Below are 90,615 nucleotides of genomic sequence, written 5' to 3' on the forward strand. Positions count from 1 at the left end.
GCCCTGGCTTAGGTGAGGATGAATGGGCGATGGCATTATTTACCAAAGCACTCACGTCACAGTTGCCTATGGTTATTGATGCTTCTGCATTACGCATTTTGGCGAAGAACCACCAACATGATGATAACTGGATCTTAACCCCGCATCCTGGCGAAGCGGCCAGTTTATTGGGTTGTTCAACTGTTGACGTGCAAAAAAATCGTTACCAGGCTGTATGTAAGCTCCAGCAACAGTATGGAGGACATGTCATCCTTAAAGGTGTCGGTACATTAATAGCAACTGATAAGTCAGAAGCTTATTTATGTGCTGCTGGAAATCCGGGTATGGCAAGTGCAGGCATGGGAGATGCCTTGAATGGTGTCATTGCAGGTTTGGCGGCCCAGGGATTGTCTCTTGCCGATGCTGCCAAGTTAGGGGTTTGGGTACATGCGACGGCGGCGGATGCAGCGGCAATTGCTATGGGGGAGCGTGGTCTTTTAGCAAGTGATCTAATGCCTTATTTGCGCCACCAGGTGAATAGATTGTCGGTCGGCTGTGGTGGATAAATGACGAAATACGATTTAGTGCTTCCTGATGAGTCAAGTAGCGAATCTTTGGCTACAAGTTTAGCAACGATGCTATTTTCCCCATTGGTTTTGAGCTTCAGTGGCGAAATTGGTGCTGGAAAAACAACCTTCATTCGTGCAATGCTTCGTGCTTTGGGGGTTAAAACTGCGGTCAAAAGTCCCTCTTTTTCTTTAGTTGAAAGTTACCAATGTAACAATTTTCAAGTTCATCATTTTGACCTTTATCGCATTCACGATGAGGCAGAGCTAGAGTATATTGGTTTTAGGGATTACTTTCGCGAAAATTCTGTCTGCTGTATCGAATGGCCAGAACATGGTGGTCATTTTTTAGAGAGAGTTGATCTTAATTTCGCCTTCGTTATCAATGGGAGCGGTCGATTGTTGACTATAAATGCTTCAAGTCCCGCTGGGGAAAAAATGTTGTCTTGCCTTGCGAGTAAACAATGAGTAAACGCATCTTTGGTTTTTGTATGTTGATGGTAGGCTGTTCGATGGTAATGGCTGCAAAACTGCTTTCAATTGAAGTGAAACAGCAAGCAGGCACCCCTTCGGTACTATTCACACTCGATAGAGCAGTTGCTCATAAAGTGTTCACACTTACTAATCCTAATCGGGTAGTTATTGATTTTGAAAATACAGATTTAGCTTTCAACTTAAATCGTGTGAATCTGGGGCCGGAATTGATTAAGTACATTCGCAGTGGCCGTCCGAACTCACACACTTTACGCTTGGTATTTGAAGTTAATCAAGCAGTTATGACACAAACAAAACCGCTGCAGCAATTGGCGAGCGCAAAACATAGTTTCTCTCTGAATTTGACTACTAATGGCGGTGGCTCAGGGGCTAGTTACACACCTCAAAATTCAATGCCGATAAAAGTAACTACAAGAAAAGTTACTAAAACACCGGTATCTGTTCGGCATGCCCCACCCAAAACATTACGAGATGTCATTGTTGTTCTTGACCCTGGGCATGGGGGTAAAGACCCTGGCGCTAGTGGACCGAAAAGGTCATTAGAAAAATACGTGACTTTAGCCATTGCGCAGAAATTAAAACAAATTATTGATAGACAGCCTGGTATGAGGGCAGTGCTAACCCGTAATGGTGATTATTACATTGAGCTGCGTGAGCGTTTAAGAATTGCCAGAAAATACAATGCAGATGTTTTTATCTCAATCCATGCGGATGCATTCATTAATCAGCATTCAAGTGGTGCTTCAGTCTTTGCTTTATCACAATCTGGAGCAACAAGTGAGGCTGCACGTTGGCTCGCAGAAAAAGAAAACTATTCAGAGTTAGGCGGCGTGAATTTGTCCGAACTGGATGATCAAAGTGGTTTAGTGCGCACCGTGCTAATTGATTTATCACAAACTGCTACGATCGGTGCCAGTCTTCATATGGGTGAACGAGTGCTACTCAATTTGGATAGAATCACTCGTCTACATAATCATAAGGTAGAACAAGCCAGGTTTATGGTATTAAAATCCCCGGATATCCCCTCAATTTTAATTGAAACAGGATTTATTTCTAATCCACGAGAAGAGAGTAATTTAAATAGTCCAGCTTATCAAAGGCAGTTGACGCAAGCGATCTTTGAGGGATTAAAACGTTATTTTTGGGATTATCCTCCACATGGAACACGTATTGAAGCATTAGCGGGAAGCGCCAATACGCATTTGGTCCAAAGAGGTGAGTCACTACCTCAGATTGCTGCCAGATATCATGTTTCCGTGGCAGCCTTACAAACGGCTAATCATTTGGCGGGAAGCCAACTAAGAGCAGGCCAAAGACTTATCATTCCAATCGTATGAGAATCCAGCAGTTACCGCTCGCCTTAGCCAATCAAATAGCAGCCGGTGAGGTGATTGAACGCCCGGCTTCTATTGTTAAAGAGTTATTAGAGAATTCTTTGGATGCCAAAGCCAGTCTTATCAATATTGAGATTGGCTATGGTGGTTTGAATCAAGTAAAAATTAGCGATAATGGCATTGGTATTCTTGCTGAAGATTTACCATTGGCAATTGCGCCTCATGCTACCAGTAAAATTAGTCAACTTAGTGATCTCTACTCAATCGCCAGCATGGGATTTCGTGGTGAAGCCTTAGCAAGTATTGCTTCCATCTCGCGTCTTACAATTAGCTCTAAGCCTGCTGAACAGACGCATGCAATGAAGTTGTTAAGTTATGGAGAGTCCATACAGCTAGAGCCTTGTGCAAGAAACGAGGGTACCACAGTCGATGTACGTGATATTTTTTTCAATGCACCCATTAGGAAAAAATTTCTAAAGACAGAGCGTATTGAATTTCAAGCAATAGAAATGGTAGTAAAACGTTTTGCTTTAAGTGCCCCTCAAATAGCAATTACTTTAAGTCATAATGAAAAGAAAATATTGGACTTACCGGCTGCCAACTGTGATAAAACTAAACTGGCTCGCATTCGCAAAATCCTAGGTAAAGCGTTTATTGAACAGGCTTATTTTATTGATATAGAACAGTCAGGAATGCGACTTGTAGGTTGGGTGGGAAAAGAGAATTATCAGCGTAGCCAAAATGATAAACAATGGATATACATTAACATGCGTATGGTTAGGGATAAATTACTTAATCATGCTATTAAGCAGGCATATGAAAATTTCTTACATCCGGGTCGCTATCCCTCCTGCTTACTCTACCTAACGATTCCTCCCCAAGAGGTAGATGTTAATGTACACCCTACTAAACATGAGGTTCGTTTTCAGCAACCTCGTTTGGTTCATGATTTTATAAGCACGCAGATTCACCACGCTCTGCAGCTCTCTAAAGAATCAGGACAATATAAGTTGCTTGAAGAAAAAGAGTTTCATGCGTTTCAAGTTAGTGAGCCTTATATATCACCTGCATCTTTACCCACCGCAAAGGAGCAATTTCCTTTCGATCCCAAAAATTGGATCACTTTAAATGAGCACTTTATCTTGATTTTTCTACAAGAGCAGCCTTATTTAGTGGATATTATCGCTTTATATCGCCATTGGTTAAGAGCACTGTTGCTTAAGCAGGAAAGGCCTTTCATAAGTCGTCCTTTATTGGTTCCAGTAAGTCATAACCTTGATAATTTAAATTTGCAGCAGGTTAATCGCTGTAAATCCTATTTGGCAGAAGTAGGAATAGACATTAGTTTAATGGGGGAAAATGTTATATTTATTAGAACATTACCAATCTCCTTACCGTACTTAAATCTTAAGCAATTCTTAAATGCTATATTTAAAGAGGTAGAACTTACAAATTTGGGATTGGTAGAGCTTTTGCTTAAGCACCAGCTTTTTGATCCAAGAAATGCTACTCAAGAAGAGAAAGAAGCCCTTATTGCCCATATGGAAGTGTTAGGTAATGACAATGAGCGGCATACGTGGCGAAGGCAACTATCAGCCCAGATTTGTTGGGATTTGTTAAATGCCTAAAACTATTTTTTGTTTAATGGGGCCAACTGCCTCTGGAAAGACAGCACTAGCTTGTGAATTGCTAAAAATATTTCCTTTTGAAATTATTAGTGTTGATTCGGCAATGATTTACAGGGAAATGAATATTGGCACAGCAAAACCTAGCCTTGAAGAACTTGAGGAAGCCCCCCACCATTTGATTGATATTTTAGATCCTATTGAGAGCTATTCCGCTGCAGAATTTTGTGAGGATGCGGTGGAGCTTATCGAAGCAATCTATGAGCGAGGGAAACTTCCTTTGCTTGTGGGGGGCACCATGATGTATTTCAATGCATTGCAGCAAGGTTTATCAACTTTACCCCAGGCTGATGAGGTTATCCGGGCAAGTTTGTTAAGAGAGGCCGAACGACATGGCTGGTCTTATTTACATCAACAGCTAGAGCAAATTGACCCTCTTTCCGCTGAGCGTATTCATCCTAATGATACGCAGCGTATTCAAAGAGCTTTGGAGGTTTATCAATTAACTGGTAAACCTTTATCATTCTTTTGGTCGGAACAAAAAGGATGCGCCAAGTACCATTTTGTCAATATTATCTTATTTCCGGGGCAAAGGAGTTGGTTGCATGAGCGTATTGCTTTACGTTTCGAGCAGATGTTAATGAAGGATTTTGTTGGGGAGGTGGCGCAACTTCTGCAAAAATGGCAATTACCACCAACATGCCCCTCAATGCGTAGTGTGGGCTATCGCCAAGTGATCAATTACCTTGCTGGGGATTATGATTATGAAACCTTGCAACATAAGGGTATAGTTGCTACTCGACAACTGGCAAAACGGCAATTAACGTGGTTGCGTAATTGGCCCGAGGGTTTAGTTTTTGATTGCGAGGACATGACGGCTACAAAAGGTAAAATCGTGGCGCTTATTATGGAAATAATAGATAATAGAGTGCAAAATGTTGAGGTTTTCTAGAGGAATAATGATGTCTGCTGAAACTAAGAAAAAACCGGCGAGCACGAAGAAAGATTACATTGTCCATCGTCGTGACTTGCCATTGAGCTGCCCAACCGATGAAATGGAGTTGTGGAACGCTCATCCAAAAGTATATTTACCCATTGAGAAAACGGGCACAGAAATTTGTCCTTACTGCAGCTCCCGCTTTGTTCTAAAAGATGATTAAATCAATTTGTGTGGTACGTTTGTCTGCATTAGGGGACGTGTTAATGTTAGTTCCTCTAATTCGCACGTTACAAGCCAATTTGCCAGATGCCTCTATTACTTGGGTGATTTCGCGTCCTGCCTACGATTTGGTTGAGGGTATGGATGGAGTAGAGTTTATTGTTATTAATAAACCAAATAGTTTGGCTGATTATTGGCGATTCAAAAAACAATTGAAGGGTCGTTCTTTTGATGTGCTTTTGGCGGTACAAGCAAGCTTCCGAGCTAATTTGCTATATCCTTTAATTCGCGCCTCGCGAAAAATTGGTTTTGATTACCAGCGAGCGAAGGATGGGCACAAATGGTTTATTAATGAAACGATTCCTGCGGGCGAGGAACATAATCTCGAGGGATTTTTAAAGTTTGCACAAATGTTAGGTCTGAAAAAGCAAGTCTTGCGTTGGGATTTGCCAATTACTGAGGCGGATTATGAATGGGCTCGGACTCATTTACCTTCCCAGGGACCAATATTATTAGTTAATCCTGCTGCAAGTAAACCGGAAAGAAGTTGGACTGTGGAGCGCTATGTTGCGGTCATAAAGGAGGCTCAGCAACGCTGGCAAGCCCAAGTTGTCCTAACTGGCGGTCCTGGTGTTTTTGATAGAGAACTGGCTGACGCCATAAGCAAACAAGTTAACTGCACGGATTTAGTCGGTAAAACAAAGCCCAAGCAGTTATTAGCCGTGATAAGCCAAGCTCACGCGTTACTATGCCCAGATACAGGGCCATCTCATATGGCAAGTGCTGTAGGCACCCCAGTGGTTGCATTGCATGCAGTAACCAATTACCAAATTTCAGGCCCGTATACCTTTAAGCATTTAGTGGTTGATTGTTATCCTGAGGCCGTAGCAACCCTCTTAAAAAAAGAGACTGATGATGTTTGGGGAACCAAAGTCCATGGAGAAGAGGCGATGAAACTGATTCAAGTGGATGCCGTCTTGGCTAAACTTGCAACAATTATGTCGTAAGTTTGCTATTTAAGGAGGCAATATCCAATAATGCTGGTTGGGCGTTAGTTTACTGCGGTAAAGCTGTCTTTGATGACTAGGGGTGTTATGAAGCAGCCAATAAATATCGGAAACAATTGCTCTTGAACGATAGTAACGGTGTTTTAGAAATTCAGGTTTAACAATGTAGGTGGCATCAATAATGTTAAAATGTGAGTTTTGGTTAGGCATAATTGCTAAAAGAGCTTGCGTTTCATCAAGATGGCTATCTGATCTGAACTCGGTAGGAAGGCCTAAAGGCTTCTCGCCAAATTCAAGGTGGGAAATTAGTAAGGCTTGATCATCTGAAGCCACATAGACGGTTAACCGTTTTACCATGGATAAAATCTGATTTTTAAATTCAAAGTCAAAATCATCTTCATTCACATCGGGAGCTATCATGATCACATCTTCTATTTCATTATCAGCATCTGACCAGTTTTTATCTTGATATAAAATATCGAAGCTGTCGCAAATCAAGCGCGTCCCCAAACTATGAGCAATAATGACTAATTTTGCTTCTGGAATTTCTTGATGTAATTGCTTTAAAAATTGTGCGAAGGCAGGTGCGCTTTTCTTTTCTGTTTCCTCGTCTGCAGTGTAAGAGAAAAGCCTGTGCTTACTCGGCCAAGAAAAAAATAAATAAGTTGCTTCTGTATTTAAATCATAAGCGCCTCTTGCAAGTACAGAGGCTGTACCAGTGAAACTATTATCATAGCCATGCACCCATATCACTAATAGTTTGGACTTGCTACTACCGATGGCATTTTTTAATGACGGATAGAAATTTTTTTCACCAAGTTGTTGTAACTTAAGCAAGTGGGAAGTATCAAAAACACCACCAGAACGATATTGTCTAGGTATAGGAACATAGGCAATGCCGTAATTTAGCTGTTTTGCCATGGAGCTGGTATAAACCGGGTTTGGCTTTAAAGCTATGTCACGATTAGTCGCAAAAAAGGTCTTTATCGCTGGTTCTTGGTTAATAAGATAAATTCCGGAGCGATTTTCAAGGTTAACAACGTCATAAGTTAATTGCGGTTCATACCTAGAGTAAAGATACCAGAGGATGCCAGATAGAATGATCAATACGAATAAGAAGATTTTCAAGGTAATAGAAGCTATTCTCTTCATAACAGGCTCAAAAAGGGACTATAGGATTTTGTCCCGGATGTACCAATGGAGTTGTTCTATTTTAATAGTGTAGCTTGCAGCCAGATATAATTAAATAAAATATGCTGGTTTGGTAGAATCGATGTTTGGATTGATAATAACCATATTCTGTTTAGTTTAAAAAGCAATATTCATGAGCCTTACTTGAATTGGAGATAACAGTAATGCGTCGCAAAGAGTTATCTTTTTCAAACGAGCAAGTAATTGATTTTCTTTATCAAGGGTATCAAATTAAGGCTATTCAGTTAGAGTTCATTGACATTGGTTCTTTTTATGGATTTATTGTTACCACTAAAGATAATAAAAAACTATTCTTGAAAATTCACCCCCAAGATTAGTCACTTGTTCCTATCCATCCTACGATAGAATCTCTTAATCAGACAGGGATTGCATTGCACCGATTTAGGAATTAGTTTGGTATAAAAAATCTTGCATACATGATTGCCAATTCTTCTGGGAAATTTTGTTTTGCGACGGATAATGTAGTCCTTTCTTTGTTTGATCACATTGAAGGGGTTCATCCTTCCTATACCCCAAATCAATTATTGGCAGATAAGCTGGCAAAACTTTTTTTTCAATTACATAAGCTTCCCCCACAAGAGTTTCCATACTTTAGTAAAGAAAATTTCGATATTGCGTATGCTATAGATTTAGAACAATGGATTAATTATAAAGTTAAAATAAAAGATAAAACCTATGCCTCAGTAATGTTTTCCCGGCTTAAGGAAAATCAAACAAAACTGCTTAGAGGGCTAAGTCTACTTCAGCAATGGAAGAGGCAATTTAGTAAAGAAAAAATGCATTTTGTTCTTACCCATGGCGATCCTCATAACTACACTCCAAGCTGAACATGATAAAAACTCTTTCCTAGCACATTGGGGTTGAACAACTAAGATTAGGGTTACAGCAAATTTTTAAAAGTACGAAATTTGCTAATTATTAACAATTGAGAAGTTGCCTTTAATAAGAGAATGGCTTATTTTTAAAGCATAGATAGTATTTCTTGTCCGGCTAACAGGATTTGCTAGGAGGCCAGACTGTAGATGTGGTGAGCAAGCTTAATTTAGTTAAGAAGCCTAAAGCATCTCAAGAGGTGTCCATCTTTGTAAGATAGAACTGAGACAAGAATACTGTCTATCCTAACTCCACGTCACTTTAATAGTCTAACAACTTTCGTATCCTGTCAGAATATTGCTTCAGAGATGTTTCTGCGCAAATAAAATCTTTTAGAGATGTTTGAAAATCAAATACGGGTTTTCCTCTATACAGCCCAAACTGGCAATGGACTTATTAAGCAACTTTAAACGCCAATATTTTTTCAACACAATCAATTCAAAGAATCAATGTATTCTTTTCATTCCTTAGATGGTATATGTTGTATTCTTATAATCTCATATGCCTATGTTCAAAAAAGGATAGTTTAAGATCTGGATGTATGGCAACAGGAATGAAGTATTATACATTAATGAGCGTCTTGAGGTTTAGGGCTGAGATTCATCCTGAAGATAGGCTTTTGTTCAGATTTTAGTTTTTGCAACGGAACGATTATTTGACATAAGTGATAGAAGGTCGATTGCACAAATCACACCCGCAAATGTATGGTTCTCATTCAGAAGAACCACAGGTACTGTATCGTCACTCTGAAAAGCCAACAACACTGTTTTAAGTACAGTGCTGGGGTTAGTCCAGAATATCAACGAGCGCTTATTTGCCAAGTTACTTTTTGCTTTTATGCAAGGAATCCAGTTTGCTACTTGACCATTTCTCTCAATTGCTACAACCTGATTGTTTTTGCCCAACTTAAATCGAGCCGTCTTGTGCGGATCAAGCCATATCCAATGTTGCATATCTTGTTCCAGTTCATCGATTCGATGCATGATATTATTTGCAGTGAGCACACTTAAGAAATTCACATTAGTAACAAAGTCTCTAACATAGTCATTGACCGGATGGAGTATAATGTCCTCTGGTCTACCCGTTTGTACAATACGTCCATTTTCCACTATAGAAATATGGCTACCAATCTTCAGTGCTTCTTCAAGGTCATGACTCACAAAGATAATCGTTTTTTTTAATGTCTTTTGTAATTGTAAAAGCTCATCTTGAAGTTTGGTACGAATTAGCGGATCAAGCGCCGAAAAAGGTTCATCCATGAGCAAGATTGGAGCTTCCATAGCCAGAGCTCTAGCCAAGCCTACACGTTGTTGCATGCCACTAGATAGTTCATGTGGCAATTTATTCACCCATTGTTGCTCAAGTCCAACAAGTTTCAATTGCTTATCAATGCGCTTCTTATAATTAGCCTGAGATGTCCCAGATAAAGCAAGACCAAAACCTACATTCTCTGCTACAGTAAGCCAAGGCAAAAGTGCAAATTGCTGGAAAACCATTGCAATTTGTTTTTGCCGTATGTGGCGAAGTATTGCTTCATTACAAGTGGCGATATCCACTATCTTTTCACCATCTCGCACAAGGACATTTCCGCGCGAAATTCTGTTAAGACCATTCACAGCACGTAAAATTGTCGACTTGCCTGATCCTGAAAGCCCCATGATCACACTGATCTCAGCCTCTCTGACTGTCAAATTTACTCCAAAGCACCCAATCACCTTACCAGTTTCTTTTAGAATTTCTGAGCGTGTTTTTCCTGCGTCAAGCAAAGCTAGGGCCTCATTGATATTTTTGCCAAAAATAATATCCACATTTTTGAGTTCAACGGCGACAGTCATACTTTCTCTCCAATTGAAACCCTGCACATCCTATCTATGACAATAGCAAGAATCACAATTGCAATACCGGCTTCAATACCGAGAGAAATATTGAGAGAATTCAAGCTCCGTACAACGGGATTGCCAAGCCCTGATGCACCTATCAATGCTGCTATCACAACCATGGAGAGTGAAAGCATGATGCACTGAGTTAGACCTGCCATGATAGCTGGCAACGCAGCTGGTAATTCAATTTTCCATAACAACTGTTGTTTGGTTGCGCCAAAAGCCTCTCCAGCGTCCACTAAAATTTTTGGCACAGAAATAATCCCAAGATAGGTAAGCCTGATAGGTGCTGGAGTTGCAAATATTACTGTTACTATAAAACCAGGAGCAATACCTAAACCAAACAAGAGGAGCACGGGAATAAGGTATACAAAGGTCGGCATGGTTTGCATGAGGTCAAGTAAGGGATGTAGCAATACGTAAATACGTCTGTTGTGAGCCGCCAAGATCCCTATGGGAACTCCAATTGTCATAGAAACTGTTGTTGCACTTACAACCAGCACTATGGTTTCAATCGCTTCCTTCCACAAACCTTGATTAATGATAAACAATAGCCCGAAAACAACAAAAAATGCCAGCCTCCATGATTTTTGCAAATACCATGCTAAAAGAGCAATAACCATGACCAGGAAAGGAGGGGAGAACCACAGGAATATAGAAACAAGATTTTCAAGAATAAAAGTCAATATATAAGAAACAGAATCAAAAAAACTTTCACAGTTAATTGTTATAAATGTAATAAATTTTTTTCCCCAATGACCAATTGGAATTTTGTTAGCAGTCAAAAAATTGGTTAACTTATCCATGTTTAAAAGTATCTCATGCATGAAAATAAAAAAATAGCAGACCGAAACAGTTCTGTTGGAATGCCCATATTTGAAACTTAGAAACCAGGACTATTTTTAATCGCATCAAATGCACTCTCTGAAGCATCGAAAGTAGTGACACCATCTAGCCATTCTTTCAAAACTTTAGGATTACTTTTCAACCAAGTAATAGCAGCAATTGTAGGGTCCACTCCTTTCTCTAGAATTTCGCTCATCAGTTGATTTTCCATTTCCATGGAAAACTTCAAGTTTGCAAAGAACCTCCCAACGTTAGGACAGTTTTTTACATAACCTTTGCGCACAACAGTAAATACCGAAGCATTTCCATAATTACGTCCGAAACCGGTAAGGTAGGCAATTTTATAATTTAAATTCATGGGGTGGGGGGCCCAGCCAAGGAAAATAATATTTTTATTTGCCTTAATATTTTTAGCAACTTGAGCCAACATACCTGCTTCGGAGCTTTCCACTAGCTCCCAACCTTGAAGGTTAAGCTGAGGGTTCTTTATCATATCTAGGATATGGCGATTACCTTCATTACCTGATTCAATACCATAAATCTTGCCTCCAAGTTGGTCTTTGAATTTGGCGATATCTGTAACATCATGCAGCCCCTTATCATAGAGGGCCTTGTCAACAGCCAAAGTATATTTCGCACCCTCTAGGTTCATACCAATCGTCTCAATTGAACCCTCATCATGGTAGGGCTTAATGTCATTTGCCATGGAGGGCATCCAGTTACCAAGAAATACGTCAATATCTCCTTTCTTCAGTGAGGCAAAAGTCACAGGAACAGACATTTGAGTAATATTTGCTTCATAACCTATCATTTCAAGAATAGCTGAGACCATAGCAGTATTTGCTGTAATATCAGTCCAACCTACATCGGATAACCGCACTTTCTTGCAGAAATCAGCATCTTTGGCAATAATAGCAGTTACCCATAATATAAGACTTACACCAACTAAGAAAATTTTTAGAAATTTAGTAAAAGACCTAGTCATTTGCTCTCCTTGTAGAAGGTATCCGGAAGGGTTCTGTCACAAAATATTTCCAAAACCGAAAACCAAGTTATCTTCGTTGAGTTTATGCCACAAGTCCATAGAGCTATTTTCAAATATAGGGTTCCTGTGATTCAGCAAGCTAAAGGGACCGCCTAAAACGACTAAAATTACCTATCAAACTTCTCCAATTTTACTTAAAAATTATAACACGTCATTTTTGATTTTGGGCTTCCTCCCTTCGCCCCAAAAACTTGGACCGTCTAAAGTGACTCTATAGGCATTGTGCCTTATTCTATAGATAGATTTGATGTGATTATTATTGAAGCGGGTTCATAGCGCTCTGAAATTAAGTCATGAAAATCTTTATCCTGTGGATTTCGAAGAGCTCCGTTGCAAAAATAATAAGCTGACTAAAAATCCATTTGCAGGATAGATCTCAGCTGTAGATTCCACAAATCTGATTCATAAATGACACTTCATTCCTGTGGACGTACATCCAGATGTTGAACTGTCCTTTTTTTGAATATGCGCATTATTTCAAATCTCCTGTTGGTCGCATAGGCCGTTTTCATCGACTAAAATCCTAACAAGTCGTTTGAGCTTTCCGTGGTCTGATTCCAGACGATTATTCCGATATTTAATCTGGATGTTCTATGTGTTCAGAAAGACTTCTCTCCTGTTTCTAATTGCATCAGACATTTATCCAGAAGAATTAATGGATGAAATTAACCAGGTATTTAATAAAAAAAGTTGATATTCACTGTGTTGATAAAAAATAGATAGCTAAAACCATAGAAAAAGGTAAAGAGGAATGTTTATCCAGATATGTTTACAACGATATCTTTCATTTGCTCATTGACGATGTTGAAGAGGAAATGAGCTGGATAAGTGCATTTGAGAGACTCTACAGGAAAAGCGTTATGTAAGGCCATCAAGTTATAAAAATTTTATTCCTGAAACTGCAATCACTTACACTAAATCAACTCCAAAAGTTAGGCGTAATGAGCCTTGTCCTTGTGGAAGTGGTAAAAAATTCAAAAAATGCTGTTTAAATTAGTTTGCGAATTATTATGCACAAGTTTTTGGGATAGGATTATTGCTTAGAGTCCCTTTTCGCTCCAATGATTGTCACACTCCTTATATTACAATTCCAATATGCGGTTACCCTGACGAAAGCAAGGTAGGATCAGCAGGATAATTCTGTCTTAATAAAAAACAAATATAATATTAATAGTTCAGGACGGTTTTTATTTAGATACTTTGTAGGTGCATAGGGGGGGAGATGTCAAAATGTTCTATTGGGTTGCTGGTCGATGCAGCTCATTTAGCCTATCGTATTGAAGGTGAAAATAGTACTCTCCGTAGCGATGAAGACCCTCGTAACGGTAATACTTCTACAACCGAATTGACCGATTCTATTGCTAAAGCAGGATACCTAATAACTGATAAAACAAATCCGGATGTAAAAAATTCTACTGGTTTAACGGCTGTACGTCTTGAGCCAATCGATGAAGAGTCTCCCATTGTTATTTCTTACAGAGGAACAGCTTCTCTTAACGATATGCTTTCCAACACTAATTTAGGGATAACTGGTACAGTAGGAAATAATTTAAGAAAAGAAGCTTTTTCTTTTTATGAAGAAACAAAAAAGAAATTTCCCCATAGGGATATAATAATAACCGGACATTCTCTAGGCGGCCACTTGGCTCAATATGTTGGAGCCAAAGCATATGCCACTGAACCAGATACAAGAAAGTCAATGAACTTACATGTTAGAACTTTTAATACTGCGCCTATTAACACAATATATGGCGAAAAGTTAATGTTAAATTGTCCTCATGTTTTCAGCCAATTTTGTAATTATAGGCTGGATAGTGATTTAGTAAGTGATTTATTTATTCATGATTATTATGGGAATACCTTTTCTTTTCAAACAGAAAAAGGCATATCTAAATCTCACCCTATGGGCGAAGTTAGAGAAGTCATTCCTGAGGCTGTAAAAAATTTAGAAATAGGCGGAATTGGAAGAGCCCACAGAGATTTGAATACGCTTAAAGAAGGGGTTCTTGGTATAAAAGAAGCCTATGCTGTTCATATAAAAGGGCAATGGTTTTCTAAATATAGGATGGGCGTCAAAAATAAAGAGCTTATAGATAAAGCATTAGACTCTGTCACTGAATGTCTGAATAAAAATCCACCAGATTTTATAGGAGCGAATAAACACCTTCAGGTTGCCAGGTTCAAAACGTCTGGGCCTACATCGAGTCATTGTCTGAATCTCGTAATAAAAGCCGTTTATATTGTGCAAAAAGAATATAAAGTGTCATCAGATTTTCAAATAGAACTCGAAACCCCCGGCAGAGCGCTCAAATTTTAATCTCCATTTTGAATTGGATTTAAAATTAGTTAAAAGATCAAGTACCAGCGTACGCATTTGCAAAACTACTTCACCATGAAAATGTCGTCATTTGAATGACTTCGGATTTTTTATGGATAGGTACTTCCGATCAAATCAGTTAAGTATAATTCAGAGCCAAGTTTTTGCAACGGAGCTAAAAACCTTAAATTATACTATCAGTGTAAGAATGGAATTACAGATGAAAGGTTAAATTGCTTTATATCAGAATTCTTGTCTAATAGTACAAAATATCTATTAGATCTCAATCTTATAGATCTCGACGGCGTTGTTTAGAAAGACAACACCAAGTACACTTAAATTTTCAATAAATTCTAAAATAAACTCATGAAAAAATCAGATTCCTTTTATAACTTAGAGACCATAGGAGGTATTTTATTATTTATTGCTGCAGTACTTGCAATAATTGTTGCTAATTCCCCTTATCGTATTGGTTATGAGAATTTTTTAAATATTAGTGGTAATGTCTCTGTTGGAAGCCTATCTATAAAAAAGCCGCTCCTTTTATGGATTAATGATGGATTAATGGCTGTATATTTCTTATTGATTGGTCTTGAAATAAAACGGGAAATCAATCGAGGAATTTTAAGTAACAAAACGAATCTGGTGGTTCCTGCTCTTACAGCATTAAGTGGTTTGCTCTTTCCAGCATTAATCTTTGTTTTTTGTAATGCTCACAATCCCGTCTATCTTAAAGGGTGGGCAATCCCTACTGCGACCGACATTGCCTTTACTTTAGGGATAATATCTCTTTTGGGTTCTCGGGTTCCTTTTTCACTCAAAATTTTACTCACCGCAATCGCTATTTTTGATGATATTGCGGCCATTGTCATTATTGCCTTGTTTTATACCAAGAAATTATCACTACTTTCTCTATCACTGGCTTTTTTATTTACTTTGATTTTGATTGGCCTAAATTATTTTAAATGTCGCCGCATTTCAGTGTTCATGCTTTTTGGAGTCGCTTTGTGGATTGCAGTATTAAAATCAGGCGTTCATGCCACCCTTGCCGGGATTGTGATTGCCATGACGATTCCTGATGAGGGGAAACAATCCATGCTCACTCGTTTGGAAGATGGCCTACATCACTGGGTTGTCTTTTTAATTCTTCCCCTATTTGCATTTGCTAATGCAGGCGTTACCTTTATAGGACTTGATGTATCGATGTTTACTCATCCTATCGTACTGGGAGTCGGATTAGGATTATTTCTTGGCAAACAATTCGGCATTTTCATCTCTTTAGGTTATTTTGTTAAATTCAAGCAAATTCTTAAAGCTGATAAGGTGAGTCTTACTCAAGTTTATGGCATTGCACTCATTTGTGGCGTTGGCTTTACCATGAGTCTTTTTATTGGCACTTTAGCGTACCAAAATGATGATTCAAGTTTAATGCCTATGGTTAAAATTGGCGTGGTGCTTGGTTCTTTTATATCAGGATTAGCTGGATTTTTAATGTTAAAAAGGGCATCAATTAAACGTTAACCATAAAGTACTTTTTTATACGGACAAATTGATTTAATTAAGGAGGATAATCATGGAGAAAAAGATAGCTATTGTTACTGGGTACTGGTGGGATTGGAACCGCAATCTGTCAACGATTAGCAGCAGACTATTATGTCATTGCCTGCTACTTCAAAAATGGCAATCATGAAGAAGCAATTCAGTGGAAAAAGGCACAACAAAAAGCAGGATTTGATTGATATACTGTATGTGAATATCGCGCAGTTTAATAATTGTGAAAATTTGGTTTCGCTTGTCATGGAGCGCTATGGACGTATTGACGTACTGGTCAACAATGCAGGGGGACTCAGGATTCCAGTTTAAAAAAGATGTTGGCCAGAGCAATGGCAATCTGTATTGGATGCGAATTTAACCAGTGTATTTAACATGACGAGAAATGCCTTACCCGCAATGCTTGAAAAAGGATATCTCCATTTCCTCCATTAACGGGCGTAAAGGTCAGTTGAATGGCGGCCAGTACATGTAAGAGGCTCAAAAGCAATGGTTCAAACACGATGCTGAATCGTTGCTTTCTCCAAAAACCTTTTCAAGGAGGAATAAGTAAATGCAACGATTTCATAATATTTTATTCGTTAGCCATGGAGTGAAGGATGAAACAGAAGCCCTACAGTTGGCACTAAAATTAACTTCTAAAAATGACGCACAACTGCGGATCTTAATTACCTGCCCTCCTTTTCCTGACACACTGAGTGAGTATAAAACTTCTTATGAAGAGTCTCTAATTGATAAAATGAATAAAGCCATTCAATCTGCAAAATCAGGGCTTGGGTTTTCTAAAAAGAAAATCCCCATCGATATTGAAGTAGATTGTGGCACGACACCCGATATCCGAATCATTCGCCATGTTCTTAAAAACTCTCATGACCTTCTCATTAAAGCAGCGGAAACACCAGAGGGGACGAAAGGATTTAAAGCCCTGGATATGGAACTATTGCGCAAATGCCCTTGTGCCTTGTTTCTTTATCGCCCGCTGAAACACACCCTACAAGACATTCGAATTGCAGTTGCAATAGACCCCAAAGATGAAGAGCCTGCCGCACAAGATTTGTCGCTTCGTTTACTGGAGCTTTCACATTCACTGAGCACCTTTTATCAGGGGAAATTAAGCATTCTTTCTTGCTGGGAGTTCGTAATGGAAAATTATTTACGCGACAGTGTTTGGATAAAAATCTCTGAAGATGAACTCGAGAAAATGGTCGTTGAAGAACAGCATGCTCATAGTTTACTGCTGCGAGAATTAATTAATCGAGCGCAAATTCCTGCAGAATACCATATAGAACATCCCAAAGGGCAACCGGAAGAGGTTATCCCAGAAATCATAATTCATAAAAAAATCGACATTTTAGTAATGGGTACCGTCGCCCGCACTGGTATATCGGGATTTATTATTGGCAATACCGCAGAGAACATTTTGCAGAAAATTGATTGTTCATTACTGGCATTAAAGCCTCTTGGCTTTGTTTCACCGGTAAAAGCGTATTAATCAGGGAAAAAGTATCATGGCAGAACAACAACAAGACAGCCTCTCAGAACTATGCTGGCATGAGCAATCCAAAGAAACCATTTTTGCCACATTAAATACTACAGAACTTGGTCTAAGCGAAGAGGAGTCTCAAAGCAGATTAAAGGTTTATGGCTTCAATCGCTTACCAGAGCCTAAAAAAGCAAGCACTTTTTTTCGCTTTTTACTCCAGTTTCATAACATACTCATCTATGTGTTATTAGCAGCTGCTCTGGTGACTTCGTTCTTACAACACTGGGTAGATACTGCGGTTATTTTAGCTGTCGTTATCATCAATGCCCTGATAGGATTCATCCAAGAAGGAAAAGCAGAAAAAGCACTGGATGCGATTCGAAAAATGCTCTCTCCTACTGCTATGGTAGTACGGGATGGTGAACGACTGCGCATTGCCGGCGAGAAGCTTGTTCCAGGCGATATTATTGTGTTGGAAGCAGGAGATAAAGTTCCTGCCGATGTGCGCTTAATAAAATCTCATGGTCTTACTATTCAGGAAGCCATACTTACTGGTGAATCTGTCCCCGTTGAAAAACACATCCATCCTGTTTCAAGGAATGCTGCATTAGGAGACCGGTCGTGCATGGCCTTTAGCGGGACCCTGGTGACTAATGGCCAAGGCAAAGGGATTGTTGTAGAAACAGGCTCCACGACTCAAATTGGATGTATTAGTGGATTATTGTCACAAGTAGAATCATTAACTACGCCATTAGTTCTACAAATGGGGTTGTTTGCAAAATGGCTCACTTTATTCATTTTATTAATTGCCACAATTCTTCTTGGTTATGGTTATTTTGTCCAGCATCATCCGTTTGGTGAATTGTTTATGGTCATGGTTGGTTTATCGGTTGCGGCTATCCCTGAAGGTCTTCCTGCAGTTCTTTCAATTACCCTGGCTATTGGCGTGCAAGCCATGGCGCGACGACACACCATTGTACGACGACTACCTGCCATTGAAACCTTAGGCTCAGTATCAGTTATCTGTACCGATAAAACCGGTACGCTGACCCAAAATGAGATGACAGTCTCTTCAGTCTTAACCAGCAATCACTTGTTTATCTTGGATGGCAGCGGTTATGAACCTCAAGGAACGATTATGTTAAACGAAGAAGTGATTGATAGCAACGAGCATCCTCTGCTTAAGAAACTTGCACGTGCTGCACTGCTTTGTAATGATGCCACACTTCATGAACAAGAAGGGAGCTGGACTGTAGAAGGCGATCCCATGGAGGGGGCTTTACTCGCATTTGCCGGTAAAACAGGACTGATTATAAAAGAAGAAAACGCATCGTGGGTACGTACCGATGTGATTCCTTTCGATGCCAGACATCGCTTCATGGCTACCTTAAATCATAACCATTTAAAGCATGCAATGATCCTTGTAAAAGGGGCTCCTGAACAAGTTTTGAAGATGTGCCAAAATCAACAAACCAATTGGGGTGAAATACAGCCTTTAAATGAAATGTATTGGAAAGAGCAAATGGAGCAAATCGCGGCCCGTGGACAGCGGGTACTGGCGTTTGCAATCAAAAAAACAAAGCCAGAGCATACCGTTTTGGAATTTGCGGATGTGGAGGGTAGTTTGACGTTACTTGGAATGGTTGGCTTAATTGACCCTCCAAGGCCTGAGTCCATTGCGGCGGTGGCACAATGCCATGCTGCAGGAATTGCCCTCAAAATGATTACAGGGGACCATGCCAGTACCGCACTTGCCATTGGGCGGCAAATAGGACTTAAAAATTTGGACAAGGTATTAACGGGTATTGACCTGGATAACATGAATGATGCGACACTCAGAAATGCGGTATTGGATACCGATATTTTTGCTCGTACCAGTCCTGAACATAAATTAAGACTGGTTATGGCATTGCAATCGCATGGTATGACTGTAGCCATGACCGGCGATGGGGTGAATGATGCTCCAGCATTAAAACGGGCAGATGCTGGTATTGCCATGGGCAAAACAGGCAGTGAAGTTGCTAAAGAAGCCGCTGAGTTCATACTGACAGATGATAATTTTGCCTCTATTGTCGCGGCTGTTCGGGAAGGCCGTACCGTTTATGACAATCTTAAAAAAGTGATTAGCTGGACCTTGCCTACTAATGCGGGTGAGGCAATGACTATTATCCTGGCACTGCTCTTAGGCTTAAGTTTACCCGTCACGCCCATTCAAATTTTATGGATTAATTTGATTACTGCGGTGACGCTTGGTCTTGCTCTAGCCTTTGAACCTACAGAAGAAGGAACCATGCATCACCCACCTCGCCCTCGAAGTGAACCTTTGCTCACTGGTAGCTTGGTATGGCATATTATTTTGGTTTCCATTCTATTTATCTGTGGCGTTTTTGGCATCTATTTTTATGCACTGGATCGTGGGTATTCACTTGAGCTGGCCCGAACAATAGCGTTGAACACTCTGGTTGTACTTGAAATTTTTCATTTGTTTTATATTCGCAACATTTATACCACCTCACTTACATGGAAAGGGGTACAAGGAACCAAAGTGGTATGGATGGCAGTCATCGTGATTACTATGGCACAGTTTGCAATCACTTATTTCCCTCCTTTGCAGACACTATTTATTACTGAAAGTATCCCTTTTTGGGATGGGGTACTCATCGTTGTAATGGGTGTTTTATTTTTCGCAGTGATTGAAATTGAAAAGCAGCTTCGCTTAAGGATAAGCACTATAAGACATGTCCGTGTAGGAGAAAATACTCTTTATGGGGATAAGATCCTATGATGGATTGGTCATTAATACATGCTTCGCCATTTTATGAGTTAACTTCGCTTCTCATGATGGCAACCATTGTAGGTTTTTTCTGTTTGCTGCTTCGCCAGCCAATGATTGTTGGCTTTATTATAGTAGGCATACTTGTAGGTCCTGCCTTTCTTGGGATTGTCCAGTCCCATGAACACATTGAATTATTGGCTGAATTAGGAATTGCTGTATTACTTTTTCTTGTCGGTCTGAAGCTGGATCTTCATTTAATAAAGACATTAGGATTAGTCTCTTTGGCTACAGGCCTTGGACAAGTCCTGTTTACTTCCTTGATTGGTTTTTTTATTGCCAAATTCCTCGGCATGGATTCAGTCACTGCACTTTATGTGTCGGTTGCGCTAACCTTTTCCAGTACCATCATCATTGTCAAACTACTTTCAGATAAACATGAGGTGGATTCGCTTCATGGCCGTATTGCGATTGGATTTCTCATTGTGCAAGACCTGGTAGTTGTTTTGGCCATGATAACCTTATCGGCATTTGGTATTGGTCGTCAGGAAAACACCGCTGGTTTTACAACCCATATCGCAACGATCTTTTTATACGGTATAACGCTTTTAACCTTTGTTGGTGTATTTATCCGCTACTTGGCTAATCCTTTGGTTAATCGTATCGCTCATTCACCGGAATTATTGATTATTTTTGCCATAGCCTTTGCGGCACTCATGGCCACTTTAGGCAATTATTTTGGCTTTAGCAAAGAATTGGGAGGGCTGATTGCAGGTATCTCATTGGCTTCAACGCCAATCAGAGACACGATTGCTGCAAGACTTTCTTCTTTACGTGACTTCCTATTACTTTTTTTCTTTATTGCGTTGGGCTCGCAATTGAGTTTAAACCAACTTGGGCATCAAGTGACACCGGCAATCGTATTCTCTTTATTTGTCTTGATTGGAAATCCACTTATTGTTTTAGTCATTATGGGCGTGATGGGCTATCGCAAACGAACAGGTTTTTTAGCCGGATTGACGGTGGCTCAAATCAGCGAATTCTCCTTGGTATTTATGGCAATGGGGGTAACCTTAGGCCATGTTTCAACAGAGTCTCTTGGGCTAGTCACACTGGTTGGTCTGATTACTATTGCGCTTTCAGTGTACATGATAACGTATTCACAAACGCTTTATCGTTTGTTAGAACCAGCTCTGTCCTTTTTTGAACGTACAATTCCCTACCGGGAAAAGATAGAAATTAACTCTTTAAAAAACAAAAGCGACTATGACATTGTCATTTTTGGATTAGGCCGCTTTGGTAAAGCGATAGCCAAATTATTAATTGAGAAAAAAACAAATGTATTGGCAGTTGATTTTAATCCTGATGAAGTCAGAGAGTGGGAATTTAAAGGCTATGACGCAATCTATGGTGATGCTTGCGATATTGAATTTGTTGCTTCCTTGCCTTTAAATCAGGTGAAATGGATTATTTGTACGATTCCACAACACGTACTGGGAGTAACCCATCAAGATCCCCGAATTATTTTGACCGAAACATTAAAACATGCCAATATCTCCAGCCGCATCGCGGTAACCACGCATCACACTTCTGAAATGGAATTATTAAAAAACATGGGAGTTGATGTCATTTTTCAGCCCTTTCATGATGCAGCAACCCGAGCAGTTGAAATAATCATGGAGCAATTAGAAAGCAATTCAATAAAGGCCGGCAAATAAAACTTCAACCTCTTTTCTTAATCACGATGAAGGTGTGGCTTTTGGGGGAACAGCGAGCATATCCACATGGCTAAGATGAAGAATTCGTTTAGCAACACTCCCCATCAGTAAATAATGTAGTCCCGATTTACTCTGTGTGCCAAATGCCAACAAATCAGCGTTCCATTTCTTAGCTTGCTCAATAATCGCATCCGCATAGTAGCCGCCAATAATTTTTTTCTCAAATTTGCTTTTATCGATATGGCATTGGCTAAGGAAATCATCCAATTTTTCAAGAATATCTTTTGTTTTATGGTGTTTAGGGTCTACAAATTCTTCATCTAAATCACTTGGATTAAAGAATTGTCGATAATAAATATCAACGATATGTAACAACTGAAAAGTAGCATTAGGAAAGCAATTAAAAGTATATTGCACTGTCTCTTTACTTGCTTCTGAAAGGTCTGTTGCTATCAGTATCCGCTCATAAACAAAATCAGGTTCTTTTTTTATTAGCAGCACAGGAGCATGACTTTGTCTAATAATGGAGCCAGAAGTCGTGCCTAAAACGTAATCATTAATATAGTAACGGCCATGAGCGCCCACAACAATCAATTCACAATAATTTTCATCAGCGTATCTGATAATCTCATCAGAAGCCCTACCTAATACCACAGAAACGTCAGATAGTTTATTATCTTTTAATTTCTTTAAAATCTTCTCTTCAATTTCTTTTTTCTTAGACAAAAAATTAGGCTGTAATTCAGTTTCTGAAGACGGCACAACACTACTTAACGGTGGTGTTACCACATGGAGGAAATGAATCTTAGCCTGGTTTGATTTTGCTAAATCAATGGCGCGTTGCAAAGCCCAATCAGCATGTTTTGAGAAGTCGCTGGCAATCAATATATTACTTAATGTCATGGGCTATCCTTAAAAATAGAGTCATCATCCTTATCCTAACAAGTCGCTTAATTATAGGTGAATAAGCGAGTGATTATTTGATCGGATCAAGCTTTATAAAAAATGTATCATCATTTTCTAAATAATTAGTCCTAATTGGGTCACTTTCTTAAAAAATTACGTATTGACAAAGTTTATCCTATCACATCAAACTAATGGATTAAATTCAAGTGCGCAGGAAAATATATGGCAGACAAATTACGTGGGAAGGTAAAATGGTTTAACGAAAGTAAAGGCTTTGGTTTTATTGAAAACAGTGGCAAAGATTACTTTGTTCACTTTAGTGCCATTCAAAGTAGTGGCTTTAAAACCCTTCCTGAAGGTGCCAATGTACTGTTTAAAGCGGGTAAGGGACAGAAAGGACCTCAAGCGGAGGAAGTTGAGCTCATTTAATATAAATGAACGACTAATAGTTTGCTATAATTAACATATTTGATTGCGGGCATTGTCGCTATCTTTTGCTTCACTCAACCCCGAATATTATAACCACCATCTACATAGATGACTTGACCAGTGATGTATTGGGCCTTTGGGGATACGAGAAAAGCGGTCATTTCGCCAATTGCATCAATGGTCACTAACTGATGAAGAGGTGCTTCTTTGCACGCCTTTTCCATCAATTGGTCAAAGTCAGACAAGCCTGATGCTGCGCGCGTATTAATAGGGCCTGGCGAGATGGCATTGACCCTGATTTTTTTACTACCTAACTCCATAGCTAAATAACGCACGGTTGTTTCTAATGCAGCCTTGACTGGCCCCATCAAGTTATAATTTTTTACGACTTTTTCTGCCCCGTAATAGCTCATGGTGATTAGACTACCTCCCTCGTGCATCAGCGGTTCAGCCGCTTTTGCGAGCCGAATAAATGAATAGCAGGAAACATCCATAGCCATCATAAAGCCATCGCGTGAACAATCCACCACGCGGCCTTGTAAATCACTTTTTGGTGCAAAGGCGATTGCATGAATGATGAAGTCCAGTTTTCCCCAATAGGTTTCGATGCGTTGAAATAAATCTCCTAGTTGCACATCATCTCTCACGTCAAGCGGCATAAATATGGGGCAAGAAATACAATTAACTAGAGGTTGTACATATTCTTTTGTTTTTTCATTCTGATAAGTAATAGCAAGTTCATTACCTGCTTCATGCAAGATTTTGGCACATCCCCAGGCAATAGAATCTTTATTAGCTACACCAACAATCAGTCCTTTTAAATGAGTCATCTGTGTTTCTCCTTATGATTTTCAAGAGCTGATACCGTGTGCATCGCCATTATTTGTTCTTCATTAGCCTTAATAAGGCGTACTTCAAAGGGTCTTAAAAATTCAAGGTGACGTAGAATCATATCACGTATAAAACTTGAGTTTTCCCCAATTCCACCAGTAAACACAATGCCATCGACACCACCTAATGAAACTGCCATCATCCCTACAAGTTGCGCTGTTCTCATGCAAAAAAAATTGAGTGCAAATCGTGCTTTGGGTTTATTACTTTCTTGCAAAAGACGAACATCGTGGGTCCAATCTGATAAACCAAGTAGTCCTGATTGATTATAGAGAATAGACTCCACATCATCAGGAGATAAATTAAGTTCACGAATCATATAAATGACAGCCCCTGGGTCAAGTGCTCCACAGCGGGTACCCATCGGTAAGCCGTCAAGTGCAGTCATACCCATAGTGGTATCCATACTAATGCCATTGTCCATGGCGCATAGACTGGCGCCATTTCCCAGATGGGCCGCAATAATGCGCCCTCTTGCCAAGTCAGGTTCGTGCCGGCGTAAAAAATGAGCTATCCATTCATAGGAAAGACCATGAAAACCATAACGGCGAATCCCTTTATCACGGATGGTTTGCGGCAAGGCATATTCAGTGAATAAAGGGGCATGATGGGCATGAAAAGCCGTATCAAAACACGCTATTTGCATTAAATCAGGCTTGAGGGCGCTGAAAATATCAATTGCAATAAGATTATGCGGTTGGTGTAGGGGGGCCAGAGGGCATAAGTCCCGCAAATAGGTCATCACTTCAGGAGTTATAATGACACTCGAGGTAAATCTTGTGCCGCCATGAACGATTCGATGTGTCACCGTGTCAATCTGCCAATGTTGGTTTTGTGCTTCAATCCAATGCAGGATGAAATGCAAAGCTTTTTCATGGTCATAATCTGCAGAGAGCCCTATTTCTTCAGATTGATTAACCGCAAACTCTTGCCTTTCATTTATTGCTGCAAATAAAGGGTTACTTCCTAAATCAGATACTTTGCCATGTGCCAAAAGTTCCAATGAAGGCTTTCTTAAAAACACTTGAAATTTTACACTTGATGAGCCGGTATTAATCACCAGGATGCTGTTTTTTATCTTGTTTGTCATTTTATCTTCCCAGCTTTGCGTGCCGCGGCCATTTTAACTGCTAAGGCGCAGGATAGGAGTCGAGTTCGCAATGAATCAGCGCGACTCGTCAAAATAATGGGTACACGGGCACCCAATACAATACCGCCTGCATCGGCATGCCCAAGGAAAGTCAATTGCTTCGCTAGAATGTTACCCGACTCAATGTCAGGGACCAGTAAAATATCAGCATCCCCCGCGACCGGTGATATAACTCCTTTCTCGTCTGCGGCCTGCTTGTTAATCGCATTATCAAACGCTAAAGGTCCATCAAGAATGCCGTCGGTGATTTGTCCGCGGTCTGCCATTTTACACAAGGTGGCAGCATCGACTGTCGCTTGCATCTTGGAGTTCACCAGCTCTGTGGCCGCAAGAATACCTACTTTGGGTTTTTTATCTTCTCCGAACAAGACACGCCAAAGATTAATCGCATTTTGACAGATATCTGCCTTCTCAGCAGCATTAGGCGCGATATTGATGGCGGCATCCGTGATAATGATTGGTTTATGATAAGACGGAGCATCCATGATATAGGCATGACTGATACGGTATTTGGTACGTAAATTGGAGGTAGCAGGTACAATGGCTGCTAATAACTCCTGGCTACTCAGAGAGCCCTTCATGATGGCATCAATTTTGGCAGTTGCTGCCAACTCTACGGCCTTGCTTGCTGCAGCATCACTATGCTCTGTATCAATGAGCTCCCATTGGGAGATATCAATGTCTACTTCATGAGCTGCTACCTTAATTTTTGCTATTGGGCCAATTAAAATAGGAATAATTAGTTTAGCCTTCATGGAGTCAGCTACTGCTGTGAGCACATTGGCCTTTACTGGATGAACAATTGCTGTGCGGATGGCTTCCATACCTTGACACGATTGAATGATAGCCTGAAAGCGGTCATGGTTATGAATTTCAATATGTGGCAAATCAGCTCTTGCCACTCGTATTTTTTGTGTCGGTGCAAGTACCGTGGCCAACCCTTCAATAACGATTTCCCCACGTTGATTCACTCCCTTGCAGTCAAAGGTTACAATTGGCTTATCAGAGCGCTTATCGCGCAGGATTAGCGTGATGGTGATGTTGTCTCCAATGCGTACTGGTTTTCTAAATTTAATATCTTGCTCAAGGTAAATGGTCCCAGGGCCCGGCAAGACTGTACCAAGCAGTGCTGAAATTAATGAGCCCGACCACATCCCATGGCCAACAATGCCGCGAAAGATATCGCTTTTGGCGAACTCTGGATCCATGTGAGCAGGGTTCACATCACCAGACATGACCGCAAAAAGCGAAATGTCTTCTTGTTTTAATGTCTTATTTAAACTGGCCTGCTGACCAAGCATTAACTCATCAAAGGTAATATTTTCCAGAAACTCCTTATTCATTATCGTTCCTTTCGTTGAATTTTTTGTTACCGAGGATGGAGTTAATTATTTTTAAAATCCTCAATACCAGATTGATAGACATCTTCTTGAGAATAGTGGCTAATGCCGTGATACTGATATTTTTCAATATTATAGTTTCTACTGTTGGTAAGAGAATCTTCTGAAAACTGGGGAAATTGCTTTAAAAATTCTGCCTTAAACAAAGGCCAAAAGCGTTCATCCTGCCAACGAGAATAGGGTATAACCAAGTACAAATGATTGTCCAGAATTCGTGTTACTAAGAAATGCAGGTTATTTTCGGTCAATCTATCATCTAAATCAATATTGTATTTTCGAGAAAGAAAACCAACGATGCAATTACTATCAGTAATAATTTGATCGTTGTCCACGGGGGGAGCATTTTTAGTATCAATAATATTTTCAAGCTTGTAGGGAGTTTTAACTAACTTGAGGAAGGTATCAACTTGTAAGCCATAAGAATTATTGTCGGGTACACTAAAGAGCTGAGGATAGGAATATAAAGTGACCAGATGATTGTCCCGTTAAAATGTTGTTTAGCCGTAAATTTTATTACTGAGCAAATCAGCTCATCACAAATAAAGGATAATTGCAATAAAACAAGGCGAGTCTTAATTTTACGTAGTGAAGATTGCGAGATATAAATGTTTATTTGATGTACTTATTGTGAGCTAGAGTGAATTAATCAAGTTGAGTATTACGTATCGATAGCTCATTAACCCATTGAAAAAAGTAGATTGGGGTAGGTGAATTGATTAGAAAAATTATTAGTAGGATGGTATATGGAAAATAAATTATTGTGTTTACTCTCTTGGCACACCTCATAAGAAGTAAAATAATCTACAATAAAATAAACGGATAGGAAACGTCTATGCGCTTACTCTTTTTGATAGTTTGTTTATTGTGCCCTTTTATTTTGTTTGCTCAACCAATTAACATTGGGGTAGCAAACGATGGCCCACCTTTTGAAATTCCAGAAGATAATAAATCACATTTGTCTGGTTTTGAAGTCGATCTAATGCAAGAAATATGTCGTCGTGCTCAGTTTAAATGCCTTTTCAAAACTTTTACTTTCCCTGATTTGTTCAATGCAATATTAGATAACCGTATTGACTTAGCTATTGCAACTATTTCTATCACGCCAGAAAGACAAGAGAATTTTCTGTTTAGTCTTCCTTATCTTCCAGGCTCAGCACAATACGTCACTAACATATCAAACCCAATTAAAACGATTGATGATATTAAGGGTAAAAATGTTGGTATAGAAAAAGGTTCTATTTTTAAAGCCTGGGTTATGTCTCAATTAGGTCATACTACTCAAGTACAGGAATACAAAAACTTAGCAGAAGTTTTGCAAGCCCTTAATGACGGTAAAGTGGATGCGATATTACTCGATAGTGGCAAAGTGCAATACTGGGTTGCTAATAACAGTGATTTATTCAGGCCTGTGGGCAATCCAATGAGCACGGGATATGGAATCATGGCCAATAAGACTCAAGTTGAGCTCATTAACACTATTAACAAGTACCTTATTCAATTAGAAAATGACGGTACTTATTTAAAATTGTATCAACGTTATTTTGATTAAGTATCTTTAAAGATGAACCGTTACAACTAGGCTGATTTGTATTTTTGATGTACAATATGTTAATTTTTATTGCCTTCATGGGTAAACGTGCACGCTGATTCAGCAACAAAACCTTTTCAATGGGTATGCAGTCTTTATTTTTTCCAAAGTATACCCTTTGTAGTGGTCAGTTTAATTACTACTATCATTTATCAGCAATTAGGTTTTCAAAATGATAAGATCACCCTATGGGCGAGTTTGCTGATGCTCCCATGGGCTATCAAGCCCTTCTTTGCCCCATTCTTGGAAATCATTGCTACCAAAAAAAAGTTAACGATAACTACTCAAGCATTGCTATCGCTATTATTTCTGGTGTTAGCACTTAGTTCAGATAGCCGTTATTTTTTAGTATTAAGTTCTGTGTGCTTTGTTGGGATAGCCTTCGTTTCATCGCTTCATGATATTGTTTCTGATGGCGTCTATATTCTTAATTTAAAAGAAGAAGAACAAAAACGCTACGTGGCAATACGTAGTTTCTTCTATCAGATGGGACGTCTGGTGATTAAGGGGTTTTTACTCACATCAATTGCGCAAATAGCTTTGCACTATCACTTTAATGTATGGCAAGTTTTTTTCTATAGTTTGTTTATGTTAGGTTTTTTATTAACGGTTTATCATGGGTTTAAACTTCCTGAAAAAGAAGCCATTAAGCCTAAAATAAAAAAAGAGTATGGCTTAATTTTAAGTGAACTTATTACTAATAAAGCGTTATACGTGCCATTGCTGTATATTTTTTTGTTTAACTTTGCTGATGCGCAGCTGCAAAAAATTATTCCTTTATTTCTTCTCGATGAAACAGGGTTAAATCTAAATTTGTCTCAAGTGGGGAAGATCTATGGAATCTTAGGGGGAGTGGCTTTAATGTTGGGAATTTTTGTTTCCGGCTTTTTGATGACGCGTTTTTCTCTGTCTTACTGCATAAAAAAATTTTCAAGCGTATTGTTTTTAAGTCCTTTGTTATTTCTTTTATTAACCTTAGGCGAGATGCATCCTGTTTTTATCTATGTTGTCATTGCGTTTTATCAATTTGTCCTAGGCCTTGCCAATGGTGCTTACATGGGATATTTGCTGTTTATCGCCAATAAAAACCATTATCCAATGTCAATGTATACATTTTGTACTTCAGCAATGGCATTAAGTTATGTGTTTTGGGGAGCCTTAAGTGGTATTGTACAACAGCAGCTGGGCTATAGTTTCTTTTTTATCTATCTTTTAATTATCAATAGTTTCTTAATAATGATGACCTATAGGATGATGAGTAAAAATGTTTGAGTTATTAGAGCAATTAGAGCAGCAATTGGTGCAAGCGAGTAGGCTAAGTGACTGTGACGAGGCACTGACTGCGTATCTTCTTAAAAAAGGGATCACTACGTTCTCATTTACTTATTATGCTTATCATCCTCACACTGCCAATAAATTAAAGTATGATATGTGCTCGGATAATTTTAGAGCGTGGCATCAGCATTATCTTGAAGAGCAATACAACAATATCGATAGTACTCTAAGCTTTGTTTATAACAATCATTTGCCAATTTATTGGAATTTAAAGCAGCAACTTGCTCAAGCTAAAAATGAGACTGAGCGAAAAATGCGCCAAGATTCGATTGATTTTGGTGCGAAAGAGGGGTTATCTATTCCTATTCATGGTCCTAAAAACAATTTTGCCATTTTATTATTAGTACAAATGCAAAAAGAACATCGCAAATTACAGGAGCCTCGGGAGCAATATGAGTTTTTTGTTGCAGCCCATCATTATTATCACTATATTCAGTCTCATCTTTTAGATGAAGTGACGGAAAAAGCCTCGTTTTCTCTAACACAACGGGAAATTCAATGTTTATTGTTAATCGCTAAGGATTATTCCGTGCAACAAATGTCGCAAACTCTTGAGTTGAGTGAAAGAACAATTAATTTTCATATCCAAAAGATCAATAAAAAGCTAGGTACCAAAAATAAATACCAGTCACTCGCGAAAGCTCTCCATCATCAATTATTGACCTTGTAATCCCTGTCAAAAATGACAGTGGTTAATAGGTATTCTAAAGAACTAAAATTTATACACCATAATCCTTATAAGAGAGAATAATGAGTATTTTTAAAACTTCTTTATTAGCTTTCACAGCAACATTACTTCCTTTTACAAGCCATGCCGCACTTACACTCTATACAACAAGTTGGTCAATGTATGGTGAAAATCCCTATGAGTATGATGGGGCATATAAGAATGGCCGCCCATATGGTCAATTAGCCTATGTTTCTAATCCTGAGATGGTTGCACAGTTCAATAAGGCTGATGTTGTTGCCTGGTCGTTTTTACAGGTTTGGAATAGCCAAGATCCCAATCAGGCGCAATATCAAATACCAAGTTCCTGGAATGGCTTGATGCATTTTGATGATTTGTGGGGGGAGCTTCCTCTAGAGGGATCCTGGATATCCACCTTACCTCCAGAAACAAAGGATTTTTTGACGTTTTGTCAAACTAATGCAGGCGCTTGTGCCGCGGTGCAAACCAACGGTAATACCGGGCAGAAAGAGTTGTTTGTTTATACCGATCAAAAAGGGGTTGGCCAGCTAAATAGCTTTGGAGCATTCATTAATTCGAATAAATATACGGCCAAACGTATCATTGCTATTGGTGGTGCTAATACCGTAGAGAATAAAGGGGTAAGTACCGCGACATTTGACGCGATCTTTGCCAATCAAGATAAATTTTTAAATCAATTTAAAGCATGGATGAACCATTTTAAAAATTTAAAAGGTGTTGATTATGACTTTGAACCTCCCATTGATTTGCAAACAGGGGGACAATTGCCGCCTGATGAAAGAACAATGGTTGATTACAAACATCTTTTTGATTTAGTCAAAGCAAGTCGTAGCAAGTTAGGGAAAGAGGCTTATATCTCTGTAACGATCACAGTGAATAAAGACTATCTGGAAAAAATTAATCAATCTGTAGAAGGAGGCTGGTTTCAGCAAATTGCTAACTATGCCGATAGTGTTAATTTAATGACTTATGATTTGCATGGTCCCTGGAGCCAAAGTAGTGACCCTTATACTGCAGTCCATGCTTATTTAATGCAACCTGAGACAAGCCGAAAAGATGAGTTTGGTATCAATTATGGGACCGATGCAATAACTGCACAAGTTCTCTCTTATGGTATGCCTAAGGAAAAGCTACAAGTTGGTTTAGCAGCTTATGGCCGCGGTTTTTCTGGTGTTGAGCCGGGAAGTGACACTAATTACCCCGGATTTGAGCAGCTTTGGACTGGTGTGAGCCACTTTCCAAACTCTTATTCAAAACAGGATGGAATGTTGCCATATAGCTCTGTAGATAAGGCAGTAAAGGAGCTGAATTATAAGATTTACCATATTCAAGCAACTGATGATAAGAACCAATCCTTTATTACAGGCTCTTACATTTACAATCCAGGAACAAAACAGTTTGTGGGTTATCAGTCGCCTGAGGCTGTTAAAGCGGTCTGTGAATTTATCAAAGTACAGCAGTTAAAAGGAGCCATCATGTGGAGTGCCGATACAGACTTACCTGTCTCAAATCCAAGAAGTTTGGTAGCTACCTTCAAAAATTCATGTCAGTAATAGATAGTAATAAGGTAGGTAATGTCATTATCGCCATTACCTACCCCCTAAATTATATAAGTGACTCTCATGCAAAAAATATTTATTCATTATCTAATGTTCCTGTCGTTATGCGCTATTGCTGGTATGACCCATGCTTGGAAACCTTATTGTTCAGTAGAAAAAAAGAATCAACAAATGGTCATTGCCTATTTGGGAGCTGACTCTTCTTGGGAACTGAAAAATACGGATTTGGTCAAATTAGAAGAGCAATTGGGTAAAGTTAATTTAGTGAATTATGCATTTGCACGGTTCGCGAAAGATGAACAAGGGAATACTATTCTTCAGTTAACTTCGCATGATATTGAAAATATACAATTGCTGCGACAATTAAAGCCTAATATCCCGATCATGATCGCTGTTGGTGGTTGGGGAGATCGCGAAAGCTTTAAATTTTTAGAAAATGAAGAACAAAGGATGATTTTCGTTGACTCTGTAAAAAAAATGCTTGCGCAGTACCAACTTGATGGTATAGATCTTGATTGGGAGAACGAATTATTAGCCAGTGAAGAAGAGATAGCAGGAGTGGCGAAATTGCTTCAACGTTTACATGAGAGCATCAGTGTTGATGGGTACTGTGTAAGCAATGCAGTTCCGGCAACAAAGGCTTATTGGCGCCATTATCCGCATGCTAAATTATGGCAGCCTTATGTAAACTGGACCACGGTTATGGCCTATGATCATTATGGGACTTTTGGCCCACGAACAGAGTTTGGCGCTGCACTCTATGAACCTAATCGTAACGAAGATAATGCCTATCCTTATCCCAGTACTTCCGGTAATAGAGCAATTAAGCATTATTACTATCAGGGATTAGCAGCAGAAAAACTTATTTTAGGAATTCCTTTTTACTGCCATTCTTATTATGTGGCAAACAGCTCGGTTGCTGATAATGTTAATGAACCCGGACTGCATGTGCCAGTAATCGATCCTAATATTAGTAGTCAGATAAGCTATAGTGATGCTTATAGTCGTTATGGAGATAGGCTCTTTGCGTACCAGATTAATTATGCGCATAAAGAGCGACAGGCTGTAACTTTCTATGGTCTAATTCCAGTAGAAAATACGTCAACAAGTCGTTTTTTAAGTTGTGATGGACCGCAAGCAGTTTTAGGAAAAATTGATTATGTTGAAGGAAATAATCCAATGACTGAACATGCCCAAGATCGGGTCAGATTAGGGGGGGTGTCATTTTGGAGTTTGCAGCAGGATCTACCTTTTTCTGACGAGAATTCGTTATTACGAGCTATCTATAATGGCTTTCAAGCCACCAGGTAAGCAAATAACTTATAAAGTAAGCTTTCAATCTATGGAGAAATAGCGTGTCAGGGAAGAGAGAGCATTTTAATGAGCTTTTTTATCATTGGCGTTTGGACAAAGCAAAAAAAGAAGAGGATATATTACTTACTGCCATTGATATTAGTGGTTATGCGGAACTTGATCTTGATTTAAGAAAAATTAATGAAGATTTCAAAGACTCTAATTCGCTTAAATTCAAAGAATTAGAGCGTCGTGGGAAACGAGGTTTAGGGACATTATTGTATTGCAAATTTATGGTCGAAGATTATTTGCAAAGTCTTGAACCAGAAAACAAGGATGAGAAAATCCTGTTAGAGGCAATAATGCTGAATCTCGAAGGGCTTTATCTTCAAGGGCAAGTAGAGACACAGACAAAATTAAATAGTTTAATCGCTAACTGTAATTTATGGTTAGATAACCACACTAGCAACAGAAGCAATAATGAGCATATAAAATCCCTATGCTATGCACTATTTATGCTTTTAAAAATTCTTGATATTTCTCTTAAAGGTTTGGATTCATGGAGTAAAAGTCTTGCTAAACCTTTCATTAAATTAGAATTATTAGAAAAAGATACAGAGAACTTGCTTAAAAAAACAGAGGAAAAACTCACTTTAATAGAGGCTCAGATTGTGCCTAAGGATGAGCATTCACCGCCTAAAAATTTGGCCGAATATCTCAATCAAAATTATCTTCAAAGGATCGAAAAAGAGCCTAGGTACAATCATGATGCTCTTTTAGAAAAAGTGAGTTTATTAGAAATTGCAGTGCAAAATGTTGAGAAACTAAGCCAAATTCTCAAGAAAAGGGAAACGATAAAGTTCAATTCTCAACTGATACAAAGCCTCCTTTTTTCTTTGGAAGAAAATGAACGCCGAGTTTTGGGGAGAAAATATTTCCTAGAGTTAATTGCGGAGAATAACAATAGTTTTACTGAACTTATGGGGAATATAGGTGAAGAAGCTAAAATGTCTTTAGTAAAAAAAATTACCCAATTAAGAAATCCTGATAATTATCAAAAAGTCTCCTCTTCAATGCAGTATGCTGCAAGTTGGATTACGGCAATCCCCGCCTCAGCATTAAGATTAACTGTCCCACAAACATGGCAAGAAACGGTTGTAAGCATAGTCCCGGCAACCTTGGATAGTGAGTGTAAATGTGAATTGAGAATATTAGTTGAAAAATATTTAAAAGATTTAAATCAAGATTTAAAAATTACGGAGGAGAGAGTTAAAGAGTGCATGGAGCATAATTTGGCGAGTCAAGAACAATATGAGAAATTCATTAATGATGCGACTCCTAAAACTATTGAAATTATAAATGAAGCAAGCAAAGCCATGCTCGATGGTTTAATAGAGTACAGAAACTTGCTCAAGTTAGCTTTTATTATGCAGCAAAAATTGAAAGAAATTAAAAATTTAGATACTCGTGTGCAGGAGTTTTTGCATCAATATGATGGATTTTTAGTAAAAATTTCTAATTTTTTTGCAAAATTTTTCTCTTTTTTTAAAACAGAAACGGCAAAATTGGTTGATGAGGTTTATGAAACTCAGCTTGGGTTGCAATCACTGAAAGAGGAATATCAAAAAAACTTTAAGATAGCGTGTGAGCAATTTAAAAAGAATTCACCTATGCCTCTGAATCTAGAGGATCACTTAATTGCGCAGACAAAGGAAGTGATGAAGCAAGCAGGAAGTGATGAAAAAATTAGTGCGAAGAAACAGAATATATATCACTCTATTAAAGTCATAAGACAAGGGTTTTTTAGTTTAAAGCAAGAGCCCTGTCCGACGATAGAAGAGCCGGATGAGTTGTTATCCAGAATACCACAAACTGATTGCTACCAATGAAACAGTCCAGCATCGTCCGCAGTGATTTTTTTATACAAGTATCAAGTATAATGTTAAATTGATATTCACTAAGTACCGTATGTTATTTCTCTTTGGCGAGAAAAATGTGTCAAGTAAAGTGTCATGCTTTCATTTTTGGTCAACTCCCAACAGCGTTTTAGAGCTTGAAATGATGTTATTGGATGCAGAGAAGAAAGAAATGCCAAGTATGGTATTTAGGACTAAGACATCAACAAGAAAGGATTTATTTGAAAGCATTTTTAGTATCTACAGGTCTGGTTGCTCTTGCTGAACTTGGGGATAAGACCCAATTATTGGCATTCATCCTTGCCACTCGATTTAAACGCCCAGTGCCTATTATTCTTGGAATTTTTGTTGCTACATTAATGAACCATGGTTTGGCAGGAGCCTTAGGCGTATGGATCACTTCAGTCATAAGTCCTGAGGGATTAAGGTGGCTGTTGGGAGTTTCGTTTATCGGTATGGCAATTTGGATCCTAATACCTGACAAAATTGAAGAGGAAGAGACAAAAATAGCAAAGCATTGGGGGGTTTTTGTTGCTACCTGGATTACTTTCTTTTTGGCTGAAATGGGAGATAAAACACAATTAGCTACGATTGCGTTAACCGCACATTACAAGGCTCCGGTAGCAGTCATTGTTGGAACAACATTGGGAATGTTGATTGCTGATGTGCCTGCAGTCTTTCTAGGGGAAAAACTAGCCGAAAAAATTCCAATGAGAATGATTCGCTTCATTGCTGCAGGCTTATTTGTCTTAATTGCTATTTTTTCGCTAATAAAATTAGACAAGTTTATTTTTTAATTGTTTATTTATTAAAGAGTCTAAAATATCCCCAGGACATAAGCTTTAGCTGACTTTGATTTCTCGTGCATTATATCCTTGCAAAATAGCGATAACCTCATTAACCTGCTTATCAGAAGTCGCAGTAATCCAGAGTACATACCCTCCTTTTCTTTCCTGTTTTCTTATTTGCTCCACCTGCTGGTTACTAACAAATTTAGCTAAAAATGCTCCGGCAATAGCACCAACAATTGCGCCTAAAATCCCATAAAATAAATTATCAGAAGGGGAGCGTACATCGCCAATAAGAAACACACCGATGACGATACAAATAAAAACGGGAATAGCAAAAGTAAAACCCACTAGCCAGCCAAAATCATCGCGTAGAAAATATTCTTTTGTAGGTGGATGTTTGCTTTCTTGAATAGTATCTGGCTTTACATAAGGTTTCCCATATTTATCAGAAAGTTGCGTGGGGGATCCTTGAATGCTAATGGCATGACGCGCGACCGTTTTTTCAGTTAATTTACTAATGATGATTTCCAACACATTTTCGCTAATAACAATAGCGCTTATTGTTTTATTGGGTAAACTAGACATGACAAATCTCCTTTTACGCCTGGACTTGCAATAAAATCCCTCTATTATTAAGCATAGCTGTTTAGGTAAATAATGGTTTTATAATACAAGTATCAGTGCTTAAAATGCGTCTCATAGGCAGGGAGAGTTTAATGAGTCATTATAGTGTGGAGCACATGACTGAGGCTGAGGTTAAGTATGCAATTGATTGGGCCGCTCAAGAGGGTTGGAATCCAGGATTGCATGATGCTAACTGTTTTTATCAAACTGATCCCCAAGGTTTTTTTGCAGGAAAACTCAATGGCAAAATTATTGCTGTGGGTTCTGCCGTTATTTATGATGAGCATTTTGCTTTTTGTGGTTTCTACATTGTTGATCAAGCTTATCGTGGAGAAGGATTTGGTTTGGCGTTGACAAAAACACGTTTAGCTTATATTGGCGATCGTAATGCGGGTCTCGATGGTGTTGTCCATATGGTGGATAAGTATGCTCGCCTCGGATATAAAATTGCGCATAATAATGGTCGTTATACCGGCAAATTGCCCCTTGGCATTAAAAAAGTTGATTCAGATATTACGCCTTTGATTGCGGTCGATTTTGATTTATTACTTAAATACGATCGTCAGCATTTCCCAGCCCTTCGTGAAACTTTTTTAAAGTGTTGGATTAATCAACCCGAAGGAGCCAGCCTTGGCTATGTTAGCAATGGCGAGCTTTGCGGTTATGGGGTTATTAGAGCGTGCCAAAAGGGATTCAAGATTGGGCCTTTGTTTGCTGCCTCCCCTGAAGTCGCTGAGAAGTTGTTTTTAAATTTAGTATCCTATGCTAAGGGCAAAGAGTTTTACTTTGATATCCCCGAGAATAACCCTTATGCCAAAGCATTGGTTAAAAAATACCAACTCCAGAAAGTGTTTGAGACAGCAAGGATGTACTTAAAAGGTGAACCGCAACTGCCCATTGAAAATATCTATGGAATTACCTCTTTTGAATTAGGATAAATCATGACTCGCCAAATTGTAGGTTATGGCCAAAATGCACCGCTAATTTTTTGGCCAAACCATGCTAAAGTTGCCGTAAATTTTGTTCTTAATTATGAAGAAGGAGCCGAGCTTACCCCAGTTAACGGTGATAAATTTTCCGAGACTTATGGTGGTGAGTTTCCATTGGCCAGCAAGCCAGAGGGTATGCGAAATTTAAGTATGGAATCGTTGTTTGAATATGGAAGCCGTGCGGGGTTGTGGCGTTTGATTAGGCTTTTTGAAGCAGAGAACATCCCGCTAACCTTCTTTATAACAGGATTAGCGCTAACATTAAATCCTGAATTAAGTCAGTATTTAAAAACCTCTGATCATGAGATTGCCGGGCACGGGTGGCGATGGATAGATTATGCCCAAATGGCCAAGGGTGACGAAAAAGAGCATATTTTGCGTTGTAGAAGCACGATTAAGGAATTGACGGGAAAGTTAGTGCAAGGTTGGTATACCGGAAGACGCAGCGAAAACACGCGTGATTTACTAATCGAAGTAGGGGGGTTTCTCTATGACTCTGATAGCTATGCTGATGAACTTCCTTACTTTGAAGACTCTCATTTAATCATCCCTTATACGTTGGATTGTAATGATTTTCGTTTCAGTACGTCCCCGGGGTTCGCCAACGGCGACGCTTTTTTTACGCATCTTAAAAACACGATTGATTACTTATATGCTGAAAAGAGACCTGCCATTATGACAATTGGCTTGCATGCAAGAATTAGTGGTCATCCTGGGCGCTGTATGGCTATCAAACAATTTATTGACTACTTAAAACAATTTCCAGCTTTATGGATAACTCGCCGCATTGATATTGCTAAGTTTTGGCTTAAATTACATAAGCAGAGTAAAGGCCCGCAATGAAAGATTTGTCGTATTAACTAGAAAAAAAATATAGAAACTTTTTTATTGAAAAATCATTGGCTTTAAGTATTCTAGGTGCTTCAATAGTCAGAATGAGCTAAGTTAATGAAATTACTTATAGGATTAATGGGTATTGGGTTGATAGGCCCAGTCATTGGCGGTTCAATAGGGGAAGAGAATGTTGTGCTGCCTACTAGTAATTGGGTAGCTATAACGCCACTATATTTAAAACCTGTCATAGGGTCTCACATTTTAATTTATGGTACATCGCAAACCGTAAATGATGGTATTACTACCATAAAAGAGCATGTAATCAATCCCGACTATAATCCTGGGTTTAATATTAATCTTGGGCATACCTTTGAGAATTCAGCAAATGGTATAGTGTTGCAATATACTCGTATCCATACGAATGATTCTGATAGTTTTAGTGGTCCTGGAGTGCTATCGCTTTCTTCCGGGAATACTTCTTCTCCTGTACCTGGCACCATTAGTGGCAATTTAAAATTAAAACTGGATCAGGTTGATGTCATGGTCAGCCGAGAGATACATCCTTTTGATAATTTTGAGCTGTTACTAAAGGCAGGGTTAAGATATGCACAGATTGATCGCCTATTTAATTTCAGCTTGCAACAAGCAGCTCCGATCTTTAATGGCAATGCTACTGAACAAGAAAATTATGAGGGAGTAGGGCCGGTAGTTGGTCTTAATGGTGAGTATCTTGTCACCAAAAATTTGGGGTGGTCAGGAATGCTCGATGCTGCTTTATTATCTGGTAGCGTTAATAATCAGATAGCTTTTCACGGTAGCTCAGGCACAACGCTATTTTCAACGGGGGCTGATAGTGGTATTTTGCCTATTGTTGAGGCTGGCTTAGGGATAACTTACAATGGGAATCTATCCTCTGCTACAAATATAAAGATAGGAGTAGGTTATGAGGTGGCTAATTATTTCGACTTAGCACAGGCTCATCATAATGTAAGTTATAGTGGTCCTTATGCAACCTTCGCATTACGAAGATAGTTAATTTGTAGGGAATTAATCACAAATTTTTGCTATCAATATGACTGTATCTTGAAAATAAAACCCTGATAAATTTTAAATTTATCAGGGTTTTTTACTCAGCCTCAGCGAGCTCCATGTTAGCTGTTAGCTCCTCATGAACTTTATTGTCTACCAGAACGCGTTGTGAAAAATGAAGGATAACAATGCTCAGTGGAAGAATAAGGGCAATATCCAACGGAAATTGCAAACGCCCTATCCCACCAAAGGAACCAATATAAGACACAAGCAGCATCGAACTCATGTAAAAAGCAAACCAAAAAAGACTTGGGCCACAGTCACTGAGACGGCGTTTTTGGTAGAAAAGATTAATGATAAAACCAAGAAAAAGTGCCAAGTTTAATTTCCAAAGGATATCAAACCCACACCAATATAGCATTAAATTACAAACGTAAAATGCGATATGGCAAAAAAATGTACTAGACCAAAGTTTGAATGGACGTTCGCGGTTGGGTTGAAGTTTGCGCATTGCCAGTAAGCAAATTGGTCCTATTCCATAAGACAAAATGCTACAGGAAGAAAGAAAGGCCACCATTTTTTGCCAACCTGGGAAGGGTAAGAAGGAAAAAATGCCAACAAAGAAATTTGCATATAAAGTGATATAGGGAATTTTATGCTTGTTCAATTTTAAAAAGAGCTTTGGTAAGTGCTTGTTTAGGGACATCCCATATACAATTCGTGAAGTAGCCGCAGTGTATACCAGAGTCGTACCAAATGGTGAAAAAGCAGCATCAAACATTAGTAGGAGGGCAACAAAACCTAAGCCGACAAGTAGTGTCAAACCAACGAGTGGTCCGCTATCACCAGGGAAGCTTAGATTTTGCCAGCCATTGGCTAAATAGGATTGAGGAATTGCCACTAAAAAACTCAATTGCAGCATAAAATAGAGCACAAAGCCTACTAGGACTGCTCCTAAAATAGCAATGGGAATATTCCGTTGAGGGTTTTGTACTTCACCTGCCAACATTAAGCCATTTTGAAACCCTGTAAAAGCAAAGGCAATACCGCCCGCTGAGAGGGCTGTAAAAATTTGTACCCAGGCATTTTTACTATTTAGCTGGAGATCAATATTGCTCATTGATGAGGCAGTAGAAAGCAAAGCAATAATAGCAATGCTAGGAACTAAAAATTTGATAATACTAGCAATTTTATTGCATTCTGCCAGCATCTTAATGCCATAAGAATTGAGTAAGACAACAAATAACATAATGCCTATGGCTACGATATAACCCACGCCTGATAAAGTAAAGGTTGTGGCCTCTTTAATGATCAACGAAGGGAAGAAATGACTCGAATATTGCAAAATAGCTTGAATTTCAATAGGGGTCATGACCACATAGGATAACCAGGAGGTCCAAGCAAATAAAAAACCAACATCATTGCCATGAGTGAAGCTTGGATAATTGGTCATGCCCCCTGAAATGGGGAACATGGCTCCTAACTCGCACAAGGGAAGAGCTATGAACAGCATGAATAATGCCGCAATAATCCAACTAATCAAAGCATTACTACCAGCCATTTGAGCACTTATAAATGGGCTGAATAACCAGCCTGAACCGATCATTCCACCTGCTGCTGCAATTAATACGTTGGTTCGAGAGATATCACGTTTCAGCATAGCTTTTCCTTATAGCTGATGCACCAATAAAAAATAATTATATACTTTTTAAAAATAGATTTGCGACAACATTTTAAGAAGCATGCCCTAACATCCTGAAGAAAAGGGACGTCACCATAAATTTTTAACAAAAATTAATCTTACATTATTGATTAAACATAACAAAACAGCAGGAGTAACTCCTGCTGTTTTATCACTTATTTATATTTATGGCGTGATTTGTCAGTCACTGGATGAGCTGTTGGATGTAGCGGTATCGGCTGTAGCACGCAATAATCCCTCGAGTTGCGTTGTTCTGGCATTTTGAAGTAACAACATGCTGTTAGTTAGTAATAGACGCTCTTCCTGCTGGCGGTTAAGGTACAATTGATAATTGATTTCAGCAAGCAAAACCGCAATTTCTTTTTGCATCGTTGCTGCAGAGGCGGTATTAAGTTTGTTTACCCAGTCAGAGTTTCCTTGTTGATTTAAATCAGGACGAGCAAGGCGCCAGGTTGCCATGGTATATTCACTTAATGCTTGGCTGGTGGTGGTCGATTGGTTGCCTTCACCAACAATGGGTTGAGGCATTCTTTTTGATAAAATATAATAGAGGTTACTAATTCCCACAGAGGTTTGAGCAGCATACACCCTGATATTGGTTAGGAAATTTGCTATGTTAGAAGCAGCTTGAAACCTTTGTAACACAGTAAGATCAGTGTTTTGTACTTGCTCATAAAGGGCATCGTAAGTACTACGACTAGGTAAGGGGATAGGTGAAACTGCTGCAGTAGCATAGCGAATAAAATTGGCAGCCTGTTGAGCAGGGTTTTGGGCTTGCAAAGGTCCAGGTGAGCCTTTACTTGTAGGAAGTGTGGTTGCCGTATCAACTGTAGTTTCTGGCTGAGGGGTTCCCGTGCTTGTAGTCGAATACATTAAAGGAGCAATAAGGCTATTACTATTAAGTTGTGGTATGACTGCAAGATTAGCACTAGGTGTAAAGAATGTATCTGTACTAGGTATGTTGCCGATTACATTTTGCATGATTTGATTGTTATTCATCATTTGGGGATTTTTGGTGATATAGCTACACTCTGCCCAAGCAGAAGCATCATTGGTCAAGCAATAAGAGTAATCAGGAGTCATCAACATATTGGCTATGGACTGGCTTACTGGGTCGCTTTGATATTTTTGGGCCCCTCCACCTGTTGGTTGATCTATTAAAGTAGAGACAGAAATGTTATTCGTTGGGTTGGAATAGCCGGCGGATATAAAGGTGCTGTTACCTGCATCATTAAGTCGCACGAAAGCTTCCAGATTACTAGGTACGAAATAGGGCGGGGATGAACTGCCACTGGTCCCAGTAGTCGTTTCATTGGTTGTAACTCCGGCTGTGTTTACTGGAAGGGCTCCAAAGACACTTTTTAATGTGGGAAGCATGATTCCTGTCAAAGCATCCGATGTAACTTGCAATAGCGCTTGACTGACAGCAACATTCTCTGCTTTTTCTGGACTTTGCTCTAAGTTATAACCTAAATATTGCCCTAAATTAAGTAAATATTGTGTGATATCGCTTAGTGAGTTACTAAATGAATTCCACGGTAAATCATTAGCAGAAGCAAAGACTGGCGATGTTGACGAAGCGAAAAGCAAAGCACCCGATAAAGCAATACGGCGACTAACTAATTTCATTTATTCTTCCCCTTCAAGAGCACGAGCTACAAGTTTTAAACGATATTCAGAAAAAACACGAGCAAGTAAACGTAAACGCTCAAAAACGATGTTTCTTTTTAGAAAAAATCCAGCTGGATCGTGGCTACCTGTGCTGGTTTCTTCGGCATGAATTAGGATTCGTGAGGCACTTCCTGGGTGAACGGTATCGATAGCTTGCAAAAGTCGGAGTCCTCTTCCGGATTTAATATTACCGACTATACGAATAAAAATATCTTCTTGGGCAAGAGAGCTCATATCGAGCTTTTCAATGTCATCTAATTCCTTACCCAGGCGATTTACTGCTTCTTCCAACTCCGGATTACCATCCAAAGTCCAGTCTTCAACGCTCTCCATAAAGGTGATAACGCGATAAATCATAGGGTCAACATATTCGAACCAGTATGAGGATGATGCTTCATGGCTAAGATCGGGCATTTTTTACTCTTTTTTTACGGTATAAGTTCACTGATGGACTGCGCATAATCTAACTACTATAGTATATTATGAAGAGTAAAAGTCCATTATCTGAAGAGTAAATTTTATGAAAATCAAAAAAAGCACTCGAATAGTTACTATTTTCAAAAGAATTTTTAATGTTCGAGCGTGGCTTGATTTTGAACGACTTAAGGCTTGCACTAGTTATATTGTGGCTGGTTTTCAAAAATTATTTATTCCGCGACAACCAAAAGGCCAGACGGAATCTTTCGAAGAAGCAATTGCAAAAATGAACCTAAGCGAGGCTGATCTCCAAGCAAAAAAAATCGCGTTATATCGCTTGAGTATTCTCATGATTACTGCTGCAACGTGTATTTTTTTCTATGCTGCTTACCATTTGTATTACGGTAGTTACAAGGCGTTTATAATTAGTTTAGTTTTAGTGTTGGTTGCTTTAGTCTTAGCCTTTCGCTATCACTTTTGGTATTTTCAGATTAAAGAGCGAAAGTTAGGGTGCTCATTTAATGAGTGGTACAGACAAGGCCTTAAAGGTGACAAGTGATGAATAAAATAGTTTTGATGTTGTTGGGGTTATTAGTCTCAACTTTAGCTCTTGCTTCTGACAATTCCACTACTTCTTACATGAGTTTCGCTCCCCCACCGCAAGATTACTCTGTCATATTTTTAGGTAATATTTTCGGTATTGTTGATGGTGTTTTACATGGCACCGGTAGCCAAATGATGGGGACAATGTTTGGTGTATTCAACTCTGCAGTTCTTGCTTTGGGTGGTGTCATTATTATGTATACCCTCTTAGTCTCCACGATGAATACTGCGCATGAGGGGCAAATGCTTGGTCAAAAATGGTCATCCATTTGGGTTCCTATGCGTGCCACCCTTGGACTTGCTTTATTGATTCCTAAGGGCTCTGGTTATTGCTTAATGCAGATATTCGTCATGTGGATTGTCGTTCAGGGCGTTGGGGCTGCCGATAAGGTGTGGCAGGCTGCATTAAGTTATTTAAATCGAGGGGGGGTTATTATTCAAACCCAGATGAACCCTTCGACATCAATTTCAGCAAGTGGAAATGAAATTGCAAGTGGAGCAGCAATTATTCTTTCGGGGCAAGTTTGCATGTTAGGGCTGCAAACTGCCTTACAAAATCAGCGTCAAGCATACCTTAATAGTAAAGAAAATAATTCTGGCCCTTGTTCTGGTTCTCCCTCTAAAACAATGCTTGATTTTTGTAATACACCAGTGCCTGATTTTTTAAGTACAGTGAATGCTGTTTCTGTACAAAATAAGGGAGCTTCAGGGCAGACAGAATTTAATGTATCTATGCCGAATTTTACTGATGGTCCTTATGTTGCACTTAACGGTATGTGCGGTACCTTGACTTGGAATAGTTTTACAGAAGCAGATAATCTTGTTAGTACTGATTCAAGTAGTAATCCAAAGAATCCTAGCTATGATCCAAATAACCAGTGGAGTGGAGGTAACTTTGTCGCGCCTAAATCGCCAACTACTGTCGTTCTTACTAAAAATGAGTTAAAAACAACACAGTTTTCACGAGCAATCGCGATACAACAAATGTATGTAGATCTTTCCATGGTTGCTCAAATTATGGTTAATAATTCTCCTTTATTGAACCCAAGTAATTCTACCCAATCCAAGGATAATAATAATTTTTCAGTAAATGCTGTGCAACAATTTGGGGTACCTCTAATGGCTAATGATCAGGACCTTTGTATGTCAAAATCTGGTTCTGATTGTAAAAATTGGGGGTCTGATCCTAACAGCTCTAATACCTCTGCTCCATTATTTGTAGGTACAGAATTTCAGGGGGCTGTTGCTGATTATAATGGCATTATGTTGCCCGCCCTTAATTTGGTGTATCAGGCTAAGAAAGGCAGTGATGCGGCTTCAGCGAGAGCCTTTATTCAAGATGCTAATAATTATGGTTGGATTTTAGCCGGTAGTTATTTCTTTGATCTGGCAAAATTAAATTCTGCTACGATAACTGACTCAAGCAAGCAGACTGATACCAAAACGGGATTGAGTGGCAGTAAATTTGATTTGACGACTGTTCTAAAATCATTTGGCGAAACAACTGGTAAGTGCGCTACGGGTACCCAAGGTAATTTATGTGTATGGTTAGGAGGGAGCTCTAGTGCAATCACCCCGGTAATTGGATTAATCAATGGTTCAAATACGACGGGGCAACCTGGCCAACCTCAGTTGCCTACTTCAAATACAATTTCTGATATCACGGGTACAAAAGGCGACGCCTACAGTGGAGGATATTCGTCTACCACCTTTGGATATATTAATAATGCACTCATGTTGCATTTAGCGTCACAACCGGGTCTGACTCCTCCTGCATTTAATATGAAGTTCAATACCAACATAAATCTCGCGCAATTACCGTCACAAAGTTTTCCCTGCGGTTCGATTTTGGGTTTATGTATAGGTAGATTAATGGGTGATATTTTCTATAATTTGATTCTTAGAAACCTTTTTAACTACTTCATTAATATCATCGCTCAGGTGGTTAATTCAGTGATCATGGCTTTTCTCGTCTTACCTTTGATGGGAATGGGGACTATTTTCCAGGCAGGGGTTGCTATTATCCAACAGCCGACGGTTAATCCGGTCGTGGCGTTAGCAAATATGGGAGTTAATTATATTAACTTTGCTAATGAGTTATGGTTTTTTCTTTTGACAATAGCCATTACAACTTCGTTGATTCCCTTATTTGGCATATTTATTTTTGCTGTGATCTCTATGGTATTCCCACTTTTGTTTGCTTGGATGGCGGTAATGCTAAGTATCGGTTTTGTTACAGCCTACTACATACCATTCATGCCATATATGATTTTCACCTTCGGCTCGATTGCTTGGCTAATGGTAGTAATCGAGGCTATGGTTGCGGCACCCATCGTCGCACTTGGGGTTACCCATCCAGAAGGGCACGATGCATTTGGTAAGGGTGAGCAGGCTATTATGATTTTATTAAATATCTTTCTGCGTCCTGCCATGATGATTATTGGTTATATTTCAGCGATTGCATTAACCTATGTTTCTGTATGGATAATTAATGCTGGTTTTGCTAATGCAATGGCATTTGTGCAAGGTAGTTTATCAGGTTCCACATTTAGTATGAGTGCTACTACTAATATTCAAGAATATGCTTCCAATATCAATACGACACAGGGCTATTCTGGTTGGGCTGGCATCTACGGTTTCTTTTTCTCCATTTTAGTTTATACGACTCTGTACCTAATTGTGGTGCAGAAAGCATTTACTTTAATTGTAGTTTTGCCGGATAAAGTACTGCGTTGGATTGGTGGACAACCAGAGAGTGTAGGACAAGAAGCTGCGCAATGGGGCGAAGAAGCTAAAGGTCAAGTTGGTAAGGGAGCTGAGGGTACCCAAAAAGCGGCCCAACAAATTGATTCGCAATTGTCTGGATACGGTCAAAAAGCCTTCGGTAAAGCGAAAGACGCCCTTAGTAGCAAAGGACCTCAAGTGGGTCTAACAGGAGGTAAAAACTTTAGTGATGGCGGAGATTCCAAGAAGGAAAAATAACTTAAAATATAGGGAGCAAATTTCCTTGCTCCCTTACTCACCTGTTAATTTATAATGTCTTTCCACCTAAACCCCAATAAATATTGGGAGTTTCTAGCGGCTTATTTGCGGCCTTGTATAATAAATCCAGCGCTTCCTCTTTAACGACACTAAAATCTAATGTAGTGAGGCCTTCTTTTCCTAACCACAAATGATGAGCTATGAAGAAGAAGGGATTAACTATTATATCTCCTTCGAGTATAAAATCACGGTCATAGGATTTTTTAGGCGTTTCTGAAATAAAATCACAGGAGATAGTCACCTTATTTTTCAGGGGTTTTCTCTCACATTTAATTGCGCCAACAATGGCTGCTGGAGGGACTTGATAGGCGATGGCTTCATACGCATATAAAGGCCATGCAGCATAGCTGGTTATAGCAGTGTCTTCAACTTCCTTCTCTGCAAAAAAGCTGTAAATATTACTTGCTTGTTTTGCTTGAAAACTATGTAAATCAATGATCAAATCTTTGCTATCAGTAGGAGTTTTGTCATTTTTTAGCAACACGGGTCTATAATCTGTTGTTTTAAGCGTCGGGTAATCAATCTGGGTCATATCAGGAAGAATAATAGCATAAATATAAGTGTCCTCATCATTAAGTGGGAAGATAGGGGCGCTCTCAAGCTTTGTGGTTAGACATATACATGCTTTAGAATCTGCATCGATAGCTTCATTTGCTATACCACAATCATTTTTGTAGCCGCGAGATTTAATGGCTTCAAGCCACCACAAATCAGCATAATCAATTCTTGGGGTAAACCCTATTTTAAATATTTCGTCAGGTGATCGAGTATCAGAACGAAAATAAATTTTACCCATAGTTTCATCCCAAATAAAGTAATCGGCAAACATATAATGCACAATTAGATCTATTTGATCAACAACTGTTCTTTTGAGGCATGGCTTTGCTTTAAAAATTAATGATATTTCTGCTGTTTTAATGAAACCTTAATTTTTATATTTTATATTGCATTTGTTTTAAACATTGTGTGAATTGATATGCCAAAACCTAAGAAAGAAACACCTAAATCAGCTTCTATTTATGAAAAAAACTATTATCGTGAGCGAAATAAAAAAATTTATAAAATTAATTCGGCACAGGAACAGAAAAAAATCGATAAGCATATGCAAAGCCATAATAATTTGCCTCCCAAGGGGGTTACACGAGAGGCAGGATTTTCGGTTTATCTCTTTAAGGGAACAAGTTTAGAAGTTAATGCTTCTCTAGTTCGCAAGAAGAAAACAGGAGGTACTGCGTTTATTCTGTCTAAATTGAAAAAGAAGGCGTGTAGATTGCCTGTTTCGTGTATTGCATCAACTGAACATGTGATTTCAATGCAAGAAAAAGTAGAGGATTTTGTATCGGACTCAATTCCAGCAGAAAGTAAAAAACAGGTAATGTACCAAATTTTGGTGAGAGTAGACTCACTATTAAATATAGCCATAGAAAGTATTAATCTGGCAGAGGTTATTTGTAAGGATGATGATATATTAACAACAAGTGATGTGGCGATTCGCTATGATTTTGACAAAGACGTATTTGTTGTGGAGTTGGGTACCCAGGTAACGGATATTCAACAAATTGTTCGTAGATTAAATGCTGTGGCAGCCTATCATATTGTCAGTTGTGACTTTGAAGATATTCAATTGAATGATGGAGTATGTTTATTAAAGCCTGATGCCTCGAATCCTATTCATGCTTTAGCTAATATTGCTCAAGGGAAAAATTTCACTGGTGGGCAAATGAAATTTTTCTTAGAGCGTGATGCTGGAATGACCTCAGGACAAACAGAGGTATACCAGGATAGTGATTGGACATTTAATGGCTATGATTCTTTGCAGAATCTGAGGGATGCCACGGGTTATCCTGATGATGCTCATGCTTTAAGAATTTTTTATAAGGCATGATCTAAGATTATCGTTGGTATTCTTTAGTACCAGCAATAATTAATTTATAAGTTCGCTCGCTGATGATGCCTTGTTCAAATTTATTCCGTGCGTCGACGGTCATCAATTGTCCTCGTTGGCGCACAAGTTTTCGCGTGGTAGAGGTCACTTCATTAGGGTCGCCTTCTAATAAAATATCACGTGCTTCCTCATCAAATACCAAGTATTCCCGCAAGGCAACTCGCTTACCATCGATGGTGGGTACTAGTTTTTGCCATATACAAAGACGAATGGTCTCCAGAATATCAATGGTGCGCCCTAATCGTTCTTCGCCAGCAAAGGAGGTAACCAGCCGTCGCATCGTTTCGGCAACGCCAGAGGTGTGTAAAGTAGTATAGACAGGATGGCCAGTTAGAGCTGCTTCAAGTGCTGCACTAATGGTTTCTGCGTCACGACATTCTCCCACCATAATCAATCGAGGTTTACGGCGAAGGGCATTACGTACACCATCAGCAAAATTCGGTAAATGACGTGGAATCTCCGATTGACTAACCACAGCTGAAACGGTTTCAATTTCGTCATAAACAAATTCAATAGGCGCTTCGTAAGTGAGTACTTTACGGTGCGATTCCTCTTTTTCAATTAATTCACGAATAATGGATGCAAGTAATGTCGATTTACCAGAACCAGTTGCGCCTGTAATAAATACAATGCCTTCTTGAGGGGCTATTGCTTCAAGAATATTGTCTGGTAATTCCATGGTTTCCAATTTTGGAGGTGTGGTGGGAATAGTCCTTAACGTTATCTGGATAGCATCATGACCCTCTACGAGACACGAGGTAGCATTGACCCGGTAGCGATAGCGAACCCCGCGATTGGGGCGAAATTCATAATGGGTATCGATATCTTTGCCTGAAAGTAATTGCGTAGTGGCATTAGGGCCATAAATTGAATTAATTAAATCACCTAACTCTGTATTAGAGAGGCGGCGATTAGTGATTTTATAGAGCCGACCATACACTTCAGCATAGATTGCTTCACCGGTTTGGATCGTAATATCAGAAGCACTTAGCTTTTCAGCATGCTCTAACATTTTATCCATGAACACCGGCGTAAACCGGGTTGGTTCATCAGGCATCAAATTAATATTACTACTACTCATAATCTATTTAGAAGTTTATTTATCATTAATGGGAGCGATGACAGGTTGCCACGCTTTACTAGTAATAGTAATTTTAGTGTTCTGTGCCAATTTTTCCATATTTCTAAATCGTTCTAACGCATCTTCATCTTTAGCAACTGCGGCTACCCACTCCTTGCTATTGGTATTAAGAGCTGGTAGGGCCGTTATACGCAACACTCTGTCATCAATATGGATTTCTGATGCATCACCAGTAACACCTAGATCAGTATGAGAAACGAAAGGAGGCGATACCATATTCATGGCTAGTAATTTGCGATATAGGATCATCCCAGCAAAATCCTCTTTTATGCGCGCGATGCTTTCCTCAAGAATAACACCTGCTTGTTCAATACCATTTTGCCACCCTTTTTCGACATAATGGCACCAAAGAAGCCTTTCTTGTTTTGTCTTGGGTAAGAGCGTGACATTAGGACACTCAGGCTTTTTATAATCCATCCATAAATATTGTCGCCAATTTGGTGGTGTAGTTATAAAGCGTGCTTGCTTGGCAACCTTGTAAGTTCGATCTGAAATACGGATGGTCTGTGTATCTGCCAAATTAAAGGTATTGCGACCTTCCAACAAAACTGGAGGTAAAACATTATGTTCTAGTACAAGAGAATTAAAGTCAAAAATGGCGTCCAGGTTACGGGCCTGCTTGGTCAAATTTTCGTCTATTATTTTTGCACGCCATGCAAGGCCTCCTTGAGCGCCTATGCTTAGGGCAGTTTCTTTGAGAGCCATCTCTCGAATTTTCCCCATATTGGCTTTACTACGGGTTCTGGCTCCTTTGTTGGTGTTGGCCAACGCTTGTAAGCCAGCAAGAGAGTCCGTGTTTGCTATCACAACTCGGCGATGGCATCCGGTTGACAGGACTAAGGATATAACACAAATACTAAGAATAAATTTTCGCATAGCGTAATTCAACAACTTGACTGTTAGGATAAACGTAGATATTGGCTTTCTTTCCTGCTTGATAATCAATATCCCGCAAGATCTCTGCTAAGCTCATATCTTTAGAATTAAGACTAATTAGAACGGGAACGGCAGGTTCCGTTCCTAGCACGCGTAAACGAAAATGCGCCGCTCTGGCAACACGTAAAGTTACTTCTTCAATCGGTCCGGACCAATCAACAGAGGCTCTGCTTTGCAAATTGTAAGCATTCGGGATGGTCAAAGTATTATCTTTCGATTGCGGAATAATTACTTTTTCTATGCGCTGCATCTCCAGCATCGAATCACTAACGGATGAAGCTGCTTGCGCAAGCTTAATCGTTGCATCGTCACTTGGGTTGTTAAGTGGCGGTTTCATGTAAATACCACCACCTCGGCATCCTGCTAGAAGAATCGAGGCAATAATAAATACAGCAGACTTGTTGATCATCTTTTTGACTTTATAAACGATGTGTACTGCAATGATTGAAACAGGAGCATGACGCCTTGTCAAGGAAAAGAAGGACCGCTTCTGAAAGTTAATTCTTTTCATAAAGACCATAGATTACTTGTCCCGCTTGTTTAGATTTTTTTTCATTCCAGAATACTGGATCAAGTTGAAGTTTATCAGGTGATTCAATATAAACCAAGCCACCAGAAGCTAACAAATTTGAACGGGATAAAATATCTAAACATCTAGGGAGGTAATTTTTAGCAAAGGGGGGATCGAGGAAAATAATATCGAAGCATTCGGGACTTTCTAAAATATACTCTTGGGCGTCACATTGTACCACAGTAAGGGTTGAGGAGTCAAAAGTAGCCACGATTTGTTTTAAGTTGGAATAAACTTTTGGAGAAGACTCAACAAGGACTACCCTATCAGCGCCGCGTGAATAGGCTTCTAAACCAAGAGCGCCGCTGCCTGCAAAAGCATCCAAACAACGAGCACCACGTATGTCATGCATCAACCAATTAAAGAGTGTTTCTTTGACTCTGTCAGAAGTTGGGCGTAAACCCTCAATATCAGGGAAAGAAATTTTTTTTCCCCGATATCTTCCACCAATAATGCGTACTGTTTGCTTCACGTCTTTCCTACAGAAACTAAAAGTAGTTTGTTGATGTTCACTTGTTTTTGAAAGGCTTGCTTAATTTGTGCGGTACTGACGGCATTAATTTTTGTCACATAAGTATCCAAGTAATCGTCTGGCAAGTGAAAAAAGGCGATACGCAACAGCATGCCTGCAATACTACTATTACTTGCTAACGATAAGGGGAAACTGCCTGTCAGATATTGTTTCGCGGCTATCAGTTCGGCTTCATCTGGACCTTCATTAATAAATTTTGCCACAGTATCTTCTGTAACTTTTAGAGCTGTAGTTGCTTGCTTATTTTGCGTAGCCAAGCTAATCAAAAATGGGCCATCACCGGGCATGGGTATAAACTGACTAACAACTCCATAAGTTAAGCCACGTTTCTCACGAACTTCATTTGCTAATCGTGATACTAAAGCTCCGCCACCTAAAATGTAATTCCCCACAGTAAGCGGGAAATAATCAGGAGCGTGATGGTCAATGCCAATTTGTCCCAAGCGAAGAATGGTTTGCGAGGAAGGAAAATTAACCATGATTTGTTCCCTATCAGTTAACTGTGGAGCTTTAGGAATCATGGGTGCTCCTTGTCCTTTGGGCAATTGTTGGACTAATTGTTCGGCTAATTGATGTGCCTTTTCTTGATCAATCGCGCCAACGATCACAATCACTGCATTGGAGCCCACAAAATAACGCTTGTAGAAATCACGTACATGCTTAAGCTCAATTGCATTAACACTTTCTTCTGTGCCCATAATAGAATGTGCATAGGGATGGTTTTGGTATAATTTTTTAAAGAAGATGAGATTGGCTACATCGTCAGGGGACTCTTGAGCTTGCGCTATGACCATTAATTGTTGATTTTTCTCTCGCTGAAAAGCTTCTTGTGGAAAGTCTGGCTTATTTAATATTAAACTAAATGTTTCTATTGCTTGTTTAAGAGCTTCTTGAGTAGTTAACGTTCTCAAGCTTAGGACAATCATGTCACGGCTGCTTTCTCCCTGGTATTGTGCACCTATGTTAGCGAATTTTTCTGCCACTGTAGTGGCATCCAGGCCACCGTTACCTTGATTTAGTAGATCAGTAGTCAAAGCACTCAAACCATATTGGTTGCCATCATATGCAGAGCCGGCTGCAAAAGCAATATTGACGTCAAGCATGGGAACTTCGAGAGCTTGATAAAAAACAACTTGAGCCCCATTGGCTGTTTGCCATTTTTGCGTTTTAAAAGAGTTTGCCTGTAGTACCTGTGGCAATATAAGGACTAAGGCAGTCGTTAGTGTCACTAATATTTTCATGCTCGTTCCTCTTGAGGGACAGGAATTAATAATGCTTCTGTTTCTGCGATGTCCCTAAAATAATGTCGGGCCACTTCTTGTATTTGCTCTGGGGTGATCTTGTTGATTCTATCGATATAAGCATCGGCAGTTTGCCAGCCTAGGCCTATTGTTTCTACTAAGCCTAACTCCATTGCTTGTCCATAAATGGAGTCTTTTTCAAAAGTTTTCTGAGCTATGATTTGTGTTTTAATACGTTGTAATTCAGCAGGGCTAACTAATTCATTTTTTAGAAGCTCTATTTCCTTCACCATTGCAGATTTCAGCTCATTGACAGTATGAGCTTGAGAAGGTGTACCAAAAAGAATAAATTGAGTTTGATAGCGAGAATACAAATTGTAATAAACATCCACGCCACTTGCGATATGACTGCCACGGATAAGGTTCTTGGAAAACCGCGCACTATCTCCAGCATCCAAAATGCCTGCAATTAACTCAAGAGCATAGGGTTCCCAAGTATTCTTTGCAGTTTTTACGCTTGGTACGGTATAACCAAACATCAGCATTGGAAGCTTCGCTGGTGCATAAACTTCAGTTGACTTTTGGCCAAGGGCTGGCGGCTCTGTTTGCAAGCGGCGAACATAATGCGCTTTTTTATTGATTTTACCAAAATATTGACTTGCTAATTGATGGACCTTTTCTGCGTTGACATCACCTACAACGACCAAGGTGGCATTGTCCGGTGCATAGAAGCGCTGATACCAATCTCTAAGATCATCAACACTCATTTGATGCAGATCACTCATCCAGCCAATTACAGGATGGTGGTAGGGGTCGGCCAAATGAGCTGCTGCCAGATAGCGCTCAAAAGTCAGGGCTTGTGGATTGTCATCAGTGCGTAAACGACGCTCCTCACGTATTACTTTGATTTCTTTGGCAAACTCTTCTTTATCCAAGAGAAGATTTTGCATGCGATCGGCTTCTAGTTCAAAAGCAATTGGCAATTGCGAAGCCGCAACTTTTTCAAAATAAGCGGTATAGTCAAAATTAGTAAAGGCATTTTCTTGACCACCAACAGCTGCGATAGTTTTAGAAAAAGTTCCTAAAGGATGTTTGGGGGTACCTTTAAACATAACATGCTCTAGAGCATGTGAAACACCTGTTAAACCACCAGGTTCGTCTGCTGACCCCACGTTATACCATATCATGGATACTGCGACAGGGGCGCGGTGATCTTCTTTAACAATGACTTTTAAACCGTTCTCCAACACAAACTCACGAGTTTGACTAAAGGCTTGACAGGAAAGCGCGGTTAAGAAAATCATTAAAGCGATGCGCATGGATTAACTCCGAAGCAAAAAAAGTGATAGAATTTCACATTTCCTTTGTTTTGTACACTTATGATTAAATGGTTTAAACGAAATCAAAATGAAACGGAGTCTGATTCTACCTCGACTGAAGTAGCCTCAGCCTCCGTAGAAATGCCACAACAAGATGAGCAAATCCTACAACACCATACAGACAATTCTCCTAAGGAAGGTTTTTTTGCACGGTTTAAGAAAGGCTTAAGTAAGACACGACAGCAATTTGGAGACGGTATTGGTCGTTTGTTGCTTGGCAAAAAGGAAATTGATGCTACCATTCTTGAAGAGCTTGAAACTTTATTGTTAAGCGCTGACTTGGGAATTGAGACTTCACAAGCCATTTTAAAGCAACTTATAGATGAGTTGGCGAGAAAACAGCTAACCGACGGCTCTACAGTTTTTCAAGCTCTAAAAAAGCGTCTGGAAGATATTCTTTCTGTGTGTGAAAAACCGTTGAACGCTGAGACATCTGATAAATCCCCCTTTGTGATTTTAACGGTAGGGGTTAACGGGGCAGGTAAAACCACTTCCATTGGTAAGATGGCTAAACAATTTCAGCAGCAAGGCAAAAAGGTAATGCTAGCTGCGGGTGATACTTTTCGTGCCGCTGCAGTTGAACAATTGCAAGTCTGGGGAGAGCGTAATCAAATTCCTGTTATTGCTCAACATACTGGCGCTGATAGTGCTTCCGTAATTTATGATGCCTTACAAGCGGCAAAAGCGCGCGGTATTGACATTTTAATAGCAGATACAGCAGGTCGTTTGCATACCCAGGGCAACTTAATGGAAGAGCTTAAGAAGGTTAAGCGGGTTATACAAAAATTGGATCCTCAAGCTCCTCATGAGGTCATGCTGGTATTAGATGCAAGCATTGGGCAAAATGCATTAAATCAAGCTCGTCAATTCAATCAGGCTGTTGGTTTGACCGGTATAATGATGACAAAGCTTGATGGCACAGCAAAAGGTGGGATATTGTTTGCAATTGCGAATGAGTTAAAAATACCTTTTCGTTATTTGGGGATGGGAGAAAAAATTGATGATCTTCGTCCCTTCAATGCATCACAATTTGTTAGAGCAATTTTTAATGATGATCAAGTTTGACCAAATTACTAAGCGTTATCCGGGTGGCTTTGAAGCATTAAGCCAGGTTAATTTTTCTTTGCAGAAGGGCGAAATGGCTTTTCTTACAGGTCATTCCGGAGCCGGGAAAAGTACATTGCTTAAATTAATCGCCATGCTTGAAATTCCTTCCTCAGGTCAGATAATGGTCAATGGGGTGCGTTTGAATCAACTGAAGAAAAAAGATATTGCTGCTTATCGCAGTAGCTTGGGAATTACCTTTCAATCCCCTCATTTATTAAATGATAGAACTATTTTTGATAATGTCGCTTTACCTCTTCAAATTCACGGACTCACTCCTCCCATGATTACGAAAAGAGTTCATGCGGCGCTGGACATGGTTGGTTTATTAAGTAAAGAAAAGATGTTACCAGTTCATTTGTCAGGTGGGGAGCAGCAACGTGTAGGAATTGCCCGTGCTGTGGTACACAAACCAGCATTGCTTTTAGCCGATGAGCCTACCGGAAACCTTGACCCTAGTTTGTCATCGGAAATTATGAAGTTATTTGCGCAATTTAACCAGGTAGGTGTCAGTATTCTTATTGCCACTCATGATCTTGCGCTGATTGCAGGAATGAAACATCGCATCGTTATGTTGAAAGGGGGTAGGGTGTGTTAAAAAAGATTCGCTCACTTGCTTCCTACCATTTACAAGCAGCAAGCAATAGCCTTAACTTACTTTGTCGCAAGCCCATGGCAACGATGATGACAGTTATTGTGATTGCTATTACCTTAACATTACCCGCTTTATTTTGGGTTTTTAGTGATAATCTTGAAAAGATGGCCAAAAACTGGCAACAAGGTGGTCATATTTCTCTTTATTTGAAACCCTCCTTAACAACAGCGGAGGAAACTGCTGTGCTTGAGCGTGTACAAGCGACGGAAGGGGTGGGTAAAGCTAGTCTGAAATCTCCTGCAGAAGGATTGGCAGAATTGCAACAGCAGGAAGGCATGCATGATATTATGCGCTATCTTCCGGAAAATCCGCTACCAGCGGTGATTGAGGTTGTACCAACACTTGCGATTAACCAGCCTTTTCAGATGGAGAACTTATATACTCGCTTACAAGCATTACCACAAGTAGAGCAAGCCAAGCTAGATATGGAGTGGATAACTCGCTTGCATGCAATTCTTGGTTTTGCCAATAAAGCGGCTCATGCTGTGATGGCACTTTTGGCTTCAGCAGTAGTTTTAATTATTGGCAATACGTTGCGTCTGGCTATTCACAATCGTCAAGAAGAAATTCAGGTATTGAAATTAATTGGTGCTACAGATCCTTTTATTGCTCGGCCTTTTTTATATTCAGGAATATGGTACAGTCTAGCCGGAGCGATAATGGCTGTGCTTTTTGTGAATATATTTATGCTAAGTTTTGCAGTAGCGATTAAGCAGTTGGCCGCTGCTTATCAGATGAACTATCCCATTATGGGATTATCTGTAAAACAGGCTTATTTGCTTGTTCTGGTTTCTACTCTGTTAGGGTGGTTAGGTGCTAAATTGTCAGTAAATCGCCAACTTGCTTCAATTGAGCCCTATAATTAGTTATAATGAAGGAGTTTTTACCAAGTCGTCCTGTATAACCTCTCTAAGCTAGCATTCTTACAGCTTAGAATGGCTATTTGGACGTTACGCTTTAGTTGATTGTCCTTTTATCGAGTATGATGTTGGTAATGGAGGATGTATATGAATCAGCAGTTACAGTTAGGATCATTAAATTTGCCCATTGGCAGCCTTGATGCTTATATTCATCGTGCCAATCAAATACCAATGCTCTCTGCTGAAGAAGAATATGATTGTGCTGAACGTTTCCAGACTGAAGGAGATTTGGAGGCTGCTCGTCGTCTCGTTCTCGCTCATTTACGTTATGTAGTACGTGTAGCTCGTGGTTATTTAGGTTATGGTTTGCCGCTTAATGATTTAATCCAAGAGGGTAATATTGGCTTAATGAAGGCAGTTAAACGTTTCGACCCTAAAATGGGAGTACGCTTAGTTTCCTTTGCCGTTCATTGGATTAAGGCTGAAATCCATGAGTTTGTTCTTCGCAATTGGCGTATTGTTAAAATTGCTACTACTAAAGCTCAGCGAAAATTATTTTTTAATCTTCGCCATATGAAAAATCGTTTAGGTTGGTTTAGTCGCGAAGAAGTCGACGCTGTTGCTAAAGATTTGGGCGTTAGTCGTGAAGATGTATTAATCATGGAGCAGCGTCTTAATGCGATGGATGCTCCTTATGATGCACCTGTCTCTGATGATGACGAAGATGCATTTAAGTCCCCCTCCCACTATTTACATGATTCAAATAGCGATCCTGCTCAGCTAATTGAACAAGAAATGAGTGGTGAGCATGGGCGCGAGCAATTATTTCTAGCTCTTGAACAATTAGATGAGCGCAGTCAAGATATCTTACAGCAACGATGGTTGTCAGATGATAAAGCAACCCTACATGATTTAGCCGATAAATATGGGGTCTCTGCTGAGCGGGTTCGTCAGCTCGAAAAAAATGCCATGAAAAAACTTCGTCAATATATGGAAGAAGTAGCATAGCTTCTTTGGCCATTCTGGTTAAAAATAATTTATAGATAGTCATTTTATAGTTGGGTCTTCGACCCAACTATTCTAGTCTAGGGTCTGTTTACAATTCTACTATCAAGGCTTTCGACTCAAGCAAGCGAATTGTAAACAGACCCTTCTATGTTTTTATTTAAACTAGTAAAGTCATTGATTTGATGATTATTTTTTATATTATCTATAAAATAGAAAGATGTTTATCTCTTCTAATGGAGAGGCGTAATGCTATTTACAACAACTTTGGTTAGTGGGGCTATTGCTACTAAATATATCATTGGATTAGTTACTGGAGGGGGGGTAGCGGGCGCGGGAATTAGTACGGGCGTGTTTCATTACCTAAGTAAACGTAAAAAACCTGATGATGTTGATCTAGAACGTGTTGAACGGCAAAAAGCTCGAGAAGACGCACTTGATAACATAATTGAAGATGTAGATGAGCGTCTAGAGCTGACTATTCAAGATTTTAAGGAAAATTCAACGGAAATTTCGTCAACCATTAATCTATTTAAAGAAGTTTTTCAGGATGTTTTTAATAAAACACAAGAGTTAGGCGAAGTTGCTCAATCAATAAGAGAGAATGAGAAAAAAAGGCTCGCAGAACTAGAAAAAGCGCAGAAGGAATTGCAATTGAAAATCGAGGAAGTAAGCGAGCAACTGATTAAATCGGAAAAAATGCGTGAAGAGCTTCGAACAAAGTTAACTGAGGTTGGGGAGCAACTGCTGAGTTCATCAACAAAAATTGTTGAAGGGGAAAAAGAGATTGAAGAGCTTCGTCTCTTACAGGAAAAGCAAAAAAAGGAGAATCAGGAATTAGCTGATGCTTACAAGGAGTCAATCCAATCAAATGAAGCACTCGAGAGGCAACTAAATCAGGCCATTGATTTGTTGAAAAAGAAGCAACAACAAATTAATTCATTGCAGGAAAATTTGAGCTCAGAAAAGAAAAATCCGCATACGAGTACATTTTTTTCAACTCAAAGTACACTTTAAGGAAATTTATGAAAGAAAATGAAAAGCAAGAGGCCGAATCCCTTGTAATTGAAACAGTTAAAAAAAGTGCCTTTGACTCAATTCAACACCTTAAAAAGCAACAGGAAAGAATTGCCTTATTTAAATCAGACTTAGATCTTCTTCTCAAACGTTATAATAGTAAAAAAAGTTTGTTTGGCACTCTTGCTGATTGGTATAGCGACCAATCACTATGGAGGCAAATAACGATTGTAATATCTGCTTTGATAGCAACAACATTGATAGGCCTTTTGGTCAGTATGCTGGTGACATATAGTTTACTTTTAATAGGTGGAGGGATGATTTATTTATTCCAAGACTTTCATAATGTTGAACAAGAGAGAGCGGAATTATTCTGCAAGGATATTCTAAAAATGCAAGAAGATATGACGCAATCTGTAAAGTCATTAAATGAAATAGAGACTAAGTTGTTTGATCTTTTTCAAATACTTGCAAAGAAGAATGAAGAGTATGCCGCAATAATTACTGATCTTAAAGACAAGATAAAATATCTCCAGGAACAAATTGAATTTTTTGAAGAAGCCTTGAAAAAATTAAAGGAAGTTAATGAGAGTATCATTGCTGATACAAAAGAAATTCATGATTTAAGTAATACCTTTAAGCAACAGATATCTGAACTGCAGCAAAAATTCACTAATTTAGATGTAGAGAAAGATGTTTTAAGTAAAATGCAACGTATTCAATTGTTGCTGCAAGAAAGTGAAAACTCCCTTGCTCAACATATTCAGGATTTAAAAAAAGAAAAACTGGCTGCAAAAACTGGGGAAAGTACATTTGAACAGACGCTTACAGATGGAAAAGTAAGAGTTGCTCAAAGTAAAGAAACACTTGCAAAGGTTAGTAGCATTCTTGAAAAGTTTAAAATGGAAGATGAAGCCATTTTGAGTAAAGAGCATGAAGAGGGTGGTCATCACATGCGATTTTTTGAGAAATCAGCGAAGCGCCCAGAGGGTTTAAGAACAGAAACCATTTATGCTCCGCAGTAAATTGTATAGTTATATATTATTTCCTCTAGTTGCTATGTCTTTACATGACTTGAAAAAAACAACTAGAGGAAATGCTAACTTTAATTTTATGGAGCTTGGATTTTATTTTTGATATAGACTCCAGCGGCTTTTAAATTATCATCTGTCCAGATGTCATTTGCACAAGTATTTGTTTTCCATATTGCTCCAGAGCGAAAGTCATCTGAGTAGTTCCAGTTGGTCCAGCCAATTTTTTTGCTAGCCATAAGCACCATATAGCGATCAGACATCACAAAGTCATTAGCACCATCACCGCTATAAGTTTGCGTACCAAACTCTGTCACGAAAATTGGTAATATTTGAGAGGCCTTATCCAAGGCATTCAAATATTCATCTTTATGAGACGCTGCATAAAAATGAAAGGTGTACATAATATTGGAAAATTGAAGTGGGTTATTAACAATTTCTTGATAATTACTGCCATCTGAGATTCCAAGTGAACTCCAAGCACGAGTGCCAACAAGGATTGGGGCTTTCGCATCAATTGCTCTAATTACAGGAATAATTTGGTCCGCATAACTCTTGATGGTGGCCCAATTGACCCCATTGGGCTCATTGGCAATTTCATACAGAATGTTATTTTTATTTCTATGAGCAGTAGTGATGTCTGTAAAGAATTTTTTAGTGCGCTCTAAATTGTAGTTTGGATCGCCTGGATTCAAGATATGCCAGTCGACAATTACATAAATTCCGCGATTATAGGCTTCATTAATTAAATCACTAACTTGCTGGGTAAACGCTGTTGGATTGGTTTCATATCCTCCTTCCTGCACATACAAAGCGAGTCTTATCACATTGGCTTTAAAATTATTGCTCAAGGTATCTAAAGACTTAGATGTTACACAAGTACCCGAGCCGTACCATTGCAGCCCATGAGTACTCATTCCTTTCAGCTGGACTACATTGCCATGCTCATTACAAAGCTGTGTACCACAAACAGTTAACTGTCCGTTAATGGCAACAGGTGTTTCTGCATTTTTAGGACTTAAACTTATTGTTTCTACGGCATTAGCTGAAGCTGTTAGTGGTTGAGGAGAAAAATGAATTGAATAACCAGCTACTGTATCTGCCGAAAGAGTGTAGATTACACCTCCTGTTAATAAAACAGTACTAGAACCGGACCCATTATTTAAATCAATAGTGTGCGATATAACCGTTGAATTATCATTCGGAGTGAAGTTCACTTTTAAAGATTGCAACGTTGCAGGAGCTCCCGTAACATTTAGTGTGACTAAATTTTGGATAACCTGAATACATTGATAGGTTAAGTTGCTTGTGGGAATAGTAGTTGCGCTAGCTATTATACTAGCTGGGGTAAAGGTTGGCGTGCAATTATACCCATTATAACTTATTGTCGGTGTTGATAAGTTGTAAGTGCTACCTTCTTTTAATTGGGAGATGGTGGTGGAGGTATTCCAGTTTAATGATTGTGTGATTGAGTTTCCTGTTTGGTTTTGCATTAGTAAAACAGAGGGATTACTAGTATAGCCTGTCAATTCACTAGGAAGGGGCTGTAAGTTGATTACAATTTTACCCGCTTGTTGAGCCAAAGTGTAATTAATTGTTGCACTAGCAATTTGATCAGCCACTAAAGTTAAGGTATTGGGTTGAACACTACCTTGATAATTATTGCCATTGCTGTCGGCGACATTTTCAGCTGCTAAAGAATAAGTCCCGGTGGCTAATCCAGGAAGAGTGACAGTGGACGACCAAGGCAATTGAATATCATTGACGAGCTGGCCATTGAGGGATAAATGAATAAGTGAATAATTTTGAGGCACATTATTAGGTTTGGTTGAAGCATTGTGTAACACAAGTGTGCCGGTTTCAACAGCAGTTCCCAAATAAACATTGGTGCTACCTTCAATATGGTTATCCGAACTGACGCCATATTTAATTTGGATTGAACTACCTACAGGTAATTTGGAATTTGCTCCAGGATAAGAAGGGAAATGTAAATTAAGCGTTGCTAAAAAATTTCCGTCGTTTTGATTTTGTGAAAAAATATTTAAAGCATTATCGGGATAGGGTAAAGGAGCAAAATCCCCCCAAAATGAAGTATTGATTGCAGTGGTGCTTTTAAAAGAAACTGTTGCATTTTGAAAATCAACTTCCTTTTCACAGTGATTGGTCAATTTTAAAAGCATTGATTTCCAGTAAGGATCGCCTATTGCAGTAAATTGCGAAGTGATACAGGTGGTTGGCTGCGCAATCGTAGGAAAGGGTTGAGCAATTGCTCCTTGGGCAATTGTCACTAAAATGCTTAGATGAAGTATTTGTTTTTTCAAGATATTGCCTCCTTTCAATAAAGTTGGTTTCACAGAGTCCCTCACAGCATTAAAACAATCAATATATGTAACACGATGCTATCAATGAAACAAACTGCAATTTAAGATAGTTTTTAACCTCAGGTTATTGTTACTTACCCATCAAATTAAGGGGCGCTACCAGTGAACGTGTTTCTAGAAGATAAATTGTTGAGGAATTAGGTATAGTTCTTTTATTTTCATGCTTGGGTATTTACTCTTCGACATTGTCTAATCGTTTTTTAAGCTTTAACTTGGTTTTTTCATCCGCAAAAGAGGAGGCAATTGCCATGGCTGTAAATTCCTTCATTTGCTCATCAGAATATTGATAAAACGTTTGTACCCGTTGATATTCTTTTGCCAAGTTAGTACGGTAAAAAGGAGGATCATCTGAGCCTAGGCTAATGATAAGGCCTGCATTCACTAATTGCGGTAAGGGGTGGTGCGAAAAATCTTGAAAAAGACCTAATGCAATATTACTAGAAGGACAGATTTCCAGGGCAATGTTTTTATCTTTAAGTAGCGCAAGAGTTTCTGGGGAGTGGATTGCTTGCACACCATGTCCAATGCGCTTAATGGGCAAATGCTGGATTGCCTCAAGCATACCACTTGCTGGAGCAAATTCTCCTGCATGAACAGTGCAGCTGAGGCCACCTTCAGCAGCAATCTTAAAAGCTTCACTAAATAACTTGGGAGGAAATTTAATCTCGTCACCACCTAGTCCAAAACCGACAATGGCAGGAATATTCTCTTTGAGGGCTTGTTTAGCCACTTTAATTGCTGATTCAGAACCAAAATGGCGAACAGCAGTAATGATAATACGTCCAATAATCGCATATTTTTCTTCGGCATCGTCAATAGCCTGTTGTATCGCTTTTAAATGTTCGCTTGAGGGAATCTTGCTTGATTGCTCTGCATGATCGGGAGAATACATCATCTCTATATAGAGAGTGTTTTCTTGTGCGTTCGCTTTTAAGTAGTCAAAGGTAATGTCATAGTAGTCTTCAGGACGTTTAATGACGGAGGCAACGACATCAAAAACTTTTAGGAAATCGAGGAAATCCTGATAAGAGTAGCTATTACCATCTTCATCAAAAATTGTTGTTGGCAAAGAAATTTTGTTCCTTTTGGCAAGTCGTTTTGCCAAATCAGGCAGAATGGTTCCTTCAAGATGAGTATGTAATTCGGCCTTTTTTATTGTCATGACGGGTATCCTTTTTTGATGCTATAGTATTCTTAGATGGTAACTTATTACAAAAAACGATAAAATTACTTCTTTATGACTATTATATGCTAAACAGGATTATTCATGAGCAACCAAGATATTGATAAAGCTTATGTAAGCCCCTACGATAAATTTTTATATGAGTTTGATGCTACGCATGAGAAATCAAAATCACAATTAAAAGAAATTAAGAAACACCAGCGAATTTTCTATCTTCGTGACAATCCTAATCCAGAGGGTGATAAGGATGAAATCTGGGAAGGATTCTAATAGAGCGCCTCCAATCTGTTGTGTTATCAGTCATCTTTCATTTTAGCTAGAATAAACTTATGCTTTGGCAGGCAGCCTCTTAAGGCTGCTCTTTATTTTGAGTGACAATACTGGCTGTGTGCTGTTGCAGTTAAATTTAATTAGCCAATGATGACGTGCAATCCTTTATAGGCAAGTATTGTTAACAATGATGCTGCAGGGAGTGTTAGTATCCAAGACATAAAAATATTACGGATAACAATCAAGTTTAATGCACCAATACCGCGAGCTAAGCCAACGCCTAGTACTGCTCCAACAAGCGTTTGTGTCGCTGAAACAGGAATCCCAGTACTGGTGGCAACAACCACAGTAGTTGCTGCTGCAAGTGTTGCTGCAAAAGCACGACTAGGAGTTAGTGCTGTAATAGAACTGCCTACCGTTTCAATGACTTTTCGCCCGTACATGAGAAAGCCAATAACCACTCCCGCGCAACCAAGGAAAATAATCCAGGCAGGATAATTGGCTGTTCCTAAATCGGCATTCTGAAGAAGGCTATAAATGATGGTTAAAGGGCCTACTGCTAAAGCAACATCGTTAGAGCCATGAGCAAACACCATGGCACAGGCAGTTAAACCCATGAGTACAGCAAAATACTTTTCAACTTGAAGAAAACGCTCGCGTCGTCTAATTCGTGGCATTTCAGGGATATGCTTGATAAAGATCATGCCAATTATCGTCAAACTAATGCTGGTTGCCAGCGTTACAGCTAAGTCTTGCTTTAGATTCAAATGAATATCGAAATGATTTAGTCCTTTAAAAACGGTAATAAAGGATAAAATAGACCCTACTAAAAAAAGATAAATGGGGACATACCATTTTGCTTTTTCCAGAGGATCACTTTTTATAAAAATAGTTTGTTGAATACTTAAAAATAAGGCATACGCCGTAATTCCTGCAATAAGAGGAGAGGTAAACCAGCCAATGGCTATGTGAGTAACTTGCTCCCAGTGAATTGCATTAGTCCCCAGAACTACGGAGCCAAATCCTACCATAGAGCCTACCAATGCATTAGTTATTGAGACGGGAACGCCTAAATAGCTTGCAAGATTCATCCATACAGTACAAGCGATTAAAACGCTTAACATGCCTTCAATAAGAATCAAAGGTTGATTAGATAATTGGCTACTATTGATGATGCCATCTCTCATTGTTTCGGTGACGCCACTACCACCCAGAAAAGCACCGGCAAATTCAAATACAACGGCAATAATCATCGCCTGCCGTACAGTGATTGCTTTTGAGCCCATGGTAGTACTCATGACGTTAGCAAGGTCATTAGCCCCTACCCCCCAGGTCATTAAGAAACAGAAAACAACTGCAAGAATAAATAATACAAAAGAATAATCCATAGGAATTTACTACCGGGCAATAAGAATTTGTAGCCGACCACCCACCGTTTGAGCATGATCAGCCAAGTCACCAATCCATTGAACCAGTTTATAGAGAAAGACTACGTCGATGGCAGGTAAATCCTTTTCCAACTCGAAAATACGATGTCTTATGTCAGCTAGTTTATCGTCGCTGTCATGCTCGATTTCGTCAAGGGTAACAATCATTTCCTCAACAATCTTAACTTCACTGCCGCGAAAACCACTTTCGAGTAGCTCATCTAGCTCATTAATCGCTTTACAGGCTTGTCTGGAGGCATCCAGGCAACGATCAAGAAAAGGCATGAATACAGCAATCAGAGGTTCAGGAATCACCATTCTTCGACTAACAATTAAACCAGCGATATCCTGTGCTTTATTAGCGATACGGTCTTGAGCACTGAGCAATTCAAGTAAATCAGTACGTGAGACTGGTAAAAATAAACCAGTCGGCAAGTGAAGACGTAGATCCCGTTTGATTACATCGGCTTCTTTTTCAATACTTGAAATCTTTTCTTGAATATTTTCAGCAGCTTGCCAGTCTTGTTTTAAGACGGCCTCAAAAAAAGGGTGTAATTGTTTCGCACAATGATGCGCTTTCCGCATATGTTGTTCGATGGGCCGAATAGGTGAAGGCCCAAACATATTAAATATGCTACCCATATCGTTTAGTATCTTTAAAAAGACTAGGGGCAATTATAAACCAAACTGAAGTTTGTACAACTATAAGTTACATATTCCTGTTGGTTTGATTCCCCAATGCTTGAGATCCTGTGTTGTCCTGCTACACTTTGGAATATTAACAAGGAGTGTTAGCATGAAAAAATGGTTACTGGGTCTGTTTTTTTTAGCAACAAATGTCTTTGCACAACCATTAATGACGAAAGTGATACAGTTGCATTATCAGAATGCAGATACTGTTATTCAATTGGTACAGCCACTGCTTCAAGATGGTGAGCAAATCACCGGGACAGGGCAAACGCTTATCGTCAAAGTAAGCCCTAAAACACTCACTCAATTACGCACTATTTTGCAAAAAATCGATCAGCCTCCTGTCACATTTGAAATTACTGTTTTTCAGGGAGATCCAGATTGGTTAAGCACACAAAATGATAATACAACTGTTATAAGCACCTCTTCACAACAAAATCAGCAACGCCGTCAATCTGTACAAGTTATGAATGGTGAGTCAGCCTTTGTTAGCACGGGTCAAGATCAGCCAGTTATCAGTTCTGTAGGGATCGGCTGGTGGGGGCCTGGTATCACTTACGATCGTCGTATGGTGCAAAATGGATTACTCGTGGAGCCGGTTTTGCAGGGACAAAAAGTAAAACTTACTGTGCGACGCATTCGTGAAGAGGATAGCCGCGTTAGCAATCAACAATTTAATGACCAACAAGTGGTTACTACAGTCATGGTTCCCCTTAATCAATGGGTTTCGTTGGCAAGTCCTCAAGGTGATGCTCCAGCTGATTCAGACACACAGGTAATTCGAGCAGGAGATCAATTTTCACAAAATTCAACTTTATATATCAAAGTGAATATCGTCAAAAAAGAAACGTCAGGTATTCAAAAATAACTTGCAAAAAATTAATTGAGTTCGTCATAAAATATAGTTTGTGGCGAATTCAATTTTCAATTTGTGCAAAAATTAAAAATTTTTGCTATTTCTTAACAATTAACTGCTAATTTCAAATCCTTTGGCTGATCAGGAATTGATAAAATTGAAGCTGAAATTTTGAAAGAGGTAATTTATGGAAAGGGTGAAAAATCCGCAAAACATATTTGATGAAAAAGAAAAGCTAGAGCCACAAAATAAAATACAAAAAAATAGCTGTGAAGCATGTCGCAAAAGAGGGTTGCCTATTTGCCTGGGCCATGGGGGCGGCGGAGGTGGTGGTGGTGATGAAGAAGAGTTGACACAAGAAAGCTCAGGATACACGAATACTAAATCTCAGGACGATTTATTGCATAATGTTCCAGTAGTGAATGTGCCAGAGTTTATGCAAGGAGAAGCTGATTATATCGATGCAGAATCTCCAGGTGGCTCATTGAACACTCCCGTATTGGAGAAGCAATTGTCACTAAAATTAGAACCTAAAAATTGGCTAATTTTATTAAAGAAATTGGTCGATTTAAAAAATGCCGGTTTGCTAATTGTTGATGAACAGGCTTCAAAGGGAATTCTTACTATTACGAGTAAGGTCTCTCCATTTGGAGATAATGCGGCCTTGATAGAAGATTATTTAGCACTTCTTCATGAAGAATTTACCAAGTTCACAAAGCAGTTGCACAAAGAAGGAGTTGATGTGGCTGGTTTCACAGAGACGAAATCATACAATAATTTGGTGTTTCGAATTCCTTCAACGACAAATTATGATCGCTTTATTAATCAATTAAAAAGCCAAGATTTGTTGTTGTCCGCGAAAGGACTGGAAAATACTGTCGAATCTGAGGATGAATATACGCCTTGTGACATTTCGCCATTGTCTACGGTGCCAGTTCCTAAAAACGAAAAGAGCAGAAAAAATAAATAGATTTGCCTCCCTAAACTTGACAATGAGTCGCTCTGGCAAAACAATAACTCACTTCGTTACTCTGTACCTCTCCGAGGTACAGTAAACTTCCAGAGGGCAATTATGCAAATAGCCAGTATCAAAGGACGTGAGATTCTTGATTCGCGGGGTAATCCAACTGTTGAAGCAGATGTGATTTTAACAAATGGGGAAATGGGGCGAGCCAGTGTGCCTTCAGGTGCTTCTACAGGCAGCCGTGAAGCTTGTGAGCTTCGCGATGGAGATAAGGCGCGTTATATTGGTAAGGGTGTTCGAAACGCTGTAGCACATATCAATCAAGAAATTAATCAGGCTTTAAAAGGTTTTTCTGTCGATGAACAAGAGCAGCTAGATACTCGGCTTTGCGAAGTGGATGGTAGCACGAACAAGGCTCGGTTAGGTGCTAATGCACTTTTAGCGGTTTCCCTTGCCAGTGCCAGGGCTTACGCCAATACCATTAAAAAACCTTTATATGTTGCCTTAAATCAAGGCCAAATGATGTCGATGCCAGTGCCAATGATGAATGTGTTGAATGGTGGGGCTCATGCCGACAACAATGTTGATATTCAAGAATTTATGCTAATGCCAATAGGTGCTCCTGATTTTCCAACCGCATTACAGATGGGAACAGAAATTTTCCATGTCTTAAAAAGTGTATTAAAAAAACAAGGATTAAATACCGCTGTGGGTGATGAGGGTGGCTTTGCCCCTGATCTTAAGTCCAATAAGCAAGCTTTAGATATGCTGGCTCAGGCTGTTGAGCAAGCCGGTTATAAATTGGGTTTAGATGTTGTTTTTGCTCTTGATGTTGCCGCGTCTGAATTATTTCATGATAGTTTTTATCATCTGGCCTCTGAAAATAAAAAGTTAACTAGTGATGAGCTGATTGCTTACTATGATGAACTATTAACCCAATACCCCATAGTCAGCATTGAGGATGGCCTGGATGAAAATGATTGGCAAGGATGGAAGCAACTAACAGCTACCTTAGGGAGTAAATTGCAATTGGTAGGTGATGATTTGTTTGTTACCAATACTCATATTCTGCAAGAGGGGATTACCCAAAAAATGGCTAATGCAATCCTGATTAAGTTAAATCAAATTGGTACCTTAAGTGAAACCAGACAAGCTATTCGTCTAGCACATGCAAATGGCTATCGCTGTGTCATGTCTCACCGGTCGGGTGAAACAGAGGATACATTTATTGCCGATTTAGCAGTTGCAACGGGTTGCGGGCAGATTAAGACTGGATCTTTGTGTCGTACAGATAGAGTAGCCAAATACAATCAATTATTACGCATTAATGAAAGTGCTTCTTTGAGTTATGCTGGTAAAAATGCGTTATATCAAAAATAATCCCCCCAAAATTTAAAAAGAGCCTTGATTAAAGGTCAAAGCTCTTTTTTTGTTCATATAATTTAATTCTTGTTACAGATTCGCAAAAGGCAAGGACAAGTATATAATGGATTAAAATTCTTCTAAACATACCCCTCATGCGAATAATGATTTTAATTTTGCTCTTAGTGCTGATTGGCCTGCAATACAAATTATGGTTGGGGGATGGCAGCGTATTACAATGGATTAATCTTGAAAAAAAGCTGGAAGTTCAAGCTGACGAAAACGAAAAATTGCTTGCTCGTAATCGCGCTATGGAAGCAGATATTCTCGAATTAAAAAGTGGTGAGCAAGCTTTGGAAGAACAAGCCCGGTATGAATTAGGCATGGTGAAAGAGGGCGAAGTCTACTATCAATTTGTTGATTAAACATCTATCAAAAGATTACAGAAGCCGGCCATGGTGCATGATATTAGCATTGAACAAGATCTGATTAGAATCTATTGTCCCATAGAATCGTCGAGTTTAGTTCCCGGATTAGGCTTTTTGCTGTCATCCGGGCCTTAAGTTAAGGATTTCTTCCGGGGGACGCAAATCCGTTGCTGTTGAATTTAATAGTGCAGGCATAACGGCAAGCGGCATACTTAGGAACAGTTTTGCCATGCTTGGTGATATCAGCATTGGTGTAACGACAGAGAATACTGCTACCGCGCCTATACAAATGGCCAGCTGCGCCATCTTCCTGTACTTTAGGACCTGTCAATGAGTTGTATAGAAGTTTTGCTTGTTTCCCCTGAAGAAGGACTTGTGTACCAGATGCTGCTTGGATATTGAAAGCAGAAAAAACTCCGAGCACTAATAAAAATAAAGGTAGATGTGATTTCATACTTTGCCTCCTGCGTAAGTATTCCAATGAATTTATAGCATAAGGATGTAAAACAATCGAATTATCCTATTACTGAGCTCACCAATTAAGATTTGTAAAGCTTGCAGCGGTGTGTTTATATTTTAATGGGAAGCTTTTACATTTCAATTGAAGCTAATTAGTAAAACTATAAGGAAGGTATTCTCTATGGATTGGAGCATTGGAAAACAAGTCAAGCTTAAAAACTCATTGATCATCTTATCGATTCTATCATTAATGGGATTATCGAGTTCGCCCTCAGCCTTTACAAATGGACAATTAATATTAATCAATTCACTGGGTATAGTTGTTAATGGCAGTTTAGGTGGCACTGCTTCAAATATTAAAGTACAAGTCAATGATTCTACAGGAGTTTGTTCGACAACGGCATCTTTGGCTTATGGTGGGGTGATTACGGTTTCCTGGAACAGTGCTAATACACATTCATCAACGAAATGTACGGACATTGTCAGTGTAGATGTCTCTGCTTTAAAAACAACAAGTGGGGTTGTGCAATATGATAGTACCGCTAACCCGACTCCACCGGCCGTTGCTACGGCACCTACAACTTTTCTCGCTCCAACAACACCAATTGCCAATATTGCTCTCATTGTTACCGGTAATGCCTCACCTGCCATGACTAACAGCACGACTTCCTGGGGTTCATCAGTAGGAGTTCCACCGATTTATCTAACTTCTAATGGTAGTATTTCTGTGACCGGAATTATGGGTGGGGTAGGTATGGAAGGTTTGAAAGCTGAATCACTTATGCTTCGCTATGGAATAATGCCTGTTCGTCTGAAATCTGCCATGGAGTAAAAGTTGGGCTTTAACGCCCAACCTATGTGATACGTATCTGTTTAAGGCAAACATAGCCAAATGATACTTAGGGAAGCGATTAGCCCTAATGCCCACACCGTAGTGCGCAAGGTTGCCCAATTAAGCAAGTAAAGAAGATGATACACACATCGCGAAAGCAAATAAAAAATTGCAAGACCCTGTATTGTGTGAGTTATATTGTGGGTGACTAAGGCAGTTAAAATAGCGGCTGAAAAAATAATTAATGATTCAAAGCTATTTTGGTGGGCTGCAACGGCGCGGGCCCCAAACCCGGAGAGTGTTGCTTGTTGTATTCTGGGATGATTATTATCATGTCCACCAGGTTCTTTTCTCATAGCTACGACTACGGGAATTTTTGAAAGATAAGGAAAAAGACAGGCAATAAATAAGCATAAGATGAGTGTGTACATGCTCGCTACCTCGTATTTATTATTTTTAATATCGTAGCTTGTTTGTGGTGCTGGCGGCAATATGATGATAATAAAAAGTGATTGAAAAATTTATATTTTTTTTGTCAATTGGCTATTTGGCTGTAGAAGGTTTTATGTAAATATTGCATGTATACAACTGAACAAATATTAGAGTGGACCGAAAATACTTTTGGAGATGATTGCTAAGAGAAAATGCATAAAACTCAAATATCACAAACTGATGCGGTTTTAAAAAGAAATCATGAAATAGAAAAGAATCAAAATAACTTATCTAATTAACTAGTGAATAACACTTCCGCTCAATGATATTATTGGGCAATAATCAATTCTATAGAAATAGGAATGAATCATGAATGCCTTACCTCAATGTCCAAAATGTAATTCAGAATATACCTATGAAGATGGTGCGCTTTTTATTTGTCCTGAATGTTCCCATGAGTGGGCAAAAGATACGGTAGAAAATCTAACTGACAGTGTACGTGTTATCAAAGACGCGAATGGGAATGTACTACAAGATGGCGATACGGTTACAGTGATTAAAGACTTAAAAGTCAAAGGCTCCTCATTGGTTGTGAAGGTAGGTACTAAAGTCAAAAACATTAGATTAGTTGATGGTGATCATGACATCGATTGCAAAATTGATGGCATTGGTGCGATGAAATTAAAGTCGGAGTTTGTTAAAAAAATATAGAGTCTAGTTCATCTAATGTCATCATTGCTACAATAATGCACTATTTTGTTGGCTTGGGCTCTATGGAAAATGGGGTCATTCCAGACTTATCCTGACCCTGTTCTCTATCAGATACTTGAGCTAATTCTGCCATACTTTGTTCTTGGCGTAATCCTGATAACTCTTTTTTCATCATCATTTGTGTATTATTCGAGCCTTCTAAAGCTTCATATCTCTGCCTTGATTGCTCTATCTGCTGCGCTGTAGGAGGGGTTGGATCGGGGAGATGAATTCCATGCTTTGCATAGGCTTGTGTAGCGTATGCCCGTAAGTGATCAGGAAATGAACCTGGTTCCCCAGAGGGGATCATGTTAAACTGCCCCCCTAGTTTTGCTGCCATTTCTGCACATTTATCAATACTTTCTTTTGTCCAGTTATCCGAAACAAACCGACCACCTATTCCATTGAGCATGACATAAAATGATGAACCATTTTCTAGTGTAACTTGATGAATATCTTTAAAAAATTGATTTTGTTCCTTACTTTTTTTCATTGGTGAGGGTTCAGGTGCTCTACGTAGCTCATTTGTGTATAGCGTGGAATTAGAGCTTTTAACAAATTCTGGAAGTGAGTCAAGTTCACATTTTTTTATTGCAATTTGCATGTCAAATGCAACCTGTTGAATTTTTTTGTTAAACTCATCTTGTTCTGACTTTGATAGATTAGCTTTCGCAATTTTTTCGAAAGCTTCGCGTGCCTCCTCACCAGTTAATGCATATCTCATTACAGCTTCACTTAAATAAAAGCAAATAGACTTCCTGCTAACTTAATAATTAAGCAATGATCGGGTAAAAATCAAGAACGCCTAAAAATGGGCATTTAAACTGCAATTAAATCAATTGCCATCACAGAAGGTGGCTTGTTCCATAAACTCAAAACGTAGCCACCGCCCCCTGAGCCTGTTGGTTTGACGGCTAACGCGCCTGCATCAAGTAGTTTTTGCATATGCTGTTGCAGGGTTTCGCTAATGAGCCCCCAGGTTTTGAAGCAATCTGCAGCTTCTTGTATGGCTTCGGCTAAATTAGCTAGCGAGGTAGTATGATTTTGCTCCAGGGCTAGGTAAGCTTTCATGACGCTGTCATGCATTGTTTGGTCAATTCGTTGTGCCCTTGTTTCATCGTTATCCCATAACTCCTGGACTTGATTGATGCAATGAGATGTAATGCCAATTTGACCACAAGATGAAAGGAACCAGTGTGGCTGCCAAGCTTGTTGAATGGGTGTAATGTCGCCTTGTTTAAAATAAGTGCCTGACTCCGCAGCAACTCCTGCAATATCAAGACCACTACTTTTGCCATGAAATAAATTTTCCAGTTTTTTTGCAAAAGAATAAATTGACTCTTGCGTTAACATCCCTGTTGCTGCAAACCAGCGAGCCATAGCCACACAGAGGGCTGCAGATGCCCCCATACCAACACCAATAGGAATATCATTGTAGAGATGAAAATGACCACTCAAAGTGTTGAGAGATTTGCCAAGTAATTGCTGGCCTTGTTCTAAAACGCTCCAAAATAGCAAATGGATATCAGCGCTATTGTGTCCTTCATAATCAGCACTTAATTTAGAGTTGGTGCGCTTATAACTTAAAGTTAATGTTTTCCCTGGGATAGGGAAAACAAGAGCTCCGTGCCCGCGAAGAACTGCGTGTTCACCAGCGAGAATCCACTTGCCATGGGTGGTAGTTTGAAAATCATAGGACATCGTAATTACCAACTAAATGATCTCGTTTAAATTGCATTGCCATTTCAGCTTGCTCAGGACGATATAGTAGATGAATATTAGGACCAGCATCCATGGTTACTAATGGTCCATCGCCCTCGCGTTGCCATAGGTCTTGCAAACTATGCAAAGCTTGATGTGTTTGTTCAGTCATATAGGAGAAGGGTTCTGTACAGTTCATAAATAACTGATGCATATCTTGAAATTCACGCCAACAGATTTGATAAGCACTTTTCCAATCTTGTACTTCAAGTGCTGTGAGTAATACTTTTAAATTTTCAGTAGCCCGCTGACTACGAGTTGGATAATGACTGCTTGTTTTGACACGTCGGTGTGCTTCTTTCGAAGATACTTTCTTTTCCTCATGACTAATGACAATTACTTGATGTTCCAAGTCTTTATAGGGCAAATCAACGGCAGTAACGTTATCTTCCTGCCAAAGAGCCCATGGAGAAAAAAAAGAGCGGCAAGAAGAACCTGAACCCAAACGACTTAGTTGCGCTTGTATTTCAATGGATGGCAGTGGTTTATTAGTCAATTCGCTCAACGCTAACATACCACATTTGGTAAGTGCTGCGAAACTTGAGGCAGAACTTGCAAGGCCGCTACTATGAGGGAAGTTATTTGAAGAGCGAACAATAAAAGCACCACTAAATAGAAAATACTCTTTAAGACGAGCCAAATGCTCCAAAAAACGGTTTTGTGCCGATGGAGACAATATGAAAGTCCCGGCTCCGGGTATCTCTAATGGTTCCCAAAAGTCTTTCCGGCCACTTGTTGTTTCAAGCACCACACTACTTAAAAGATTATTTAAGGTATAAGATAGAGAAGCATTATCCGGTATATTGTGAACCTCATCTTTTTTACCCATGTATTTAATCAAGGCAATATTTGATGGTGCTTGTGAAAACCACTGCATAATTGATCTCCTCTTAGGTGTTCACCTTAACAATCCTGTTTACGCTAATTTTCTAGATACTGCAAAATTATAATAGCATCCTACGAGCAAGTCGCGTGATGATAATAGTTCCTCTTTAACACTGTTCTGTATCTCCTCTTCTCATTTGCTGCTTTGCAGGAGTTCTGGAAGAGTTCTAATAATTCCTGCTCTGAAGTTACCCTGTATTTTTTAATGGCCAGGAGTATCATTCCACAGAATCTTATGAAGTTGCAGCTGAAATCTGACTGGTAATTTATCGACGACTATCCAATCGGCAAGTGCCGTTGGGTTTAATTGATTCCAGCTAGGCGAAAACAAAATTTGTGTCCGTTGTGACAAATTATATTCTGTCATAATTTGGCAAGCCCATTCGTAATCTTCACGGCTACAGAGTACGAACTTAATTTGATCGGTTGCTTTTAAATAAGTCAAATTGCTAAATAAATTTTTGCTTGCTTCGCCTGAGTCAGGTGTTTTTAAATCCATCACAATCATGACGCGCTTATCAACTTGGCTTAAATCGCGTGCGCCGCTGGTTTCTAAAGAGACGTTATAACCTGCATCACATAATTCATGAAGCAAGGTAATACACCCTGGTTGAGCTAAAGGCTCTCCACCTGTAACACAGACATAGTTACAGTCATAAGAGGCTATTTTTTCCAAAATTGCATTAATAGCAAGGATTTCTCCGCCGCTAAAGGCATAAGCGGTATCGCAATACTGGCAACGCAATGGGCAACCAGTTAAGCGGACAAATACCGTGGGTAAACCCACGGTAACCGATTCGCCTTGCAATGAATGAAATATTTCTGTAATGCGTAATTGCTGAGTACTACTTTGTTTCATGAAACGCCTAAGGACTCTAGTTTTATAGTGGCTAATTGTGCGGTTGGTGTATCGGGGTAATTTCTAAGAACTTCTTGTAAGCGCATTCTTGCATCTTCAATTTTACCGGAAGCCGCGAGTGCATAGCCAATTTTTAAAGTACTGGCTGCTGCTTTACTTGATGAAGGAAATTGTTTTAAAACAATCTCAAAATGCTCGATAGCCTTAGAATAATTATTTTTAACTAAATAAAGCTCACCTAGCCAATATTGTGCATTAGCTGTGTAACCACCTTGTGGATAATGGGTCACAAAAGTCTGCATTGCTTTTAAGGCCTCATCAAAACGTTTGGTTTTAACTAAATCGTAAGCAGCAAGATAGCTTATTTGCTCATCAGCTGGATTGCCACGAGAGGCATGGTTTACAGGTTGGACGCTAATATTTTCTTTGGGTGTACTGGACTTGACCGTGCTTTCGACTGGGAGAGTTGACGTTTTGGCTGCTGTGGAGTCATCAATAGATAACGCTGTTGGTTTATCTTCAGGGATTGCTTGCGTCGCTTGAGCCGATTTACCAGGATTACTGCTTCGTAGGCGAGCATCCAGATCTTTATAGAAAGCTAATTGTTGTTGTTGTAATAATTTTAAATCGTGAGCTTGTACTTCTAACTGTCCTCGTAACTCTTGAAGCTCTTGCTGCATCCCTTGCAATTTATCAAGTAATCCTGCGTTAGCATCGTTACTAGTACGATTATCTTGCGCAAGAGCAATCTCTTCCTCGTTGTCAATATCTTCCAACTGAGCTTTGGCAACAGGCTGCTCTGTAGCGGCCTGTTCATCCAAAATCGCAAAATTTTCGCTATCATCAACTACGGGTGCCTCGGCAAAAACCTGAGAAGAAACAATCCAGGTGAAGCATAAGCAAAGTAGAAGTCGATGGGATTTAATCATCGGGTAGCCTCATAAGTTAGCTCGACACGACGATTTTGCATGTGAGAACCTTCGTCATGACCGAAGTTAGCAGGACGCTCCTTACCGTAACTTACAACTCGAATTTGATTTCTACCTACACCAGCCATACGCATTAATTCGGCAACGGTATCAGCACGGCGCTCTCCGAGGGCGATGTTGTATTCACGACTACCGCGCTCATCTGTGTGACCAGCCAGCAAAACGCGTGCACCTGGGTGAGTTTTTAAGTATTCAGATTGTGCGTTAAGAGAAGCAGTATATTTTGGATTAAATGAACTATCATCATAAGAAAATAGATAAATTTGATTATGTGGTGCTTGAGTTGTATATGATTCACCAGGCTCTTGACCAGCAAAACGACCTAACTGTCCCAGACCATGAGCAGATGCTCCGCCAGCACCACCCATGCCATCAGCACTACCTGGTGTTTTTGAGCAGGATGCGAGCAGCACTACGCTGGCGGCAACAAGTCCCAACTTTAAAAACGATCTGGCTTTCATCCTCTTATTCTCCTTTTTATTCGAATTACTAATTATTTAAACCTGAAAAAAATTTTCTATTTTCAACGTATAAAAATAAAGACACGATGTTTTGGCAACTATTTTTTACGTCAAAGCGCCACAATGGCGGCTCATTGTACAATTGTTTTCTGTATTTCGCTATTGTCTCTGGTATTTAAGTGCAAATCATCAAACTAATGATCCTTGCTAATCTGTCTCACTACAAACTTGGTAAGCTCTGCAGTGAATAATTCCGTCGCGCGATTCGCGGCGATAACGCCGCCATAGGGTGTATCTGCTGGGCAAGGCACTAGATGGCTGAAAATTCTTGAAGCCACTACATGATTATCTTCTACCTGAACTAATACAACTTTGATAACAAATTTGATTTTACTTGGTTTTGTTAAAAAATTTTGTTGTAACTCGATTAATTGCGTATCAAGACGATACTCAGCTATCTCAGCCCCAGGACTTGAGGCCACTACACGAAAATACCCACTGCGTTGTAAACTTTGGACAAGAAGAGGCAAAAGCATTTCTGCAGGTTGGTCCACCCAGGTGCTATGGACAAAAGGTGTTAATTCGTAAGCTTTGTCGGTATATAACATTTCTTCGCCTTGATAACCAGCAACAGCATCAGGAGTATTAACGAAAATGGAATGACTAGATGGTTGTTTTGACAATTGTTGTTTACTAAAAGCTCCCAGTTTGTATTGATCAGTAACCAACGGTTTTACAGAGCAACCCATCAAGAGAATTTGCATGCAGGCAAGTAAAATCAAACTATATTTTTTCACAATTACTCTCCTGGTCCATTTTTGGGTGGCTTGGTTCCGCGGATAATAACGGAAGGATTTTGGCGCATTTGTGCACTGATTTTTTCAAGATTAGCGGCGATGACATCAAGCCGGCGCAGTAAAACTACTGTCGGCGGAACTGCTTGCTGCGAAATTTTATTAATTGCCAATTTCCCTGCTTGCATGGTTTCTGCTATTTCATCGCCAGCATGACTAACAGAGTTTGCCATGGTATTGAATTTGCGTACACCGACTTTCAAATCAGCCACAACCGCTGGAAATTGTTGACTAACCTTGGCGGCGTTATTTAAAAACATATCAGCACTTTGTAAGCTTTGATGAATATGCTCGCTATCTTTAGCGAGCACATCAGTCACGGTTTTAAAGTTGGCGAGTGTTTTCTTAATATACTCTGCATTTTCTTTATCAAATATGCGGCTAACTTCAACACTAACTTTATTAACGTTTTCAGAAACTTCTTTAAGTACACTATCGAGCTGATGAAACAAAGAAGGCTTTGAAGGGATGATGGGGTAAAGATGCTTTGGGAGTTTTTTTAAAGGAGTGAGGTCGGACGAACTTGCCGATAGACCTACATAGGTAGTACCCGTTATTCCTTGTGAAATTAATGTGGCGCTTGTACTTGTGGTAATCGGAGTTCCTTCTTCAATATTGAGTAGAAGTTTAACTTGTTGGGGGTCATCCTGGTTCAATTCAATTTTTCGAACAAAACCAACCTGAACGCCATTAAATTTTACTGCGGCCTCATTACTAAGGCCTGATACTGCTTCATGCATATAGACTTCATAAGTCAGGTATTTTTTTTGCTCGAAGCCGACCGATAGCCACAAAGCTGATGCGATCAAGCCTGCTATAAGAATCAGGACGATAATACCGACAACTGTGTAGTTGGTTTTTGCTTCCAAAAAGCACGCTCCCCTGGTTATGTTTCTTCAGTTTAAAGTTTACTGAAGTATTCAGCAATTAACGGATGCTTATTGTGCATAAGCTTATCAAGTGGTCCAATATCTAATATTTTCCCCTCGCCAACGAATGCTATCCTATCTGTTGTGCGTTTCAATGACTCAATGTCATGACTAATCATGACAATCGTCAGATCAAGGGCATCCCTTAAAAAAACAATCAATTCATCAAATTGTCTTGCACTCCGCGGATCGAGTCCTGTAGTTGGTTCATCCAGGAATAATAATTCAGGATCCATTGCAATAGCTCGCGCTGCTGCAGCACGTCGCTGCATTCCGCCGCTTAACTCGGAGGGAAATTTTCCGGCAGCTTCCTTTGGTAATCCCACCAAGGCAATTTTAAGCATGGCGAGCTCTTCCATAAAGGTTTTCTCAAGTGTTGTAAATTCTCGCATAGGGAAAGTTATATTTTCTAGCACTGTCATCACAGAAAAAAGAGCACTATGCTGAAATAACATTCCCCAACGTCGCCGCAAAGCATTGGCTTGATTGCTCGTCAGCGTTGAAATATCCTTACCAAAGACTTTTAAGCAGCCGGCTGTTGGCTTCAGTAGCATGAGAAGGCTACGTAAAATAGTTGTCTTGCCGCTGCCGCTGCCGCCGATGATGGCAAAAATTTCTCCTTTTTCCACCGTAAGGTTCACATCAGAGTGAACCCATTGCCCACCTAAATAATTTTTTAATCCTGTAATTTCGATGATGGGTTCATTCATGTTACAAGTTCAACCAACTATAAATTATGGAGTATGTTGCATCTGCAACAATTATTAAAAATAAGGCTTGAACAACGCTTTTCGTGGTTTGACTACCAATATTGTCCGCCTCAACCTTAAATCCTTGAAAACAGCCCACCAGGGAAATTAAGATGGCAAAAGCTGGTGCTTTGTACAAACCTAACAATAATTGGTCGAGACCTACCGTGTCTCGTAAACGTGCCATAAAATCAGAATAGCTGACATTAAGCATCCATTTTGACATGTATAAAGCACCTAAGATGCTAAAAAAGTCTGCCCAGAAGATAAGTAAAGGGAAAACAAAGAGCAGTGCTAAAACCTTAGGCATGACAAGTAGCTCCGTGGGGGATAACCCCATGGTTTTTAGTGCGTCAACTTCTTCATTAATCTTCATGCTACCGATCTGGGCTGTAAAGGCAGAACTAGTGCGTCCAGCAACAATAATGGCTGTAATAAGAGGACCAAATTCACGAAAAATGGCAAGGCCTGATAAGTACGCGATAAAAATATTAGCCCCATAGGTTTTTAACTGCAATCCCATTTGATAAGCGAGGACAATACCAATCAGAAAGGCAAGTAAACCTACAATGGGTAGTGCCTTAATCCCTGCTGAGTGAATATTGGAAATAATACTTGGTAACTGGAAACGGCGCCAATAGCCAAAAGCTTCAAAAATTTTAGAGCTCAAATCCCCAATTAAAATGATAAAACCATCCAATTGCTTTAGTTTGTGAATGGTTTCTTCGCCAACTTGGGCAAAGAAGTTTTTCCGAGGTAATGGGGGTGGTTTGTACGCTATAGCGTCTTGTTTTGTTTTAACAAGCTCTAGCAATGCTTGTTGTTCTTCCTCAAATTGTGTGAGTTCGACTTTTTTTCCCTTATCTTTCAAAGCTTGGATACATTGAAGTAAGGCTAATGCCCCGGCACTGTCAAATTGTGTAAGTTGTCCACCATTAATGGTTATTTCATCTATCTCAGGAAATGTTGCACTATAAAAGCGTTTGAACAAACCATCTAAGTGAAGAACAGACCAAGAGCCTTCGCAGAGATAAGTATTATTTGCTTCATCGAAGACTAATTCGGCTGTAGGGTTTACCTTAGTCATGATTTGCTATCATATTAAGAAATAGCCTAGCATAATACGAATCTTCCTTTGTCGCAAAATACTTAAATAAAAGTGCTTAGTTTTAAACGCTTCCAATCTTTTTTATGGGATATCGATCCTGGTTATTTTAGCTTAAAGCAAGCTGCGAAAACCATATTAGCCATTTTAGTGGTGCTATGGTTCGTGCGTAATGAGCCAATTTTAGTCAGGGCCATGGCCGGTGTATCTTGTGCCATGTCGATGCAAGGATCTTTCGCCAAAACTTTTTCTTGGCGTGTAGGACAAATCATTTTATTTGATTTATTTTATTTTGCTTCATTCTGTTTAGGTCTTAGCATTCGTGACTCAGCCAATTTAAAAGCAATCATCTTGGCGTTACTTGGCTTTACGGTAAATTATTGCCGTCGATTTGGTTTACAAACGCATGTGGCTCCTCTGATGATATGGATGCTGTGTTTTATTGCAACCATTTTACCCTTTGATTCCTCAGCACAAGCCTGGAAACATATTCATGGTTTAATTGCTGGGTTGGCTGTCTCAGCTTTTGTCATGTTAGTAGTATTTCCGGAAAATTATCGGCGCCTCTATATTCACAATTCCAATCGCTTTTTTAAATATCTTGCCCAAGGTTTGAAAGAAATGAGACGCTATCTTTTATTACCTAATTTGTCCTTAGATTTTGAGCACCAGACATTTCTTCGTATTAAAGACAGCATGAATCGTTTATTGGCCAGTAATCGCAGTATTGACCAAAGTGATATTTTTGATGAACAGCATGAGAGGTTAATCGGTGAAGTGATGATTTGTAAATATGCTTTAGCGCAGGCTTATACGATGATGATTGAGGCTTATCGAAGTTTGCGAATATATCAGCATTTTTGGTCACCGGAAATTAGATTAAGTTTGAGTTTAATTAACAAGCAGCTTTCACAACTGTTTGCATCAGCAAAAATGGATGAGTCTTATATTGTCAGGGCAAAAGTTTTTGAAATTTCTTTCGCAAATTTTATACAAAAGGTGAACCAGGAAAAAATTACAGAGCCTAGGTTAATCATGGCCATCTTAAACTTAAATTTAAGTTTAAGATTTATGATTCAGCAATTTAATAAATTACTGGAATTTAGCCATGCAAATTAAAAATACAACTCGAATGGCATTTCAAGCGGCTATAGCAATTGCCATTAGTGAATTGATAAGTAGCTATTTTAATTTGGAGCATGGATACTGGTCTACTCTCACGGCAATGGCATTGATTGCGCAAACTTGGGGGGAGAGTGTTAAACGATCAATAGAGCGTGTCCTCATGACCATTCTGGGTGGATTATGTGGCACTTTTTTGTATTTTTTTGTCATTCCCTCGAATGAAATTTTTGTGATGGGTATTTTGTTAATTTTTATTTTTCTAACTGTTTATTTAATTCCTATTAATAATCTCATTGCTGTTTTCACATTAACGGGGTTTGTTGTGTTCTTTTTCGCACTTCTCGGGGATTGGAATTTTGTTTTGTTAAAACAACGTATTGAAGAAACTGCTTTAGGTGCTTTAATTGCGGTGGTGGTAGGATTTTTTTTCTTACCTGTGAAAACCAATATTAAGGAAACTCTAATTAGTTATTTAGAAAAAATGAGCCTTAGCCTGGGGGCAATTTTTACTGAATCGTATAAAAGGCAATTATTCTTAAAAGAGCAATTGTATGCAGAATTTCATACGGTACGAAAAAAAGCATTGTCAATTCGTTATGAAGTTCTTTTTCACCGTTTAAATACACTGGATTTTAATAGCTTGTGGACGCAAATATTATTCTGCACCCAGTATCTTGCCAATCTCATTGAGTCGTATCAATGGTTGTCTAGCTATCTCAATGAAGAGGAAAAAGAAGATATTGAAGTTGCTATAAAAACGACACAGTACAATATTCAAACGATTATCGAAGTTTTACAGGGCAGTAAGTCTACAAATATGATTCCTGCACACAATTTACTGGATATCCTTAAGCATGCGATTACCACAGAACCAACGCGCTTTGCTGCTTTGGAGAATGAGGCATTGGGTTTCTACAATTTAATGTATTTTTTCGCGCGCCTTAATACACGATTGCATGAAACTTATATTCTATTGCAACAAACTATTTAATTAATTCGGCATTTAAAAGAGTTTGCGCTCGCTAATAGGGTGCTTAGCATTGTTCCTAGTTGAAATAATTAAATTATGTTAAAATATACACCATTTTTTCTGGTGTAGCATTAGGCCATGCAAGACAACTACAGCCAATTTGAAAAACGCAAGCAAGACCACATCACGCTAGCTTTGTTAGAAAGTAATCAGGCAAGTGAATTAAATGTTTTAGACAGCATTCTCTTAGCCCATGAAGCATTACCTGATTTAAATTTTGCTGAGATTAATATCAGCAGTCAACGTTTCGGGCAAATTACTACTACACCGTTTTTGGTCAGCTCAATGACTGCAGGACATCGGGATGCGGTTAATATTAATCGCAATTTGATTGAGGCTTGCTCTGAAAGCAACTGGGTGATGGGGGTAGGGTCGCAACGACGCGAATTGACTGACAAGCAGGCTGTAAGTGAATGGCGAGTAGTGCGGCAAAATTTCCCAAATGTAACTTTGTTTAGTAATTTGGGAATTGCCCAAGTTATTGATGCCCCATTGCCGCAACTTCAGCGTTTAATCGATGCTTTACAAGCCCAAGCCCTGATAATTCATTGCAATCCTTTGCAAGAAGCAATTCAACCAGAAGGTACGCCTTTATTCAAAGGTTGCTGGCAAGCGCTTGCTGATTTGGTTAGGAAATTACCTATTCCTATTGTGATCAAAGAAACTGGTTGTGGTTTTTCTCTACCAACCCTTACGCGTTTGAATGACATTGGCGTTGCGGCCGTTGATGTTAGTGGTTTGGGAGGCACCCATTGGGGGCGTATTGAAGGTCATCGTGCGGCTGAGGGTAGCATCCAACAGAGAGCAGCTATTACTTTTCGCAATTGGGGTGTTGATACCGTACAAAGCGTAAAAAACGCCGTATCCTTGTCTCCGACTTTTGAGGTTTGGGGCTCTGGGGGAGTTCGTCATGGATTGGATGCCGCAAAATTAATTGCTCTTGGTGCAAGTACTGTTGGGTTTGCTAAACCAATGTTGGATGCCGCACTACAAGATGCTCAAGCCGTTTACGAACAGATGATGGCGATTGAATATGAATTAAAGGTCGCTATGTTTTGTACAGGTAGTCGAATACTCACTGAACTCAAGGAGAAGACATGCCGCTAAGTAGTCAAGCAAGTCAATTATTCCAGGGGTTTTCTAAATTATCACGTGAAGAACGATTCCAACGCTTGTTAGATTTAGGAGCCTTAACTGCAGAAGATATTCAATATTTACTAAATGGTGGTGTTCAAGAAACGATACTGGCTGATAAGTTAATTGAAAATGTTATTGGTTATTTTCAGCTTCCTTTAGGTGTTGCCACTAATTTTTGTATTGATGGGGAAGATTATGTGATTCCTTTGGCGGTGGAAGAAACATCAATTATTGCCGCACTCTCTAAAACAGCTAAATGGATAAGACAGCATGGCGAAATTATGACCTGGGTTACTGGCGATTGTATTCTTGGTCAAATTCAGATTGCGAAAGTAAGTGATTTCGCACGATTTTCTAGCATTTTTCATGAAAATAAGCGCTTTTTACTTGAAAAAGCGAATGAGGAAGTGGCATTTAATATGGTTAAGCGCGGGGGAGGGGTTATCGACTTGCAGTTACGACATATCACTCGCCAAGATGGTAAGGATATGGCTGTTATCCATGTCATGATGAACACCTGTGACGCGATGGGCGCTAACATTATTAATCAAGTTCTTGAGTTTTTAAAAACACCCATAGAAAACATCACTGGTGAACAAGTCACCATGTGCATTTTATCGAATTTAAATGATGAGAAATTAACTACTGCTAAGGTGACTATCCGCGGAGTAGACTCTGAGTTAGGAGAGCGATTACAAGAGGCGTCTTTGTTTGCTGAGGTTGATCCTTATCGTGCTGCTACCCATAATAAAGGGGTCATGAACGGTATCGATCCGGTATTAATCGCCACGGGGAATGATTGGCGAGCAGTTGAGGCGGGTATTCATGCTTATGCAACACGAACTGGACATTATCAGGCAATTACTCGCTGGCGATACCAAGAGGGTGTGCTTACTGGTGAATTAACCGCTCCCATTATTGTGGGTACTGTTGGTGGTGTGACAGCGCTTCATCCTACGGCAAAACTTTGTTTACGCATGATGGGTATTCAATCTGCGAATCATCTTTCGCGCGTGTTAGCGGCTGTAGGTTTAGTACAAAATTTGGGGGCGCTCAAAGCTTTATGTACAGAAGGGATCATTCAAGGTCACATGAAATTACATATTGACAACTTGCTCTTGGTGGCTGGGGCAACGGATAGTGAAATGCCTATGTTAAAAGAGCGTTTGCAAAATTGGTTGAGTATCAATAAACGAGTTAGCTTAAATAACGCTTGCGAATTTCTAACTGAAATAAGAGCACAAACTGCATCATGAAATGGCAAATTCCTGCTAAAACTTTTTTGTTAGGGGAGTATGCTGCTGTAGCAGGTGGTTCAGCTATTATATTAACAACAGGCCCTTGTTTTGAATTAGCTTTCACTCAAGATAATCGTATGCATGAAATTCATCCTGAGTCTCCAGCGGGACAATGGTGGCAGCATCATCGTATGCCTATACAAGGATTAGCATGGCGAGATCCTTATGAAGGAAGAGGTGGCTTAGGAGCATCCAGTGCACAATTTATAGGTGCTTATTTGGCAAGTTGTCATTTACTGCAAATTGTTCCAAATCGCAAAGCGCTTCTTGATGCTTATTACCAGTCAGCATGGCGCGGAGAAGGTCTTAGGCCAAGTGGTTATGATGTGTTAGCGCAGATACAAAATCGCTGTGTTTATATCAATCGCCAAACTAATCAAACCCAATCTTATGACTGGGTTTTTAAAGATATTGCTTTTTTGTTGCTACATAGCGGGCAGAAATTAGCGACGCATTATCATTTACAAAGGATGTCTTTGCCAGATTCCATTAACGAACTATCTGCTATCTCCGAGCAGGCAAAGAGAGCATTTGAACAAGAGAATAGCGCAGAATTAATTATGGCTATCAATAATTACCAACAACAGCTGACGAATCGAAACCTTATTGCCCCACATAGTTTAAAACATATCCAAGCTTTCAAAACACAGGATAATGTATTGGCTGCAAAGGGATGTGGAGCTTTGGGTGCTGATGTTTTATTATTAATTGTGCCTAAGTCATCTCTTAAATCAAAAATTAGCAGTTTGATTACGGAAGGTTGGAGCGTGTTGGCTACGAGCGATGATTTATACACAGGTCGCGCACTAATGAAAAATAAAAGGCAGAAAACACTTGAAATTTTACCTTAATCGGGTATCATTCCAGCCTCTTTAGGGCCGTTAGCTCAGTCGGTAGAGCAGGAGGCTTTTAACCTCTGTGTCATAGGTTCGAATCCTATACGGCCCACCATTTTAATGTACCAAATTAAAATGGCGGGATCTAAAAAATTGTTTACCTGTAAAGGGCCGTTAGCTCAGTCGGTAGAGCAGGAGGCTTTTAACCTCTGTGTCATAGGTTCGAATCCTATACGGCCCACCATTCTGGCTACGGCTGTTTCTAAAGTCCAGACAACAGTGTGGCAAGACAAGAAGTTTTACCCTACGTTATCTATTGCGCTCGTAGCTCAGCTGGATAGAGTACTTGGCTTCGAACCAAGGTGTCGGGGGTTCGAGTCCCTCCGAGCGCGCCATTTAATGGGTCTTCCCCAAATCCGGGGGCACTTTACTCATCCACACAGCACTCTAACTCTTAACCTATAATTTTCAAAATTTCTAAACCCATATGCTCTTCTTTGAATCAATTTCATTTTTCGATGAAACCCTTCAGTAATTCCATTGTTTTTTGTAAAACGAAGCATTCTAACGACTTCCTCTCTCCATTTAAATAACGTATTCCCTAATGTTCTTAAGTGTTGAAAAGCGCTTTGTTTCAATTCTTTGACCATTTCTAAGAAGTGCGGTAACAAGCGTTTACACTCTTTTGCTGTGCAGTGCTTTTTAGTTAATAGTTGATGCAACTGTGTTTAAAGTCATAAATGGCAGCAATCGCGGGTTGTTGTTCCAAATAGCGATTGCGTTTACTCAGACGCAATAAAGACAGATTCTCGGGCTTGGTCTTCAAAGCCATTGGCGTACCTCTTTGGTACTTCATCGCCGGGTTGATTTGATGGAAAGTTTGCATACTTAATTGATTGATGAGACGGATGACATGAAATCTATCAGCCACAATCTTGGCATTAGGAAAGTAGCGTTTAACTAAAGCACGATAGCTACTACTTAAATCAATACAAACCACGCGTACACGCTCTTTGCCTTCCAGTGCTTTAAAGTAACTCTCCAAATCCCGCACAGAACGACCTTTAACAATATCAAAAACCTTGTGCTTACCTAAATCACATAAAGTGGTTATATAGCCCTGCTTCTTTGTAAAGGAGTGTTCATCAATACCCAATACCCGAGGACATAGAGGCGATGTAATCCGTTTCTCTTGTCGTTCATAACCATAATGATACCAACGCTCTATTGTTGATTTTCCAGTGTGAAAATGACGGGCTAAATCCTTTTGGCTTATACCCTCTGTGTGTCGGTGAAATACTTCTTTACGTAAGCTTTCTGTGGCTCGTTGGTATTTGCCAATCCCTGGAAAACGTTGGTTGAAATAGCGTTTACAGGAATAACACTGATACTTATGAGCCTTGATACATAAATAGCTATAGCGCATTTCTAACGACTCATGACGTATCTTTCGCTCAAAACTATCTTTCTTCCTTAACCGCTTACCATTGCAATAGATACAGCGAACAACTTGGTTATAACTTACTTTAATAAAAACAGGATTGTTTCCTGTCACCTTGACCATTGAGTAACCAGGTAAATTTAGGATAATATCTTTCTTCGGCACTTTAACCCTCTTTTGACTGCGAAATCAAAGAGTTAGATTACTATAATCCGGTTAAAGTGCCCCTGCATTTGGGGTAGAGCCAGAATATCTTCCTTTCTGGTCCGCAAATATTTTTGCGACAAAGCCTCCTTCTACATACATAGACTATAATTAATTATTATGGAAGAAAGAGAAATTAAAATGCTAAATATGGAACCTCAAAAAGTTAGAGATATTCTTGATCAAATAAAACGCTTTAAAGAAAAAGTAGATGAGTACCCTAAATTGACCACTGAAAAGGATACGCCTTACATTTTATCTGATCCTTGGTATCAAAGTGTGCTTAATACAATAAATAACTTACCACCTGACCAACAAGCAACCTTGGTCGCTTTACTGTATTTAGGTCATGGAGATTTTAAGAAAAGCGAATGGAGTGAGGCTTTTGGGGTCGCTCAAGATCAACTAACAAGACATATAGGACAATACTTATTATCACAACCCAATGTAGTAAACTGTATTGAAAATGGCCTAAGGATTTTAGGTTTCACAAAGAATTAATCGGCAAATTCTAACTAGAGGTGCGACAAACAAAAATGAACGTAAGTGCTTGATTAAATGGCCGCGCTCGGAGGGACTCGAACCCCCGACACCTTGGTTCGAGTCCCTCCGAGCGCATTTCGGGTCTTCCCCAAATCCGGGGGCACTTTACTCATCCACACAGCACTCTAACTCTTAACCTATAATTTTCAAAATTTCTAAACCCATATGCTCTTCTTTGAATCAATTAAAGTGCTCCTTCTTTGGGGAGAGCCTCCTACCTTTGAGGTATAGTCATTATTTTATACATTGTTGAAAAAATAAATTCAATGTGATAAAAAATGGAATCATAAAATAATGAATCACTTATTGAGAAGGTTATATATGTTATTTAATTCCTTAACTGCAGATAATTTTGAATTGTTTTTAAAAGAAAGATTAAAAGAAAGAAAAATTACATATAAACCAGAAAAAATTAAAGAGATATGGACAAAATTGAGCGATGAGCTCGGGGATAAAATAGAGAAAGGACATATAAATGAATTCTCCTTTAAAGAGCTTAAAGAGTTTGGTTTAGGAAGCGCTTTAATTCAAGAGCTTTTAAGCTGGAGTAAAGAAGCATCTCCTAGTTCTGCAGGAAATTTAGGTTTTGACACATCGCTTCACATGATGGAACAATCTGAAGAGGAAATTGATTTGCCATTCTCAACATCAGAGCCAGGAGGGGTTAGAGATGAGGAAAATGAATTTTTAGCAGAACCCCCCTTCATTTCCTCTATGAATACGAGGGAAACATCAAACATAGAGTGGATCTACAGACGAAAAGGCAATAAATCCAGAGCAGAATGGAAAAATTATGATAATAGAGGTAGCAGGAGTCAATCCTTAGAATACTGGCGAACAGAATTCCAACGATGTGAGACTCAGGCTCCCCTAAAATTAGTTAAAAATTGTTCTCATCCTTTTCCACGAGTATGCTTAAGAGATTACCCAGAAGCAAGCACAGTGAAAATTACAATTAAAGGCTCTAATCTAAAAGACTTATTGGAGGGCAATGAGGCGAGTGTGATAAAGGGCGAAGCTGATTTTGTTGATTTTAAAATCAGAAAATCTTCTTATAGTGAGACAGAGAAAAAGCATCAAGAGTGGATATTGCAATTTAAAGTCTATAACGCTGATAATCAACTATTGCTTACTCTTGAAACTGCTGGAATACAGGTTGTAGCGATGTCTAAACAGCTAGAACAAGATCAGCATAAATTATCATCGGTTCAGACTGAGTTTGGTATACAAATATCCGATTTAAATCGAATAAATTTTCCACATGGTAAAGAAGACGCAGTTTTTCATCAAAATCAAGTACGAAGGTCAATGAATTTGTATAAAATAGAAACAGATTTTCTTATAAAATCTGAACAAGCGATTGCAGGCGATAAAATTTTATCGATGTTTGATGAAGCGTACGGTAATTTTTTAAAGAATGTTTCTTTAGAAGGAAGAGAAGCCGCTTTGAACATAGCAACGGATCCTATCAAACGGAATGAGTTTATTCAAAAAATGGGCGATTACAATTTGCTTTTTAATTCAGTTAATGCGGTAGATACCGGTACTCAACAAAACCAATTTTTTTCTTTGTATGATGATTTATTAAATGTCCCCCTTTCTAGTCCGTACGCTTTTTTTCCTCCTGCGCCGTCTTCTACTGAGCAGCCTTCTGCTAAAACCACGAAAAAACGCAGTCTCCCTGATGGAAACACCGAAGAAGAGGGACATTCTAAACATTCTAAACATAACTAATTTTAAAGATAGGATTAACCTCGACTTGAGTCATTTTTGATTTTTTGACTTATTAAAGGCCTATTGATAAGTTGTCATTCCGCGAAGATGGGGAATAATAAAATCAAAAATGGCTATGAAAGATAAGTTAAATCACTACAGTGGGGATCAGTACAGTGCGGTCATGCATTGTACTGCGATTGTAGTGGGTGGCGACATTTAATTATATGATAAATTCAATGAGTTAATTTGAAATTGCCGGGCTTCGAACCAAGGTGTTGGGGGGCGAGTCCCTGCGAGCGCGCGATTTAAAATCAAATAGTTAGAATTTGCCAAGTTCATCTTTAACTTACAATGCCGCGAACAAGTTGCAGCACGTAGGGATGAATTGTCAAAACGCCCCTATTGTTTTTTTATGGTAGTGTTTAAATAACTGTGTCATCTCTTTTAACTTGTTATAATTTCAACACTTAAAAGAGGTGCCCATGAGTAAGAATAAAAAGA

85 protein-coding genes, 3 tRNA genes and 3 pseudogenes (1 of these 91 only partly in view) are annotated in these 90,615 nt (G+C 39.3%); 53 read left to right on the forward strand and 38 right to left on the reverse strand.

The features are described 5' to 3' along the window. The 7 genes in view from Lbru_RS04730 to Lbru_RS04760 are tightly spaced (at most 43 nt apart) and all read left to right on the forward strand, a layout consistent with a single transcriptional unit that may run on beyond the window. Nucleotides 1-545, forward strand: partial view of a bifunctional ADP-dependent NAD(P)H-hydrate dehydratase/NAD(P)H-hydrate epimerase gene (locus Lbru_RS04730; RefSeq protein ID WP_058441045.1) — the 3' portion only. Its footprint begins 955 nt before the window's first position; only the last 545 of its 1,500 coding nucleotides appear in the window; its start codon lies beyond the left edge, outside the window; the stop codon is at nucleotides 543-545. Then, nucleotides 546-1,013, forward strand: a complete 468-nt coding sequence (tsaE, locus tag Lbru_RS04735) for a tRNA (adenosine(37)-N6)-threonylcarbamoyltransferase complex ATPase subunit type 1 TsaE (RefSeq protein ID WP_058441046.1) — start codon at nucleotides 546-548, stop codon at nucleotides 1,011-1,013. Next, entirely contained in the window at nucleotides 1,010-2,377 is a 1,368-nt protein-coding gene (locus Lbru_RS04740) for an N-acetylmuramoyl-L-alanine amidase (RefSeq protein WP_058441047.1), read from the forward strand. Before tsaE ends, Lbru_RS04740 begins: the two co-directional genes overlap by 4 nt. After that, a complete protein-coding gene (mutL, locus tag Lbru_RS04745; RefSeq protein ID WP_058441048.1) occupies nucleotides 2,374-4,002 on the forward strand; it encodes a DNA mismatch repair endonuclease MutL in 1,629 nt (542 codons plus the stop codon). Before Lbru_RS04740 ends, mutL begins: the two co-directional genes overlap by 4 nt. Further along, nucleotides 3,995-4,951, forward strand: a complete 957-nt coding sequence (gene miaA, locus Lbru_RS04750; protein ID WP_058441049.1) for a tRNA (adenosine(37)-N6)-dimethylallyltransferase MiaA — start codon at nucleotides 3,995-3,997, stop codon at nucleotides 4,949-4,951. Before mutL ends, miaA begins: the two co-directional genes overlap by 8 nt. Before the next feature lie 10 nt (nucleotides 4,952-4,961). After that, nucleotides 4,962-5,159 carry a zinc-finger domain-containing protein gene (locus Lbru_RS04755; RefSeq protein ID WP_058441050.1) on the forward strand — a complete coding sequence of 66 codons (198 nt, stop codon included), beginning with the start codon at nucleotides 4,962-4,964 and terminating at the stop codon, nucleotides 5,157-5,159. Nucleotides 5,160-5,202: 43 nt separating this feature from the next. After that, nucleotides 5,203-6,165, forward strand: coding sequence for a glycosyltransferase family 9 protein (locus Lbru_RS04760; protein ID WP_193786910.1), 963 nt, complete (start codon nucleotides 5,203-5,205; stop codon nucleotides 6,163-6,165). 9 nt (nucleotides 6,166-6,174) lie between these two features. On the opposite strand, the gene Lbru_RS04765 is transcribed toward Lbru_RS04760, so the two are convergent. Beyond that, on the reverse strand, nucleotides 6,175-7,317 hold the full coding sequence (locus Lbru_RS04765) for an alpha/beta hydrolase (protein ID WP_058441052.1): 1,143 nt from the start codon (nucleotides 7,315-7,317) through the stop codon (nucleotides 6,175-6,177). Nucleotides 7,318-7,520: 203 nt separating this feature from the next. Here Lbru_RS04765 and Lbru_RS17100 point away from each other — a divergent pair, with 203 nt between their 5' ends. Further along, complete coding sequence (locus Lbru_RS17100) at nucleotides 7,521-7,694, forward strand: hypothetical protein (protein ID WP_157061486.1); 174 nt, start codon at nucleotides 7,521-7,523, stop codon at nucleotides 7,692-7,694. A gap of 99 nt (nucleotides 7,695-7,793) precedes the next feature. Next, nucleotides 7,794-8,204, forward strand: coding sequence for an aminoglycoside phosphotransferase family protein (locus tag Lbru_RS04770; protein ID WP_058441053.1), 411 nt, complete (start codon nucleotides 7,794-7,796; stop codon nucleotides 8,202-8,204). Nucleotides 8,205-8,873: 669 nt separating this feature from the next. Here the strand turns inward: Lbru_RS04770 and choV are convergent. From choV to choX, 3 genes are all read right to left on the reverse strand, one after another. Then, complete coding sequence (gene choV, locus Lbru_RS04775) at nucleotides 8,874-10,085, reverse strand: choline ABC transporter ATP-binding protein (protein WP_058441054.1); 1,212 nt, start codon at nucleotides 10,083-10,085, stop codon at nucleotides 8,874-8,876. Next, nucleotides 10,082-10,936, reverse strand: a complete 855-nt coding sequence (choW, locus tag Lbru_RS04780) for a choline ABC transporter permease subunit (RefSeq protein WP_058441055.1) — start codon at nucleotides 10,934-10,936, stop codon at nucleotides 10,082-10,084. Before choW ends, choV begins: the two co-directional genes overlap by 4 nt. A 77-nt stretch (nucleotides 10,937-11,013) precedes the next feature. Beyond that, on the reverse strand, nucleotides 11,014-11,961 hold the full coding sequence (gene choX / locus Lbru_RS04785) for a choline ABC transporter substrate-binding protein (protein ID WP_058441056.1): 948 nt from the start codon (nucleotides 11,959-11,961) through the stop codon (nucleotides 11,014-11,016). A 964-nt stretch (nucleotides 11,962-12,925) separates the two neighbouring features. Between choX and Lbru_RS18015 the strand changes: the two genes are divergently transcribed. The 7 genes and pseudogenes from Lbru_RS18015 (at nucleotide 12,926) to Lbru_RS04815 (ending at nucleotide 21,863) form a co-directional block, all read left to right on the forward strand. After that, complete coding sequence (locus Lbru_RS18015; RefSeq protein WP_420795311.1) at nucleotides 12,926-13,018, forward strand: SEC-C metal-binding domain-containing protein; 93 nt, start codon at nucleotides 12,926-12,928, stop codon at nucleotides 13,016-13,018. A gap of 225 nt (nucleotides 13,019-13,243) precedes the next feature. Beyond that, nucleotides 13,244-14,338, forward strand: a complete 1,095-nt coding sequence (locus Lbru_RS04790) for a Tle-like phospholipase domain-containing protein (RefSeq protein WP_058441057.1) — start codon at nucleotides 13,244-13,246, stop codon at nucleotides 14,336-14,338. A gap of 366 nt (nucleotides 14,339-14,704) precedes the next feature. Next, nucleotides 14,705-15,859 (forward strand): Na+/H+ antiporter NhaA, encoded by a 1,155-nt coding sequence (nhaA, locus tag Lbru_RS04795; protein ID WP_058441058.1) that lies wholly within the window; start codon nucleotides 14,705-14,707, stop codon nucleotides 15,857-15,859. 52 nt (nucleotides 15,860-15,911) lie between these two features. Continuing rightward, a pseudogene (locus Lbru_RS04800) lies at nucleotides 15,912-16,358 on the forward strand (SDR family NAD(P)-dependent oxidoreductase); the annotation flags it as partial. 84 nt (nucleotides 16,359-16,442) lie between these two features. Beyond that, on the forward strand, nucleotides 16,443-17,381 hold the full coding sequence (locus Lbru_RS04805) for a universal stress protein (protein ID WP_058441059.1): 939 nt from the start codon (nucleotides 16,443-16,445) through the stop codon (nucleotides 17,379-17,381). Nucleotides 17,382-17,397: 16 nt separating this feature from the next. Continuing rightward, on the forward strand, nucleotides 17,398-20,157 hold the full coding sequence (locus tag Lbru_RS04810; protein WP_058441060.1) for a cation-transporting P-type ATPase: 2,760 nt from the start codon (nucleotides 17,398-17,400) through the stop codon (nucleotides 20,155-20,157). Then, entirely contained in the window at nucleotides 20,154-21,863 is a 1,710-nt protein-coding gene (locus Lbru_RS04815; protein ID WP_058441061.1) for a cation:proton antiporter, read from the forward strand. Before Lbru_RS04810 ends, Lbru_RS04815 begins: the two co-directional genes overlap by 4 nt. Before the next feature lie 21 nt (nucleotides 21,864-21,884). Here Lbru_RS04815 and Lbru_RS04820 read toward each other — a convergent pair whose 3' ends face one another. Then, on the reverse strand, nucleotides 21,885-22,766 hold the full coding sequence (locus tag Lbru_RS04820) for a universal stress protein (RefSeq protein ID WP_058441062.1): 882 nt from the start codon (nucleotides 22,764-22,766) through the stop codon (nucleotides 21,885-21,887). Between the two features lie 225 nt (nucleotides 22,767-22,991). Between Lbru_RS04820 and Lbru_RS04825 the strand changes: the two genes are divergently transcribed. Further along, the gene (locus Lbru_RS04825) at nucleotides 22,992-23,198 is read left to right on the forward strand and encodes a cold-shock protein (RefSeq protein WP_006869518.1); all 207 of its coding nucleotides are present in this window, start codon (nucleotides 22,992-22,994) and stop codon (nucleotides 23,196-23,198) included. Nucleotides 23,199-23,272: 74 nt separating this feature from the next. Here Lbru_RS04825 and fabI read toward each other — a convergent pair whose 3' ends face one another. From fabI to Lbru_RS04845, 4 genes are read right to left on the reverse strand one after another with little or no spacing between them, the layout of a single operon-like run. Continuing rightward, a complete protein-coding gene (fabI, locus tag Lbru_RS04830) occupies nucleotides 23,273-24,028 on the reverse strand; it encodes an enoyl-ACP reductase FabI (protein WP_058441063.1) in 756 nt (251 codons plus the stop codon). Further along, the gene (locus Lbru_RS04835) at nucleotides 24,025-25,179 is read right to left on the reverse strand and encodes an acetate/propionate family kinase (protein ID WP_058441064.1); all 1,155 of its coding nucleotides are present in this window, start codon (nucleotides 25,177-25,179) and stop codon (nucleotides 24,025-24,027) included. Before Lbru_RS04835 ends, fabI begins: the two co-directional genes overlap by 4 nt. Further along, nucleotides 25,176-26,582: a bifunctional enoyl-CoA hydratase/phosphate acetyltransferase gene (locus Lbru_RS04840; protein ID WP_058441065.1), complete on the reverse strand. Its 1,407-nt coding sequence runs from the start codon at nucleotides 26,580-26,582 to the stop codon at nucleotides 25,176-25,178. The genes Lbru_RS04835 and Lbru_RS04840 overlap by 4 nt, the downstream gene beginning before the upstream one ends. 41 nt (nucleotides 26,583-26,623) lie before the next feature. Then, complete coding sequence (locus Lbru_RS04845) at nucleotides 26,624-27,112, reverse strand: thioredoxin domain-containing protein (protein WP_083500825.1); 489 nt, start codon at nucleotides 27,110-27,112, stop codon at nucleotides 26,624-26,626. Nucleotides 27,113-27,471: 359 nt separating this feature from the next. On the opposite strand from Lbru_RS04845, the gene Lbru_RS04850 reads away from it, so the two are divergent. From Lbru_RS04850 to Lbru_RS04880, 7 genes are all read left to right on the forward strand, one after another. Continuing rightward, entirely contained in the window at nucleotides 27,472-28,188 is a 717-nt protein-coding gene (locus Lbru_RS04850) for a transporter substrate-binding domain-containing protein (RefSeq protein WP_058441067.1), read from the forward strand. A gap of 87 nt (nucleotides 28,189-28,275) precedes the next feature. Further along, entirely contained in the window at nucleotides 28,276-29,499 is a 1,224-nt protein-coding gene (locus tag Lbru_RS04855; protein ID WP_058441068.1) for an MFS transporter, read from the forward strand. Continuing rightward, nucleotides 29,492-30,232 carry a helix-turn-helix transcriptional regulator gene (locus tag Lbru_RS04860; protein ID WP_058441069.1) on the forward strand — a complete coding sequence of 247 codons (741 nt, stop codon included), beginning with the start codon at nucleotides 29,492-29,494 and terminating at the stop codon, nucleotides 30,230-30,232. The genes Lbru_RS04855 and Lbru_RS04860 overlap by 8 nt, the downstream gene beginning before the upstream one ends. 80 nt (nucleotides 30,233-30,312) lie before the next feature. After that, a complete protein-coding gene (locus Lbru_RS04865) occupies nucleotides 30,313-31,824 on the forward strand; it encodes a glycosyl hydrolase family 18 protein (protein WP_058441070.1) in 1,512 nt (503 codons plus the stop codon). A gap of 69 nt (nucleotides 31,825-31,893) precedes the next feature. After that, nucleotides 31,894-33,141 carry a glycosyl hydrolase family 18 protein gene (locus Lbru_RS04870; RefSeq protein WP_058441071.1) on the forward strand — a complete coding sequence of 416 codons (1,248 nt, stop codon included), beginning with the start codon at nucleotides 31,894-31,896 and terminating at the stop codon, nucleotides 33,139-33,141. A 44-nt stretch (nucleotides 33,142-33,185) separates the two neighbouring features. Next, on the forward strand, nucleotides 33,186-35,012 hold the full coding sequence (locus Lbru_RS04875) for a hypothetical protein (protein WP_058441072.1): 1,827 nt from the start codon (nucleotides 33,186-33,188) through the stop codon (nucleotides 35,010-35,012). Nucleotides 35,013-35,194: 182 nt separating this feature from the next. Next, nucleotides 35,195-35,836: a TMEM165/GDT1 family protein gene (locus Lbru_RS04880; protein ID WP_238583820.1), complete on the forward strand. Its 642-nt coding sequence runs from the start codon at nucleotides 35,195-35,197 to the stop codon at nucleotides 35,834-35,836. Nucleotides 35,837-35,881: 45 nt separating this feature from the next. Here Lbru_RS04880 and Lbru_RS04885 read toward each other — a convergent pair whose 3' ends face one another. Next, on the reverse strand, nucleotides 35,882-36,415 hold the full coding sequence (locus Lbru_RS04885) for an AtpZ/AtpI family protein (protein ID WP_058441073.1): 534 nt from the start codon (nucleotides 36,413-36,415) through the stop codon (nucleotides 35,882-35,884). Between the two features lie 131 nt (nucleotides 36,416-36,546). On the opposite strand from Lbru_RS04885, the gene Lbru_RS04890 reads away from it, so the two are divergent. The 3 genes from Lbru_RS04890 (at nucleotide 36,547) to Lbru_RS04900 (ending at nucleotide 39,309) form a co-directional block, all read left to right on the forward strand. Further along, a complete protein-coding gene (locus Lbru_RS04890) occupies nucleotides 36,547-37,392 on the forward strand; it encodes a GNAT family N-acetyltransferase (RefSeq protein ID WP_058441074.1) in 846 nt (281 codons plus the stop codon). Between the two features lie 3 nt (nucleotides 37,393-37,395). Continuing rightward, complete coding sequence (locus Lbru_RS04895; protein ID WP_058441075.1) at nucleotides 37,396-38,286, forward strand: polysaccharide deacetylase family protein; 891 nt, start codon at nucleotides 37,396-37,398, stop codon at nucleotides 38,284-38,286. A gap of 105 nt (nucleotides 38,287-38,391) precedes the next feature. Then, nucleotides 38,392-39,309 carry an Lpg1974 family pore-forming outer membrane protein gene (locus Lbru_RS04900; protein WP_058441076.1) on the forward strand — a complete coding sequence of 306 codons (918 nt, stop codon included), beginning with the start codon at nucleotides 38,392-38,394 and terminating at the stop codon, nucleotides 39,307-39,309. A gap of 94 nt (nucleotides 39,310-39,403) precedes the next feature. Here the strand turns inward: Lbru_RS04900 and Lbru_RS04905 are convergent, their stop codons facing one another. From Lbru_RS04905 to icmW, 3 genes are all read right to left on the reverse strand, one after another. After that, on the reverse strand, nucleotides 39,404-40,966 hold the full coding sequence (locus Lbru_RS04905) for an APC family permease (RefSeq protein ID WP_058441077.1): 1,563 nt from the start codon (nucleotides 40,964-40,966) through the stop codon (nucleotides 39,404-39,406). A 222-nt stretch (nucleotides 40,967-41,188) separates the two neighbouring features. Further along, the gene (gene icmX / locus Lbru_RS04910; RefSeq protein WP_058441078.1) at nucleotides 41,189-42,637 is read right to left on the reverse strand and encodes a type IVB secretion system protein IcmX; all 1,449 of its coding nucleotides are present in this window, start codon (nucleotides 42,635-42,637) and stop codon (nucleotides 41,189-41,191) included. After that, nucleotides 42,638-43,093 (reverse strand): type IVB secretion system protein IcmW, encoded by a 456-nt coding sequence (gene icmW / locus Lbru_RS04915; RefSeq protein ID WP_058441079.1) that lies wholly within the window; start codon nucleotides 43,091-43,093, stop codon nucleotides 42,638-42,640. A gap of 106 nt (nucleotides 43,094-43,199) precedes the next feature. Between icmW and icmV the strand changes: the two genes are divergently transcribed. Continuing rightward, nucleotides 43,200-43,655 carry a type IVB secretion system protein IcmV gene (icmV, locus tag Lbru_RS04920; RefSeq protein ID WP_058441080.1) on the forward strand — a complete coding sequence of 152 codons (456 nt, stop codon included), beginning with the start codon at nucleotides 43,200-43,202 and terminating at the stop codon, nucleotides 43,653-43,655. Continuing rightward, nucleotides 43,655-46,681 (forward strand): type IVB secretion system protein DotA, encoded by a 3,027-nt coding sequence (dotA, locus tag Lbru_RS04925; protein WP_058441081.1) that lies wholly within the window; start codon nucleotides 43,655-43,657, stop codon nucleotides 46,679-46,681. Before icmV ends, dotA begins: the two co-directional genes overlap by 1 nt. A 49-nt stretch (nucleotides 46,682-46,730) precedes the next feature. Here the strand turns inward: dotA and Lbru_RS04930 are convergent, their stop codons facing one another. Then, a complete protein-coding gene (locus Lbru_RS04930; RefSeq protein WP_131793531.1) occupies nucleotides 46,731-47,537 on the reverse strand; it encodes a hypothetical protein in 807 nt (268 codons plus the stop codon). 180 nt (nucleotides 47,538-47,717) lie between these two features. Here Lbru_RS04930 and Lbru_RS04935 point away from each other — a divergent pair, with 180 nt between their 5' ends. After that, nucleotides 47,718-48,626 carry a hypothetical protein gene (locus tag Lbru_RS04935; RefSeq protein WP_058441083.1) on the forward strand — a complete coding sequence of 303 codons (909 nt, stop codon included), beginning with the start codon at nucleotides 47,718-47,720 and terminating at the stop codon, nucleotides 48,624-48,626. A 7-nt stretch (nucleotides 48,627-48,633) separates the two neighbouring features. Here the strand turns inward: Lbru_RS04935 and dotB are convergent, their stop codons facing one another. The 6 genes from dotB to Lbru_RS04965 form a co-directional block, all read right to left on the reverse strand. After that, nucleotides 48,634-49,767, reverse strand: coding sequence for a Dot/Icm type IV secretion system ATPase DotB (dotB, locus tag Lbru_RS04940; protein ID WP_131793530.1), 1,134 nt, complete (start codon nucleotides 49,765-49,767; stop codon nucleotides 48,634-48,636). Nucleotides 49,768-49,782: 15 nt separating this feature from the next. Then, nucleotides 49,783-50,703, reverse strand: coding sequence for a type IV secretion system DotC family protein (locus Lbru_RS04945; protein WP_058441085.1), 921 nt, complete (start codon nucleotides 50,701-50,703; stop codon nucleotides 49,783-49,785). Continuing rightward, entirely contained in the window at nucleotides 50,684-51,172 is a 489-nt protein-coding gene (gene dotD / locus Lbru_RS04950) for a type IVB secretion system lipoprotein DotD (protein WP_058441126.1), read from the reverse strand. The genes Lbru_RS04945 and dotD overlap by 20 nt, the downstream gene beginning before the upstream one ends. A gap of 88 nt (nucleotides 51,173-51,260) precedes the next feature. Continuing rightward, complete coding sequence (rsmD, locus tag Lbru_RS04955) at nucleotides 51,261-51,806, reverse strand: 16S rRNA (guanine(966)-N(2))-methyltransferase RsmD (RefSeq protein WP_058441086.1); 546 nt, start codon at nucleotides 51,804-51,806, stop codon at nucleotides 51,261-51,263. After that, entirely contained in the window at nucleotides 51,803-53,107 is a 1,305-nt protein-coding gene (locus Lbru_RS04960; protein ID WP_058441087.1) for a M16 family metallopeptidase, read from the reverse strand. The genes rsmD and Lbru_RS04960 overlap by 4 nt, the downstream gene beginning before the upstream one ends. Further along, nucleotides 53,104-54,426 carry a M16 family metallopeptidase gene (locus tag Lbru_RS04965; RefSeq protein WP_058441088.1) on the reverse strand — a complete coding sequence of 441 codons (1,323 nt, stop codon included), beginning with the start codon at nucleotides 54,424-54,426 and terminating at the stop codon, nucleotides 53,104-53,106. Before Lbru_RS04965 ends, Lbru_RS04960 begins: the two co-directional genes overlap by 4 nt. A 141-nt stretch (nucleotides 54,427-54,567) precedes the next feature. Here Lbru_RS04965 and ftsY point away from each other — a divergent pair, with 141 nt between their 5' ends. The 6 genes from ftsY (at nucleotide 54,568) to Lbru_RS04995 (ending at nucleotide 60,152) form a co-directional block, all read left to right on the forward strand. Continuing rightward, nucleotides 54,568-55,551 (forward strand): signal recognition particle-docking protein FtsY, encoded by a 984-nt coding sequence (ftsY, locus tag Lbru_RS04970; RefSeq protein WP_420795312.1) that lies wholly within the window; start codon nucleotides 54,568-54,570, stop codon nucleotides 55,549-55,551. Next, nucleotides 55,538-56,188 (forward strand): cell division ATP-binding protein FtsE, encoded by a 651-nt coding sequence (ftsE, locus tag Lbru_RS04975; protein ID WP_058441127.1) that lies wholly within the window; start codon nucleotides 55,538-55,540, stop codon nucleotides 56,186-56,188. The genes ftsY and ftsE overlap by 14 nt, the downstream gene beginning before the upstream one ends. Next, nucleotides 56,182-57,111: a permease-like cell division protein FtsX gene (gene ftsX, locus Lbru_RS04980; protein WP_058441090.1), complete on the forward strand. Its 930-nt coding sequence runs from the start codon at nucleotides 56,182-56,184 to the stop codon at nucleotides 57,109-57,111. Before ftsE ends, ftsX begins: the two co-directional genes overlap by 7 nt. Before the next feature lie 141 nt (nucleotides 57,112-57,252). Further along, a complete protein-coding gene (gene rpoH / locus Lbru_RS04985; RefSeq protein WP_058441091.1) occupies nucleotides 57,253-58,113 on the forward strand; it encodes an RNA polymerase sigma factor RpoH in 861 nt (286 codons plus the stop codon). Nucleotides 58,114-58,359: 246 nt separating this feature from the next. Next, complete coding sequence (locus Lbru_RS04990) at nucleotides 58,360-59,127, forward strand: hypothetical protein (protein ID WP_058441092.1); 768 nt, start codon at nucleotides 58,360-58,362, stop codon at nucleotides 59,125-59,127. An 8-nt stretch (nucleotides 59,128-59,135) separates the two neighbouring features. After that, nucleotides 59,136-60,152 carry a coiled-coil domain-containing protein gene (locus Lbru_RS04995; protein WP_058441093.1) on the forward strand — a complete coding sequence of 339 codons (1,017 nt, stop codon included), beginning with the start codon at nucleotides 59,136-59,138 and terminating at the stop codon, nucleotides 60,150-60,152. A gap of 86 nt (nucleotides 60,153-60,238) precedes the next feature. On the opposite strand, the gene Lbru_RS17615 is transcribed toward Lbru_RS04995, so the two are convergent. Both Lbru_RS17615 and Lbru_RS05005 read right to left on the reverse strand, forming a co-directional pair. Continuing rightward, on the reverse strand, nucleotides 60,239-62,479 hold the full coding sequence (locus Lbru_RS17615) for a glycoside hydrolase family 5 protein (RefSeq protein WP_202967535.1): 2,241 nt from the start codon (nucleotides 62,477-62,479) through the stop codon (nucleotides 60,239-60,241). A 232-nt stretch (nucleotides 62,480-62,711) separates the two neighbouring features. Further along, entirely contained in the window at nucleotides 62,712-63,701 is a 990-nt protein-coding gene (locus Lbru_RS05005; protein ID WP_058441094.1) for an adenosine deaminase, read from the reverse strand. A gap of 105 nt (nucleotides 63,702-63,806) precedes the next feature. On the opposite strand from Lbru_RS05005, the gene Lbru_RS05010 reads away from it, so the two are divergent. After that, a complete protein-coding gene (locus Lbru_RS05010) occupies nucleotides 63,807-63,992 on the forward strand; it encodes a CBU_0585 family protein (protein WP_058441095.1) in 186 nt (61 codons plus the stop codon). A 140-nt stretch (nucleotides 63,993-64,132) separates the two neighbouring features. Here the strand turns inward: Lbru_RS05010 and Lbru_RS05015 are convergent, their stop codons facing one another. Beyond that, nucleotides 64,133-65,380, reverse strand: coding sequence for an inorganic phosphate transporter (locus Lbru_RS05015; protein ID WP_058441096.1), 1,248 nt, complete (start codon nucleotides 65,378-65,380; stop codon nucleotides 64,133-64,135). Nucleotides 65,381-65,389: 9 nt separating this feature from the next. Beyond that, entirely contained in the window at nucleotides 65,390-66,061 is a 672-nt protein-coding gene (locus Lbru_RS05020) for a TIGR00153 family protein (RefSeq protein WP_058441097.1), read from the reverse strand. A 154-nt stretch (nucleotides 66,062-66,215) separates the two neighbouring features. Here Lbru_RS05020 and Lbru_RS05025 point away from each other — a divergent pair, with 154 nt between their 5' ends. The 4 genes from Lbru_RS05025 (at nucleotide 66,216) to ftsB (ending at nucleotide 69,716) form a co-directional block, all read left to right on the forward strand. Next, entirely contained in the window at nucleotides 66,216-66,977 is a 762-nt protein-coding gene (locus tag Lbru_RS05025) for a type II/III secretion system protein (RefSeq protein ID WP_058441098.1), read from the forward strand. Between the two features lie 175 nt (nucleotides 66,978-67,152). Beyond that, nucleotides 67,153-67,935 carry a hypothetical protein gene (locus Lbru_RS05030; protein ID WP_058441099.1) on the forward strand — a complete coding sequence of 261 codons (783 nt, stop codon included), beginning with the start codon at nucleotides 67,153-67,155 and terminating at the stop codon, nucleotides 67,933-67,935. Between the two features lie 102 nt (nucleotides 67,936-68,037). Then, nucleotides 68,038-69,309, forward strand: coding sequence for a phosphopyruvate hydratase (gene eno / locus Lbru_RS05035; protein ID WP_058441100.1), 1,272 nt, complete (start codon nucleotides 68,038-68,040; stop codon nucleotides 69,307-69,309). Nucleotides 69,310-69,446: 137 nt separating this feature from the next. Next, nucleotides 69,447-69,716 (forward strand): cell division protein FtsB, encoded by a 270-nt coding sequence (gene ftsB, locus Lbru_RS05040; RefSeq protein ID WP_058441101.1) that lies wholly within the window; start codon nucleotides 69,447-69,449, stop codon nucleotides 69,714-69,716. Between the two features lie 139 nt (nucleotides 69,717-69,855). Here ftsB and Lbru_RS05045 read toward each other — a convergent pair whose 3' ends face one another. Next, entirely contained in the window at nucleotides 69,856-70,173 is a 318-nt protein-coding gene (locus Lbru_RS05045) for a hypothetical protein (RefSeq protein ID WP_058441102.1), read from the reverse strand. Between the two features lie 186 nt (nucleotides 70,174-70,359). Here Lbru_RS05045 and Lbru_RS05050 point away from each other — a divergent pair, with 186 nt between their 5' ends. Further along, entirely contained in the window at nucleotides 70,360-71,010 is a 651-nt protein-coding gene (locus Lbru_RS05050; RefSeq protein WP_058441103.1) for a hypothetical protein, read from the forward strand. 41 nt (nucleotides 71,011-71,051) lie between these two features. On the opposite strand, the gene Lbru_RS05055 is transcribed toward Lbru_RS05050, so the two are convergent. Further along, nucleotides 71,052-71,441 (reverse strand): MAPEG family protein, encoded by a 390-nt coding sequence (locus Lbru_RS05055; RefSeq protein ID WP_058441104.1) that lies wholly within the window; start codon nucleotides 71,439-71,441, stop codon nucleotides 71,052-71,054. A gap of 370 nt (nucleotides 71,442-71,811) precedes the next feature. Here Lbru_RS05055 and Lbru_RS05060 point away from each other — a divergent pair, with 370 nt between their 5' ends. Next, on the forward strand, nucleotides 71,812-72,153 hold the full coding sequence (locus Lbru_RS05060) for a zinc ribbon domain-containing protein YjdM (protein ID WP_058441105.1): 342 nt from the start codon (nucleotides 71,812-71,814) through the stop codon (nucleotides 72,151-72,153). A gap of 40 nt (nucleotides 72,154-72,193) precedes the next feature. Here the strand turns inward: Lbru_RS05060 and Lbru_RS05065 are convergent, their stop codons facing one another. The 10 genes from Lbru_RS05065 to Lbru_RS05110 form a co-directional block, all read right to left on the reverse strand. Beyond that, nucleotides 72,194-72,916, reverse strand: a complete 723-nt coding sequence (locus Lbru_RS05065) for a hypothetical protein (protein ID WP_058441106.1) — start codon at nucleotides 72,914-72,916, stop codon at nucleotides 72,194-72,196. 95 nt (nucleotides 72,917-73,011) lie between these two features. Beyond that, nucleotides 73,012-73,893: a mevalonate kinase family protein gene (locus Lbru_RS05070; RefSeq protein WP_058441107.1), complete on the reverse strand. Its 882-nt coding sequence runs from the start codon at nucleotides 73,891-73,893 to the stop codon at nucleotides 73,012-73,014. Next, on the reverse strand, nucleotides 73,883-74,830 hold the full coding sequence (locus tag Lbru_RS05075; protein WP_058441108.1) for a diphosphomevalonate decarboxylase: 948 nt from the start codon (nucleotides 74,828-74,830) through the stop codon (nucleotides 73,883-73,885). The genes Lbru_RS05070 and Lbru_RS05075 overlap by 11 nt, the downstream gene beginning before the upstream one ends. Nucleotides 74,831-75,040: 210 nt before the next feature. Next, on the reverse strand, nucleotides 75,041-75,697 hold the full coding sequence (gene queE / locus Lbru_RS05080) for a 7-carboxy-7-deazaguanine synthase QueE (RefSeq protein WP_058441109.1): 657 nt from the start codon (nucleotides 75,695-75,697) through the stop codon (nucleotides 75,041-75,043). After that, a complete protein-coding gene (gene ybgF / locus Lbru_RS05085) occupies nucleotides 75,694-76,626 on the reverse strand; it encodes a tol-pal system protein YbgF (RefSeq protein ID WP_058441110.1) in 933 nt (310 codons plus the stop codon). Before ybgF ends, queE begins: the two co-directional genes overlap by 4 nt. Next, complete coding sequence (pal, locus tag Lbru_RS05090) at nucleotides 76,623-77,147, reverse strand: peptidoglycan-associated lipoprotein Pal (protein WP_058441111.1); 525 nt, start codon at nucleotides 77,145-77,147, stop codon at nucleotides 76,623-76,625. The genes ybgF and pal overlap by 4 nt, the downstream gene beginning before the upstream one ends. A gap of 194 nt (nucleotides 77,148-77,341) precedes the next feature. Next, nucleotides 77,342-77,944, reverse strand: coding sequence for an ABC-type transport auxiliary lipoprotein family protein (locus Lbru_RS05095; protein WP_420795309.1), 603 nt, complete (start codon nucleotides 77,942-77,944; stop codon nucleotides 77,342-77,344). A gap of 2 nt (nucleotides 77,945-77,946) precedes the next feature. Beyond that, complete coding sequence (locus Lbru_RS05100; protein ID WP_058441112.1) at nucleotides 77,947-78,870, reverse strand: MlaD family protein; 924 nt, start codon at nucleotides 78,868-78,870, stop codon at nucleotides 77,947-77,949. Nucleotides 78,871-78,902: 32 nt separating this feature from the next. After that, complete coding sequence (locus Lbru_RS05105) at nucleotides 78,903-79,640, reverse strand: ABC transporter ATP-binding protein (RefSeq protein WP_058441113.1); 738 nt, start codon at nucleotides 79,638-79,640, stop codon at nucleotides 78,903-78,905. Nucleotide 79,641: 1 nt separating this feature from the next. Next, nucleotides 79,642-80,766, reverse strand: a complete 1,125-nt coding sequence (locus tag Lbru_RS05110) for an MlaE family ABC transporter permease (RefSeq protein WP_058441114.1) — start codon at nucleotides 80,764-80,766, stop codon at nucleotides 79,642-79,644. Nucleotides 80,767-80,838: 72 nt separating this feature from the next. Between Lbru_RS05110 and Lbru_RS05115 the strand changes: the two genes are divergently transcribed. The 8 genes from Lbru_RS05115 (at nucleotide 80,839) to Lbru_RS05150 (ending at nucleotide 86,605) form a co-directional block, all read left to right on the forward strand. Then, complete coding sequence (locus tag Lbru_RS05115; RefSeq protein WP_058441115.1) at nucleotides 80,839-81,903, forward strand: hypothetical protein; 1,065 nt, start codon at nucleotides 80,839-80,841, stop codon at nucleotides 81,901-81,903. Beyond that, nucleotides 81,893-82,900 (forward strand): FUSC family protein, encoded by a 1,008-nt coding sequence (locus Lbru_RS05120; RefSeq protein ID WP_058441116.1) that lies wholly within the window; start codon nucleotides 81,893-81,895, stop codon nucleotides 82,898-82,900. Before Lbru_RS05115 ends, Lbru_RS05120 begins: the two co-directional genes overlap by 11 nt. 117 nt (nucleotides 82,901-83,017) lie before the next feature. After that, nucleotides 83,018-84,046, forward strand: a complete 1,029-nt coding sequence (fni, locus tag Lbru_RS05125) for a type 2 isopentenyl-diphosphate Delta-isomerase (RefSeq protein WP_058441117.1) — start codon at nucleotides 83,018-83,020, stop codon at nucleotides 84,044-84,046. Further along, nucleotides 84,037-85,332, forward strand: a complete 1,296-nt coding sequence (locus tag Lbru_RS05130; protein WP_058441118.1) for a hydroxymethylglutaryl-CoA reductase, degradative — start codon at nucleotides 84,037-84,039, stop codon at nucleotides 85,330-85,332. The genes fni and Lbru_RS05130 overlap by 10 nt, the downstream gene beginning before the upstream one ends. Further along, the gene (locus tag Lbru_RS05135) at nucleotides 85,329-86,225 is read left to right on the forward strand and encodes a mevalonate kinase family protein (protein ID WP_058441119.1); all 897 of its coding nucleotides are present in this window, start codon (nucleotides 85,329-85,331) and stop codon (nucleotides 86,223-86,225) included. The genes Lbru_RS05130 and Lbru_RS05135 overlap by 4 nt, the downstream gene beginning before the upstream one ends. Nucleotides 86,226-86,249: 24 nt before the next feature. Beyond that, a tRNA-Lys gene (locus Lbru_RS05140) sits at nucleotides 86,250-86,325 on the forward strand. Nucleotides 86,326-86,378: 53 nt separating this feature from the next. Then, nucleotides 86,379-86,454, forward strand: a tRNA-Lys gene (locus tag Lbru_RS05145). A 74-nt stretch (nucleotides 86,455-86,528) separates the two neighbouring features. Beyond that, a tRNA-Arg gene (locus tag Lbru_RS05150) sits at nucleotides 86,529-86,605 on the forward strand. A gap of 36 nt (nucleotides 86,606-86,641) precedes the next feature. On the opposite strand, the pseudogene Lbru_RS05155 reads toward Lbru_RS05150, so the two are convergent. Further along, a pseudogene (locus tag Lbru_RS05155) lies at nucleotides 86,642-87,816 on the reverse strand (ISL3 family transposase). 159 nt (nucleotides 87,817-87,975) lie between these two features. Here Lbru_RS05155 and Lbru_RS05160 point away from each other — a divergent pair. Beyond that, nucleotides 87,976-88,356 carry a DUF3775 domain-containing protein gene (locus tag Lbru_RS05160; protein WP_238583821.1) on the forward strand — a complete coding sequence of 127 codons (381 nt, stop codon included), beginning with the start codon at nucleotides 87,976-87,978 and terminating at the stop codon, nucleotides 88,354-88,356. Between the two features lie 151 nt (nucleotides 88,357-88,507). Here the strand turns inward: Lbru_RS05160 and Lbru_RS18020 are convergent. Beyond that, nucleotides 88,508-88,582: pseudogene (locus Lbru_RS18020) on the reverse strand (transposase); the annotation flags it as partial. Nucleotides 88,583-88,755: 173 nt separating this feature from the next. On the opposite strand from Lbru_RS18020, the gene Lbru_RS05165 reads away from it, so the two are divergent. Then, a complete protein-coding gene (locus tag Lbru_RS05165) occupies nucleotides 88,756-90,132 on the forward strand; it encodes a hypothetical protein (RefSeq protein ID WP_238583822.1) in 1,377 nt (458 codons plus the stop codon). Nucleotides 90,133-90,615: the final 483 nt, after the last annotated feature.

Source organism: Legionella brunensis (assembly GCF_001467025.1).
Lineage (GTDB): Bacteria > Pseudomonadota > Gammaproteobacteria > Legionellales > Legionellaceae > Tatlockia > Tatlockia brunensis.

Bases quoted from the DNA above. Each gene is read 5' to 3' on its own strand.
- ftsE (WP_058441127.1), top strand. From the start codon at position 55,538: ATGATCAAGTTTGACCAAATTACTAAGCGTTATCCGGGTGGCTTTGAA.
- Lbru_RS04810 (WP_058441060.1), top strand. From the start codon at position 17,398: ATGGCAGAACAACAACAAGACAGCCTCTCAGAACTATGCTGGCATGAG.
- Lbru_RS04990 (WP_058441092.1), top strand. From the start codon at position 58,360: ATGCTATTTACAACAACTTTGGTTAGTGGGGCTATTGCTACTAAATAT.
- Lbru_RS05030 (WP_058441099.1), top strand. From the start codon at position 67,153: ATGGAAAGGGTGAAAAATCCGCAAAACATATTTGATGAAAAAGAAAAG.
- queE (WP_058441109.1), bottom strand. From the start codon at position 75,697: ATGAAACAAAGTAGTACTCAGCAATTACGCATTACAGAAATATTTCAT.
- Lbru_RS04930 (WP_131793531.1), bottom strand. From the start codon at position 47,537: ATGGGTAAAATTTATTTTCGTTCTGATACTCGATCACCTGACGAAATA.
- Lbru_RS04945 (WP_058441085.1), bottom strand. From the start codon at position 50,703: ATGCGAAAATTTATTCTTAGTATTTGTGTTATATCCTTAGTCCTGTCA.
- Lbru_RS04900 (WP_058441076.1), top strand. From the start codon at position 38,392: ATGAAATTACTTATAGGATTAATGGGTATTGGGTTGATAGGCCCAGTC.
- Lbru_RS05055 (WP_058441104.1), bottom strand. From the start codon at position 71,441: ATGTACACACTCATCTTATGCTTATTTATTGCCTGTCTTTTTCCTTAT.
- ybgF (WP_058441110.1), bottom strand. From the start codon at position 76,626: ATGATTAAATCCCATCGACTTCTACTTTGCTTATGCTTCACCTGGATT.
- ftsY (WP_420795312.1), top strand. From the start codon at position 54,568: ATGCCACAACAAGATGAGCAAATCCTACAACACCATACAGACAATTCT.
- choV (WP_058441054.1), bottom strand. From the start codon at position 10,085: ATGACTGTCGCCGTTGAACTCAAAAATGTGGATATTATTTTTGGCAAA.
- Lbru_RS04935 (WP_058441083.1), top strand. From the start codon at position 47,718: ATGCCAAAACCTAAGAAAGAAACACCTAAATCAGCTTCTATTTATGAA.
- eno (WP_058441100.1), top strand. From the start codon at position 68,038: ATGCAAATAGCCAGTATCAAAGGACGTGAGATTCTTGATTCGCGGGGT.
- Lbru_RS05020 (WP_058441097.1), bottom strand. From the start codon at position 66,061: ATGGGTAGCATATTTAATATGTTTGGGCCTTCACCTATTCGGCCCATC.
- Lbru_RS04770 (WP_058441053.1), top strand. From the start codon at position 7,794: ATGATTGCCAATTCTTCTGGGAAATTTTGTTTTGCGACGGATAATGTA.
- dotA (WP_058441081.1), top strand. From the start codon at position 43,655: ATGAATAAAATAGTTTTGATGTTGTTGGGGTTATTAGTCTCAACTTTA.
- Lbru_RS05105 (WP_058441113.1), bottom strand. From the start codon at position 79,640: ATGAATGAACCCATCATCGAAATTACAGGATTAAAAAATTATTTAGGT.
- nhaA (WP_058441058.1), top strand. From the start codon at position 14,705: ATGAAAAAATCAGATTCCTTTTATAACTTAGAGACCATAGGAGGTATT.
- dotD (WP_058441126.1), bottom strand. From the start codon at position 51,172: ATGATCAACAAGTCTGCTGTATTTATTATTGCCTCGATTCTTCTAGCA.
- Lbru_RS05015 (WP_058441096.1), bottom strand. From the start codon at position 65,380: ATGGATTATTCTTTTGTATTATTTATTCTTGCAGTTGTTTTCTGTTTC.
- Lbru_RS04805 (WP_058441059.1), top strand. From the start codon at position 16,443: ATGCAACGATTTCATAATATTTTATTCGTTAGCCATGGAGTGAAGGAT.
- Lbru_RS05045 (WP_058441102.1), bottom strand. From the start codon at position 70,173: ATGAAATCACATCTACCTTTATTTTTATTAGTGCTCGGAGTTTTTTCT.
- Lbru_RS05075 (WP_058441108.1), bottom strand. From the start codon at position 74,830: ATGCAGTGGTTTTCACAAGCACCATCAAATATTGCCTTGATTAAATAC.
- Lbru_RS04870 (WP_058441071.1), top strand. From the start codon at position 31,894: ATGCAAAAAATATTTATTCATTATCTAATGTTCCTGTCGTTATGCGCT.
- Lbru_RS05005 (WP_058441094.1), bottom strand. From the start codon at position 63,701: ATGACAATAAAAAAGGCCGAATTACATACTCATCTTGAAGGAACCATT.
- Lbru_RS04760 (WP_193786910.1), top strand. From the start codon at position 5,203: ATGTTAGTTCCTCTAATTCGCACGTTACAAGCCAATTTGCCAGATGCC.
- pal (WP_058441111.1), bottom strand. From the start codon at position 77,147: ATGAAAGCCAGATCGTTTTTAAAGTTGGGACTTGTTGCCGCCAGCGTA.
- icmV (WP_058441080.1), top strand. From the start codon at position 43,200: ATGAAAATCAAAAAAAGCACTCGAATAGTTACTATTTTCAAAAGAATT.
- Lbru_RS04860 (WP_058441069.1), top strand. From the start codon at position 29,492: ATGTTTGAGTTATTAGAGCAATTAGAGCAGCAATTGGTGCAAGCGAGT.
- rpoH (WP_058441091.1), top strand. From the start codon at position 57,253: ATGAATCAGCAGTTACAGTTAGGATCATTAAATTTGCCCATTGGCAGC.
- Lbru_RS04865 (WP_058441070.1), top strand. From the start codon at position 30,313: ATGAGTATTTTTAAAACTTCTTTATTAGCTTTCACAGCAACATTACTT.
- Lbru_RS17100 (WP_157061486.1), top strand. From the start codon at position 7,521: ATGCGTCGCAAAGAGTTATCTTTTTCAAACGAGCAAGTAATTGATTTT.
- ftsB (WP_058441101.1), top strand. From the start codon at position 69,447: ATGCGAATAATGATTTTAATTTTGCTCTTAGTGCTGATTGGCCTGCAA.
- Lbru_RS04995 (WP_058441093.1), top strand. From the start codon at position 59,136: ATGAAAGAAAATGAAAAGCAAGAGGCCGAATCCCTTGTAATTGAAACA.
- icmX (WP_058441078.1), bottom strand. From the start codon at position 42,637: ATGAAATTAGTTAGTCGCCGTATTGCTTTATCGGGTGCTTTGCTTTTC.
- Lbru_RS04885 (WP_058441073.1), bottom strand. From the start codon at position 36,415: ATGTCTAGTTTACCCAATAAAACAATAAGCGCTATTGTTATTAGCGAA.
- Lbru_RS04965 (WP_058441088.1), bottom strand. From the start codon at position 54,426: ATGCGCATCGCTTTAATGATTTTCTTAACCGCGCTTTCCTGTCAAGCC.
- fabI (WP_058441063.1), bottom strand. From the start codon at position 24,028: ATGACTCATTTAAAAGGACTGATTGTTGGTGTAGCTAATAAAGATTCT.
- Lbru_RS04740 (WP_058441047.1), top strand. From the start codon at position 1,010: ATGAGTAAACGCATCTTTGGTTTTTGTATGTTGATGGTAGGCTGTTCG.
- Lbru_RS04825 (WP_006869518.1), top strand. From the start codon at position 22,992: ATGGCAGACAAATTACGTGGGAAGGTAAAATGGTTTAACGAAAGTAAA.
- Lbru_RS04765 (WP_058441052.1), bottom strand. From the start codon at position 7,317: ATGAAGAGAATAGCTTCTATTACCTTGAAAATCTTCTTATTCGTATTG.
- Lbru_RS05065 (WP_058441106.1), bottom strand. From the start codon at position 72,916: ATGAGATATGCATTAACTGGTGAGGAGGCACGCGAAGCTTTCGAAAAA.
- Lbru_RS04840 (WP_058441065.1), bottom strand. From the start codon at position 26,582: ATGAATAAGGAGTTTCTGGAAAATATTACCTTTGATGAGTTAATGCTT.
- Lbru_RS05160 (WP_238583821.1), top strand. From the start codon at position 87,976: ATGGAAGAAAGAGAAATTAAAATGCTAAATATGGAACCTCAAAAAGTT.
- Lbru_RS04820 (WP_058441062.1), bottom strand. From the start codon at position 22,766: ATGACATTAAGTAATATATTGATTGCCAGCGACTTCTCAAAACATGCT.
- Lbru_RS04880 (WP_238583820.1), top strand. From the start codon at position 35,195: ATGCAGAGAAGAAAGAAATGCCAAGTATGGTATTTAGGACTAAGACAT.
- Lbru_RS04890 (WP_058441074.1), top strand. From the start codon at position 36,547: ATGAGTCATTATAGTGTGGAGCACATGACTGAGGCTGAGGTTAAGTAT.
- Lbru_RS04755 (WP_058441050.1), top strand. From the start codon at position 4,962: ATGTCTGCTGAAACTAAGAAAAAACCGGCGAGCACGAAGAAAGATTAC.
- Lbru_RS05110 (WP_058441114.1), bottom strand. From the start codon at position 80,766: ATGACTAAGGTAAACCCTACAGCCGAATTAGTCTTCGATGAAGCAAAT.
- Lbru_RS05050 (WP_058441103.1), top strand. From the start codon at position 70,360: ATGGATTGGAGCATTGGAAAACAAGTCAAGCTTAAAAACTCATTGATC.
- dotB (WP_131793530.1), bottom strand. From the start codon at position 49,767: ATGAGTAGTAGTAATATTAATTTGATGCCTGATGAACCAACCCGGTTT.
- Lbru_RS04790 (WP_058441057.1), top strand. From the start codon at position 13,244: ATGTCAAAATGTTCTATTGGGTTGCTGGTCGATGCAGCTCATTTAGCC.
- Lbru_RS05120 (WP_058441116.1), top strand. From the start codon at position 81,893: ATGCAAATTAAAAATACAACTCGAATGGCATTTCAAGCGGCTATAGCA.
- Lbru_RS04905 (WP_058441077.1), bottom strand. From the start codon at position 40,966: ATGCTGAAACGTGATATCTCTCGAACCAACGTATTAATTGCAGCAGCA.
- Lbru_RS04835 (WP_058441064.1), bottom strand. From the start codon at position 25,179: ATGACAAACAAGATAAAAAACAGCATCCTGGTGATTAATACCGGCTCA.
- choX (WP_058441056.1), bottom strand. From the start codon at position 11,961: ATGACTAGGTCTTTTACTAAATTTCTAAAAATTTTCTTAGTTGGTGTA.
- Lbru_RS05025 (WP_058441098.1), top strand. From the start codon at position 66,216: ATGAAAAAATGGTTACTGGGTCTGTTTTTTTTAGCAACAAATGTCTTT.
- miaA (WP_058441049.1), top strand. From the start codon at position 3,995: ATGCCTAAAACTATTTTTTGTTTAATGGGGCCAACTGCCTCTGGAAAG.
- Lbru_RS05070 (WP_058441107.1), bottom strand. From the start codon at position 73,893: ATGTCCTATGATTTTCAAACTACCACCCATGGCAAGTGGATTCTCGCT.
- Lbru_RS05135 (WP_058441119.1), top strand. From the start codon at position 85,329: ATGAAATGGCAAATTCCTGCTAAAACTTTTTTGTTAGGGGAGTATGCT.
- Lbru_RS05060 (WP_058441105.1), top strand. From the start codon at position 71,812: ATGAATGCCTTACCTCAATGTCCAAAATGTAATTCAGAATATACCTAT.
- mutL (WP_058441048.1), top strand. From the start codon at position 2,374: ATGAGAATCCAGCAGTTACCGCTCGCCTTAGCCAATCAAATAGCAGCC.
- tsaE (WP_058441046.1), top strand. From the start codon at position 546: ATGACGAAATACGATTTAGTGCTTCCTGATGAGTCAAGTAGCGAATCT.
- choW (WP_058441055.1), bottom strand. From the start codon at position 10,936: ATGGATAAGTTAACCAATTTTTTGACTGCTAACAAAATTCCAATTGGT.
- Lbru_RS05130 (WP_058441118.1), top strand. From the start codon at position 84,037: ATGCCGCTAAGTAGTCAAGCAAGTCAATTATTCCAGGGGTTTTCTAAA.
- icmW (WP_058441079.1), bottom strand. From the start codon at position 43,093: ATGCCCGATCTTAGCCATGAAGCATCATCCTCATACTGGTTCGAATAT.
- Lbru_RS05010 (WP_058441095.1), top strand. From the start codon at position 63,807: ATGAGCAACCAAGATATTGATAAAGCTTATGTAAGCCCCTACGATAAA.
- Lbru_RS04895 (WP_058441075.1), top strand. From the start codon at position 37,396: ATGACTCGCCAAATTGTAGGTTATGGCCAAAATGCACCGCTAATTTTT.
- fni (WP_058441117.1), top strand. From the start codon at position 83,018: ATGCAAGACAACTACAGCCAATTTGAAAAACGCAAGCAAGACCACATC.
- Lbru_RS04815 (WP_058441061.1), top strand. From the start codon at position 20,154: ATGATGGATTGGTCATTAATACATGCTTCGCCATTTTATGAGTTAACT.
- Lbru_RS04960 (WP_058441087.1), bottom strand. From the start codon at position 53,107: ATGAAAATATTAGTGACACTAACGACTGCCTTAGTCCTTATATTGCCA.
- Lbru_RS04850 (WP_058441067.1), top strand. From the start codon at position 27,472: ATGCGCTTACTCTTTTTGATAGTTTGTTTATTGTGCCCTTTTATTTTG.